Annotated in this window: 66 protein-coding genes, 1 tRNA gene, 3 rRNA genes and 2 pseudogenes (2 of these 72 running past the window's edge); 19 read left to right on the forward strand and 53 right to left on the reverse strand. The window is 60.0% G+C overall.

The window, feature by feature from the left end; genetic code table 11:
* Positions 1-1,846: the 5' portion of a phosphodiesterase DibA gene (gene dibA / locus ACTWLJ_RS05960; RefSeq protein ID WP_445180207.1), read on the reverse strand. The gene continues 74 nt to the left of window position 1, outside the view; the window shows 1,846 of its 1,920 coding nt (coding positions 1-1,846); its start codon is at positions 1,844-1,846; its stop codon lies beyond the left edge, outside the window.
* 146 nt (positions 1,847-1,992) lie between these two features.
* Between dibA and desA the strand changes: the two genes are divergently transcribed.
* Together desA and ACTWLJ_RS05970 are read left to right on the forward strand one after the other, a co-directional pair.
* A complete protein-coding gene (gene desA / locus ACTWLJ_RS05965) occupies positions 1,993-3,177 on the forward strand; it encodes a delta-9 fatty acid desaturase DesA (protein ID WP_445180208.1) in 1,185 nt (394 codons plus the stop codon).
* 231 nt (positions 3,178-3,408) lie between these two features.
* Positions 3,409-4,398 carry a GGDEF domain-containing protein gene (locus ACTWLJ_RS05970; RefSeq protein ID WP_445180209.1) on the forward strand — a complete coding sequence of 330 codons (990 nt, stop codon included), beginning with the start codon at positions 3,409-3,411 and terminating at the stop codon, positions 4,396-4,398.
* Between the two features lie 135 nt (positions 4,399-4,533).
* On the opposite strand, the gene ACTWLJ_RS05975 is transcribed toward ACTWLJ_RS05970, so the two are convergent.
* From ACTWLJ_RS05975 to gabD, 3 genes are all read right to left on the reverse strand, one after another.
* Positions 4,534-5,745 (reverse strand): HDOD domain-containing protein, encoded by a 1,212-nt coding sequence (locus ACTWLJ_RS05975; RefSeq protein WP_445180210.1) that lies wholly within the window; start codon positions 5,743-5,745, stop codon positions 4,534-4,536.
* Between the two features lie 140 nt (positions 5,746-5,885).
* Complete coding sequence (gene gabT, locus ACTWLJ_RS05980) at positions 5,886-7,163, reverse strand: 4-aminobutyrate--2-oxoglutarate transaminase (RefSeq protein ID WP_401210866.1); 1,278 nt, start codon at positions 7,161-7,163, stop codon at positions 5,886-5,888.
* A gap of 185 nt (positions 7,164-7,348) precedes the next feature.
* Positions 7,349-8,791: an NADP-dependent succinate-semialdehyde dehydrogenase gene (gene gabD / locus ACTWLJ_RS05985; RefSeq protein ID WP_401210863.1), complete on the reverse strand. Its 1,443-nt coding sequence runs from the start codon at positions 8,789-8,791 to the stop codon at positions 7,349-7,351.
* Between the two features lie 442 nt (positions 8,792-9,233).
* Here gabD and ACTWLJ_RS05990 point away from each other — a divergent pair.
* Positions 9,234-9,310: transfer RNA gene (locus ACTWLJ_RS05990), tRNA-Arg, on the forward strand.
* A gap of 61 nt (positions 9,311-9,371) precedes the next feature.
* On the opposite strand, the gene ACTWLJ_RS05995 is transcribed toward ACTWLJ_RS05990, so the two are convergent.
* The 7 genes from ACTWLJ_RS05995 to ACTWLJ_RS06025 form a co-directional block, all read right to left on the reverse strand.
* On the reverse strand, positions 9,372-9,671 hold the full coding sequence (locus tag ACTWLJ_RS05995; RefSeq protein WP_445180211.1) for a type II toxin-antitoxin system RelE/ParE family toxin: 300 nt from the start codon (positions 9,669-9,671) through the stop codon (positions 9,372-9,374).
* Between the two features lie 8 nt (positions 9,672-9,679).
* A complete protein-coding gene (locus ACTWLJ_RS06000) occupies positions 9,680-9,979 on the reverse strand; it encodes a type II toxin-antitoxin system Phd/YefM family antitoxin (RefSeq protein ID WP_445180212.1) in 300 nt (99 codons plus the stop codon).
* Between the two features lie 194 nt (positions 9,980-10,173).
* Positions 10,174-10,443: a hypothetical protein gene (locus tag ACTWLJ_RS06005; protein WP_445180213.1), complete on the reverse strand. Its 270-nt coding sequence runs from the start codon at positions 10,441-10,443 to the stop codon at positions 10,174-10,176.
* A gap of 20 nt (positions 10,444-10,463) precedes the next feature.
* Positions 10,464-11,069 (reverse strand): hypothetical protein, encoded by a 606-nt coding sequence (locus ACTWLJ_RS06010; RefSeq protein WP_445180214.1) that lies wholly within the window; start codon positions 11,067-11,069, stop codon positions 10,464-10,466.
* Positions 11,066-11,647: an RNA polymerase sigma factor gene (locus ACTWLJ_RS06015; RefSeq protein ID WP_445181321.1), complete on the reverse strand. Its 582-nt coding sequence runs from the start codon at positions 11,645-11,647 to the stop codon at positions 11,066-11,068. The genes ACTWLJ_RS06010 and ACTWLJ_RS06015 overlap by 4 nt, the downstream gene beginning before the upstream one ends.
* A 29-nt stretch (positions 11,648-11,676) precedes the next feature.
* Entirely contained in the window at positions 11,677-13,362 is a 1,686-nt protein-coding gene (locus ACTWLJ_RS06020) for a vWA domain-containing protein (RefSeq protein WP_445180215.1), read from the reverse strand.
* An 88-nt stretch (positions 13,363-13,450) separates the two neighbouring features.
* On the reverse strand, positions 13,451-14,011 hold the full coding sequence (locus tag ACTWLJ_RS06025; protein WP_401210846.1) for a YbhB/YbcL family Raf kinase inhibitor-like protein: 561 nt from the start codon (positions 14,009-14,011) through the stop codon (positions 13,451-13,453).
* A 139-nt stretch (positions 14,012-14,150) separates the two neighbouring features.
* Here ACTWLJ_RS06025 and ACTWLJ_RS06030 point away from each other — a divergent pair, with 139 nt between their 5' ends.
* Positions 14,151-15,674 carry an FAD-dependent oxidoreductase gene (locus ACTWLJ_RS06030; RefSeq protein WP_445180216.1) on the forward strand — a complete coding sequence of 508 codons (1,524 nt, stop codon included), beginning with the start codon at positions 14,151-14,153 and terminating at the stop codon, positions 15,672-15,674.
* A gap of 12 nt (positions 15,675-15,686) precedes the next feature.
* Here ACTWLJ_RS06030 and pgaD read toward each other — a convergent pair whose 3' ends face one another.
* The 11 genes from pgaD to ACTWLJ_RS06085 all read right to left on the reverse strand — a co-directional run bounded on the left by pgaD (position 15,687) and on the right by ACTWLJ_RS06085 (position 29,883).
* Positions 15,687-16,214: a poly-beta-1,6-N-acetyl-D-glucosamine biosynthesis protein PgaD gene (gene pgaD, locus ACTWLJ_RS06035; RefSeq protein WP_445180217.1), complete on the reverse strand. Its 528-nt coding sequence runs from the start codon at positions 16,212-16,214 to the stop codon at positions 15,687-15,689.
* Positions 16,211-17,566, reverse strand: coding sequence for a poly-beta-1,6-N-acetyl-D-glucosamine synthase (gene pgaC / locus ACTWLJ_RS06040; RefSeq protein ID WP_401210838.1), 1,356 nt, complete (start codon positions 17,564-17,566; stop codon positions 16,211-16,213). The genes pgaD and pgaC overlap by 4 nt, the downstream gene beginning before the upstream one ends.
* A gap of 1 nt (position 17,567) precedes the next feature.
* Positions 17,568-19,565 carry a poly-beta-1,6-N-acetyl-D-glucosamine N-deacetylase PgaB gene (pgaB, locus tag ACTWLJ_RS06045; RefSeq protein ID WP_445180218.1) on the reverse strand — a complete coding sequence of 666 codons (1,998 nt, stop codon included), beginning with the start codon at positions 19,563-19,565 and terminating at the stop codon, positions 17,568-17,570.
* A gap of 12 nt (positions 19,566-19,577) precedes the next feature.
* Positions 19,578-22,058, reverse strand: a complete 2,481-nt coding sequence (gene pgaA / locus ACTWLJ_RS06050; RefSeq protein WP_445180219.1) for a poly-beta-1,6 N-acetyl-D-glucosamine export porin PgaA — start codon at positions 22,056-22,058, stop codon at positions 19,578-19,580.
* A 267-nt stretch (positions 22,059-22,325) separates the two neighbouring features.
* Positions 22,326-23,831: a YdgA family protein gene (locus tag ACTWLJ_RS06055; protein ID WP_445180220.1), complete on the reverse strand. Its 1,506-nt coding sequence runs from the start codon at positions 23,829-23,831 to the stop codon at positions 22,326-22,328.
* A 290-nt stretch (positions 23,832-24,121) separates the two neighbouring features.
* Positions 24,122-24,757: an NADH:ubiquinone oxidoreductase subunit N gene (locus ACTWLJ_RS06060; RefSeq protein WP_401210827.1), complete on the reverse strand. Its 636-nt coding sequence runs from the start codon at positions 24,755-24,757 to the stop codon at positions 24,122-24,124.
* 93 nt (positions 24,758-24,850) lie between these two features.
* Positions 24,851-26,293, reverse strand: coding sequence for an efflux transporter outer membrane subunit (locus ACTWLJ_RS06065; RefSeq protein WP_445180221.1), 1,443 nt, complete (start codon positions 26,291-26,293; stop codon positions 24,851-24,853).
* Positions 26,290-27,192 (reverse strand): efflux RND transporter periplasmic adaptor subunit, encoded by a 903-nt coding sequence (locus ACTWLJ_RS06070; protein ID WP_445180222.1) that lies wholly within the window; start codon positions 27,190-27,192, stop codon positions 26,290-26,292. Before ACTWLJ_RS06070 ends, ACTWLJ_RS06065 begins: the two co-directional genes overlap by 4 nt.
* A complete protein-coding gene (locus ACTWLJ_RS06075; RefSeq protein WP_445180223.1) occupies positions 27,189-27,398 on the reverse strand; it encodes a DUF1656 domain-containing protein in 210 nt (69 codons plus the stop codon). The genes ACTWLJ_RS06070 and ACTWLJ_RS06075 overlap by 4 nt, the downstream gene beginning before the upstream one ends.
* Complete coding sequence (locus ACTWLJ_RS06080; RefSeq protein ID WP_445180224.1) at positions 27,395-29,458, reverse strand: FUSC family protein; 2,064 nt, start codon at positions 29,456-29,458, stop codon at positions 27,395-27,397. Before ACTWLJ_RS06080 ends, ACTWLJ_RS06075 begins: the two co-directional genes overlap by 4 nt.
* Entirely contained in the window at positions 29,455-29,883 is a 429-nt protein-coding gene (locus ACTWLJ_RS06085; protein WP_445180225.1) for a MarR family winged helix-turn-helix transcriptional regulator, read from the reverse strand. The genes ACTWLJ_RS06080 and ACTWLJ_RS06085 overlap by 4 nt, the downstream gene beginning before the upstream one ends.
* A 202-nt stretch (positions 29,884-30,085) precedes the next feature.
* Here ACTWLJ_RS06085 and ACTWLJ_RS06090 point away from each other — a divergent pair, with 202 nt between their 5' ends.
* The gene (locus tag ACTWLJ_RS06090) at positions 30,086-30,364 is read left to right on the forward strand and encodes an antitoxin of toxin-antitoxin stability system (RefSeq protein WP_401210814.1); all 279 of its coding nucleotides are present in this window, start codon (positions 30,086-30,088) and stop codon (positions 30,362-30,364) included.
* Between the two features lie 65 nt (positions 30,365-30,429).
* Here the strand turns inward: ACTWLJ_RS06090 and ACTWLJ_RS06095 are convergent, their stop codons facing one another.
* Together ACTWLJ_RS06095 and ACTWLJ_RS06100 are read right to left on the reverse strand one after the other, a co-directional pair.
* On the reverse strand, positions 30,430-30,675 hold the full coding sequence (locus tag ACTWLJ_RS06095; protein ID WP_401210811.1) for a DUF2789 domain-containing protein: 246 nt from the start codon (positions 30,673-30,675) through the stop codon (positions 30,430-30,432).
* 122 nt (positions 30,676-30,797) lie between these two features.
* Positions 30,798-31,265 carry an aminoacyl-tRNA deacylase gene (locus ACTWLJ_RS06100; RefSeq protein WP_445180226.1) on the reverse strand — a complete coding sequence of 156 codons (468 nt, stop codon included), beginning with the start codon at positions 31,263-31,265 and terminating at the stop codon, positions 30,798-30,800.
* Positions 31,266-31,453: 188 nt separating this feature from the next.
* On the opposite strand from ACTWLJ_RS06100, the gene ACTWLJ_RS06105 reads away from it, so the two are divergent.
* On the forward strand, positions 31,454-31,984 hold the full coding sequence (locus tag ACTWLJ_RS06105; RefSeq protein ID WP_445180227.1) for an NfeD family protein: 531 nt from the start codon (positions 31,454-31,456) through the stop codon (positions 31,982-31,984).
* A 2-nt stretch (positions 31,985-31,986) separates the two neighbouring features.
* Positions 31,987-32,745 (forward strand): slipin family protein, encoded by a 759-nt coding sequence (locus ACTWLJ_RS06110; protein WP_401210803.1) that lies wholly within the window; start codon positions 31,987-31,989, stop codon positions 32,743-32,745.
* Here ACTWLJ_RS06110 and ACTWLJ_RS06115 read toward each other — a convergent pair.
* The 7 genes from ACTWLJ_RS06115 to ACTWLJ_RS06145 form a co-directional block, all read right to left on the reverse strand.
* A complete protein-coding gene (locus ACTWLJ_RS06115) occupies positions 32,728-33,711 on the reverse strand; it encodes a sulfotransferase family protein (protein WP_445180228.1) in 984 nt (327 codons plus the stop codon). The two genes, ACTWLJ_RS06110 and ACTWLJ_RS06115, sit on opposite strands and share 18 nt — an antisense overlap.
* Positions 33,699-34,484: an aspartyl/asparaginyl beta-hydroxylase domain-containing protein gene (locus ACTWLJ_RS06120; RefSeq protein ID WP_445181322.1), complete on the reverse strand. Its 786-nt coding sequence runs from the start codon at positions 34,482-34,484 to the stop codon at positions 33,699-33,701. The genes ACTWLJ_RS06115 and ACTWLJ_RS06120 overlap by 13 nt, the downstream gene beginning before the upstream one ends.
* Positions 34,481-35,086, reverse strand: coding sequence for an adenylyl-sulfate kinase (gene cysC, locus ACTWLJ_RS06125; RefSeq protein WP_445180229.1), 606 nt, complete (start codon positions 35,084-35,086; stop codon positions 34,481-34,483). The genes ACTWLJ_RS06120 and cysC overlap by 4 nt, the downstream gene beginning before the upstream one ends.
* Positions 35,070-36,584: a TolC family protein gene (locus tag ACTWLJ_RS06130; protein ID WP_445180230.1), complete on the reverse strand. Its 1,515-nt coding sequence runs from the start codon at positions 36,582-36,584 to the stop codon at positions 35,070-35,072. The genes cysC and ACTWLJ_RS06130 overlap by 17 nt, the downstream gene beginning before the upstream one ends.
* Positions 36,585-36,632: 48 nt before the next feature.
* Entirely contained in the window at positions 36,633-43,859 is a 7,227-nt protein-coding gene (locus ACTWLJ_RS06135; protein ID WP_445181323.1) for an Ig-like domain-containing protein, read from the reverse strand.
* Between the two features lie 154 nt (positions 43,860-44,013).
* Positions 44,014-44,859 carry a sulfotransferase family protein gene (locus tag ACTWLJ_RS06140; RefSeq protein WP_445180231.1) on the reverse strand — a complete coding sequence of 282 codons (846 nt, stop codon included), beginning with the start codon at positions 44,857-44,859 and terminating at the stop codon, positions 44,014-44,016.
* Positions 44,860-44,999: 140 nt separating this feature from the next.
* A complete protein-coding gene (locus tag ACTWLJ_RS06145; RefSeq protein WP_445180232.1) occupies positions 45,000-46,595 on the reverse strand; it encodes a glycosyltransferase family 39 protein in 1,596 nt (531 codons plus the stop codon).
* Positions 46,596-46,831: 236 nt separating this feature from the next.
* Between ACTWLJ_RS06145 and ACTWLJ_RS06150 the strand changes: the two genes are divergently transcribed.
* Together ACTWLJ_RS06150 and ACTWLJ_RS06155 are read left to right on the forward strand one after the other, a co-directional pair.
* Positions 46,832-47,419 (forward strand): phage tail protein, encoded by a 588-nt coding sequence (locus ACTWLJ_RS06150; protein WP_445180233.1) that lies wholly within the window; start codon positions 46,832-46,834, stop codon positions 47,417-47,419.
* 53 nt (positions 47,420-47,472) lie between these two features.
* On the forward strand, positions 47,473-47,784 hold the full coding sequence (locus tag ACTWLJ_RS06155; protein ID WP_445180234.1) for a DUF6916 family protein: 312 nt from the start codon (positions 47,473-47,475) through the stop codon (positions 47,782-47,784).
* Positions 47,785-47,791: 7 nt separating this feature from the next.
* Here the strand turns inward: ACTWLJ_RS06155 and ACTWLJ_RS06160 are convergent, their stop codons facing one another.
* From ACTWLJ_RS06160 to ACTWLJ_RS06175, 4 genes are read right to left on the reverse strand one after another with little or no spacing between them, the layout of a single operon-like run.
* Positions 47,792-48,289 (reverse strand): GNAT family N-acetyltransferase, encoded by a 498-nt coding sequence (locus ACTWLJ_RS06160; protein ID WP_445180235.1) that lies wholly within the window; start codon positions 48,287-48,289, stop codon positions 47,792-47,794.
* Positions 48,290-48,301: 12 nt separating this feature from the next.
* A complete protein-coding gene (locus tag ACTWLJ_RS06165) occupies positions 48,302-50,398 on the reverse strand; it encodes a biotin/lipoyl-binding protein (protein ID WP_445180236.1) in 2,097 nt (698 codons plus the stop codon).
* Positions 50,399-51,718: an efflux RND transporter periplasmic adaptor subunit gene (locus tag ACTWLJ_RS06170; protein ID WP_445180237.1), complete on the reverse strand. Its 1,320-nt coding sequence runs from the start codon at positions 51,716-51,718 to the stop codon at positions 50,399-50,401. It lies immediately after the preceding gene.
* The gene (locus ACTWLJ_RS06175; protein ID WP_401210771.1) at positions 51,715-52,494 is read right to left on the reverse strand and encodes an efflux RND transporter periplasmic adaptor subunit; all 780 of its coding nucleotides are present in this window, start codon (positions 52,492-52,494) and stop codon (positions 51,715-51,717) included. The genes ACTWLJ_RS06170 and ACTWLJ_RS06175 overlap by 4 nt, the downstream gene beginning before the upstream one ends.
* A 170-nt stretch (positions 52,495-52,664) precedes the next feature.
* Between ACTWLJ_RS06175 and ACTWLJ_RS06180 the strand changes: the two genes are divergently transcribed.
* Positions 52,665-53,030 carry a type II toxin-antitoxin system RelE/ParE family toxin gene (locus tag ACTWLJ_RS06180; RefSeq protein WP_445180238.1) on the forward strand — a complete coding sequence of 122 codons (366 nt, stop codon included), beginning with the start codon at positions 52,665-52,667 and terminating at the stop codon, positions 53,028-53,030.
* On the forward strand, positions 53,023-53,328 hold the full coding sequence (locus ACTWLJ_RS06185; protein ID WP_445180239.1) for an XRE family transcriptional regulator: 306 nt from the start codon (positions 53,023-53,025) through the stop codon (positions 53,326-53,328). Before ACTWLJ_RS06180 ends, ACTWLJ_RS06185 begins: the two co-directional genes overlap by 8 nt.
* A 102-nt stretch (positions 53,329-53,430) precedes the next feature.
* Here ACTWLJ_RS06185 and ACTWLJ_RS06190 read toward each other — a convergent pair whose 3' ends face one another.
* The 11 genes from ACTWLJ_RS06190 to ACTWLJ_RS06240 form a co-directional block, all read right to left on the reverse strand.
* On the reverse strand, positions 53,431-55,005 hold the full coding sequence (locus ACTWLJ_RS06190) for an efflux transporter outer membrane subunit (RefSeq protein ID WP_445180240.1): 1,575 nt from the start codon (positions 55,003-55,005) through the stop codon (positions 53,431-53,433).
* Entirely contained in the window at positions 55,002-56,072 is a 1,071-nt protein-coding gene (locus ACTWLJ_RS06195) for an HlyD family secretion protein (RefSeq protein WP_445180241.1), read from the reverse strand. The genes ACTWLJ_RS06190 and ACTWLJ_RS06195 overlap by 4 nt, the downstream gene beginning before the upstream one ends.
* A gap of 26 nt (positions 56,073-56,098) precedes the next feature.
* A complete protein-coding gene (locus ACTWLJ_RS06200) occupies positions 56,099-57,634 on the reverse strand; it encodes an MFS transporter (protein ID WP_445180242.1) in 1,536 nt (511 codons plus the stop codon).
* A gap of 224 nt (positions 57,635-57,858) precedes the next feature.
* Positions 57,859-58,776, reverse strand: a complete 918-nt coding sequence (locus ACTWLJ_RS06205; protein WP_401210756.1) for a LysR family transcriptional regulator — start codon at positions 58,774-58,776, stop codon at positions 57,859-57,861.
* A 200-nt stretch (positions 58,777-58,976) separates the two neighbouring features.
* Positions 58,977-59,843 carry an ABC transporter permease gene (locus ACTWLJ_RS06210; protein WP_445180243.1) on the reverse strand — a complete coding sequence of 289 codons (867 nt, stop codon included), beginning with the start codon at positions 59,841-59,843 and terminating at the stop codon, positions 58,977-58,979.
* A 20-nt stretch (positions 59,844-59,863) separates the two neighbouring features.
* Positions 59,864-60,724 carry an ABC transporter ATP-binding protein gene (locus ACTWLJ_RS06215; protein ID WP_401210751.1) on the reverse strand — a complete coding sequence of 287 codons (861 nt, stop codon included), beginning with the start codon at positions 60,722-60,724 and terminating at the stop codon, positions 59,864-59,866.
* Between the two features lie 5 nt (positions 60,725-60,729).
* On the reverse strand, positions 60,730-61,755 hold the full coding sequence (locus ACTWLJ_RS06220; RefSeq protein WP_445180244.1) for an ABC transporter substrate-binding protein: 1,026 nt from the start codon (positions 61,753-61,755) through the stop codon (positions 60,730-60,732).
* 18 nt (positions 61,756-61,773) lie between these two features.
* Entirely contained in the window at positions 61,774-62,670 is an 897-nt protein-coding gene (locus ACTWLJ_RS06225; protein WP_445180245.1) for a TauD/TfdA dioxygenase family protein, read from the reverse strand.
* Positions 62,671-63,038: 368 nt separating this feature from the next.
* On the reverse strand, positions 63,039-64,406 hold the full coding sequence (locus tag ACTWLJ_RS06230; protein ID WP_445180246.1) for an HlyD family type I secretion periplasmic adaptor subunit: 1,368 nt from the start codon (positions 64,404-64,406) through the stop codon (positions 63,039-63,041).
* On the reverse strand, positions 64,396-66,552 hold the full coding sequence (locus ACTWLJ_RS06235; protein ID WP_445180247.1) for a type I secretion system permease/ATPase: 2,157 nt from the start codon (positions 66,550-66,552) through the stop codon (positions 64,396-64,398). The genes ACTWLJ_RS06230 and ACTWLJ_RS06235 overlap by 11 nt, the downstream gene beginning before the upstream one ends.
* Before the next feature lie 34 nt (positions 66,553-66,586).
* Entirely contained in the window at positions 66,587-67,939 is a 1,353-nt protein-coding gene (locus ACTWLJ_RS06240) for a TolC family outer membrane protein (RefSeq protein ID WP_445180248.1), read from the reverse strand.
* 456 nt (positions 67,940-68,395) lie between these two features.
* Here ACTWLJ_RS06240 and ACTWLJ_RS06245 point away from each other — a divergent pair.
* The 3 genes and pseudogenes from ACTWLJ_RS06245 to ACTWLJ_RS06255 all read left to right on the forward strand — a co-directional run.
* Positions 68,396-69,997, forward strand: a pseudogene (locus ACTWLJ_RS06245) (retention module-containing protein); the annotation flags it as partial.
* Positions 69,989-85,435 carry a LapA family giant adhesin gene (locus ACTWLJ_RS06250; RefSeq protein WP_445181324.1) on the forward strand — a complete coding sequence of 5,149 codons (15,447 nt, stop codon included), beginning with the start codon at positions 69,989-69,991 and terminating at the stop codon, positions 85,433-85,435. The pseudogene ACTWLJ_RS06245 and the gene ACTWLJ_RS06250, both read left to right, overlap by 9 nt.
* Positions 85,436-85,582: 147 nt before the next feature.
* On the forward strand, positions 85,583-85,921 hold the full coding sequence (locus ACTWLJ_RS06255; protein WP_401210733.1) for a tryptophan synthase subunit beta: 339 nt from the start codon (positions 85,583-85,585) through the stop codon (positions 85,919-85,921).
* 136 nt (positions 85,922-86,057) lie between these two features.
* On the opposite strand, the gene lapD is transcribed toward ACTWLJ_RS06255, so the two are convergent.
* The gene (gene lapD / locus ACTWLJ_RS06260) at positions 86,058-88,004 is read right to left on the reverse strand and encodes a cyclic di-GMP receptor LapD (RefSeq protein WP_445180249.1); all 1,947 of its coding nucleotides are present in this window, start codon (positions 88,002-88,004) and stop codon (positions 86,058-86,060) included.
* A gap of 14 nt (positions 88,005-88,018) precedes the next feature.
* Entirely contained in the window at positions 88,019-88,711 is a 693-nt protein-coding gene (gene lapG, locus ACTWLJ_RS06265; protein WP_445180250.1) for a cysteine protease LapG, read from the reverse strand.
* A gap of 196 nt (positions 88,712-88,907) precedes the next feature.
* On the opposite strand from lapG, the gene ACTWLJ_RS06270 reads away from it, so the two are divergent.
* The gene (locus ACTWLJ_RS06270) at positions 88,908-89,621 is read left to right on the forward strand and encodes a GntR family transcriptional regulator (RefSeq protein WP_445180251.1); all 714 of its coding nucleotides are present in this window, start codon (positions 88,908-88,910) and stop codon (positions 89,619-89,621) included.
* Between the two features lie 123 nt (positions 89,622-89,744).
* Here the strand turns inward: ACTWLJ_RS06270 and ACTWLJ_RS06275 are convergent, their stop codons facing one another.
* On the reverse strand, positions 89,745-90,530 hold the full coding sequence (locus ACTWLJ_RS06275; protein WP_371924622.1) for a methyl-accepting chemotaxis protein: 786 nt from the start codon (positions 90,528-90,530) through the stop codon (positions 89,745-89,747).
* Between the two features lie 69 nt (positions 90,531-90,599).
* Positions 90,600-91,625 (reverse strand): annotated as a pseudogene (locus tag ACTWLJ_RS06280) (HAMP domain-containing protein); the annotation flags it as partial.
* 314 nt (positions 91,626-91,939) lie between these two features.
* Between ACTWLJ_RS06280 and ACTWLJ_RS06285 the strand changes: the two are divergent.
* The 4 genes from ACTWLJ_RS06285 (at position 91,940) to ACTWLJ_RS06300 (ending at position 97,296) form a co-directional block, all read left to right on the forward strand.
* On the forward strand, positions 91,940-92,440 hold the full coding sequence (locus tag ACTWLJ_RS06285) for a sigma-70 family RNA polymerase sigma factor (protein ID WP_445180252.1): 501 nt from the start codon (positions 91,940-91,942) through the stop codon (positions 92,438-92,440).
* Complete coding sequence (locus ACTWLJ_RS06290) at positions 92,440-93,453, forward strand: FecR domain-containing protein (RefSeq protein WP_445180253.1); 1,014 nt, start codon at positions 92,440-92,442, stop codon at positions 93,451-93,453. Before ACTWLJ_RS06285 ends, ACTWLJ_RS06290 begins: the two co-directional genes overlap by 1 nt.
* Positions 93,454-93,540: 87 nt before the next feature.
* Entirely contained in the window at positions 93,541-96,042 is a 2,502-nt protein-coding gene (locus ACTWLJ_RS06295) for a TonB-dependent siderophore receptor (RefSeq protein WP_445180254.1), read from the forward strand.
* Positions 96,043-96,117: 75 nt separating this feature from the next.
* Positions 96,118-97,296 carry a PepSY-associated TM helix domain-containing protein gene (locus tag ACTWLJ_RS06300; protein ID WP_445180255.1) on the forward strand — a complete coding sequence of 393 codons (1,179 nt, stop codon included), beginning with the start codon at positions 96,118-96,120 and terminating at the stop codon, positions 97,294-97,296.
* A gap of 72 nt (positions 97,297-97,368) precedes the next feature.
* Here the strand turns inward: ACTWLJ_RS06300 and rrf (ACTWLJ_RS06305) are convergent.
* The 3 genes from rrf (ACTWLJ_RS06305) to ACTWLJ_RS06315 form a co-directional block, all read right to left on the reverse strand.
* A 5S ribosomal RNA gene (rrf, locus tag ACTWLJ_RS06305) occupies positions 97,369-97,484 on the reverse strand.
* A gap of 105 nt (positions 97,485-97,589) precedes the next feature.
* Positions 97,590-97,705 (reverse strand): 5S ribosomal RNA (gene rrf, locus ACTWLJ_RS06310).
* Positions 97,706-97,855: 150 nt separating this feature from the next.
* Positions 97,856-99,455 (reverse strand): 23S ribosomal RNA (locus ACTWLJ_RS06315) (it continues 1,294 nt past the right edge of the window).

Below are 99,455 nucleotides of genomic sequence, written 5' to 3' on the forward strand. Positions count from 1 at the left end.
CCAGATCGCATTCCTGCCCCAACAGAAACGCCGCCTGCTCAGCCTGTTCGATCCCCTCGGCATGCACCTGCATGCCCATGCTGCGGGCCAGGGCGATGATCACCCGGACAATCGCCGCATCATCCTCATCCCACGGCAGGCCGGCGACGAAACCCTGATCGATCTTGAGCTTCTGCACCGGCAGGCGCTTGAGCCGCAGCAGCGACGAATAGCCAGTGCCGAAATCGTCGATGGCCAGCCGAATCCCCAGTTCACGCAGGTGATGCATCTGCTCCAGCGCCACTTCCGGATCTTCCATCACCGCGCTTTCAGTCACTTCCAGTTCCAGATACGCCGGGTCCAGTCCGGTGTCATGCAGCACCTGCGCTACCTGCTGATATAGCTCACGACGGGCGAACAACCGTGACGAGACATTCACCGCGATAAACGACAGCACCACGCCGTCCTCCTGCCATTGGCACATTTGCCGGCAGGCCTGCTGCATTACCCAGGCGTCGATTTCGGCGATCAGTCCGGTGCGCTCGGCAATCGGGATGAACTCCGCTGGCGACACCAGACCACGCTGCGGATGCTGCCAGCGCACCAAGGCCTCGACGCCAATCAGCCGGCCGCTTTTCAGGTCATGCACCGGTTGGTAATAGACGCGTAACTCCTGCTGCTCCAGCGCTCGGCGCAGTTCGAAAGCGATCTCGACCCGCCGCTGCGCATGTGCAGTGAGTTCTTCGGTGTACAGCGCGTAGCCGTTGCGTCCGTTGCTCTTGGCCTTGAACAGCGCCGCATCGGCATTGCGCAGCAGTTGTTCGGCACTCAAGGCATCGCTGGGGAACAGGCTGATGCCGATGCTGGCGTTGATAAACAGTTCATGACCGTTGATGCAGAACCGCTCCTTGAGGGCATCGAGAATGCGCTGCGCCAGCGCTGCCGCCTGCACCAGTTGCGGGCAACTTTCGGCCAGCACCGCGAACTCATCGCCGCCGAGCCGCGCCAGAGTGATGCCCGGCCCGAACAACTCTTGTAACCGCACTGCCACCGCTTTGAGCAAGCTGTCACCGACGTTGTGCCCGAGGCTGTCGTTGATCATCTTGAAGTAATCAAGGTCGAGCATCAGCAAGGCGCAGCCGCGTTTGTGGATCTGCGCCGAAGCCAGCGCCTGTTCGGCACGGTCACTGAACAGCAGACGGTTGGGCAGATCGGTCAGCGGATCGTGATGCGCGAGGTGCTTGAGTTCGTGCTCGGAATCCTTGATCGCACTGATGTCGGAGAACACCGCGACGTAATGACTGAGCCGGCCCTGATCGTCGTGAATGACACGGATGGTCTGCCATTGCGGGTAGATTTCCCCACTTTTGCGGCGGTTCCAGATCTCCCCGCTCCACTCACCCTGACTCTGTAGCGTGGCGAACATCGCCTGATAGAAACCCGGTGGATGATGGCCGGACTTGAACAGGCTCGGTTGATGGCCGAGGACCTCTTCACGTTGATAGCCGGTGATCTCGATGAACGCACGATTGACGTGCACGATCAGGCCCTGGCGGTCGGTGACCAGCACGCCTTCACGGGTGCAATCGAACACCGCCGCCGCCTGGCGCAGGCGTTCGCGATCTGCCTGACGCTCGCGCAAACGCGCGCCGATTCCCAAAACCTCACACAACTTGGCCCGAGCCAGAAAGATCAACCCGGCGCTGATCGCCGCCCAGACGTAACCGTTGATCAGTTGCCAACGCTCCAGGTCGACAGACTCATCAAAGAAACTGTTCAATAAGTAACCAGTGCCGCGCAGCCAGACTATGGCAAACACCAGGTAAAGCAGCGCTGCACGCATGGCATCGCGATAAATGGCAGGCATTCGGCTGTCCATGTCCTTACAAAAAGGTTGGAATTATAGGTCAAGAAACATCCAGCGACTCTTATCTGAAAGGGTGACTGGTTTTATCTGTGTGCTTAGTGATAATGCAACGGCTGTTTTTATCTTTATCGAGGGCCCTATAGCCTATGTGGTACGAAGGTTTTCTTGGCTTGTCGGCCTGGTCATTGGTCGCTGTCACCCTGCTGATGACCCACGTGACAATTATTGGTGTCACGGTCTATCTGCACCGTTACTCGGCCCATCGCTCGCTGGAGCTGAATGCTGGCCTGAAACATTTCTTCCGCTTCTGGCTGTGGCTGACCACGGCGCAGAACACCCGCGAGTGGACGGCCATCCATCGCAAGCACCACGCCAAATGCGAAACCGAAGATGACCCGCACAGTCCGGTGATCAAAGGTCTGTCCACGGTGCTGCGCAAAGGTGCCGAGTTGTATCGCGCCGAAGCCGAAAACCCCGAGACCCTACGCATCTACGGCAAGAACTGCCCGGAAGACTGGATCGAACGTAACCTCTACAGCCGTTATCCGTTGCTGGGTGTGGCGATCATGGGTGTTATCGACCTGCTGCTGTTCGGCACCATCGGCATCACCATCTGGGCGATCCAGATGATGTGGATTCCGGTGTGGGCTGCCGGCGTCGTCAATGGTCTCGGCCATGCCGTCGGCTACCGCAACTTCGAATGCCGCGATGCCGCAACCAATCTGGTGCCGTGGGGCATCCTGATCGGTGGCGAAGAACTGCATAACAACCATCACACCTATCCTAACTCGGCCAAACTGTCGGTGAAGAAGTGGGAGTTCGACCTCGGCTGGGCGTGGATCAAAGTCTTCAGCTTCCTGCGTCTGGCCAAGGTGCAGCGGGTTGCGCCAATTGCCCACCGCGTCGAAGGCAAGGGCAATCTGGACATGGACACCGCCATGGCGATCCTCAACAACCGTTTCCAGATCATGGCCCAGTACCGCAAGCTGGTGATTGGCCCGCTGGTCAAACAGGAACTGGCCAAAGTCGATCACTCGGTGCGTGACCAGTTCCACCGAGCCAAACGCCTGCTGTCGCGGGAAACCAGCCTGCTCGAAGATCGTCATCACCTGCGCATCCAGAACATGCTCGAACACAGTCAGGCACTGAAGGTAATTTACGAAAAACGCCTGGCTCTGCAGCAGATCTGGGTCAAGACCAGTGCAAATGGCCACGACATGCTCGCGGCGATGAAGGAATGGATTCACGAGGCCGAGTCCAGCGGCATCCATTCGCTGCGCGACTTCGCCAACCAGCTGAAAACCTACTCGCTGCGCCCTGCAGCCGTCTGATTGTGGCGAGGGAGCTTGCTCCCGCTCTGCTGCGCAGCAGTCGTAGAACCTGACACCGCGTTTTGAAAAACAAAACGCGGTGTCGGTACCGCCCGGCGGGAGCAAGCTCCCTCGTTATCAAAGCGCGGAACTTAGCTCAAAAACCCCTATCTCAAAGACACTTCGCCACCCCCGGCGGGCTTATTGGTGGCCGCTGTCGTCATACGCGGCACGCCCTTTGAGACAGTGTCGATGGTCAACAACAATCAAAAAGACTCATCCCTCCCGCAGTGGCCCGAAGCCGCGCAAACCCTCATGGCGTTGATGCACGCTCAAGGCGAGGTCGCCCGCCTGAGCGAACGGGAACAACTGTTCAGCTCTTTGCTGGTCAGCGTCAACGCGGTGCTTTGGGCCTTCAACTGGGAAACCCGTCAGGTGCTGTACGTCAGCCCGGCCTATGAACGAATTTTCGGGCGCTCCGCAGGGCTGTTGCTGGCGGACTACAACCAATGGCGTGACAGCATCTATCCGGACGACCTGGACTACGCCGAGCAAAGCCTCGCCCAAGTCCTGCACAAAGGCGCGGTGGAAGATCGCGAGTACCGGATCATCGCCGCCGATGGCCAGGTGCGCTGGCTCAGCGACAAGTGCTTCATCAATCGCCAGGAAGAACCCGGCCAGCCAGTGATCATCGTCGGCATCGCCGAAGACATCACCGACAAGAAGCAGATGGAAACCGAGCTGCAACGCCTGGCCACCACCGACGTGCTGACCCAGAGCAGCAACCGTCGGCACTTCTTCGAATGCGCCAACCGCGAGTTCGAACAGGCCCGTTTGCAAGGTGCGCCACTGGCCTTTCTGCTACTCGATATCGATGACTTCAAGGTCGTCAACGACACCTACGGTCACCCCGAGGGCGACAACGTCCTGCAACGCATCGCCGAGTGCGGGTTAGCGTCTCTGCGGCGCGGTGACCTGTTCGGACGAATTGGTGGTGAGGAATTTGCTGCCGTGTTCCCGGGGTGTGCGCCAGATATGGCCATGCAAGTGGCCGAACGACTGCAACGAGAAATTCAGCGCTTGAGCTTCAGCCATGACGGTCAGGCATTCGGCATCACCGTCAGCCAGGGCCTGACCAGCCTCACCCCCGAGGACGAGAACCTCGACAGCCTGTTCGCCCGCGCGGATGCGGCGATGTATGAAGCCAAGCGCCAGGGCAAGAACCGGATCGTCTCTGGCTGAGCCCATAGGCAGCCCAACCCAAAAACCTGTGGGAGCCGGGCTTGCCCGCGATGAGGCCAGCACATCCAGCCAAGATGTCGGCCAATAATCCGCCATCGCTGGCAAGCCAGCTCCCACAAGTTATGCGGTGGGGGGTTATTTACGCATCCGCATCAGTTCCGGCAGACCGATCTTGAGCAGTCGTGCCGTACGGCTTTTCGCCAACTCCTCCACGCCTTCATGCTCGGTCAATCGGGCCATCTGCGCCGCCATGTTCATCACCAGCGCTTCGCGGGAATACACGCCGCCACCGAGCTGGTAAACCGAAGCAATCAACTCACGCAGTTCGAGCGGCAGACGCCAGCGGGTTCGCAGTGCCGAGCCGTAAGCCGCACCAAATTCCGCCAGCGCCTCGCCGACCTCTTCCAGTTCATCCAGCTCACCGCCCGCCTGCTGCCATTCCTGCAAACAGCGCAGCAACGCCAGATCACCCAGTCGATGCAGCATCCCCGCGCAATAGCAGCGTTCCTGATCCAGATCGAGCAGGCGTGCCAACGTGCGCGCGTATTCAGCGGTGTGCAGTGACAAGCCCCAATAACGCTCGGCGTAATCCGCCAGACAAGGATCGCTGAGTTTTGCACTGCGCTTGAGCGCCAGCCCCAGAATCAGGTTCATGCTCTGCCCGGTGCCGAGCCGATGCAGCGCCTGTCCCAAGGTCTGCACTGGCGTGCTTTGATGTTGCGCTGCACTGTTGGCCGCCGCGATCAGCACGGCGGTGATCTGCGGATCAGTGCGAATTTCCTGCTCCAGCAGGTTCAGATCCAGACCATTGGGATTCAGACTGCGTTTGACCGCCACTTGCACATCGGTCATCAGTGGCGCGCCATCGGTTTGCTCGCGCCGCCGTTCGAGGAACACCGACAGGGTCATGCCCGGCGCTAGCGTCGGCACTTCGCAGAACACCTCTTCACCGGCATTCAGCAGCAAACCCTGCAAGCGCTCGGTCAGGCTCTCCATGTTCAGCGGTTTGGTCAGGTACGCCGTCGGTGCCAACGGCAACGCTTCGCGCACGCTGGCGCTGTCGTTGCGACTGCTCATCAGAATGAACGGCAGAGGTGGATTGCGTTTGCGCTGACGCACACTGCGCAACACGCTCAGACCATCAATGCCGGGCAACTCCCAATCGACAATCGCCAGGTCATACGGCACTTCGCTGAGCAGCGACAGAGCTTGTTGACCATCGGCACACAGATCCAGCCGCGCATCGCAACGTACGTTAAGCAGCACTTGTTTGAGCAGATCCCGAGACCACGGATCAGCCTCGGCGATCAGCACTCGGGGTACGGCGGGTAATACAACGGCAGTCATGCGCGCTCTCCCTTGCAATGCCTGAACCTTAGCCAATGCTGGCCTTTCGATACAGCGCTAAAGCAGTCGAAGTGTTTCAGGGGCATGAAAAAACCCGCCGAAGCGGGTTTTTTGTCGATCCGATCACACAGTGCCGGGGCTTACAGCTCCGAGAAGCACTCTTCGATGATCGCCAGACCTGCGTCCAGTTGCTCGTCCGGCGAGGTCAGCGGTACGAGTACGCGCAGAACGTTGCCGTAGGTGCCGCAGGACAGCAGGATCAGGCCCTTGTCGCGAGCCTTGGCCACAACCGATGCCACAGCAGCGGCGTTTGGCTTGTGGCTGTCGCCGTTTTCGAACAGCTCGACCGCGATCATCGCGCCCAGGGCACGGACTTCACCGATCACCGGGTACTTGGCCTGGATGGCTTTGAGGCCAGTGACCAGACGCTCGCCGACTGCCTTACAGCGGTCCAGCAGGTTTTCTTCTTCGAACACTTCCATCACGGCCAGAGCCGCGGCGCAAGCAATCGGGCTACCGGCGTAGGTGCCGCCCAGGCCGCCTGGAGCGATGGCGTCCATGTACTCGGCTTTACCGCAAACACCGGCCAGCGGGAAGCCGCCAGCGATGGATTTGGCGAAAGTGGTCAGGTCGGCGCTGACGCCCATCTGTTCCATGGCGAAGAAAGTGCCGGTACGGCCAGCGCCGGTCTGCACTTCGTCAGCGATCAGCAGGATGCCGTGCTGGTCGCACAGGGCACGCAGACGCTTCATGAATTCTTTCGGCGCAACGTAGAAACCACCTTCGCCCTGAACTGGCTCGATGATGATCGCAGCGATGTCTTTCGGCTCGGCGTCGTTCTTGAAGATGCGTTCGATGGAAGCGATCGAATCATCAACGCTCACGCCGTGCAGTTCGTTCGGGTATAGCGCGCGGAAGATGCCGCCTGGCATCAGGCCCATGCCGGCCGAGTAAGGCACGACTTTACCGGTCAGACCCAGAGTCATCATGGTGCGACCGTGGTAAGCACCGGTGAAAGCGATCACGCCAGCACGGCCAGTGGCGGCACGGGCGATTTTCACGGCGTTTTCTACAGCTTCGGAACCGGTGGTGACCAGCAGGGTTTTCTTGTCGAAATCACCTGGCACCTTGGCGTTGATTTTTTCGCACAGCTCAACGTACGGCTCGTAGGCCAGCACCTGGAAGCAGGTGTGAGTCAACTTGTTCAGTTGCTCGGTCACGGCGGCGATGATTTTCGGGTGCAAATGGCCGGTGTTCAGTACAGCGATACCGCCGGCGAAGTCGATGAATTCACGACCTTCAACGTCAGTCACGGTCGCGTTCTTTGCCGACTCGGCGAAGATCGGGTGAATCTGGCCTACACCACGTGGAACAGCTGCGGTACGGCGGGCCATCAGTTCAGCGTTAGTCTTGCTCATTACAGTCCTCATTCGCCGCTCATCGGGCGGCGTGGTTCAAGGATTAAGCGGGAGGAATCGACGGTGGCAGCATGCGATGATCGACTGCCACGGCGTTCCCGGCCGCAGAGAAAATTCCGGTTTGAAGCGACGCAAAGGGACAGCGCTCTCGTGCCCTTTGCGTTTATAGCAATGCCAGGCCGGGCTTAGATGCCCAGGCAGAGGTATTTGATTTCCAGGTAATCTTCGATGCCGTACTTGGAGCCTTCACGGCCCAGGCCCGAGGCCTTGATGCCGCCGAACGGCGCGACTTCGTTGGAGATCAGCCCGGTGTTGACGCCGACCATGCCGTATTCCAGGGCTTCAGCCACACGGAACACACGGCCCAGGTCGCGAGCATAGAAGTACGAGGCCAGACCGAACTCGGTGTCGTTGGACATCGCGATCACTTCGGCTTCGTCTTTGAAGCGGAACAGCGGCGCCAGTGGGCCGAAGGTTTCTTCCTTGGCCACGGCTGCGTTTTTCGGCACGTTGGTCAGGATGGTTGGCTCGAAGAAGTTGCCTTCCATCTGCTTGCCACCGGCCAGCACGGTTGCGCCTTTGGCCACAGCGTCAGCGATGTGCTCTTTGACCTTGGCCACGGCTTTTTCGTCGATCAGCGGGCCAGTGGTGGTGCCGTCTTCCAGACCGTTGCCGATCTTCAGTTTGGCGACTGCCACTTTCAGCTTCTCGGCGAACGCGTCATAGACCGAATCCTGAATGTACAGACGGTTGGCGCAAACGCAGGTCTGGCCGTTGTTGCGGTACTTGGAAATGATCGCGCCTTCGACGGCCTTATCCAGGTCCGCGTCGTCGAACACGATGAACGGCGCGTTGCCGCCCAGTTCCAGCGAGACTTTCTTGATGTCCTTGGCGCATTCAGCCATCAGTTGACGACCGATTTCGGTCGAGCCGGTGAAGGACAGTTTGCGCACGATCGGGTTGCTGGTCAGCTCGCTGCCGATGTCGCCGGCGCTGCCGGAAACAACGCTGAACACGCCCGCAGGAATGCCGGCACGCTGGGCCAGTTCGGCCAGAGCGAATGCGGAGAATGGGGTTTGCGAAGCAGGCTTGAGCACCATGGTGCAGCCAGCGGCCAGTGCCGGGCCGGCTTTACGGGTGATCATCGCGGCCGGGAAGTTCCACGGCGTGATGGCCGCGGTAACGCCGATTGGCTGCTTGATCACGATCAGACGCTTGTCCGGCTGGTGGCCCGGGATCACGTCGCCATAGATGCGCTTGGCTTCTTCGGCGAACCACTCGATGAACGAAGCGGCGTAAACGATTTCGCCCTTGGCTTCGGCCAGCGGCTTGCCCTGCTCGAGGGTCATCAGGCGAGCCAGGTCGTCCTGGTTCTCGATCATCAGTTCGAACCAGCGACGCAGTTTGCCCGCACGTTCCTTGGCGGTCAGTGCACGCCAGGCCGGCAGTGCCTTGTCGGCGGCTTCGATGGCGCGGCGGGTTTCGGCAGCGCCCATCTTTGGCACGGTGCCGAGGATCTCGCCAGTTGCCGGGTTGTTGACCTTGATCGTCTGACCGTTGTCCGCGTCTACCCAAGCGCCATCAATGAAGGCTTGCTGGCGGAACAACTGGGTGTCTTTGAGCTGCATGTCGGCTTTCCTTAACAGCACCGCGACAGACGCGGAGCAGAATTATGATTGTAGAAAGGCGCCTCGCAAGGCTGCCGTCAGGGAAATCATTACCGGGTTGAAGCACTTTATCAGCGCACGGCTAGCAACACGTGCGGCTCGGCACCCGGTCAAAGAGCGTTTGAAATCTCAAACGAATCCTAGGATCAAAGGGGGTAAAGGACAATAGGCCGTTCGAAAAAAAGAACAAAAACGCCGCTTTTGCTGAATTTTTCAGATCAACGAGCCAAAAGCCCCGGTCGCAGGCAAACGATAGATCAGTCCCGCCAAAGCGCCAAACGAGCCTTTTGCAGAACGTTACAGCTTTATGGAATGCAGCCGCTGATCCGACATTCGCACTGACAATACGTGCTAAAACCCAGCATGGACGCCCCGAGCCGACCTAGGTATGATGTCGCCCGCTGCACCAGTAGCTCAGCTGGATAGAGTACTGCCCTCCGAAGGCAGGGGTCGTGGGTTCGAATCCCGCCTGGTGCACCATAGATAGAAACGAAAAAGCCTCAGATTTCACGGTCTGGGGCTTTTTTGTGGGCGATGTCTTTCAAGGCTGATTGTTGCTGTTGAGTTCAAAGAGCCGGGCGAGGTCTTGCGCGCTATGCAGAACGCGCTCTATCAGGATGTCGCCCTCTACGATCGAGTAGAAAATCAAGTATCGGCCGTGAGTGATCATTTTCAGCCCCTTGGCACATTCCTCTCGGGAAACACCTTGATTCGGCTGGGTGGTTAGCTGCTCACACCTCACACGCAACTCGCTAACGAAAGATCGGGCACGTCCAGGATTGTCGCGAGAGATGTAGCGGGCAATCTGCTGCAAATCGTCGCGGGAAAGTGCAGAAAACAACAACCGCCTCATCGGCGATTTTGCTCTGATTCGATGTCATCTATAAGCGCATCAAGCTCAGAAAAAACGGTGTCGGCTGCCACGGCCGGACGTGGATCATTGCGACTTGCAGCAATCGCCTCGCGCAATTCAGCGGCTCGCAGACGATCCAGCAATTCCTGATAAGTCGCATGCGCCAGCAGGTAGGCAGCGGGACGATTATGGTTGAGAACGGCGATGGGCTCTAAGCCGGCCTGCTCGATCACAGTGCTGGGGCTGCGTTTCAGTTCGGTGATACTCACCGAGCGGCTAGCAAGCAGTTGCTCCATGACGCCTCCAAAGGTACAAAAAATAGTACCTTATAGTGCTCTTTTTTGAAGTTGAGGGTCAACGAGCAAATGATCGGCGTAACGTCAGGAATCAATCGCAGGCGGGGGTAATCAAAGGCGAAGCTCCAGCATGTCGGAAGCCACCGGAACAGAGGTTTGGATATGTATAAACGCGAATGATCGGCAAATCACCCTCACTCCGTCGTCCAATCAAACTCGTCGTAATCCTCATCCTCGTCTTCTTCCTCCTCAACCTCCTCGTCATAAACGTCCTCTTCCAGCACGTCTTCTTCCGATTGGTTCAGCAGAAATTCCTTACGAGCTTCGGTAATCGCTCGCCGCATCTCCTCGCCCTTTTCCGGGCAGTTGAGGAGTTGGGCGATGCGGTCGATTTTCGGTGCCACTTTGTTCTCCAGCGCATCGGCAATGCCCCGATAGTGCGCGTTTTTGCGGGGCAATGCCAAATTGCTGGGGGTTGCTGTGATCAGTTTTCTTGTAATTGTTTGAGTCGTGCGTCGAGATCGGCGTTGGGGTAGCGTTTGTGCAGGTTGTTGAACAGCGTATCGGCCGCTTGCGACTGCCCGGATTCACGCAGGCGCAGGACTTCTTGTAGTTGCTGGTCCAAGCCATTGGCCGGGGCGGCGGCGCGTTTGCTGGTCTTGGCTTGGTCGGCCATGTCCGCGCTGATCGCTTCGCTTTGCATCGGTGCGGCCATTTCCATCATCGGCGCGGGAGCGCGCATGCCGCCTGCCGGTGCGGCCAGCGATTGCGCTTCCGGCGCTTGTTTTTTAGCCAGCGGTGCAGCGGGTTTCGCGGCCGGGGCGAAGTCGTATTGGGGTAGCGGCTCGGGAGCGCGCTGCACCAGTGACAACATCAATGCCACGCCGACCAGGCTGGCGAACGCCACTTGATAACGCGGTCTCTGACAGGCTTGCAGCCAGCGCTGCCACAGGCTCGGCTTCGGCGCCGGGGTTTGCCGGTGGGCGGCATCAAGAATAAAGGCATCAAGACGCGCCGATGGCTCAGCGTTGTGTTGCTCACGATAGTGCTTGAGCAGTTGTTCTTCGGGTGTCGGGCGGGCGTCAGTCATGTCAGTACCTCCTCGGCCAGCAGCCGACGCAGCTTTTGCTGGGCGTAGCGCAAACGGCTTTTGACTGTTTCCAGCGGTGTTTCGGTGAGGCTGGCGATTTGCGCCAGATCAAGATCGCCGTGGGCACGCAGCAGAAAGACTTCACGCTGGTCAGCGGGCAGGATTTGCAGGGCATTTTCCAGGCGTTGGCTGTCACGGCTGAGATTCAGTAATTGCTCGGGATCACTTTCCTCATCGCTGACAGCGTGAACCTGCTCGTCATAGCTGTCATGCAAAGGTTGATGGACGCCGTGCTTGCGCCAGTGATCGATCAATCGATTGCGGGCAATCTGGAACAGCCACGTACGAAATGTCGCCCGCCCCTGTGGCTGACTGCTGCTGCGGATCAGACTCAGCCAGGTTTCCTGATAGACCTCTTCAGCCAGTTCTGGCTTGCCACTCAAACCCAGCAAGAACCGATACAAACCCTGGCGATGGCGGGCGTACAAAATCTCGAACGCCACACCGTCGCCTTCACGATAACGCGCCAGCAACGACTCATCGCTGCTGGCGGCGGGGCTGTCTGCGGGGGCAAACAGCTGACTGATAAAACCTTTCAAACGGCTCACTATTCAATCCGTCGTTCGGTCGGCATCACGTTCGATGCGGTTGAAGTACGCAGGCTCTGCGCCAGTTCCACCAGTTGCACGAACTCATTGCGCAGACCGAAACGATCATCGCCCCGCGCACTTCGGGCCAGTTTTTCGGTGTCTTGCAGGCTGAAATCGCCGGTATAGCGACCGTCCTTGAGTTGCTGGGAAAACGCCGCGACCGCAGCGGCAAAACGCAGATCCTCGCTGGCCGGGTTGACCTGATTGCTGATCGGGTGCTCGATCAAAAGACTTTTCCCACCTTCCGGCGACTGATATCGCACACGCAGCATCGCCATCTCTCCTGTGTTTTCAGACATTGCGACAGCAGCCTTGCCGTAGCGCAGCGGCTCCAGCCAGCCCTTCTCGCCTGTCGGGACAATTTCATACAGCGCTGTCACCGTGTGTCCTGCACCGATTTCACCGGCATCGACCTTGTCGTTGCTGAAATCCTCACGCTTGAGCGCGCGGTTTTCGTAGCCGAGCAACCGGTATTCACTGACCTGCGCAGGGTTGAACTCCACCTGCAACTTGACGTTTTTCGCCACCACCGCGAGGGTCGAAGCGAGCTGATCGACCAGCACTTTGCGCGCCTCGCGCAGGTTGTCGATGTAGGCATAGTTGCCGTCACCGGCGTCGGCCAGTTGTTCCATCAAGTGTTCATTGTAGTTATCCACACCGAAACCCAGGGTCGTCAGGGAAATCCCGGTCTTGCGCTTATCCACAGCCATTTGTTTCAAGCTGTCGAAGTCGCTGACACCGACATTGAAGTCACCATCGGTGGCCAGCAGGATGCGGTTGATGCCTTTGGCGATGAACGCCTGTTGCGCCATCTGATAGGCGAGTTCGATACCGGAAGCGCCTGCCGTAGAACCACCCGCCGTCAGTTGCTCGATGGCGGTACGAATTTTGGCTTTTTCGCGACCGGATGTGGGCTCCAGCACCACGCGCGATTCGCCGGCATACACCACCAGCGACACCCGATCCTGTTCGCGTAACTGATCAACCAGCAGTTTCAGGGTGCTTTTAACCAGCGGCAGGCCTTCGCGGCGATCCATCGAACCGGACACATCCACTAGAAACACCAGATTCGCCGGAGCCAGCTCCGCCACCGCACGGTCAGAGGCCTTGATGCCTACTCGCAGCAATCGCGTGTGCGCATTCCACGGGGTGGCGGCCAGTTCGGTGGTCACGCCGAACGGCGAGCCATCGCTGGGCAGTGCGTAGTCGTAGGGAAAATAATTGACCATTTCCTCCAGCCGCACCGCGCCTTCCGGCGGCAAGCGGCCCTGATTGAGCAAACGGCGGACGTTGGCGTAGGCGCCGGTATCGACGTCGGCACTGAAAGTGGAGACCGGGGTTTCGGCGACGGAATGGATCGGGTTGTCGGCCAGCGCTTGATATTGCTCGCGCTGCTCGTCGCGATAGCCCTGTGGATAACTTTCGCCTGCCGGCATTGGCGCAAAACTGGCCATCGGCGCTGCACCCGCACTGCGCTTGGCCATCGCCACATCAGCCTTGAGCGCTTCATGTTGAATCAACACTTGCGGCTGCGCTGGCGCGGGAACGGCGGCAGATTGCGGATCGGAAGTAACGCCGCAGCCAGCAACGGCGAGCAATACGCCGACCGCCACGGGCCGCAGGAAAGATACAGGGAGAGACATGGGGGCTGACCTCGGGATGAAATTGATCCATTCATCCTCTGAGACGGGCCGCCCCTTCAGTTCGGGTTAAACCCCGCTGAAAATATTTTCAGCGGTGATAACGCCGTACCGCACTGCTGTTGCGCAGCACATGACCTTTGATTTTTTCCATCAGCTCGGCGCGGGTCAGACCGGCCGGCAACGCGTCTGGAGCCAGATCAAGGGCGTAGATCTGAATGATGTAGTGGTGCGCGCTGTCGCCGGTCGGCGGGCAAGGGCCCATGTAGTGCGTATTGCCTTTGCTGTTGGTGCCGCCGACGCCTTCGAAAGCGGACTTGGCACCGACACCCGCCGGGATCTGCCGGGTGGTGGCTTTGATGCCGTAGTGAATCCAGTGATCGACGCCCAGGCCTTTCTGGCCATCCGGATCGTGCATGACGATCGCATAGCTTTGGGTGGCTGCCGGTCCGGCATTCCAGCTCAGCGCCGGCGACTGGTTCTTGCCGCCGCAGCCTGCCGCGTCGCTGGCCGCAGCCGCGGTGAACAGGCGGTTATCCGAAACGCCGGGGATGCTGAGGGTGAAGCGCTCCTGGGCCTGCGCCGGAAACTGCACGCAAAGGGCGACGGCAAGGGCCGCCAGCCAAGGGTTGAGAGTGGTCAATCGGGTCATTCCGGGAGCACCTTGTGCAGTTGGGCCGTCGTCGGCTTGCAAACTATAGCTGTACCGTTCGTGCCGTGGCAGTGGCAATTGGCTGAACCTCGCACTGCGCCGCAAACTCGTAAGAGAAATGCCCGCGAGGAAGCCGAATATGTCCCTGCACCATGTCGCCCGTTTCGCCGATGTTCCTGAAGACCATGGCCTGCAAGTGCAGATCGGTGATTGCAAGATCGTACTGTTACGCGTCGCAGGCCAATTACGCGCCTTTCAGGGCGAATGCCCACACGCCGGCGCGCCATTGGCTGACGGTGCGTTGTGTCACGGACGTCTGATTTGCCCATGGCACAAGGCTGCGTTCCGCGCCGAGGACGGCAGGCTGTGCGAGCCGCCGGCCCTCGACAGTCTCAAGCGTTATCCATTGGAACTGCGCGGCGACGAAGTCTGGGTCGATGACCAGCCGATTTCCGATCCGCACGCTCCAGCCGCGGATGATTCCCGCACGTTCATCATCGCCGGTGCCGGGGCGGCAGGTACCGCGTGTGCCGCGGCACTGCGCGAGAAGGGTTTTGGCGGACGCATCGTGATGATCGATCACGAGCCCGAGGCCGGTTACGACCGCACGGTGTTGAGCAAGTTTGTACTCGCCGGGGACATGTCGGCCTCAGAGACACCCGCATTGCGCGATCAAGGCTTCTACCAAGAACAACGCATCGAACGAATTCACGGCGAAATAACGTCGATTGATGCTCAAGCGAAAACCCTGCATCTGAACGATGGCCAAAACCTGCAATATGACGCGGCAGTTCTGGCTACCGGCGCCACACCCAACACACTGGAGTTGCCGGGTGCCGATCTGCCGCAAGTGTTTGTCCTGCGCTCAAGGCAGCAGGCCGAACAGATCATGCGCGGCACCGAACCCGGACAACGGGCAGTGATCATCGGTGACAGCTTCATTGCAATGGAATGCGCCTCGGCGCTGCGCCAATACGGCCTCGAAGTCACTGTGCTCGCACGACATGCCATTCCTTTCGCCGCGCAATTCGGCGAAGCCGTGGGCAAAGCGATCCGCCAACGGCATGAAGACCACGGCGTGAAATTCATCACCGAACACCAAGCCCAGGAAATCGTCGGCGACGGTAAAGTCGAAGCGGTGCTGCTCGACAATGGCTTGCGCATCGCTGCGGATCTGGTTCTGACCGGGATCGGCGTGCGCCCGGCGACTGAAGCTTTTGCCGCGTTGCCAAGAGAAAAAGACCTGTCATTGCGCGTCGACGGCGGTATGCGCGTGACCGATGGCCTGTGGGCGGTTGGCGACATCGCCACCTTCCCGTTAAACGGTCAGCCACAACGCATCGAACACTGGCGCCTCGCCCAACAGCATGCGCGAATCGCTGCTGCCAATATGCTCGGCGCCGAGGAACACTATCTCGACGTGCCGTTTTTCTGGACCTGGCATTTCGGCAAGAACTACGACTATCTGGGCCACGCCGAGCAATGGGATCAGATCGAGTTCATCGGAGAGCCCGAGCAACCGCCCTTCATTGGCCTGTTCGGCAACAAGGGCCTCGTGGTGGCCGCGATCGCCTGCGAGAAAGAGCGGGCAATGGCAATGCTCGCCGAACGCATGAAACAACCACTGCCCATGGATGAAGCCTGGAAACTGATCCGCGACTAACGAAAAACCGACTCAGCGGTTCGACGGTTCACGATTATCATCATCCTCGGCATGCAGAAAGATCGTCCGCGGATTTTCCAGCGGCGCCAGCGGCGGCGGCAACTCGGCCTGTTCAACCGGCCAGAAATGCGTCACCACATGGCTGATGTCGCCTTCCTGATCGTTGTGAATGGTCATCACCCCGGGCGTGCGCAGTTTCTGCAAACGGTCATCGTTGAGTCTGAAACTCTTGCTCAGCCCATCGTCATCAACCACCGGCGCCGGCAAACGCCGCTGAGCGAAGCTGCGGCTTTTACGCTGTTGATAACGCGCCCAGGAAATCAGGATCACCGCGTTGACCAACGCTACCCACAGATAAATATGCAGGGTGCCCAGCGCTTCGAACGCCGAGTTGTCGATGCGCGGCCCGCCCGCATGGGTTTCGATCAGTGGCCACAGCCCTCTGACCAGCAGAAACAGCAGGCCAACCCAGGCCAGCAGCGTGAGGATCACGTCGATCACGACCAGGAACGGCCGCTGGCGAGTCCGGATGATTTTCATTTGATAACCTCCTCTTCGTCATCGCCGACCGGTTTGATGCCCCGGTCAGGACTGACCCAGCGCGCACGTTTCTGATGTTGGCCGAACAGCACTTTGGGAAAGCTGACCAGCGTGGTGAGCAGGCTGATAAACCAGAACACCAGGGGATACCAGACCACCCAGAACATGGTTTTGCCCAGACCCGGTTCGTAACGCCGATCGATGATGATGCTGATCGCGAACTGCACCAGACAAACGAACGCCAGCAACAACCCGGTAAACGCCGGAGGCATCAGGTGATCGACGGCGATGGCTTCCGGCATGACCACAAACTTGCCGACACCCCAGAAAATCACCGACAACAGAAAGGTGAATGCCCAACCGGTCGACAGGCAATACTCGAACAGCAATGGCCACAGATAACGGTGGCGGTACTGCCAGATACCGCGAATATTCTTGAACAACACTTCCGCGCCACCCTGCGCCCAGCGCAGGCGCTGCTTCCACAATCCGCCGAGGGTTTCCGGCATCAGAATCCAGCACAGCGCACGCGGTTCGTAAAAGATGCTCCAGTGGTCGAGTTGCAGCTTCCAGCTGATATCGATGTCTTCGGTGATCATGTCCGGGCTCCAGTAGCCGACCCGGTTCAACGCCGTACGGCGGAACGCGACGATCACCCCGGACACCGTGAAGATTCGCCCGAATACCCGCTGCGTGCGTTTGATCAGACCGATGATCGAAGAGAACTCACCGACCTGCACCCGTCCGACCAGCGTCGAACGCGTACGAATCCGTGGGTTGCCGGTCACCGCACCAAGGCGTGCGTTGTCGAGCATTGGCGCTACCAGATAGGCCGCAGTGTTCGGCGCGAGCAGCGCATCACCGTCGATGCACACCAGATATTCACTACGGGCGGCGATGGCGCCCATGCGCAGGGCGACAGCCTTGCCCTGGTTTTCCGCCAGATGCAGAACCCGCAGACGTGGATCTTCCTTGGCGAGCGCATCGAGCACTTGCGCGGTGTTGTCCTTGGAACCGTCGTTGATCGCGATGACTTCGATGTTCGGGTAATGCTGGGCCAGCGCGGCGTGAATGGTATCGGCGGCGTTGTCACCTTCGTTGTAGCAAGGGATCAGAATCGAAATCAGCGGCTCGCCGGCCAGTGGCGGCGGCAAGGTGTCGTCCTTCCACGGCCAGTGCCGTTCCCAGTGCAGCCAGAAATACAGGCCACCGGCAATCCACAGCCCGGACATGAACAACGGGTAGAAAAACACGAAGTCCATCAGGAACTGCCCGGTCACCAGGAAGATCAGCCCCAGCGGGACGCCGAGGACGATCGCCAGAACAAGCAGGGCTAACAGTCTATCCAGCATGTCATGGGTTCCATTTGTTGGAGAGCGCAGGCCGCACGGTTTTCAGGTCCGGCAGGTTGTCGAGGAAGTTGTCCGGGTAGTAACCGAAGCTGGTTGCACCCTGACGCTTGAGGCGGCCCATCCAGTCCGCCAGTTGCGCACCATCGATGTCGGCCTGATCCTTCTTCGTCCAGTCCCTGGCCTGCAATTCGAACACGGTGCGATCCAGCGCACCGGGGCGTTTCTTCACGGTGGCGACCAGCGCCTCCAGCCATGGGCCGGATTGCGCCTGGGTCTGTTTTTCCATGAGCGGCATGGCCATCGGCGCCGTCCAGTCGTAGGTCACGAGGAAGTCATCGAGGTTCTGCGCAAACCACGCTTCGCTGGCCGGGTTGAGCATCGGTTCGGCAAAGATGTTGCGCGCGGTCAGTACCTGCGGGCCACGAATGGCGCGGACCTTGGCTGTCAGCTCGTTGGTGAAGTCGATCAGGTAGCGGCTCTTGAAGCGCGTCCAGCGCTGCATCGCCGCCGGATCATCGCGAAGCGCGGCAATCGAACCCGGCAAACCGTGCGCCGCGTAAGCCTTCAGCGCCTCGGGACTGGCGTCTTCAAAGTCCGAAAGCACTGCGTCATCGTGATAGAGAATGCCGTCCACAGAGGTCAGGCGTGCCACGTCTTCGTAGATTTCACCGATGATCCGCCGTACTTCGGGATCGAATGGCGACAGACGCTTGTACTGATCCGGGTCCACCGAAGTGGTACCGGTTTTCGGGTCCCAACGGGTCACGCGTGGCAACTTGGCGTCGAGGCCGAAACTCAGCACCGGCATCCACGCGAAGACTTTCACATGGGCCCGAGTGCGCAGTTGCCAGGCCACGCGGTCGAAAAGATCCGCACGCACCGGCAGATGACGATTGGGGAAGTACAGCGAGTGCACCAGGCCGTCACCCTTAGGATCGGCGAAGGCTTGCAGGAATACCGTATTGGCACCTAGGTCAGCCATGCGCTGCACCAGTTTGCCGAGGTTGATGTCCTGTTGCGCCGGGTCAGGGTCGTAAACGTTGTCCAGATCGACATGCACCACGCGCATGGCGAAATCGGACTGCACCGCGACGACGCTGTTGGCAAAATGCTCGCCGTCAGGATCGGAGGCGACGAGGAAACGCGGGCTGCTCATCAGGTTGTCGAGGGCGTCGAGACCGTCGTCGAGGGTCAGGGCCATTTCGTAGCCCTGCTCGCCGACCACGGTCAACGAAGTACCGTCCGCCGTGCCGTACGGCCAGACCCAGATGCGCGGTTTGTAACCGGTGACCTTGCGGATTTTTTCCGAGATGGTAGCCACGTCGGTACGAATCCGTGCACGGAAATCCTCTTCGGATTCGTAGCGTTTGGTCACCGGGTCATAGCGCCGGGTCGCCGCCGCAGGCTGCATGTTGCCCTGCGGGTTAGCGAGGATGCCTTTGTGGCTGGCATCGGTGTGAGCGGCAATTTCCACCAGCCCGGATTGCGAGATTTCCCGCACCTGATCCCAGGTCAGGAAGTCGGAGCGCGCACGCGGCGTACCGGCGAAGTCCACCGGCTGGTTCAGCGGTGTATCGATCCAGGTGCCGACCGGCGCCAAAAGCGCGTGCCAGTTGTAGGCGCGCAAAACCGGTAGCACGCGGGTATAGAAGCTTGAATAGCCGTCGTCGAAACTCAGCAGAATCGCTTTGGCCGGCAGCTCGGGGCCACCCTTGCGCGCCGCCATGATCTGGTCGACCGTCACCGGTTTGTAGCCGTTCTCCCGCAGCCAGGCGAGTTGCTCGATCATGCGTTCGGTGCGCACCGCCACCACGGCTTGATCGGGATCGCGGTCTTCGATGTCGTGATAGGCGATGCCCAACACATGATTTTTCGGCCACGGTTTCTCGCTGGCCGCCACCGGTCGTTCGGACGGCGGCGCGAAGGCCGGGGCTTGCTGGGCACAGGCGCTGATCAGCAGCACTCCCAGCAGAAGGATGAAACGCGAAATCAAAGGCATCTTCAAACTCTTCTAGAAGCGGAAAGTGAGGTCGACGAGCAGACGCAGATCGGTTTCCCGGTCACCGTCGTAAGGCCGGTTGATCACACTCAACAAGCCGCCCACTTCGAATACATCGTTCCAGGCGTAGCGCTGGCCGTAACCGAGCATTGCCATGCCGCCCGTGCCGTGATCACGCTGACTGTAAGTACCCGCGCCGGCCTGGAACTGTTGGCTCCAGGATGTTTCGTAGCGGTGGTAGAGCACGTGATTGACATTCACCGTCGGCATGACGCTGAAGTCCGCCTTCGGGTTGAAGTACGGCACATCCTCGGAGTTGGAGTTGTGGCTGGTGCCGACTTCCAGACCGGCATCGACCTGCACGTTCGGTGCGCTGTAGACGCCTTCGCGACCGGTGAGCAAGGCTTCGACGCGGTTGTTGCCGTCACTGAAGTGCGAGGGGCTGACAGACAGTTTCCACTCGCGGCTTTCGTTGGCGCGCCAGCGGATGAAACCGCTGCCACCGTTGGCCTTGATGTCGCTGTTCAGCGCACGCAATGGCGTTTCGGCCGACAGATAGGCGAGGCTGCCGCCGTACTGCCAGTTGTCGTTGATGTCGCGGGCAATCGCAATGCGCGCGCCCTGTTTGTCGCCGTAACCGTAATCGTGGTTGGAAACTTCGGCTTCGAGGGTCATGTCACGGGTGCGGCGTTCCAGGCCGACGCGCTGGAAGCGGTCAGTACCAGTGCCTTCGGCGAAATCGCCGGTGGCGTAGCCGACGCCGGCAAACACGCGCCAGTCTTCATTGATCGGCGGGCTGTAAAGGGTGCTCTGGATACCGAAATCCCGGCTGCCGCTGACAGCCCCGGCACCGCTGCCGCCGCCGCCGTTGGCCTTGCCGCCGTAGGCTTCGACGCGCAGTTCGGACATGTCGTGTACTTCGCGTTCGCGTGCTGCTCGTTGTACCTGACGGTTGTCCGGGTAACGCTCGACCACATCGTCGGTCAGCGCATCCATCTGCCGCCATTCCTGCAGGGTCATGGCAGTCCGCGCCTGGGCGAGTTCCAGTCCCATGTCGCGCGGCACCATACTCTCGGTTTCCTTGAGCTGGTTTTCCGCACGTCGCGGCCATTGGCGGGCCAGATAGAGGTCGGCTTGCGCCAGACGCAAGCCAACGTTGCCCGGCGCCTGATCCACCAGTGTCTGCAACTGCTCCTCGCCGTGCGGCAGATCGGAACCATAGGCGCCGGCCTGCGCCGCGAGTTGCTGGGCGTCCATCCATTCGTCATTGGGGTTGCCGATTGGCAAGCCCTTGAGTTCGATGCGTGGACGTTGCGACTTGGCCAGATCGTCGGCGACTTTACGCGCCTCTTCGGCACGATCACTTTCGAGCAGCGAGTAATACAGCGCGGTGGTGTCTTCGAGGCGATCACCGGCATCGGCGTCGGGCGCCGAAAGTACCTGGCGATAGAGGTCGGTAGAGATTTCCGGCTGGCGCTGATCCAGATAGGCAGCGGCGACCCAACGCAAAGCGTAGGTCGGGATCTTCACGTTTTCGGCTTGCAGCTTCTGGTATTCGCTGATGACGTCAGCGGTGCGCGCCCGGGCCTTGAGCGCACCCATGCGGTCGATGCGCCAGCGAACCACGTCGTCGTGAGCGCTTGCATCCGGGGTCCAGGTGGCGAGCAGTTTGTCGTAATCGGCCAACGCGCGGTCGGCGATCACGTAGCGTTCTTTTTCAGTGCGGCTGGCGAACTCGGCAAGACGCACGCGCTCGGCGGCAAGATCACCTTCGAGACGGCGCAAAGTTACCGGATCGATCAGCCCCGGCCGTTGATTGGCCAGACGCAGCGCCGGTTCCGGCAGACGGGCCTTTTGCAGGGCGACCACGTATTCACGGGCGACTTCCGGTTTGCTGCCGGCGCGGATGAACGCCTGGTCGTACTCGAACAGCGCGTCGTATTGCTTGCCGGCGCGGGTCAGCGCATAGCCGAGCGCCAGACGCCGCGAAGGATCGTCAGGTTTGGCGGCGACCAAGGCTTTGGTGCGGGTGACGGCTTCGTCGGGTTTGCCGGAATCGGCCTGGGTCAGCGCCAGACCCAATTGCAGGTCGGCGTTGTTCGGGTCCAGCGCCAAGGCTTTGTTGTAGACCTGAGTCGCCTGATCCCAACGCTTGAGATTGCGATAGGCGCGGGCGGTGGCGGTCAGTGCCTGCACCGGTAGCACGCGGTCACGGCCCTGGGTTTCGTAGACTTGCACCACTTCGGCGTCAAGCCCGGCCCAACTGGCGATTTGCAGGTGATCGCTGATCTGCCCGGTGGTCGATTGCCCCGCCGGCACCTGACGCAAAACCGTCAGCGCAGGCGTGTATTGCCCGGCACGGGCATCACGCACCATCTGATCATAGGGTGTATCGGCAAACGCCAGTGCCGGCCAAAGCAATTGGCTGCACAGCGCAAAACGGAACAACGGGCGTAAACCACGATGTAAAACAGGAACATCAGTACGCGGCATTCGTCAGCATCCTTACATGGCCAGCCGGGTCGCAATGCCCTCCTTGCCCATTCGTAACGAAGGCCGAGTGAATTTCCCCGGCCAAGCTTAGTCAGGCAGTCTTGCATGCAAGCGTAGACCAATATCCAGAACACAATATTTATTCAGAATCGCGACCGGGCGTCTCCCGCAGGCGAGGTAAACCCATACCCCAGACAGCAAAACGCCCGGCGTCTGCGGGTGCAGAGGCCGGGCGTCGCTTTGAACGCTGGTGTTTACAAGGTCCGATTACTGAACCTGAGTAACACCGGCAAACTTGCTCATCAGGAAGCCGATGAACTGCTCGACGGTCATTTTCTGGCCGTTGAATTCCACCTGATTGGCGGCGTAATGCAGCTTGGTCACGACATTGCTGCCGTCCAGAGTCGCCAATTGCGAACCGACTGCCATGCCGGAGAACATCTCGGCCGCGGCGCTGGCCTGATCGGCAATGGCTTTGGCATCGGTCTGACCATCAACCTGCGCCTGCACGCTGAGCAGATCGATCAAACTCGGCTTGGACACCTGGATATTCAGGTCGAGCAACGCGAGCAATTGTTTGCCCAACTGATCCGGTGGCAGATCCATCGACTGCGGCTTGGTCAGATCAATCACCAGATTGGCGCGGCTTTCACCGTTGGCGGTTTTCAGCGAGAGGTTTTCCAGCGCCACTTGCGGGCCGGCAGCCAGCAGTTTTTGCAGATCGGCTTTGACCTGTGCGGACTCGGCTTCGGTCAGGTTCAGTTCCGGCGATGGCAAACCTGCGGCGGCGGCCTCGGCGGAAGCCTTTTCGTAAGGCTGCAACTTGGTCTGGTAGATCTGCATCAGCGACATGGCCGACGGGATATCGAGGTTCTTCAGGCTCATGGCCATCTGTGCCGAACCGATTTTCTTGTCGTTCAGCGACACTTCGCCGATCTGGTAATCAGCACGCCCGGAAGCGTTGGTGCCGGTTTCTTCGGTGAGGTTCTTCATTTCGAAGTTCTTCACGCCCAGCACCGATTGCTTGGGACCGAAGGTCACCTTGCTGCCGGTCAGTTCCAGAGTGTTTTCACCGGTGTAGTAGCCGTAGCTGCTCTTCGCCAGATTGCTCGCCAGGGTCAGACCGTTGAGCTCGATCTGCACCGGTGCCTGATCTTCGGCGACCGAGGTCAGCTTCAGGCTATCCATATAGCCGTTGGCCTTGACCTTCTGCGCCTGGGCGCTGGCGGAGATGTCCATGCTCAGACCGGAAAACTTCAGGCTCGACTGGTCATCCAGCGCGGTTTCCAGCGGCAGCAGTTCGAGGCTGCTGGTGGTCGACTCGTCGTAACCGATGTTGGTCACGCCTTTGAGCGGCGCGGCACCTTTGGTTGCGGCGAACCACTTCTCGGTGGCGGCATTCTTTTCCAGCTCATAGTTGCTGGTGGCCATAACCGGCAGCCATTTCAGCGACAGCAGACGCGAGAACGGCAGTGGGCCGTGTTCGATATGGTCGACAAACAGCAGCTCGACCGGCGCCTCGCCGAACATTTCACCTTCGCCCTTGAGGCGATAGTGCGCGGTGCTGGTGAAGGTGTGGCGCTCAAGCGAAACCAGTTCCAGCGACGCCGTGCCGTTGGAGCCGGCCATCGCGGTCTGCAGCTCTTTGTTGGCATTGCTGACCGCATTGTTCAGCACGCCTTCAATCTTGGTGCCCGTGTACCAGGCCCCGCCGACGCTGATGGCACCGATGGCAACAACAATTCCGAGAAGCACGCCTGCTGATTTATTCATGAATGACCTGATCGATTTCCGTGGCTGTGAGTGTGGTCGTCTTCCCTGAACCCGTAACCGGGTCGCGGCTCGACTCCGCTGAAATTAGCGATGGAGATTAGCACTGGGCGCGGGAAGCGGCCCAATGTTTAAAGGTTAAAGAGTGTCTATGGGGAGTGTGGACAGTGAACAGGCTGCAAGAGTTTCGGTGATCTGGAGACGCAATCGCTGGCAAGCCAGCTCCCACAGGGATATCTCTTTACCTGTGGGAGCTGGCTTGCCAGCGAAGAGGCCCGTTGATTGACCGAAGATCAGGAGTACTGAACCTCGATCTCATCCAGTTGATGATCAAAGCTTTTGAGCCGCGCCGTCCAGGTATACACCAGCACTTCGAAATCCCGGTCGATCACCGCTTCGCCCGGCCCCTCGCCGCGCGGATCGCAAAAATCCAGCTGATAGCGTTCGCGAGCCATCGCTGTGGCGACGTCGGACAGCTCACGGGCATTGTTCAGCCAGTGCCAGCCTTCGTCAGCGATCTGCTTGTCGAGTTCCAGACATTGTTTTTTCAGGGCTTCGAGGCTTTTTTCCAGCGGTGTGCCGGTGAGCTCGCCCATGACTTCGGCGAAGGTGCGCCCCGGCTGCCAGTAACTGCCCCAGAAATAGCGATCGAATACGGTTTCAACCCGGCGCAGCGCGACTTTGGTGTCCCAGATCAGCACCAGGGTTTTGCCCTGTTCAAGCTGTCTTTTTTTGACCCGCTGCACCTGAACCGACGCCCAGGCCACCACCACAATTGCCATGACCGCGATCAGCGCGGTGGCGCTGTCGAGGAAGACCATGGCCTTGTCGATCTGGTGAGCGAGCATGATGCCGTAGAAATAGGTGGCCGATAGCAGCAGTAGCGCTGCGAGGGCGCACCAGAAGCCGAGAGCGTAAGGGTTTTTCATTATTGGTTTCCCCTAGACCAGCACTAGCAATCTGCGTTGAAAAGGCGCCTTGCTCGGGGCGCCCTTCCAACACTTCAAAGCATAGCAACGGCCTCAGGGTTTGCCGGGGTTTGACGCTTGCGTTCGTCCGCTTTCCCAACCGCCGCCGAGGGCGAGGAACAAATCGATCTGGCTCATCGCAACCTGGGTGTTGGCAGCGGCCAGTTGCGCGGTCACGTCGGTGTAAGTGCGAGTGGCCTGAAGGTCGGCCAGAAACGACTCGCGACCCGCCTGGAAGAAGCGGTGCGTCTGGTCTGCCGCCAGTTTCGCCGACTGCTCGGCATCGGCCAGCGCATCGCGGCGCTGCAGCAACGCGGTGTACTGCGCCAGACCGGTCTGGGTTTCACGAATGGCGTTGAGCACCACGCCATCGAAATGCGCGAGCGAAGCCTGGGTGTTGGCTTCAGCCTCACGGATTCGTGCGCGAGCGCCGTTGGTCGGCACCTTCCAGCTCAGCGACGGGCCAAAGCCCCAGCGGTTGGTCGAAGGGTCGCCGAGGTCGGAGATGATGCCGACAGTGCCGATGGTCGCGCCGATGCTGATGTCGGGGTACAACTCGCCAGTGGCGACGCCGATTCCGGCAGTCGCGGCAGCCAGACGGCGTTCGGCCTGACGAATGTCAGGGCGACGTTTGAGCAACGCAGCGCCATCACCCACCGGCACCAGTTGCGCGATTTTCGGCAGTTCGGCGCAGGTCGCAGTGCCTGCCGGCAATTGATCGACCGGTTTCGCCAGCAGCATCGACAGACGGAACAACCCAGCCTGACGCGCCGCTTCATAACGCGGCATGTCGGCACGCAGAGATTTAAATTGGGTTTGCGAACGGGTGACCTGGGTTTCATCACCGCGCCCGGCGTCACGCAGACGCTGGATCAGGGTCGTGCCCTGCTGCTGCAGGTCGAGGGAATGCTGGGCAATTTCCCGCTCTTCGTTGGCTGCGCACACCTGGGTGTAGGCCCGAACCACATCCGCCACCAAGGTTATGCGTGCGGTATCGGCGGCCGCTTGCGTGGCGTCGGCGTTGGCCTTCGCGCCTTCAATGCCACGTTGCAAAGTGCCCCACAGATCAAACTGATATGAAGCGCTGATGCCGATATCGCCGACATTGGCCACCGGCACTTTCTCCGGCAGCAAATACGCTTGACCGGATTCCTGCAAACGCTGGGCGCCCATCTTCACTCCGGCACTCCAGCCACCGGCGGCTTCCGCCTCGTCGACTTGCGCGCGAGCCCGTTGCAGGTTGGCTGCGGCGACGCGCAAATCGGTATTGGAAGCCATGGCCTGCTGCACCAATTGATCCAGACGCGGGTCCTGATACAGCCGCCACCAGTCCGCCGGCACTGGCGCCGAGACCACCGGTTTGCCGTCTACCGCCAGATCGCCTTGAAAGTCCGTGCGGTTGACCGCGGACTTTTCCGGCAAATGGTAATCCGGGCCGACCATCTGACAGGCCGACAACATCAGACCCAACCCGGCGATCATCAGCGCCCTACTCATTGCGCGGGCTCCTGCTTGCGGTTGTCGGTTAGCTGATCGTCGATGATCGACACGGTCGCCGTACGCCCGGCAATCATGCGGAAGTCTTCCGGCACATCATCAAAGGCAATGCGCACCGGAATCCGCTGCGCCAGCCGTACCCAGCTGAACGCCGGATTGACGTTGGGCAGCAGGTTGTTGCCGCTGGTACGGTCGCGGTCTTCGATACCGGCGACGATGCTTTCGACATGCCCGCGCAGCTTCGCCCGATCGCCGATCACGCGGATGTCCACGGACTGGCCGACATGGATGCCGTCGAGTTTGGTTTCTTCGAAATAGCCATCGATGTGGAAGGAGTTGCTGTCGACCACCGACAGCACCGCGCGGCCGGCCGTGACGAACTCTTGAACACGCGGCGCCCGGTCGTTGACGTAGCCGTCGACCGGACTGCGGATCACCGAGCGGTCGAGATTGAGCTGCGCGCTGTCCACCGTCACCAGCGATTCCGCCAGCGCCGATTGCGCACGAGCCACCTTCGACTGGCTCTCTTCCAACTGCTCAGCCGGCACCAGATTGCCGAGGCCACGGTTACGCTTGGCTTCACGCTGGGCCTGAGCGAGGGTTTCTTCGCGGTCGGCCACGGCAGCCTTGGCCTGACGCAGGGCCAGTTTGAAACGGTCCTGGTCGATGCTGAACAGCACCTGCCCGCGTTTCACCAACTGGTTGTCCTTGACCTCGACCTGCTGGATCAGCCCGGAAACGTCCGGCGCGATCTGCACGACATCGGCGCGAATATGGCCGTCACGAGTCCAGGGCGCGAACATGTAATACATCACCATGCGCCAGACGAGGACGACGGCGAAAGTCACGATCAGCAAGGTCAGTACCACGCGACCGATAGTCAAAAACGGTTTTTTCATGTCATCAGGTATCGACTGAGTGAGTCCACGCCGTACAGAAGCACGGCATAGAGCGCCACGTTGAACAATGCCCGGTGCCAGACCAGACGGTAAAAGTGCAGGCGTGTCAGCGCGCCATGCACCAGCAAAAACAGCACATAAGTGATGCCCATCAACACCAGCAAGGTCGGCAGGAAGATGCCGCTGATGTCCAGATCACCGATCATAGGGGCGCTCCATCGGGCAGCGGTTCTTCGGGCTCGGCGCTGGAAACGAATTCAACACCGGGCAACAGCGCCAGACGCAAACCGCTCAAGGCGTGCAACAGGTGTAGACGGGTTTCCTCGTCGCCGTGACCATTGAGCGCACGGCGCGTGCGGTCCATGGTCATCAGCAACGCGCTCGGCGCTGGCAAGCGTTCGCCGGCCTTGAGACAGGCGCGGAAATACTCGCCGACTTCGGCGACTACTTGCTGCAACAGCGTCTTCGGCACGCCGGTCACTCGCGGGGTATAAGCCAACAAGTCGAGCAAATTCAGGCCCACGCGTACTTCGCGTAAGGCGATGCCCGTGTCCTGCCCGGTCAGGGCCAGACGCGGCAAGTGCTGCATCAGCCGGTCAAGCAGTTGCACGCCCAATTGCCGGTGTTCGGCGAGATTCGCCGGCTCGGTCATGTTGACGATGTCTTTCCAGCTGAAACGGGTCAGGCGCTTGGCCGCCAGTTCGGCGCCAAACGGCCGCGCCACCAGCGTCCAGATGAACGCGAACAACAGGCCTATCGGCCCCGCCAGGTTGGAGTTGACGAAGGCAAAGAAGTCCGCGTCGTAAGCGCCCTGAATGCTGATGAATGACGAGGTGTTGACCAGCGTCAGCAGCATGCCGAGGTAGAAGCGCGGCTGCACTGTCAGGGTGCCGACACAAATGAACGGGATGGCAAACGCCAGCACCAGCATCGGGAAATCGTGCAGGTTCGGCAGAATCAAAAACAGATACAGACTGGCAAACAGCACCGACATCCCGGTCCAGAAAAAGAACCGGTAAATCTGCGGCGCAGGGTCGTCCATCGAGGCGAAGAAACTGCACGCCACCGCCGCCAGAATCACCGCGCTGCCGCCGTCCGGCCAACCGAGCAGAATCCACAGCACCGAGGCAACAATGATCGCCAGAATGGTCGAGGCTACCGAGTAGAGCATCAGCCCACGGTCGATAAATGGCGTCAGGCGACCAAGGCGCCAGTGACGATACACCGCACGCCAACTGTCCTGACGCTCGCAAAGAATCGCATCCTGCAGACTGCGGCAGTCTTGCCACAGATCGATGAATTCACCGAGGCGGTAAATCGAGTTGGAGAACAGCAGTTGCCTGCGATCTTCCAGCGCTTCGGTACTCGGTTGCAGGGCTTCGAGTTGGTCTTTCAGCGCTTGCCAGCGATCAAGATCGGCGTCCTGATGGGAAAGCCATTCACGGGTCGCGGTCAGCAGCGGAGCGAATTTTTCCACCAGTTCCGGGGTACGCCGTTCGAGGGCGTAGAGCGAGTCTTCCAGGGCATCGATCACCGGCAGCAAGTGAATCATGCGCCCGCGCAATTCCTTGGTATTGCGCACGGTTTGCGGTCGCGAACCTTCGTGCGGCAACTGGCCGATCATCAATTCAAGGCTGTTGAAACTGGCGACCATGGCCATGCGCAGTGCGGTGACTTCTTCGGGCTGCACATCACGGCCGAGAAACTTCAGGCTGTAGCTCGTCGCGTCGGCGAACCACTTACCCACGGCATCGTTGAACACCGGCGCCAGACGCCGTGGCCAGAACATCGCGCCGACCACCGCGGCAACGGCGATTCCGAGGAAAATCTCTTCGGTCCGCGCTTCCGCCACATCCCACACATTCAGCGGGTTATCCACCACTGGCAGGGCGATCAGCGGCAAGGTGTAACCGGCGAGCATCAACGCGTAGCTGTTGGCGGTGCGCAAATGCAGGGACAGAAACAGCAGAATCCCCGTCCACAACGCGATCACCACCACCAACACATACGGGCTCTGAACGAACATCGGCACGAAAAAAACCGCCGCCGCAGCGCCGAGAAAGGTGCCGATTGCACGGTACAAGGCTTTGGAACTGGTCGGCCCGAGGAACGGGCTGGAAACGATGTACACCGTGGCCATCGCCCAATACGGTCGCGGCATTTGCATGAGCAAGGCGATGTACAGCGCAATCATCGACGCTGCAAAAGTACGGACCCCGTAGAACCAGTCCCGGGCAGGCGGAATGCCGGAGAAAAAACCGTTCAAGGATTAACCACCGCTGGCGGACTGGCCGCCTCAAAAGCTTTCAGTACTCGAAGCGTAGCTTCCAGATCACTTTGGTCGATGCCTTCGAGCACTTCGTGACGCAGCCGCACCAGTTCGATTTCCACCGCCTGCACCAACTCCCGACCCGTGTCGGTCAGGCTCAGGCACTTGGCCCGGCGATCCTGTGCATCTTCAGTGCGACAAACGTAACCGGCGTGGCACAACTGATCGAGCAGGCGCACCAGCGACGGACTTTCCATCCCGGCCGCCTGCGCCACCGTCACCTGCCGCACACCCTCACCCAAACGCCCGATCATCAAGAGCGGGACGGCACAGGCTTCGGAAATTCCATAGTTGACCAGCGTGGTCTGGCAGATCTTCCGCCAATGCCTGGCGGCCACCACCATGGCACTGCTGATGTTCATCTGGAGAGCGTCGAGGTTATTCGGCACGGGACAATGCACACTGTTAGTTTGCTAACTATCAATATCGCATTGGAGGGGATTTTCAGTCAAGTTTTGAAACAAATCTACCCGTCGGTCGCAAGTAGCAATCCTGAATATCTAATTGCGTATCTACAATGTATATACCACGTCAGTATCCATCCCTTTTTCCAAGGAGCCGAAAATGTCGAAGCAAGCCGTTTTCACAATGAAACTTGAGCCGGAACTGCGCGAGCAGTTTATGGCTGAAGCGGAGGCATCACACCGTCCTGCGTCGCAGATTGTGCGAGAAATGATGCGTCAGTTTGTTCAGACTCAACAGGAAGCTCGTGAGTATGAAATATTTTTACAGCGCAAGGTCGACATAGCCCGGGAGTCAATGCGGGCGGGTGATGGCCTGTCCAATGAGGAAGTTGAAGCACAATTCGCCGCCAGGCGCAGGCGGGCAGAAAATCAAGAATGAAGATTATCTAGACTCCAGCCGCCGCACAGGATCGTGCGCAGATTTGGGATTACCTGCATGCACAATTACCCCGCCCGCCCCTTACGCAGCAACACATTCAACTCATCCACCACCTCCGCCCAATCGGCATCCTCCAGAATTTCATCGCGCAAAAACTCGGCCTGACTTTTCGTCCAGAAAAACGCGTCTGCCAGGTGCAGTTCGGGTTTCAGCGGGGAATGGGTGGCGATGAATTGCTCGATGCTGACGGGGTCGTCGTCGAGGCCGAGTTGTTTGAACAGGGAAGGTAGGCTGTGGGTTGGCTGTTGCATGTTGGGCTCCTTGAAGTAAGTGGTGTGTGGAAGATTATTCGCGAGCAAGCTCGCTCCCACAGGTTTAACGCGATCTCCTGTGGGAGCGTGGCTTGCCCGCGATGGCGTCAGCTCAGGCGCCATCAAATCTGATGACTCAACTCCCGCACCTCGGCATGCGGCACCATTTTCAGAAACTCGGGCATGCTCATGTGCAGCAGATAGTTATGGTTGCCGGCCTCCAGATAGATGTCTTGCTGCCGCGTCAGCAGCGGGTCGATAACCATGTCCAGACCATAGGAATCGCCCAGCGGCGGCACCGCGCCGCGTTCGCAGTCGTCAAAGATATGCGGCAGATTGCTTTCGCGGGTCAGTTGCCATTCACCGCCGTTGCGCACTTTGCTCAAGTCCAGGTGCCGACTGGCCGGCAGCACCGCCATCAGGTAATGCCCATGGTGGTCATCAAGGATTACCGATTTGGCTACTCGCTCGGCGGGAACACCGGCAACCCGCGCTGTTTCCAGGCTGCTCGCCGAGTGTCGGTGGGCGACGATGTCATATTCGCAATGCGCCCGGTTCAGGCTGCTTTGGACCTTTTTTGCCATACGCATGATGCACCTCGATGTTCGGCGGAGCGCTGCCCGCAGAACGTTGTTGCTGTTTCCCAGAGTCTAGTTCGACAGACCGCCAGCGAACGGAATTCCGCTCACCGGACACATCGGCACATTGATCAGAATTCATCCAGCCGCAGCCTCAACTAGACTGAAAGAACTACCCCACGACTCTCCCGGAGGGTCACGTGAACAGCCGTTGTTGTGCGTTAGTCCTGTTACTGCTGGCGAGTGGCTCGGCCTTCGCCGCTGACGCCTCGATTGCATCAGTGAACCCGGTCGGTCTGTGGCTGATTACCTTGGGCATCGTTTTTCTGATTGCCGAAGCTGCGCTGCCGAATTACGGCGTGATCGGTCTGGGCGGGATCATCATGTTCGTGATCGGCGCACTGATTCTGAGCAATGCCGAATTGCCGGTGCCGATGATGATTGGTCTGGGCCTGATCAGCGCCCTGCTGCTGATTGCACTGCTGGTCCGCGCCTTGAAAACCCGGCCGCGACACGCAGTCAGTGGCGATGCCGGCCTGCTCGGCAGCGTGACGCCAATTACCACCGTGCAACCGGGTGACGCGCGTAACGGCTGGGTGCAACTGCAAGGTGAACGCTGGCAAGTGCTCAGCGCCACACCGCTGCATACCGGGCAATCGGTGCGCGTGGTGGGTCGCAAGGGATTGTTGCTGCAAGTGGCCGCGGCTGACGCGGCGCCGCTCGGAGAGTGATCATGGGTCTGCAAATCGGTTTTGTTGCACTGCTGTTTCTGGTGATAGCCCTGGCGGGTTCGACGTTCCGCATCCTGCGCGAATATGAACGGGGCGTGGTGTTCCAGCTCGGACGTTTCTGGCAGGTCAAAGGCCCGGGGCTGATCCTGCTGATTCCGGTGGTGCAGCAAATGGTCCGGGTCGATCTGCGCACCGTGGTCCTCGACGTGCCGCCGCAGGATGTGATCACCCGCGATAACGTCTCGGTGAAGGTCAACGCAGTGCTGTATTTCCGCGTGCTCGACCCGCAGAAGGCGATCATTCAGGTGGAAGACTTTCTCTCGGCCACCAGCCAACTGGCGCAGACCACGTTGCGCGCGGTGCTCGGCAAACATGAACTGGACGAGCTGCTGGCAGAACGCGAACAGCTGAACATCGATATCCAGCAGGTGCTCGACGCGCAGACCGATGCCTGGGGCATCAAGGTCGCCAACGTCGAAATCAAGCACGTCGATCTCAACGAATCGATGGTTCGTGCCATCGCCAAACAGGCCGAGGCTGAACGTGAACGCCGGGCCAAGGTGATCCACGCCGAAGGTGAGTTGCAGGCCTCGGAAAAACTCATGCAGGCCGCAGAAATGCTCGGCCGCCAACCCGGCGCCATGCAGTTGCGCTACATGCAGACGTTGACTTCGATTGCCGGTGACAAGAGCTCGACGATCGTTTTTCCGTTGCCGATTGAGCTGCTCAAGGGGATGGCGGATTTATCCGGCAAGTCCTGATAATGATTTCTCTGCACAAACAGTATTAAGGCGAAAGGTTTCCAGCGCGTCATAGGGTGCCTGCGCGCAGTTTTGCACTCGCGTCTGCAACAGCGCCGACGCCTCACGCCGTTTGTCTTCGCCATCGGCGACAAACACCTGCGACGGCTGTTTTGCATGCCGACCAGTCGTCGCAAACACTTGCTGGCGCTGTTCGGCACTCAGGCCGAAAAACTCCGCCAATCGCCCGCCCATCGCCTCTGGCAACTCGCTGTAATTCACCACCATCCCGCCCGAATCACGACAGTGCGCCAGCCCCGCTTCGAGCAAACGCCCGAGGCGCCGAGCGATGAAATCTTCGCGTCCTTCAAATGACAATCCATCCTCCAGAACACAGTCGCCGAGCATACCCGGCACCATGTGCATGCCCGGACGACGCAGGTGCGAGACGGCGATTTCCAGCGGATCGCGATAGACGAACAGCCACGGAGTGTCAGGGAAGCATTCACGCAACAACGGCCATTCACCGATGTTCCAGGCATCAAGCTTGATCACCAGGCGTTGCTGGCTACCGCCCCGCCGCTGCCCATAGGCCGAGAGCAATCCGCTGATGGCGGCCCGGCGTTCCTCGGCGGGCAAATCACTGCGTAGCAAGGCATCGAGCGGCGGCGGTTCCGAGACAACGATGTGATCGTCGAGACCGGCAAGCATCTGACTGATCAACGTCGAGCCACAACGCGAGGCGTGCAGGATGAAAGCGCTCGGTGCCAGACCAGGACTTTGTGCCTGCCATTCGGCCAGTGCCGATAGCGGCGTTTGCCGACGGAACGCCTGATTGAATGGCAGACGCAACGCGTCTTCCACCGCATCGCGGAAAAACGGCTGATGCACCGGCGTGTCGCTGAACCAGCACCAGTCAATCTGCCATTGTCCGGCGACCGGCCAGATACGAATCGGCAACCAGCCGTGCAGATTCAAGCGCTCCATTGTTCATTCCATTGCCGACGACCATTGCGCATCGCGGCACGCAGTTCTTCGCGGGAGAATGCCATTCCCCGCTCAGCGGCCAACTCCAGGGTTCGCGAGATGAACTGTTCAGGGTCGGGCAGTGCCTGCAAGATCGCGGATAGCGCAGAGTCAGTAGCGACCGCGTGCTGAAAACGTTGCAGCGCTGTTTCGATCCGTTGTGCTTGTGGGGTGCTTGGCAGACCGTCGGCGATCATCCGCTCCAGCCACTCGCCGGGCCGACAATCGAGCACCAGATGAACCCGCAGCGACGTATCGCGGTTATCCACGCGATGCGGTCGGGCGAGATCGAGAAACCAGCACTCCCCGGCCTGCATCGGGACTTTTTCACCGTCGAGCCAGAAGTCGACTTCGGGCGGGCTGAGCAGCGGAATATGCAGGCGCAGATCGGCATCCGGGCCATCAAGATCGTAATCGCGATGTTCGTGAATCTGCGCGCCCGGCGCCAACCGCAACAGCCGCGCACTGACGATTTCCAGCGGCAGATCACGCAAGCCGGTTTGCCAGCGCTCGTCCAGCCGCCAAGGTGCGCGGTGCAGCGGTTCACCACGTCCGGGCGACAACTCGGTCAATGCGTCGCTCGCAGAAATCAGCGCGACACCGCTCCAGTCACCGGTGAAGTACCCGGCATTGAAATGGCTGCGCCAGGCATCGTCGACAATCGCCGTCAGCGCTTGCAGCAACAGCGACAAATCCACCGACACCGGCAAACGCGAATACGCCGGGCGGTTCATGCCTTCGGCAACACTGAACATTCACCGAGCCAGGTCAGCAATCGATCAAGGCACGCCTCAACCGATTGCCCGCCGGTGTCGAGAACCAACGCGGCTTGTGCCGGTGCTTCGTAGGGTGCCGAGACGCCGGTAAAACCCGGCAACTCACCACGCCGCGCCCGACCGTAATGCCCCTTGGGATCGCGATGCTCGCAGACCGCCAGCGACGCACTGCACCAGACTTCGCGATAATCCTCGCCCAGCCGTTGGGCAAAGATTTCCCGCAACTGAGCCAGTGGCGCGATCATCGCCAGAATCACAATGTGGCCGTTTTCCACCAGCAGCGCCGCCAGTTCGCTGGCGCGGCGAATGTTCTCCAGTCGATCTGCGTCGGTGAATCCCAGATCGCGATTCAACCCGGTGCGCAGGCTATCGCCGTCGAGCACCACACTCTGCAAACCGCGCTCGAACAATTCGGCATGCAACGCCTGGGCAAGCGTCGATTTGCCCGCCGCCGGCAGGCCGGTCAGCAGGATCGCCGCACCGCGATGGCCGTTGCGGACCTCGCGTTGCGCACGGCTGATGCTGGCGACTGGCGCCAGCAGATTACTTGACGGCGGCATGCGCCACCGGCACCGAGATATCCCCCGCCGCCCACGCCGATTCGCGGTTGGCCAGTGCAGTTGCGATGGACTGCACTTCGGTCGACTGCACTTGATCCGGCAGCGGATCGAGGCCGGCGCTGGCGAAGATCTGCCCGTAGGCGTTACGCAGATCGGCGTAAGACAGATCGCGACGCAGATCGGCCTGCAAGTTGTTCAACTCGCCCTGAATCAACTCCAGTTCGCCAATGCCGGCAGCCTGATGACGGTTGCGCAACTGGCCGACGATTTGCCCATCGATGTCCGACAGTTGCTGGTTGGTCTTGAACTGGCGCATCGCTTCCTGATAGTTGGCGTTGGCCACGTACAGTTGCGCCAGCACCGCAATCGACATTGCCTGACGGCGCGCGGCAGCGACTTCTTCGCCAGCCTTGGCGACGTTGATTGCCGCTGGAGCGGAGATCACGTTGAACAGGTTCCAGGTGACTTTCACCCCATAGTCAGCCCAGCCCTGCTCGACCAGAAACGAGTTGCTGTCGTAATGCCCGCCAGCGGAGAACTCCAGACCGGGCAGCAGGCGCAGCATGGCCTTGCGGGTTTCGGCGGCGCTGATGCGGGTCTGGTAATCCTGCTCGCGCAGTTCCGGGCGGCTGGTCAGGGCTTCCTGCTCCAGTTTCGACAGATCGACCTTGAGTTGCGGGATCTGGTAACCGTCATCGGTGGCCAGGGTCAGGTTGGTGCCCAGCGGCAAGTTGATCAGCGTCGCCAGTTCGGTTTTCGCCAGCGACAGAGCGCGGCGCTGTTCTTCCAATTGACGCGTGGCTTCGATCAGCGAGCGTTGATAACCCAGCGATTGCACCGGGTCGCCGATGCGCTGATCGCTCATGCTCTGGCTATTGTTGCGCGCCGTTTCGACCCGCGCCATCAGGCTGTCGATCTGCTTGAGCAGACGCTCGGCGGCCATCGCTCGCCAATAGGCCGAGCGCACGTCCTGGACGATGGTGTTGATCACCTTGCGCCGGCGTTCTTGAACGATCAGACGCTGGTCGCCCTGCTGCTTGGCGCTGATGTAGCTGACGCCGAAGTCGAGCACGTTCCACACCATGGTCAGGTCGGCGACATCACGGTCGCGATCCTGAGAGGTCGACGGTTCCAGGGACTGGGTGCCGGTGCGCACACTCTGGCTGCTGGAGGCGCTGACGTTGTTACGTCCGACGTAACCGGCATCCAGCGCCATACGCGGCAGCATGTCGAAGCTGGCGAGGTCGAGTTGCCGCTTGGCGAGTGCCTCTTCCATGATCTTCAAGCGGCCTTCGAGGTTGTACTTCACCGCACGGGCCATGGCCTGGTGCAGCGTCAGCGGACCGCTGAGCGGTTCCTGACCCTTGTACATGTTCTGCAGGTCGGTTCTGGCCCTCTGCTCACTGACGCTGCGCTCGATAGGATCGCTGGTGACTGCGCAACCGCTGATCGCCAGCGCCAGCAAGCTGGCGCCGAATAACTTCTGACTCTTCTTCATCCCTGGACCGCCCCTGGCTACCGCACCGTGTTAAGTAGTTTTGTTGGTTCAGGCCGATATTTCGCTGATACCGACCTGTTGCAATGCCGCCGCCAGGTCATCGACCCGGTGCTGTTCACTGTCCTTGAGTTGTTGCAGTTGCTGACCCAGTGTCGGTGCGCCAAATACTCCGCGCAGCCCCTGGGAAATATCGCCGCCCTTGATCGAGTGATGATCGAAGGCGTTCAACGAGTCACGACCGCTGTCGCTGCCCTGGTTGAACAGGCTCGACAGCGTGCTGCTGCCAAACACCCCGCCATCGCCGCCGCCAAATCCGAGGAAGCCATGACCCGAGCCGTCGCCGTAATTGCTGTCGGAGAACACTTGGGCAATGAAGCTCGGGCTCAGCGCGCCGTGATTCATGAAGATGTCACCCAGCGGCCGCAAGCCATCGCCGATCACGCGCTGCTCGAACAACGGAGCGAAGGTCAGCGGCGAACCGAGATCGCCGGTGGGCGGAGTGAAGATGATCGGTTGCAGCGGCGCGTTGGGTTGCGGCGGCAACACCACTGGATCGCCGGCACGGAATTCCGGATCGGGCGGCACCACCACAATCGGTGAGGTCGGCGTAGATGGCGGAACAATCGGCGGCACGGTGTTGATCGCGTAGTTGCCGGACTGACTCGTGCCACTGCCGCTGTTGCCTGACTGATCACTGACGCCGGCACTGTCGACGCTGATCGCGTTGCTGGCGCTGCTGACGTTGGCATTCGGCGTCAGGGTCGCGGTCCAGGTTTTGCCGCCGTCACTGCTGCTCAGGTTCGACAGCGTGCCGTTGGCGACATTGATGTCGGCCAGATCAAATCCGCTGACGGCTTCGTTGAAGGTGATCGTCACCGGAGAAGTCTGGCCGAGACCCAGATTCGGGTTGCCGATGACGACGGTGGCAGTCGGTCGTTCACTGTCGATCGCGTAGTTGTTCGACACCGTCACGGTGTTACCGGTGTTGCCTGCCAGGTCGGTGACGTTGCTGGTGTCCAGCGCGATGAAGTTGCTCGGGTCGGTGACATTGGCGGTCGGGGTGAACGTCGCGGTCCAGGTTTTGCCGCCGTCGCTGCTGCTCAGATTGCTCAGATCACCGTTGGTCACGCTCAGATCGGACAGGTCGAAGTTGCTCACCGTCTCGCTGAAAGTGAAGGTCACCTGCGTGGTCTGGCCGATACCGATGTGCGGGTTGGCGACCACGATATTCACGGTCGGCTGGGTCGCATCCAATATGTAGTTGTTGGAAATGGCGATGCTGGCGCCAGCGTTTCCGGCGAGGTCCTGCACACCCGAAGTATCGAGCACGATCAGGTTGGTTGTGTCGTTGACGTTAGCGGTCGGGGTCAGCGTGGCAGTCCAGGTCTTGCCGCCGTCACTGCTGAGCAGGTTCGACAACGCACCGTTGGCGACGCTGATGTCGGACAGATCGAAGCCACTGACCGCTTCACTGAAGGTGATGGTCACCGTGGTGGTTTCACCGATACCCAAACGATTGTCGGCAACCACGATGGTGGCGGTCGGCAGCGCGGTGTCGATGGCGAAGTTGTTCGAATCGGTGGTGCCCACACCCGCGTTGCCCGAGGCGTTGGTCACGCCGCTGTTGTCGAGGACGATCAGGTTGCTGGTGTCGGTGATGTTGGTGGTCGGCGTGAAGTTTGCCGTCCAGGTGACACCGCCGTCGCTCGACGAAACATTACTCAACGTACCGTTGGCGATGGTCAGGTCGGCGTTGGTGAAACCGCTGACGGCCTCGCTGAACGTGATTGTCACCAGTGAGGTTTCGCCTGCTTTCAACGCGGTGTCCGCAACAACGATGGTCGCGGTCGGCACCTCGGTATCGACCTGATAATTGCTCGAATTGGTGGTGCCAGTGCCGGTATTGCCGGCCAGATCACTGATGCCAGCGTTATTGAGGACGATCAGGTTGGTCGCATCGGTAACGCCGATGGTCGGCGTGAACGTGGCAGTCCAGGTAATGCCGCCGTCGCTCGACGTCACGTTGCTCAGCGTGCCATTGGCGACGCTCAGATCGGAGTTGTCGAAACCGGTCACGGCCTCGCTGAAGGTGATGGTCACCAGCGCCGTTTCGCCGGGACGCAGGTCATTGTCGCTGATGACGATGGTGGCAGTCGGACGCTGACTGTCGATCACATAGTTGTTCGAGTCGGTGGTGCCGCTGCCCGCGTTGCCCGCCAAATCGGCGATGCCGGTGTTGTCCAGAGTGATCAGATTGCTGGTGTCAGTGATGCCGGCCGTCGGGGTAAAGGTCGCGGTGAACGTGATGTTGTCCGAGGTGGTCAGTCCGGACAACGTGCCGTTGGCTACGGTCACGTCGGCCAGAGTCAGTCCGCTCACCGCTTCGCTGAAGGTAATGGTCACTGTGGTGGTCTGGCCAACTCCCAGCGCCGTATCGGCAACCACGATGGTCGCGGTCGGACGCTGGGTGTCGATGGCGTAACTGTTGGAGTTGGTGGTGCCGCTACCGGCATTGCCCGATGCGTTCTGCACGCCGCTGTTGTCGAGGGTGATCACGTTGGTGGCGTCAGTGATGCTGGTCGTTGGAGTAAATGTTGCGGTCCAGGTAATCCCGCCGTCACTGCTGCTTACCGCGGTCAAAGTGCCGTTGGCGATGGTCAGGTCGGCGTTGGTGAAACCGGTGACGGCCTCGCTGAAGGTGATAGTGACCAGCGAGGTCTCACCGATATTAAGAGCGTTGTCGGCGACTACAATGGTCGCGGTCGGCAGTACAGTGTCGATCGTGTAGTTGCCGGAATTGGTGGTGCCGGTGCCCGCATTGCCCGCCAGATCGGCGATGCCGGCATTGGCGAGGGTAATCACGTTGGTGGCATCGTTGACACCCGCCGTCGGGGTGAACGTCGCGGTCCAGGTAATGCCGCCGTCGCTGCTGCTTACCGCGCTAAGCGTGCCATTGGCAATCGTCAGATCGGCGTTGGTGAAGCCGCTCACCGCTTCGCTGAAGGTGATGGTCACCAGTGAAGTCTCACCGGCATTCAGGGTTGGATCAGCGACCACGATGGTTGCGGTCGGGCGTTGCGTGTCGATGCTGTAGTTGTTCGATGTAGTGGTGCCGGTGCCGGCGTTGCCGGCCAGATCGGCAATACCGGTGTTATCCAGCGTCACCACGTTGGTGGTGTCATTGATGCCGCCAGACGGGGTAAAAGTCGCCGTCCAGGTAACGCCGCCGTCAGCACTGCTCACCGCCGTCAGCGTGCCGTTGGCAATCGTCAGGTCAGCGTTGGTGAAACCGCTCACCGCTTCACTGAAGGTGATGGTCACCTGTGATGTATCGCCGATTTTCAGGTTGCTTTGCGCGAACACGACAGTCGAGGTCGGGCGCTGGGTGTCGACTGCGTAATTGTTCGAGTTGGTGGTGCCGCTGCCGGCATTGCCGGAGGCGTTCTGCACGCCGCTGTTGTCGAGGGTGATCACGTTGGTGGCGTCAGTGATGCTGGTCGTTGGAGTAAACGTTGCGGTCCAGGTAATCCCGCCGTCACTGCTGCTTACCGCGGTCAAAGTGCCGTTGGCGATGGTCAGGTCGGCGTTGGTGAAACCGGTGACCGCCTCGCTGAAGGTGATAGTGACCAGCGAGGTCTCACCAATGTTCAGCGCATTGTCGGCGACCACAATGGACGCTGTCGGCAGCACGGTGTCGATGGTGTAGTTACCGGAATTGGTGGTGCCGGCGCCGGCGTTGCCCGCAAGGTCAGCGATGCCGGCATTGGCGAGGGTGATCACGTTGGTGGCATCGTTGACACCCGCCGTCGGGGTGAACGTCGCGGTCCAGGTAATGCCGCCATCGCTGCTGCTTACCGCGCTCAGCGTGCCGTTGGCAATCGTCAGGTCGGCGTTGGTGAAGCCGGTCACTGCTTCGTTGAAGGTGATGGTCACCAGCGAAGTTTCACCGGCACTCAGGGTCGGATCGGCCAGCACGATGGTTGCGGTCGGGCGCACGGTATCGACGGCGTAGTTGTTCGATGTAGTGGTGCCGGTGCCGGCGTTGCCGGCCAGATCGGCAATACCGGTGTTATCCAGCGTCACCACGTTGGTGGCGTCAGTGATGGCGGCGGACGGGGTAAAAGTCGCCGTCCAGGTAACGCCGCCGTCAGCACTGCTCACCGCCGTCAGCGTGCCGTTGGCAATCGTCAGGTCAGCGTTGGTGAAACCGCTCACCGCTTCGCTGAAGGTGATGGTTACCTGCGATGTATCGCCGATTTTCAGGGTGCTTTGTGCGAACACGATAGTCGAGGTCGGGCGCTGGGTATCGACTGCGTAGTTGTTCGAATTTGTGGTGCCGACGCCGGCATTTCCCGACAGGTCAGCGACGCCAGTGTTATCCAGCGTGATGACGTTGGTGGTGTCGGTGATGTTGGAGGTTGGCGTGAAGGTTGCCGTCCAGGTGATGCCACCGTCTGCGCTGCTCACCGCCGTCAGCGTGCCGTTGGCGAGTGTCAGGTCAGCGTTGGTGAAACCGCTGACGGCCTCGCTGAAGGTGATCGTGACCAGTGAGGTTTCGCCGATTTTCAGCGCGTTGTCGGCAACCACGATAGTGGCGGTCGGCGGGGCGGTGTCGATCACATAATTGTTCGAGTCGGTGGTGCCCGCTCCCGCATTGCCGGCCAGGTCTGTCACTCCAGCGTTGTTCAGAGTGATCAGGTTGGTGGCGTCGTTGACGCTGCTGTTGGGGGTGAACGTTGCGGTCCAGGTGATCCCGCCATCGGCGCTGGTGACCGCGCTCAGCGTGCCGTTGGCAATCGTCAGATCGGCGTTGGTGAAGCCGGTCACCGCTTCGCTGAAGGTGATGGTCACCAGCGAGGTTTCGCCGATGGCCAGATTGTTGTCGGCGACCACCACGGTAGCGGTCGGGCGCACGGTATCGACGACGTAATTGGCTGAATTGGTGCTGCCCGTGCCGGCGTTGCCGGCCAGATCGGCAACACCGGTGTTGTCCAGCGTCACCACGTTGGTGGCGTCAGTGATGTTGCCAGTCGGCGTGAAAGTCGCTGTCCAGGTAATGCCGCCATCGGCACTGCTTACCGCCGTCAGCGTGCCGTTGGCAATGGTCAGATCGGCGTTGGTAAAACCGGTCACGGCTTCGCTGAAGGTGATGGTCACCAAAGAGGTGTCGCCTATCTTGAGTGCCGTATCGCCCATCGCGATGGTTGCAGTCGGACGGACTGTGTCGATCGCGTAGTTGTTGGAGTTGGTGGTGCCGACGCCCGCCACGCCGTCAGAGACTGCGGTCACGCCCGTATTATCGAGGGTGATCAGGTTGGTGGTGTCGGTAATGCTATTGGTTGGTGTAAGCGTCGCGGTCCAGGTGATACCGCCATCAATACTGGAAAGGGTCGTCAGCGTGCCGTTGGCAACCGTCAGGTCAGCGGTGGTGAAACCAGAAACTGCGCGACTGAAGGTGATGGTCACCAGAGACGTTTCGCCGATGGAAAGGGCCGGATCGGCGACCACGATGGTGGCGGTCGGCGGTTCCACGTAGGCGGTGTTGAGCGAACCGCCATTGTTGAAGATCGCCGCCAGGGCACTCGGCGTATTACCTGTCGAACCACCGCTCGACAGACCACCGCCACCACTGGCAGCAGCGTTGCCACTGATCGCGGCAAAGTTGCTCGCGGTGATTAGCACCACGCCGCCGTTATTCCAGATCGCGCCGACACCACGACCACCGTCACCGCCGTTGGCGCCATTGCTGCCAACACCGCCGCCGCCACCACCGCCACCACCGGCCGCGATGTTGTTGCTGATCACCGAGGTGCCGATGACCTTCAACGTGCCGCTCGAGGCGTTGTAGATACCGCCGGCCGCATTGGCGCCGACGCCGCCGACCTTGTTCCAGCCCGAGCCACCACCACCGCCGCCAATGGAAATCGTGCCATTGCTCGCCGTGCCACCATTACCGCCGTGGCTGTAGCCGGCGCCGGCACTGCCGCCGTTGCCGCCCACGCCACCCGTGCTGGTGCCGCCGCGCCCCCCCATGTCGGCAGGAGAGTAGCCACCGCCGTAACCACCCGCGTTAGCGCTGCCAGCACCGCCTGCATAGGGCCCGGTGGCCGGGCCGGTCGAACCGCCGTGACCACCGACCTGCCCACCGATACCGCCACCGCCACCACCGCCACCGCCGACGTAACCGCCGGTCACCCCACCGCCGCCACCACCGCCGGAAGCGGCGTTGGCAGTTACCGTGACGTTATTCAGAGTGAGGATGCCGGCGTTGAAAATCCCGCCGCCCATGGCGCTCGCCGCCGCTGCGCCGCCGTTACCACCGGTGGCGGCCACCAGACCTCGGGTAATGACCAAGCCGTCGAGGGTCACCGTGTTGCCGGAAGCGACTTCCACCACGCGGGTTTTGTATTGGCCGTCGAGCGTCACGTCGGCCACGCCGTCGTTGTTCAAGTCACCATCGACGGTGATGCTCTTGTTGATCAGCAGCTCAGAGGTGAGCTGGACGGTCATGCTGGAACTGAACGTGACGATGTCACCGTTCTGCGCCGACGCCAGCGCCGCCCGCAACGAGCCGACACCGGTATTGAGATTGTTGGTCGCGGTCCAGGTGGCCAGGCCCCACTGATATTCGCTCATGGCTTTGGTCGAGAGCACGTTGGCGCTTTCGATGTTGCCGGTAGCGATCTCCAGATTCCAGTCGCCGCCGACGCCGGTACGGTTGTTCGATGCTGCAATGTCGCGACCGGTCAGTTGCGCCAGAGAGTCAACGAAACTCAGGCCGCGATCACCTTCGGCGGTGTAGCAGCCGTAGATCAAAATGTCGCCGCCGACGTTCATGTCCTTGCCGATTTCAGCGAGAACCGCGCTGCGTTGGGCGACGTTGTCGGCTGATAGATAGCTGTCACCCAGCCACAGATCGCCGGCATTGCCGTGAGCGATGATCTGCACCGAGCTGATGCCTTGATGGTGATCGAGATAGTCGGCGATCTGTTGCAGGCCGTCCTTGGTTGCATCGAGTTTGACCACTTGGGTGCCCGGCGCAACGCCCTGCAGCAGACTGTCGGCGTCCTTGACCCGGGAATCGACGAACACCACGCTCTGCCCCGGCACCGCGACGGGGCTGGCGGCCGGTGTGGCGTCAGCCTGACCGTGAGTGTCCTTGCTGACGCTCGGGTGATCGGCAGTCGGCGTCTTCGCTGCATCAGCGGCAGGATGGCTGTCGGCCTGGGCTGCCGTATCGGCCACGGTGGCTGCGACTGCGCCGTCGAACAACATGCGCGGTTCCAGCGGCATGATCATCGGCGTGGCCAGCGAACGCCGGCCCTCGGTTGCCCGCGACTTTACCTTTGCACCGCCAAACAGGGTCCACCACATGTTGCTCACCCGCAATCGAACGCAGTTGTTAACGCATCAATGAAAAACGCCGCGATCAACTGATCGCGGGGTCGGACTTCATACGAATGACATTGGCGGCGCTGGCTGAGCCATCGAGCCAAAAAGACAAATCGGCGTATTGCTTGAACAGGTCCGGTGGCAAAATCGTGCGCCGTGACTGCAAGGCAACCCTGGGTTTGACCTTGTGCAGGCCGGCAAGGCCCAGGGCTTGGTCGAACTCCGGCGCGTCATACGCCAGATGCTCGAAATCGTGTTCGAACCACGGTTCGCCGATAAAGTCATAGACCAGCCGCAACACCCGCTCTGGGGCCTGACTGAGCAAGTCGTAATCGATGATCAGCAGCGACTCGGCGTGTTCGCCGTAATAGGCTTCCTTGAGCGCCGCCCAGGCAAAACCCACCAGACGATTGCGCTGAGCGAGGGTTTCGCAGCGGCTGTAGACGGTGTTGCGCTCGACGGCATCGCCGAACAGCTTGGTGTTTTCATAGGGGTTGGCGCGGTACAGCCGCTCGAGACTGTCCATCACCCAGGCGACGTTGCGCACGCAGGCGATGACTTTGGCTTTGGGGAACAGATCGTTGATCGCCGGCAGGCGCGAGCTCCACTGGCGGTTGGTGTCGAATACCACGGGTTTGTCGGCCTTGTCGGCGTAGAAGGAATCGAACAAACCACGCAGCAGGCGCCGGCGCATGTCGGTGTCGATCACCGCGCCGAACTCACTGCCGGCGCTGCATTGATCGAGGACTCCGGAAAACAGCGAGCCCACTGGACTGGTCATGCCTGCATGAAAGCGCGGGTTCTGCAAAAGAATTGCAGAAAGCAGGGTCGAGCCTGAGCGCGGCAAGCCGGAGATAAAGTGGAACTGCTGCAATCCCTTCACCGTAGTCGGAAGTCCTTTTGTCCGACAAATGTAGTTCAACAATATCCTTTCGACTAGTGGTGTTTTGATATCAAATCGAAACTATTCGAGCCAAATAAATCGAAAATTCGTATGACTCGGCTGATGAATCGATTTAGCGCTCAACCCCCCGGTTTCCCGGTGTCTGGCAGCGTCTGGTACAGACGTGCAAAAGCGCCTGCAGCATGCATGTCACTGCGCCGCTGCCAACCCTCTGGCAGAGCCGCAAAATCATTCGGCTCGTCCAGGGTGCCGATCAGCCACACCCGGCCGCTGCCGTTTGGCAAATCGGCCAACCGGTCGAGGTAGACGTCGTCGCTGACCAGCGTACCGAACCCGTAAGCGTTGGGGCGCGTGGAATGGCCGTCCGCGGCGTTCGGGGTGTATAGACGAATCTGCGCATCGGTGCGGTTGTAGTAGACGTAACTCAGGTACCACATCATGTCGCTGGTGACGATCCGGTCGCCCTCGGTGAAGTGCCGGTTGACGTAGTCGACCAGCACACCGAACTGATCATTGCTGTCGACCGTGGCGTTGTTCTTCACGCCTATCAGTTCAACACCGACGAACAGCACCAGGATGGCCAGCGCCAGCACACGAGAGCCTGCGTACAGCCGATCGATCGCCAGTGCCACCAGCATCGGCAACCCCAGCGCATAGGCCGTCAGGTAACGCTCGATGAATACCGGCGAGATAAACGACACGGCAAACACCAACAGGATCGGCACCACGCTGTAGCACAACAGCAGCAAGCTGCCGCGAAAAACACTGCGATCACGTCGTAATGCGACGCCGATAAGCGCCAGCAATGCCAAGGGCAGGGTCATGAACAGCCAGACCGGAAAAGTGCCGCCATCGTCCTGAATCAGCAGCGACCAGACCATCGAAGGCAGCGAGACCAGGGTCACCGGGTCTTCCCAGCCAATATCGTTACTGGCCTTGAGTTCCGGGATGTGCTGCAGCAGATCGACCAGATTGGGCACCCACGGCAGGTATGCCAGTGCAATCGCCAGATTCGCCAGCCACCAGGCCGGGCGCTGGATATGCCGCAATCGATACCCCGGCTGCACGCGCACCGCCGCCAGATACAGCCAGTGACTGATCACGCACAAAGCGGTGAAGTAATGGGTGTAGAACGCTGCCGTCATCAACAACGCATAAGCAACCAGATAACGATGCCGCCGTGGTTGCCGCACCCAGTACACCAAGGCAATGGTCGCGCCGATCAGCCACATGCCGAGCAACGCATACATGCGCACTTCCTGGCTGTAACGCACGGCGGTGGGCAACAGCGCCAGCAGCAAACCGGCCAGCAACGCGGCACGCCGGGTGGCGAGCAGATCCACCAGCCACACGCCGAGGCCAACGGTGATGATCCCGGGTATCGCACTCATGCTGCGAATCGACAGCATGCCGTCGCCGAACAGCCCGATCCAGCCATGCAGCAACATGAAATACAGCGGCGGATGCACATCATGGGCTGCACGCACCCAGATGTCCGCCAGTGAAAACTGGCTCAGCAGCACGCTGGAACCTTCGTCGAACCAGATCGACGCGGCCGTCAGGTCGTAACAACGCACCACCGCCGCCAGCAACATGATCGGCAGCAGCCAGTGTTCTCTGGCCCATCGAATCAGACGCAGGGCAACCAGCCATGCCCCCGGGACCGCGCGGGGTTCTTGCGTGTCGCCAATCGGCGTTTCTCTGTGTGCTGCCATTACATCCTCTTGCTACGCCGGAAAACCACGACCGTATGACCCCGAAACCTGCCAGTCACTTTAGGTCAGCGACAGGATAGCCGTCGATGGCGGATTACTCATTCACGACATCCGGCAGTCGAGTCAAACCGGGTCTACGCTCTGGCGTGGCGTGACCTGGCTGCGAAAGGAAAGGCAAGGAACCCGGCCGAAACCGCGAGTGGCCCGCCGACCAATAACCTGAAGGGATGAGGACTATGGACGTTTACATGGGTACTGTTCTGACGTTTGCCTTTAACTATGCACCCAGCGGCTGGGCGGCGTGCAACGGTCAGATGATGAGCATCGCGCAGTACAACGCGTTGTTTGCGTTGCTGGGAACCACCTATGGCGGTAACGGCACCACGACTTTCGGACTGCCCAACCTGCAAAGCCGAATGCCGATCTGCCAAGGCACTGGCGGGGGCCTGACAACTCGAGTGATGGGTGAAATTTCCGGTACCGAACAAGTCACTGCCACTCTCAACAATCTGCCGAACCACACTCACACTCTGGCAGGCCTCACTGCCACCACCACCCTGCAATTGGCTAACCCTGCCAGCAATCCGCTCGGTACACCCACCGCGACAAACTCCTACATCGGCGCTTCCGGTACCGGTCCCGGTCTGGCGAATATCTATTCCGACGCCCAAGGTGCGTCGGCCATTGCGCTCAAAGGCGTGGCTACCACCATCGCCGGGACAATCTCACCCACCGGCAATGGCCAGCCGATGCCGATCATGAACCCGTATCTGGTGCTCAACTTCAGCATTGCGCTGCAAGGTATCTTCCCTTCACGTAACTGATTGACCGCCGGGGGAGCACGCTTCCCCGGCACTCAACCTGGCTGGAGCAAGACATGCTGCAAACCGTTAGAAGCCAAAATTTCGAAGCGCTACTGGGTCGGATCGGCACCCTGCATCTGCCCGACGGCAGTGCGCTGCAAGTTCATATCGGGCAACTGGAAGAAAACCCCTCGGCAAAAATGCGCTACAGCGAGCGCATGCCGTTCAGTGTCGAGCTGAACAGCCTGACTCCAACCGAATTTGTCGATGGCCTGTGTGCGCTGGAGTTACCCGAGCTTGGGCGGGTGCAGGGTATTTTCGTGTCACGAGTGCCGCCGATGGGACGTGATCCGCAACTGGGTTATTTCCACATCACCTTCAACTGACCGGACATCATCCCTGTGGGTACCAGACAAGGCGCTCGGCGGCAGGATTACTTTCTTCAACGGCAAACCCCAGCGCCAGGTAATGCCGGCGTGCATGCGGGTTGTTAGTCCAGACCACCGTGGCCACCGGGCAGCGGATCTGTTGCGCGGCTTTTTGTACGCCTTGCAGCACTTCGCGGCCATAACCCTTGCCGCGTGCCTGGGGGATGAACGCCAGATACAGCACGCGAATCTCGTTGGGACCAAAATCGGTACTCAGCGCGCCGATGGCCGTGCCAAGTTTCTCGACCACGTAGTGCATGGCATTGGGATAGCTTTCGCCCATCCCCTGCTCCTGCACCTGAAACTGCTGCGCAACGATTTGCTGCACATGTTCATGCTCGCCATCGATCAATTGCAGATCGGGGCGTGCCGTCTGATACAGACTTTGCAGAAACGGACCGTCAGCGGTCACCGAAGGCCGCACCACCAATCCGTTTGCCGCCACTGCCGAGTTACTCGCCATCACCGCTCTCCGTTAAAAACCACTTTCCCTGACGCCGAGCGCCGCCAATCGCCGCCAGGCGACACCCAGCAATGACTCGGCGCTGCCCTGCAACACCACCACGCCGCGCAGCGGCTGCATCGGGGTCGGCGCCGCCTCAAGCGTAGTCAGTCGTGCGCCGTATTGCGCCTGCACCGGTTCTGCCCGCTGCTGTTGATCGCGGCGCACGGCAATCGGTCCGTGGTGATCGGAGGTCAGCGCTTCCTGATCGACATACGCCACGCCGTTGGTATCGATTTCACTTAGTTGCACGGCCAGCGCCGGGTGCATCGGGTCGTCGGCAATAAACCGTCCGCTGGCGCCCGGCTTCACCCGCCAGAGCTCGGCCTCGGCCAGATACCCGCGCAAGCGAGTCCCGTCCTCGACCACCCGTGCCAGCGCATCCGTGCTCGACAGCCAACGGCCCACGCTCAGGTTCGGCAGCAAATCTCGCACCGTACCGGCGTGCGGTGCGCGCAACGACAGACGCTCGCGTTGTGCGCTCAGCCCGCGATATTCGGCCACGGCTTCCGCGAGTTTCTGTTCGACGATACCGGCGTCGGCGGCGGTTTCACTGCGTCCGGCCTGACGTCGCATCAGCAACTGCTGAATCTGGATTTCCCGGCGCACGATGGCCAGTTTCGAATCGAGATCAGGTGATTCAAGTTCAATCAGCACATCGCCCTGCGCGACTTTCTGGCCGTCCGCGACGTTCACCGCTTTGACCCGCGCCGCTGCCGGGGCGTGCAAGGCACTGGCGCGCCCGGCCTCGAGCATCGTCGGCAATTCCACGGCGCTGCGCCACGGCACGATCAGCACCAGCAACAGGCCAAGCAGCACCAGAGCGCTGAGCAAGACTCGTGGCGCGTGGGCCTGATCGCGGCGGCTCCACCACTGGCGCCACTCATTCATGATTGGCAGAAAGATGAACCACACCAGTTCCACCAGCATCAGGAAAATCCCCAACACCTTGAAGAACAGGTGATAGACCGCCAACGCGATCCCGAAAAACAACGCCGCACGCCACAACCACGAGCCATACCCCCAGATCAGCAAACGCCGTTGCATCTTCGGCGACCAAGGCTCGGGCGCCGGTGCGCCGTAGCCGAACAAAAACTCGCGCAACCGCCAGCGACACAAGGCAAACGCCCGCCCCTGAAGATTGTCGACCTCCCACAAATCACTGATCAGAAAGTAGCCGTCAAACCGCATGAACGGGTTGAGGTTGACCACCAGCGTGGTGATCCAGGTGGCGCTGGCGAGCATGAACGCCGCCGTGCGTCCCGGCCCGTCGGGCAGCAGCGACCAGACCAGCAGCGCAATACTGGCCAGCAGCAATTCCGCCAGCACCCCGCCGGCACCGATCAGCAGCCGTGCGCGTCGATCATTGACCCGCCAGGCATCGCTGACATCGGTATAAAACATCGGCAGCAGCACCATGAACGCCACGCCCATGCTCTGCACCCGACACCCGGCGCGCTTGGCCATGAATGCGTGGCCGAACTCATGACAGAGCTTGGCAAAAAACAACGCCACACCGAACGCCAGCGCGCCGCCGAGGCTGAACAGATGCGGAAACGTACCGACAAAGCGCTGCCAGTCCCGCGACACCAGAAACACCCCGAGCCCCAGGGTTGCCGGCAAGCCATAGCGCAACAGGCGCGGGCCGTAACGTTCCAGCCATGGCCAGGTGCGATTGAGAAACGCGTCCGGGCGCCACAGCGGAATACGGAAAAACAGATATTGATGCAGGAGGATTTTCCACAGGCTCTGACGCTGGGCCAAGGCCTTGAGGCGGTAACTGGCGCGCTGCTGATCATCGAGCGCACTGATCAAATCGTGCCCACGGAGAAACTCCAGCAACTGCTCGAGTTCGCTGCCATCGAGCGGCAGACCCGGTTCACGATTGGCCGCGCGCAGCACTTGTTCGGCATCGCCCAGCGACCAGTGCCGCAACAGACGCATCGCCGCTGCGCCGAGTTTGAAATAGCGCCCGCGCACCGGATCGGCCAGCGTCCAGCGCGGCGAGCCGTCCAGCGCCGGGGCTGCGGGCGACAACTGTAAATCGGCGCGCAGGCTCGGCAGGTTCATTTACAGACCTACGCTTTGACGCAGGCCCGCCAATGGCCGGCGCAGCAGATACAGCGCCAGCGGCGCACGGTCGCCAAATATTTTCGCCGTACCGCGCAGACCGATACGCGGCGGAGCCTCGGCAAAATTGGCGTCCAGACGATAAGCCAGCTGTCCACCTGCGGTCGGTTGCGCTTCGTAGGCCGAGCGTTCGAGCGTTGCGAGATGACGCTTGAGCGGATCGCTGTCGAGAAACAGCGCAACTTCGGCGCCGGGGTCCAGCGAGATCGCATCACCCACGGCCAATTCAATGCGTAGCTCAGCCTGAGTCGGATCGGCGATTTCCATCAGCCGTTCGCCGGTCTGCACCGGTCTGCCCGTCAAGCGCTCGGCATCGGCAAACACCGCAATGCCGTCGCGCTCGGCACGTACTTCGCTGCGGTTGAGCAACTCGCGGGCGTAATCCCGTTCCGCGCGTTTTTGCTCGGCACGAGCAGCGAGCAAATCGACCCGGGAGCTGGATTCGGCGTCAGCAAACGAACGCTGGGAATTGGATTTCAGTTCGGCCTCGGCAACCCCCAACGCCCGTTCGGCGACGTCAGCCTGAGCCTTGAGCGTGGTGCTTTCGAAGCGCAGCAACAGATCACCGGTTTTCACCGGCTGATTGGGTTTGACCAGAAACTCGGCGATCACCCCGTCCAGCGGCGCCGCCACCACGCGCCCGCCCTGCGGCACCACTTCGGCCGGGGCCAGCACCGATTGGCGCACCGGAATCAACAGCCCCAACAACAAGACTGCGACCAGCGCCACCTGACGCTTGCGCGTCCAGCGCAGCCGCCACGGTTTGCGCGGTTGCAGCGCCAGCCAGGCGTGGCTATAGGTGTCGCCGAGTTGCGACAGCAGAACTTGCTCGGAGGGATTCCACGGCACATCGCGGGCCAGCCACAAACCGCCGAACACCTGCCCTTCGCGGTCCACCAACGGCAGCCAGAACACCTGCGCGGCGGACAAACTGCGCCAGTCGGCCTGAATCGATTCGCCGACCATTTCCGGCGCGATCACCCGCGCCTGCTTCAGTACATCCTGCTTGAACAACTGCGCAACAGCCTGCTCAACGAACGCCACGAACGGCGCATTCGGCTCCACGGCGCTGACGCCGGTGACTGCCTGCACCTTGCCGGCAATCAACAGCGCGGCATGGCGAAAGCCGAACAACGACTGGCCGTCATTGACCAGACTGTATGCCAGTTGCGGTACATCGCGGGCAGCGCGGGTCTGGCGTTCGAGATCGAGGAAGCGGGCGAACACTTGTTCGGCGCCGCCACTGACCGGGGCGTTCACTTGAGCTCCGCAAAACGCGCCGTGCCGCTCATGCCAGCGAGCAAACCACTCGCGTTCGGCAGTGTTGCGACCAGCAACAGGGTCTGACTGCCCTCATCGATGCGCGCGCCAAGGCGTTTCACCGTGGCATCGAGTGGCTGGCCGGTTTCGTCGGGAACGAAGCTGAATGTCTGACCGGGTTTGAGTTTGGCCATCCAGCGCGACGGCACCAGCAGATGGATCTCCAGCGTGCGGTTATCCACCACATCCAGCAGCGGCGCACCGGCCGGCACACTTTCAAAACGCTGCACCTTGCGCTCGACCACTTGCCCGTCGAACGGCGCGATCACGCTGCAGCGTTTGACCTGGACCTGATAAACCTGAGATTGCGCCTGGGTTTCACTGACCTTGGCCTCGGCCCGCGCCACTTCGAAACGCCCGACGGAATTGAGCGCGGCCAATTGCTTGTTGTGCGCCAGTTCTTCACCCGCCCCGCGATTGGCCGCTTGCGCAGCATTCAACTGGGCCTGATAGGCCGAACAATCGAATCGCGCCAAGGTATCGCCCTTCTTGAACGACTCGCCCTCACTGAAAGGCAACTCGACAATCCGTCCGGACAACTCGCTAGCCAGAACCGCCTGATCCTTGGCCCGCAGCACGCCGCGCGCTTCGCTATTCGAAGTCGCCGCTCCGGGGGCGGCGTTATCCAGCAGCGGATCGTCTGGCCCGGGCGTTTGCGCCTGAACCACGCACGTTACAAAGGTCAATCCGATAACCCAAACACGAAAACGCTGCATGACCGCTACTCCCTGACGGATGTGCGGAGTCTACGACAGCGGGGGTTAGCGTCAAGCGAAAGGCCATCATTGGGCCGCTGCTCTTGCTGCAAACCACTCGAAGAGCTATGGTCAACCCATCGAAAATATAACCTTGATGGAATATTCCATAACGCTCATATTCGATCCCCATGAATTGGGATATCGAATACACCGACGAGTTCGGTAGCTGGTGGGAAGATCTGACTGAAAACGAGCAGAGCTCTGTGGCTGCAAGCGTAAAACTGCTGGGTCAATTCGGTCCGGGTCTTCGCTTTCCACACAGCAGCGCGATTAATGGAGCACGGCATGGTCATTTACGAGAACTGCGAGTGCAGCATGCCGGGCGACCGTACCGCATACTCTATGCGTTTGATCCGAGACGCTGCGCGTTGCTGTTGATCGGTGGAGACAAAACCGGTCAGGATCGCTGGTATGAAGTCAACGTCCCACTCGCCGACCAACTGTACGTTGAGCATCTCGAAACATTGCGCAAAGAGGGTTGTAACAATGGCTAAGAAATTCGCCGAACTCGAAGCGCGCATGACACCCGAATCCCGGGCGCGCGCCGAATCGATCTATCAACAACACATAAAAGAAATGCCACTCAACGAACTGCGACAAGCCAAAGCCCTGAGTCAGGCGACGCTTGCCGAAATGTTGCATGTCAATCAAGCGGCCATTTCGAAAATGGAGCGCCGTACTGACATGTACATCAGCACGCTACGTAATTACATTCGTGCGATGGGCGGCGAGCTTGAAATCATCGCTACATTTCCCGATGGACAAGTCAAAATCGAAAATTTCGCAGGCTGAGCCACTAAGGTTCAACTCAACCTGAAAAGTCCATCTGACTGAAGGCTCAGCAGGTTCCATCGCCTATCAAATTGGCGCGATCGCATATCCTTTGTGCCACCTTCAACGCCGAACCATCTCCCCCGCCGGATACACCGACTCCCATCCCCCACCCAACGCCTTGTACAAACCCACCATCGCCAGCGAAACCCCGGTCGAGCTTTCGACCCATTGTTCCTGAGTGGCCAACAACGCACCTTGCACTGTGAGGACGTTGACGAAGTCGACGACGCCTTCGACGTATTGCTGTTGCGCGGTGCGCAGGGCGATCTGGTTTTGGCGCACGGCTTCGGCAAGGCTGTCGCGGCGGCGTTGGCTGGCGTTGTAGGCGGTGAGTTGGTCGTCGATTTCGTGCCAGGCGCGCAGCACGGTTTGTTGATAACCGATCGCCGCTTCCTGTTGCTGGGCCTCACGCAGTTGCAGCATGCCGCGCAGGCGGCCGCCGTCAAACAACGGCAGGCTGAATTGTGGGCCGATGCCGAACGCTCGCGAGCCCCAGGAACCGAAATCGCTGAGCTGCATGGCTTGTGAGCCGAGGTTGCCGGACAGGGTGATGCGTGGATAGAAATCGCCCTTCGCCACACCAATGTTCGCGGTGGCGGCATGCAGTCGAGCCTCGGCCTGACGGATGTCCGGGCGGCGTTCGGCCAATTGCGACGGCAGGCCGATAGCGACTTCGAGCGGCGACTGCGGCACTGGCGCGTCTGTGGATAACTCTTTGGCCAAGGCTTGCGGCGGTTCGCCCATCAACAGACTGATCGCATTGATCAGTTGTGCCTGACGCTGTTCCAGCGCCGGTAAGCGCGATTCGATGGCGGCGACTTGCGCGGCAGCTTCGGCGACGTCCAGATCAGTCGCCACCCCGTCGGCCAGACGCAGCTGCGAGAGCTTGAGGCTGTGGCGAGCGACGTCAAGGTTCTGCTCGGTCACCGCCCGGGTGTTCTGCACACCGCGCAACTGGATGTAGTTCTGCGCAGTGTCGGCGAGGACCGCCAGCAGCACGCCGCGACGGTCATTCTCCGCGACTTCGAGACTGGCATCGGCGGCTTCGGTTTCCCGGCGCACGCGACCAAAGAAATCCAGCTCCCACGAGGCAGAAAAACCGGCGTCCCACAGATTGAACGCCGAGTTGCCGTTATGCCCCGACGGATCGCTCAGGCCTTTGCCGCTGTTGCGCTCACGCCCGTAGCTGCCGGTGGCTGCGGTATTCGGGTAACGCTCGGCGGTGATCACCTGGCGAGCGGCGCGGCTTTGTTGCAGACGGCTGCTGGCGAGTTGCAGGTCGAGGTTGTCTTGCACGGCGCGCTGGGTCAGGGCGGAGAGTTGGCGGTCGTTGAAGACTTCCCACCAGCGTTCGTTCAGATGTTCGCTGACAGCTTGGCTGGGGGCGGATTTTGCTGGTTTTGACCAGTCGGCGATTTGAGTGGCTTGGGGTTTCTGGAAATCGGGGCCGATGGTGCAGGCGCTCAGGCTTACTGTGAGCAAGGCACTGAGGGTGAGTTGCTGCCAATGGCCCCATCGCTGGCAAGCCAGCTCCCACAGGGATCTCTGTATGGGATACAGATTTTTGGCAACCTGCAAAAATCCTGTGGGAGCTGGCTTGCCAGCGATAGCGTCGGCTGATTCAACAAAAATCATCGCTGAGTCACCTCACGCACCGAGGTCGCCGAACTGCGGGTATCGATACTCGCCTCCACCGACATACCAACGCGCAACCGCTCGGCCAGTGGCTGGCCCGGTTCCAGCAGAATTTTCACCGGAATCCGCTGCACGACCTTGGTGAAATTACCCGTGGCGTTGTCCGGTTTCACCGCCGCGAACGTCACGCCGGTAGCCGGTGCAATGCTTTCGACGCGACCGTTGAGCAGTTCACCGCCGAGACTGTCGACACGCACTTGCACGTCCTGACCCGGTTGCACGTCGGTGAGTTGAGTTTCCTGAAAATTGGCAACCACATACGCCTGTTTCAACGGCACCACCGCCAGCAACTTGCTGCCCGGCGTCACGTACGCACCAACCCGCACCGCACGCTCGCCGACCATGCCGTCCTGCGGCGCGGTGATCCGCGTGTAGGACAGCTCGAAACTGGCCATTTCCAACGCCGCTTGCGCGTGTTTCAACCCTCCTTCGGCCGCGTCACGCTGGGCCGTGAGGATTTCCACTTGCTTGCGCTCCGCCGCCAGTTTTGCGCTGGCGGTGTCGAGCCGCGCAGAGGCCTGATCAATGCGCGTGCGTGCCTGCTGCGCACTCTGCACCGTGCCGGCACCGACGCCCGCCAAATGGTTGTAGCGGTTCAGTTCCTGCTGGGCGAAAGCCATTTCCGCCTTGGCCGAGACCACTGAAGCCTGCGCCTGAGCGATTACCGAGGTCTGGCGCTCCAGCGTCGCTTTGGCGTTTTGCAGTTGCGCGCGGGCAACCAGCGTTTGCGCATCGGCCGCTTCGGCGGCGGCGCGCAAATCGCGATCATCAATCAGCGCCAGCAACTGCCCGGCCTTCACTTGCTGGTTGTCTTCCACCAGCACTTGCTTGATGAACCCGGCCACACGCGGCACCACCAACGTGAAATCGGCGGAGACAAACGCGTCGTTGGTTTTCTGTTCGGTACGTTTGCCGAACAGCCCCGGCACCGCCAGATACAACAGCACGCCGACAGCCAGCGCGGCTGCCACAGCCACCGCGAGTTTTTGCTTTGCTTGAGTCGTCATAAAAACCTTCTGTTTCAGTGAAGCAATCAGGTCGGCGCACGGGGCGGATAGATCCGCGTCGGCAGCCAGAAAATCAGCAGGATCAACGTCACCGCGACGCCGGCCATGCACAGATAAAGATCGGAAGAAGTCAGCACCACGGCTTGTTCGTGCAGGCGATGGGCAAGCCCCGGATCGTCACTGGCAGCCAGCGGCGAGTTGCCCAGGCGATCCACCAACATGGTCGAGTGAAAGTGCAGGCGCGCGGTGGTCAGCGCCTCGATCACACCCGTGGCGACCACCGCAGCCAGGCCTTTCACGGTGTTGAACCAGGCCGAGGCGAACGGCCCGTCCAGCGGCGTGATGCTGCCGGTCGACAGCATCAGCAACGGCAGCACCGCCATCGGCTGACCGAAAATCTGCAACCACTGCAGCACGTAGAAATCATCGCGAATCCACGCCGAGGTCAGTTGCGAGCCGCCCAGACACGACAGCGCCAACATGCTCAAGCCAATGCCCAGAACCCAGCGACAATCGACCCAACGCAGGTTGCACAACGCCGCCACCAGCGGCAGCGCAATCAACTGCGGCAACGCTGCCAGCAGCATGATCGGCGCGGTCTGCACCGGCCGATAACCCTGCACCTGCGCCAGATAACTCGACGGAATCACCACCACCGCCAGCAGCACTACCAGTACACCGGCCAGGGTCAGCAGCGCGAATGACAGGTTGCGGATGCCGAGCATCTGCAACTTGAAGAATGGAATCGGTTGCGACCATTCGTTGATCAGAAACGCCACCAGCAACAGTGAGCCGGCGCCGAGCAACGCGCAGATCAGACTCGATTCGAACCAGTCCAGCCGATTGCCCTGCAACAGGCCGATCACCAGCATGCAGATCGCGGGGAATCCCAGCAGCAAACCTTTCCAGTTGAACGACTTCAGGCGTTCCAGGCGCAGCGGATCTTGAGGAATGCCATAACCCACCATCAGCATGGCGATCAGGCACGGGACGATGATCTGCCAGAACGTCCATTGCCAGCCGACGAATTCGGTCCACATCCCGGCCAGCGGCGTGCCAAGGCCCGGGCCGAATGTGGCAGTGAGTGCGTAGCCGGCGAGGCCATAGAGTTTGAAATTGGCCGGCAGAAAACGCAGGGCGACGGTCATCAGCATCGGTGGCAGCGCGCCACCGGCCAGACCTTGCAAGGTGCGCATCAGCAGCAGGCTTTCGTAATTCGGAGCGAACGGACACAGCACGCCGAGCAAGGTAAACAAGCTGATCGCGACCAGGGTGAAACGGCGCAGCGAGAAGGTCACCGAGCACCACGGCGCGAATGCCATGGCCGCAACTGAAGTGGCGGTGTAACTGGCGACCAGCCAGGTACCTTCGTCGTAACCGATGCCCAGCGCGCCACGAATATCGGCGAGGGCAACTTTGGTCACCATCTCGTTGAGACCGGACACCAGCACCGCCAGCAGCACACCGACCAGACCGATGATGATCCGCGCCCCGAATAGCGGGGGCGCGGCCGCCGTCGGACTGGCGGCGGCAAGTGGCGCCGGGACCGTCAGGGATGTCATGGATACAAACTCCGGAGGGAAAAATACCGGAGCATTTTAGTAAGGCTTAGTGCTGACGAAAATTGACTTATTGGCAGTTTATAAGTGCGTTTCGCGCAGTAATACGATCCTTGTGGGAGCGGGCTTGCCCGCGATAGCGGTGGGTCTGACGCTGAAATGTTGTGGCTACCGGGCCCCATCGCGGGCAAGCCCGCTCCCACAGGGGTTGATGGTACCCGTAAAGGTTAGGGCTGGGCCGCGAGCCAGGTTTCGTCGCAGCAAGTCTTGAGGGTTTCACGCAGCCAGCGGTGCGCCGGGTCTTTGTCGAAACGCGGGTGCCAGGCTTGGGTCAGCATCAAGGTCGGCAACGGGATCGGCAGGTCGAACGAGCGCAGCTTCAGCCCCAATCGGCGCACACTCAGCAGCGCCTCCTTCGGGACAGGCAGGATCAGATCCGAGTCCGGCAGCGCAAACATCGCCGCATGGAAACTTGGCGCAATCACCGCTACTCGCCGCTCCAGCCCCAGCGCATTCAATGCCGTATCAATCGGCCCGCGTGCGATGCCACGGCGCGACATGCTGATATGCGAAAACCCGGCGTAGCGCTCGGCAGTGATTTCGCCATCCAGCAACGGATGATCCTCGCGCACCAAGCCAACAAAATGGGTGGAGAACAGATTCTGCACTTTGACTTCCGGGGTGACCGGCCGGGTATTGCTGACGCTCAGATCGATCCGCCCTTCGCGCAGCGCCTCATCGTCGCCGTCGCCTTCCGGGACAAAGCGCAATTCGCAGTGCGGTGCCTGTTGGTCGAGGGTATCGAACAGTTTGCCGCCGTACACACCAATGAAGAAGTCGTTGGCGCGAATGCTGAAGCGCCGGCGCAAAGTGCTCAGTTCGACAGCGTCTGCCGAGCGAAACAGCAGCGCAGCCTGTTCGACGACATCGCGAACCTGCTCGCGCAACTCCAATGCTTTGGGGGTCGGCACCAGCCCGCGACCGGCGCGCACCAGAATCGGATCGCCGATGGCTTCACGAATTCGCGTCAGGGTGCGGCTCATGGCTGCCGGGCTGAGGTTCATCCGCCGTGCGGCGCCGACCACGCTGCCTTCGTCGAGCAAAGCGTCGAGGGCCACCAGAAGATTCATGTCCGGGAGTTGCATGCTGAGCACTCATGGCGGATCTGGATTGATCTGTGCGCAATACTAGCAAACATTCCGGGGGCTTGGCGCTGGCTGGTCGGGCCTCATCGCGAGCAGGCTCACTCCTACAGAAATCTTCAGCGAGCACTAATTTTGCGAACGACAGAAATCCAGTGTAGGAGTGAGCCTGCTCGCGATGACGCCATTGGACGTCCCACAGATCAGCGTTGCATGCCCCAGCGTTGCACCGTCACCCGCTCCAGCGTGTCGAAGACCAGATTCTCCACCAGCAAACCGATCAGGATCACCACCGCTAACCCGGCAAACACCTTGTCGGTGTACAGCTCATTGCGATTCTGGAAGATGTACCAGCCGAGCCCACCCTTGCCGCTGGTAGCACCGAATACCAGTTCAGCGGCGATCAACGTGCGCCAGGCGAAGGCCCAACCGATTTTCAGCCCGGCAAGAATCGACGGCAGCGCCGCCGGAATCAGGATGAACAACACAAAGCGCATGCCCTTCAAACCATAGTTGCGCCCGGCCATGCGCAGGGTTTCCGAAACACCGAGAAACCCTGCATAGGTGTTCAGCGCCAACGCCCACAACACCGAATGCACCAACACAAAAATCAGGCTGTTCTGCCCCAGCCCGAACCACAGCAGCGCTAGCGGTAGCAAGGCAATCGCTGGCAGTGGGTTGAACATCGAGGTCAGCGTGCTCAGCAGATCCCGGCCAAACTGGGTCGAGACCGCCAGCGTCGTCAAACCAAACGCCAACACGATGCCGATCAGATAACCCTTGAGCAGCACCACCAAAGATATCCACACCTTGCTCAACAACTCGCCGCTAAGCAGACCGTCATACAACGCATGGCTGGTCTGCAAAAAACTCGGCAGCAACAAATCGTTGTTCTGCACCCGGGCAACGATTTCCCAAAGCACCGCGAGCAAAATCAGAATCAGGCTTTTACGCAGCCAGCCCTGTTGCCACAACCGCTGACCGAGCGGCAGTTCACGCTCGACCGGCACACTGGTCAGCGGCTCTAGAACGGTTTCAAACTCTTGTCGTACGGATGATGAATGGCTCATCGGGCAATCCTCCTGGCCGCTCAATAAGCGATGCGAATATCGTTGAAGTCATGTTCACGTTCGGTTTCCGGCGACTGGCCTTCGTCGAACAACAAACGATGGATGCGTCGCGCCGATTCCTGAAACGCGACGCCGCCAAGGCTTTGCAGATCGTATTGATGGCTGTGCACTTCCGCCCGCACCCGCCCCGGATGTGGCGACAGCAACAGGATGCGATTACCGACCACCAGCGCTTCTTCAATCGAGTGCGTGACGAACAGCAGCGTGAAGCGCACCTCTTCCCAGAGCAGCAGCAACTCTTCCTGCATCTTGCGTCGGGTCAGCGCATCCAGTGCGGCGAACGGCTCGTCCATCAGGAGGATTTTCGGTTGCATCGCCAGCGCCCGGGCAATCGCCACGCGCGCCTTCATGCCACCGGACAAGGTGTGCGGATAGGCATCGGCAAACGCTGCCAGACCGACTTTTTCCAGATAGTGCAGCGCCCGCTCTTCAGCCTGCTTTTTCTTCAACGTGCGCGATGCCAACAGCGGAAACATCACGTTCTGTTTGACGGTTTTCCACGGTGGCAGTTGATCGAACTCCTGAAACACCACAATCCGGTCCGGCCCCGGCGCATCAACACGCTGGCCCTGCAAACGGATCTCGCCTTCGCACGGCGCAATGAACCCGGCGACCGCTTTGAGCAAGGTCGATTTGCCGCAACCGGACGGCCCGAGCAATACAAAGCGATCCGCCGGATCGATCTCGAAACTGACCTGATGCGTGGCACGCACCACCCGTTGTGGCGTGCGGTATTCGAGGCTGACGTTGTCGACCGCCAGCAGCGCTTGCGTGTTGGCGATCAGGTTGCTGGCCGCGTGGCCTTGCAAAGGGGCGTTCATCTCGATCAGCTCCCTTGCAGCGGTTTGGCGTCCTGGAAGAAGTAATCCTTCCACGATTCAGGTTTGTTCTTGATCGCGCCGACGCGGTAGAGGAACTCGGCCAGTGGATAAGTATTTTTTGGCGTGACGCTGAATTCGAACTGCGGGTTGTCGATGATTTTCAGCAGCGTAGCGCGGTCGATCTTGGCTTTGGTCACGCGGATGTAAGTGTCGGCGGCAGCGCCTTTATCGTTCTGTGCAAATTGCGCGGCTTCGGTCAGCGCTTCGACAAAGGCTTTGTAGGTTTTCGGGTTGTCGTTGCGGAATTTCTCGGTGGCGAACAGCACGGTTGGCGAGTTCGGGCCGAGTACGTCATAGGAATTGAGCACGACATGGACGTTCGGATTCTCCAGCGCCTGATCCTGGAATGGCGGGTTGGAAAAGTGCCCGCTCAGCTCGGTGCCACCTGCGATCAACGCGGCGGTCGCGTCTGGGTGCGGGACGGCAATGGTGTATTTATCGAGGCGGTTGAATTCCTTGTCACCCCACTGCTTGGCGGCCGCGTATTGCAGGAAACGCGACTGCACCGAAACCCCCACCGCTGGCACCGCGATGCGATCCTTCTCGGTGAAGTCGGCGATGGTTTTGACGTTCGGATTATTGCTCAGCAAGTAATACGGGAAGTTGCCGAGCGAGGCCACGGCTTTGACGTTCTGCTTGCCGTGGGTGCGATCCCAGATGGTCAGCAACGGCCCGACGCCCGCACCGGCAATGTCGATCGAGCCGGAGAGCAGCGCATCGTTGACCGCTGCGCCGCCCGACAGCTGCGTCCAGTCGACTTTGATATCGATGCCTTCCTGCTTGCCGTACTTCTCGATCAGGTTTTGATCGCGCACGACATTGAGCAGCAGATAAACAATGCCGAACTGCTCGGCGATGCGGATTTCACCTTCGGCGTGGGCCACGCTCGGCGCGACCAGACTGCCGGCGATCAGGCTGAAACCGAGGCCAATGGCGGCGGCCAGCGGTGCAAATGGAAGACGTTTGGACATGATCGAATCTCCGGCAAATCAGAAAGGCGCGTCGCCCTGAATGGTCGTGCGGAACAGCTTGCGGCGCAGATAGCTTGGGCAACCGGCGGCAAGATGAATCAGCGAGCGGTTGTCCCAGAACACCAGGTCGTGAGCCTGCCATTGGTGGCGATAGATGTTTTGCGGCAGCACGCTGTGGGCGTAGAGCTCGTCGAGCAGCTGTTTGCTCTCGTCTTCCGGCAGATCCACGATGCGCGTGGTGAAACCTTCGCTGACGAACAACGCCTTGCGAGCGTTTTCCGGATGGGTCCGGACGATGGGGTGCACCACTTCGGCGACCTGAGCCAATTGTTCCGGGGTCAGGGTCGGGCGCCAGTTGCCTTCGAATTTGGTTTCGCTGTAACGCGCCGTGTAGGAATGCGCCGCCGAGCGACCGTCGATGGCTTTACGCAGTGCTTCGGGCAAGTTGTCCCAGGCTTTATGCATGTCAGCGAACAGCGTGTCGCCACCCTCGGATGGCAGTTCCTGCGCGTGCAACATCGAGCCCAGACTCGGTAGTTCTTTATAGGAAAGATCGGAGTGCCAGAACTTGCCGGCATCGCCCAGGCCGATGTTCTGCCCGTTCTCGACGATGTTGGAAACGATGAGGATTTCCGGGTGATTGGCCAGCAGGAACTGCTTGAGCACATGGATCTGCAACACACCGAAACGGCGGCTGAAGTCGATCTGTTGTTGCGGGGTGATTTGTTGGTCGCGGAACACCACAACGTGGTGATCCAGGTGCGCACGATGAATGCGCGAGAAGTCTTGATCATTGATCGGACGGGTCAGGTCCAGGCCGATGATTTCGGCACCGACCGCGCCGCTGAACGGGCGGACGTCGAAGTATTGCGGCGCGACAGTCGCGGCGCTTGGGGTAGCAGTAGCTGCAGACATTCAGATAACTCCCACGCACGGCACGCTCATAGGCGCGCGTCGATCAGAAACTCACGCTGGATTGCGTGTTGGTTCAGGTCGTGCGGCGCGCCGATTGGTCGGCAGGTACGCAGGGGAGTGACTTTATAGCTATAAGAATTGGAAATTAAATACCGTTAGAGAATAACGATATGGCGAATGGTGAGGAATGGACTGGTTGGTGAGTGACGGTTTGTGTCACTTCTGAGCGTTATGCGGCGATTTCATTGACGCCATCGCTGGCAAGCCAGCTCCCACAGGTTTTTGTGTCGGACAACATATATGCGTTCCAGCAGAGAACCCTGTGGGAGCTGGCTTGCCAGCGATGAGGCCAGCAACGCCACGAAAATCTAGCGCTCGTGCAACGCCTCGGCCCGCGCACGGATGATCGGCTTCAGCAGATAGCTCAGCACCGATTTCTTGCCGGTGATGATATCCACCGACGCCACCATCCCCGGGATGATCAGCAGCGGCTTTTCATCAGTGCCCAAGTGACTGCGCTCGGTGCGCACCTTGATGATGTAGTAGGTGGTTTTCTTGTCTTCGTCGGTGATGGTGTCGGCACCGATCTGCTCAAGCTTGCCCTTGAGGCCACCATAAATGGTGTAGTCATACGCGGTGAATTTCACCGTCGCTTCCTGCCCCGGGTGCAGGAACGCGATGTCCTGCGGGCGGATCTTCGCTTCGACCAGCAAGGTGTCGTCCAGCGGCACGATTTCCACCAGATCGACGCCCGGCTGGATCACGCCACCGATGGTGTTGACCAGCAACTTGTTGACGATGCCGCGTACCGGCGAGGTAACCAGCGTACGGCTGACCCGGTCCTCCAGCGCCTTGCCGGTGGCCTGGGCCTTGTTCAGATCGGTGCGAGCTTCATTGAGTTGGGTCAGCGCTTCACTGCGGAATTTGCCGCGAGTCTCGTCGATCTTGCGCTGCACTTCCTTGATCGCCGACTCGGCACGCGGGATTGCCAGCGTCGTCGCGTCAAGCTGACCACGGGTTTCGACTTCGGCACGCTTGAGGCGCAACACTTCCACTGGCGATACCGCGCCCTGCGCCACCAACGGCTCGGACATGTTGATTTCCTGGCGCTGCAAACCCAGTTGCTGGCGGTATTGCGTCTGCTTGGAGCTGAATTCGCGCAGCTCTTGCTGGCGCTGGATCAACTGTTCCTGCAAACCGCCGATTTCATCGTGCAGTTGCTGGCGACGGCTGACGTACAACGACTCTTCGCTTTTGGCTTGCCCCGGCACAGCCTTGAGCACGTCGTCGGGGAAGTTCAGCGGACGGTCATCGACCTCGGCGCTCAGGCGCTCGACTCGCAGCACCATCGACAGTCTGTCAGCCTCGGTTTCACCGACGTTGGAAGCAAATCGCGTGTCGTCCAGACGAATCAGCGGCGCGCCGGCCTCGACGATCTGCCCTTCCTTGGCGAACAGTTCGGAGACGATGCCGCCCTCAAGGTTCTGGATTTTCTGGATCTTCGACGACGGAATCGCCTTGCCGTCGCCCTTGGTCACTTCATCGATAACGGCGAAATTCGCCCACAACATGAGGAACACGAAGAAACCGATGATCGCCCAGATCGTCAGGCGCACCACGCGCGGCGCATCCTCGATCAGCGCTTTGTTGACCTCCGGCAGCGGCTGGCCCTGCAACGAAGCCGAGCCCTTGAAGTAGCGACGGATCGAATCCTTGAAACCCGACTTAAGCAACACTGATCTGCCCCTTCTTCAACGCTTCCATCACCGCGGCTTTCGGGCCATCGGCGAGAATCTGCCCGCGGTCGATCACCAGCAGGCGATCCACCAGCGACAACAGCGAAGCCCGGTGCGTAACCAGCACCACGGTCTTGTTTTCAACGACTGCGGCGAGGCGTTGTTTGAGGCGTTCTTCGCCGGTGTTGTCCATGGCACTGGTCGGTTCATCGAGCAGCAGGATCGGCGGATTGAGCAGCAGTGCCCGAGCCAGAGCGACGTTCTGCCGCTGGCCGCCGGACAGGTTCTGTCCGCGCTCGCCGACTTGCAGTTCGTAACCTTGCGGATGCAGACGAGCGAATTCGTGGACGCCGGCCAGTTCAGCGGCCTGCAACACCAGTTCGTCTTCTACATAGCGGGCGCCGGACACCAGGTTGTCGCGCAGGGTGCCTGCGAGTAATTGAATGTCTTGCGGCACGTAGCCGATGTTGTAGCGCAGTTCGCTGACGTCGATCTGGCGGATGTCGACACCGTCCACCAGCAACGCACCATCGTCCGGCTGATACAGGCCGACCAGCAGTTTCGCCAGCGAACTCTTGCCGGAACCACTGCGGCCGATGATGCCGATTTTCTCGCCGGGACGGATCACCAGATTGATGTTCTTCAGCGCCGGGTTTTGCTGATCCGGATAGGTGAAGTTCATCTGACGGCACTCGATGGCACCTTGCAGAACCTTGCGGCTCAACGGGCGCTCTTCGAAATTGCGTTCCTGCGGCAGCTCCATCATATGGTCGACCGAGGTCATGGTCACTCGCGCCTGCTGATAACGGGTCAGCAGACCGGACAGCGACGCCAGCGGGCTGAGTGCTCGGCCACTGAGCATGTAGCAGGCGATCAGCCCGCCCATGCTCAGGTGACCGTCGATGATCTGGTAGACGCCGAAGACGATCATGATCACCCCGGCCAGTTGCTGGATCAGCAAGGTGATGTTCATCGCCAGACCGGAGAGCATTTTCACCCGCAGTTCGAGGCGGCTGAGGGTGCCGATGGTCTGTTCCCACTGATACTGGCGTTCGCTTTCAGCGTTGTTGACCTTGACCGCATCGAGGCCGGCGAGGGTTTCGATCAGGCTCGACTGACGCTCGGCGCCAAGGGCCATGGTTCGCTCCATGGTCGCCACCAGCGGTTTCTGCAAGGCATAGCCGATCAGCAGGGCAATCGGGAACGCCAGCACCGGAATCCACACCAGATGTCCGCCGAGAATGGCGATCACGATGAAGATCAGAATGGTGAACGGCAGGTCGATCAGACTGGTCAGGGTCAGCGAGGCGAGGAAGTCGCGCAGGCTCTGGAACTCATGAATGTTCTGCGCAAAGCTGCCGACTCGCGCCGGGCGATATTTCATCGACATGCCAACGATGCGTTCGAATAGCGTCGCGGAGATGATCAGGTCGGTTTTCTTGCCGGCCAGATCCAGGCACAGACTGCGCAGGCTCTTGAGGATCAGGTCGAAAATGTACGCACCGGTAATGCCGAGAGCCAGCACCCACAGGGTCGCTTCGGCCTGGTTCGGCACCACGCGGTCGTAGACGTTCATCACGAACAACGGCGCGGCCATCGCAATGATGTTGATCAGGAAACTCGCGGCAATCGCATCGGCGTACAGCCAGCGCGAGCGCTTGAGGGTGTCGCGGAACCACGAGCGTGCACGCGGAATCAGCGTGCCGTGGTTGACGTCGAATTTGTGTTGGGGTTGGGCGAAGAACACTTTGCCGGTGTAATCGTCGGCCAGCAGCTCGCGGCTGACCAATGATTCGCCACCATCGGTCTCGCTGAGCAGCACGCGAACCTGGTCTTCACCCTCCCAGCCCAGCAGGACAGCGCTACGGTCATCCTTGAGCAGCAACAGCGCCGGCATCGCAATCGCCGGAATCTCTTCCAGTTTGCGTTGCAGCACTCGACCTTGCAGCCCGGCGCGAGCCGCTGCGCGTGGCAGCAGTTCGACACTCAGGCGTTGCTTGGGCAGCGGCAGACCGGTGGTGAGCATGGCCGCGCTGGCAGGTTTCTGATGCAGCATGCAAAGAGCGAGCAGACCATCCAGTAAGGGATCGTCGTGCAACGCGCGCGGATCATGACTGAGATGAACTCGACTGACTTCTGATTCCACGCTCGGCACTCTTTAACTGTTGAAAAGGGATAACTCAATTCATCCCAGGCAGTTGAACCTTGGGCTTCACGTCGTTTTGCACAACGGATGCCAACGGTGCGACCACTCCTTGGCTTCTGAGCAACTCGCCCATGGTCGCCTTGATTCGGTACTGAGTAAATAACTGAATGTTTTTGATTTCAGCCAGACGACGCGAAGCGGTGAACAACTCGTTTTCGCTGTCGAGCAAATCGAGCAGGGTACGTTCGCCGAGGCTGAACTGACGCTGGTAAGCGGTACGCACGGCGGTGCTGTGATCAACGTATTGCTGAGCGATTGGCACTTGCGCATTCGCGTTATTCAGGGCGTTCCAGGCCAGGCCCAGTTCTTCGTTCAACTGGCGCAGGGCGTTGTTGCGGATATCCAGCGCCTGGTTCGACAGGTAGGACTTGGATTCCAGATCAGCCTTGTTGCTGCCACCCGAATACAGGTTGAAGCGCATGCGCAGCATGGCCTGCCATTCGTTGTTGTGACCGTTCTGGCCGTCGAGATCGTTGTCGGCGGTGCGGCCCAGTTCGGCGTCGAAGCGTGGGTAGAAGGTCGACTTGGCGGTTTCGTACTGCTTCTCGGCAGCAGCGATGTCGGACTCGGCCGAGCGCAGGATCGGGCTGTTTTCCACCATCTGCGTACGCGCTTCGTTGAGGTTGGCCGGCATCATCGCCATGAACGGTGCCGGACGCTCCAGTTGATCAGGCATCTGGCCAACGGCGCTGAGGTAGTTGGTTTCCGAGTCGGCAAGATTGGTCTGCTCGGTGATCAGGTTGTTGCGGGCCTGAGCCATCCGCGCTTCGGCTTGATCAAGGTCAGCACCGCTGCCGACACCGCGCTGGGTGCGCAACTGGATCTGGTCGTAAATGCGCTGGTGGCTCTTGAGGTTTTCATCGGCCAAGCGCACGAATTCACGGCGGGTCAGCACGTCCAGATACACCTGAGCGACGGTCAGACCGGTGCGCTCGGAAGTGCCGAGCAGCGAGTAGGCGCGGGAGTTAACGGTGGCTTGTTGACGCCCGACTTCGCTGGACGTCGCAAAACCGTCAAAAACCATTTGCGACAGACGTAAACTTGACTCGCCCCGGTTCAGGGTTTCCCAGTGATTGCCGCCGCCGTTGGCGCGAGTGGTCACGTTGTCGGTGCCTTCACGGCCATAACCACCCAGCAGATCGACCTTGGGCAGGTATCCACCTTTTGCTGCTCTTAACTGATAATCCGCGGCCAATCGACTGTTGACCCCTGCCTGGATTTCCGGATGGACATCCATGGCCTGCTGCATGGCTTCTGGTAGGGATTGTGCTTGTACGAAAGAGGCGGCAAGGGCGAAGGGTAGAGCCTTGAACAAGTGCAAACGCATGGTAAAGATTTCCCAGAACTTCTTGTCTTGAATCACAGCAAAACGTGCTGCTGCGTCGGATGATGGCAACCGGATTGACCGTATGTCGGAAAGTTCAAAATAGGAACTGGATCACACGCTGAAGGACAGGTCGCCGCGGAAATATCAATGTGACATTAGTGGGGCGATTGTTTAGGATGGCACCCATAAGGTCAATAGTTTGGCATAAAGTTAATAGCGAAAGAATATAGCCAAATTATTGACGAATGCATGCGTCAATCTTGTTTCGCAATTTTTTAAAGTACGTCCAGACTGAATCGGCGCCCATGCCATCAGGTCCATGGAAGTCAACTGAACGTGACACCCGGAGAGTCTTCAATGAGCAGTGTTGTTGCCATCGTCAAAAGCATTGTCGGTCAGGTATTCGTGGTGTCGCCGGAAGGCGTCCGTCGCGTGCTCGTTGAAGGCGACCGTCTGATGGTCGGCGACCAGATCGACACCGGTCTGTCTGGCGCCGTCTCTCTGGAACTGGCTGATGGCCGCACCCTGGACCTGGGCCGTGAGACCCAATGGAGCGCCAACGCGCCCGACTCCAGCACTGATCTGGCCGAGGCCACCGCGCAAGCCGCGCCGTCGGTTGCAGAACTGCAACAAGCCATCGCCGCCGGTGTCGACCCGACTACCGCGCTGGACGCCACCGCTGCCGGCCCAAGCGCCGCAGGCACTGGCGGCGCTGCCGGTGGTGGCCACAGCTTCGTGTTGCTCGACGCCACTGCTGGCCGCGTTGATCCGACCATTGGTTTCCCGACTGCGGGGATCAACTCTGGCGGTCAGGCTGCGCAAAACATCACTGGCGGCCAGACCACCGACACCACGACTAACGCTCTGCGTGATTCGACCCTGAGCCTCAGCGCCACGCCGACCATCACCGAAGCCGGCGGCGTGCTGGTCTACACCGCGACCCTGACTCAGGCACCGCTGACCGACCTGACCATCACCCTGTCCAACGGCGCGGTGATCGTGATTCCGGCCGGTTCGACCACCGGCACCGTCAACGTGCCGCTGGCGCCGAACGACACTGTTTATAACGACCCGACCCAGATCGACGTGACCGTCACCGGCACCACCGGTGGCAACGGCATCACCGTGACGCCGCCGACCACGCCGGCCACCACGCAAGTCACCGACACAATCGACACCACCACAGTCACGTTGACCGCCGCGCCGAACATCACTGAAGGCGGGCAGATCACCTACACCGCGACCCTGACCAACCCGGCACAAACCCCGGTAACCGTCACCCTGTCCAACGGCTCGACCATCACCATCGGCGCTGGCCAGACCACCGGCACCGTCAACGTGCCGACCCCCGCCAATGACGTCTATAACAACGGCAGCACCGTCACCACCACCATCACGGCTGCCACCGGCGGCAACTTCGAAAATCTGGTGCCGAACCCGACACCGGCCGTGACCACGATTACCGATTCGGTCGATACCACCGGTCTGACCCTGACCGCTACCGGCAGCGTCGTCGAGGGTGGCCAGATCACCTACACCGCGACACTGACCAACCCGGCGCAAACCCCGGTAACCGTCACCCTGTCCAACGGCTCGACCATCACTATCGGCGCAGGCCAGACCACTGGCACCGTCAACGTGCCGACCGCTGCCAACGACGTTTACAACAATGGCAGCACCGTCAGCACCACCATTACCGGTGCTACCGGCGGCAACTTCGAAAATCTGGTGCCGAACACTACGCCAGCTACCACCACCATTACCGACTCGATCGACACCACCAACCTGTCGCTGACTGCGACCGGCACTGTGGCTGAAGGTGGTTCGATTGTTTACACCGCGACCCTGACTAATCCGGCTGGCACTCCGGTGACCGTGACTCTTTCGAACGGTGCTGTGATCACCATCGAGGCCGGCAAAACCGTCGGCACCGTGAGCGTTCCAGCTCCGGCCGATGACGTCTACAAAGACGCCGGCAAAGTTGAAGTCACCATCAACAACGCCACGGGCGGCAACTTCGAAAACCTGGTACCAAGCACCGTTCCGGCCGTGACTGACGTTACTGACACCATCGATACCTCGACCGTCAAACTGACCGCCACCGAAACTGCTGCTGAAGGCGGAACAGTTACTTACACCGCGACTGTTGGCGCACCGGTTACCGGTTCGCCGGTTGTTGTGACCTTGGCTAACGGCCAGAGCATCACCATCGCCGTCGGCCAGACTACCGGCACCGTAAGCACCACCGCGCCGAACGATGTTTTGAATGGTCATGCCCCGCTGACCAACTCGATTACTGATGTCAGCGGCGGCAACTACGAAAATCTGGTCGCCGACAAATCCCCGGTCAGCACCACCGTGACCGACACCGTCGACACCACCAACCTGTCGCTGACCGCGACCGGTTCCGTGGCTGAAGGCGGTTCGATTGTTTACACCGCGACCCTGACTAACCCGGCCGGCACTCCGGTGACCGTGACCCTGTCGAACGGTGCTGTGATCACCATCGAAGCCGGCAAAACCGTCGGTACCGTGAGCGTTCCAGCGCCTGCCGATGACGTCTATAAAGACGCCGGCAAAGTCGAAGTCACCATCAACAACGCCACGGGCGGCAACTTCGAGAACCTGGTGCCAAGCACCGTTCCGGCCGTGACTGACGTTACCGATACCATCGACACCTCGACCGTAAAACTGACTGCGACTGAAACTGCTGCTGAAGGCGGAACAGTTACTTACACCGCGACAGTAGGCGCACCGGTTACCGGTTCGCCGGTTGTTGTGACCTTGGCTAACGGTCAGAGCATCACCATCGCCGTCGGCCAGACTACCGGCACCGTGAGCACCACCGCTCCGAACGATGTGCTGAACGGTCATGCTCCGCTGACCAACTCGATCACCGACGTCAGCGGCGGCAATTACGAGAACCTCGTTGCCGACAAATCCCCGGTCAGCACCAACGTGACCGACACCGTCGACACCACCAACCTGTCGCTGACTGCGACCGGCACTGTGGCTGAAGGTGGTTCGATTGTTTACACCGCGACGCTGACCAATCCGGCTGGCACGCCAGTCACCGTGACTCTGTCGAACGGCGCTGTGATCACCATCGAAGCCGGCAAAACCGTTGGCACGGTGAGCGTTCCGGCGCCTGCCGATGACGTCTATAAAGACGCTGGAAAAGTTGAAGTCACCATCAACAACGCCACGGGCGGCAACTTCGAAAACCTGGTACCAAGCACCGTTCCGGCCGTGACTGACGTTACCGATACCATCGACACCTCGACCGTCAAACTGACCGCCACCGAAACTGCTGCTGAAGGCGGAACAGTTACTTACACCGCGACTGTTGGCGCACCGGTTACCGGTTCGCCGGTTGTTGTGACCTTGGCTAACGGCCAGAGCATCACCATCGCCGTCGGCCAGACTACCGGCACCGTGAGCACCACCGCGCCGAACGATGTTTTGAATGGTCATGCACCGCTGACCAACTCGATCACCAATGTCAGCGGCGGTAACTACGAAAATCTGGTCGCCGACAAATCCCCGGTCAGCACCACCGTGACCGACACCGTCGACACCACCACCGTTTCCTTGACCGCCACCGGCAACGTCAACGAAGGCGGTTCGATCGTCTACACCGCAACCCTGACCAACCCGGCCGGCACGCCGGTGACAGTGACCCTGAGCAACGGCTCGACCATCACCATCGAAGCCGGCAAAACCGTCGGCACCGTGACCGTTCCTGCGCCTGCCGATGACGTCTACAAAGACGCCGGCAAGCTTGAAGTGACCATCAAGGACACCACGGGCGGCAACTTCGAAAGCCTGGTGGCCAACCCGACGCCAGCGGTGACCAACGTCGCCGACACCATCAACACTACGCACCTGACCCTCAGCGCCGAAAGCTATGTGCTCGAGGGCACGTCGATCACCTACACCGCGACCCTGACCAACGCCGCGCAAACTGCGGTGACCGTCAACCTGAGCAACGGCCAGACCATCACCATCGAAGCCGGCAAGACCAGCGGTTCGGTGACCATCGCGGCGCCAAGCGATGACGTCTATAAAGATGTCAGCAAGCTCACCGTGACCATGACCGACGCCAGCGGCGGCAACTTCGAGAAGCTCGATGTCAGCAAGACGCCGGTCAGCACCACCGTCAACGACACCATCGACAAGACCACGCTGACCCTGAGCGCCAGTGACACCGTCAGCGAAGGTGGCCAGATCACCTACACCGCGACCCTGAGCAACCCGGCCGGCACCGCGATGACCGTAACCCTGGCCAACGGCGCAGTGATCAACATTGCTGCCGGCGCCACCTCCGGCACGGTCAACTTCGCTGCCCCGGCGAACACGCCGTACATCGACGGCGGCAAGGTCCAGACCGCGATTGCCAGCCACAGCGGCGGCAACTTCGAACAGGTCGATGCCAACCGTTCGGCGGTGGTCACCACTGTCACCGACACCGTCGACACCACCACCGTGAGCCTGAGCGCTACCGGTTCCGTGGCCGAGGGTGGCTCGATTGTCTACACCGCCAGCCTGACCAATCCGGCCGGCAATGCCATGACCGTGACGTTGAGCAACGGCGCGGTGATCAACATCGCCAAAGGTGCATCCAGCGGCACCGCAACTGTCGCCGCACCTGCCGATGACGTCTATAAAGACGCCGGCAAAGTCGACGCGACCATCACCAAGACCACGGGCGGCAACTTTGAAAACCTGGTGGTCGACAAGACCCCGGCCGTGACCGACGTCACCGACACCATCGACAACAGCACCGTGTCGCTGACCGCCACGGCCAACACCGTCGAAGGCGGCGTGGTGACTTACACCGCATCGGTCACTGCCCCGGTCACCGGCTCCCCGGTTGTGATCACCCTGTCCAACGGCCAGACCATCACCATCCCTGTCGGCGCCAGCAGCGGCACGGTCAACTTCACCGCGCCGAACGACGCACTCGCCGGTGGCAACACCCTGAGCGTGAAAATCGACGGCACCAGCGGTGGCAACTACGAAAATCTGGTGGCGAACCAGACTCCAGCCGTCACCACCGTGACTGACACCATCGACACCACCAACCTGTCGCTGACCGCGACCGGTTCCGTGGCTGAAGGTGGTTCGATCATTTACACCGCAACGCTGACCAATCCGGCCGGCACTCCGGTGACCGTGACACTGTCGAACGGTGCTGTGATCACCATCGAAGCCGGTAAAACCGTCGGCACCGTGAGCGTTCCTGCTCCGGCCGATGATGTCTACAAAGACGCCGGCACCGTTCAGGCAACGATCAGCACTGCGACTGGCGGTAACTTCGAGAGCCTGGTGCCGAGTACCGTTCCTGCTGTCACCAGCGTCACTGACACCATCGACACCTCGACGGTGAAGCTCAGCGCTTCGGAAACCGCAGCAGAAGGCGGCACCGTTACTTACACCGCCACCGTCGGTGCGCCAGTGACCGGCTCGCCGGTTGTTGTGACCCTGGCTAACGGCCAGACCATCACTATCGCTGTCGGCCAAACCACCGGTACCGTTTCCACCACCGCTCCGAACGATGCGTTGAATGGGCATGCTCCGCTGACCAATGCGATCACCGATGTCAGCGGCGGTAACTACGAAAATCTCGTGGCGGACAAAACCCCGGTCAGCACTAATGTGACCGACACTGTCGACACCACTAACCTGTCGCTGACGGCGACCGGCTCCGTGGCCGAAGGTGGTTCGATTGTTTACACCGCAACGCTGACCAATCCGGCTGGCACGCCTGTGACCGTGACTCTGTCGAACGGTGCCGTGATCACCATCGAAGCCGGTAAAACCGTCGGCACCGTGAGCGTTCCTGCTCCGGCCGATGATGTCTACAAAGACGCCGGCACCGTTCAGGCAACGATCAGCACTGCGACTGGCGGTAACTTCGAGAGCCTGGTGCCGAGTACCGTTGCGGCAGTGACCAGCGTTACCGATACCATCGACACCACCACCGTAAAACTTTCCGCGACCGAGTCTGCGGCTGAAGGTGGCACTGTCACCTACACCGCGACTGTTGGCGCAGCCGTAACTGGCTCGCCAGTGACCGTGACTCTGGCTAACGGCCAGACCATCACTATCGCTGTCGGCCAAACCACCGGTACCGTTTCCACTACCGCGCCGAACGATGCGTTGAACGGTCATGCTCCGCTGACCAACGCTATTACTGACGTCAGCGGCGGCAATTACGAGAATCTGGTAGCCGACAAGGCACCGGTTTCCACTACCGTCACCGACACCGTCGACACCACCAACCTGTCGCTGACTGCGACTGGTTCCGTGGCCGAAGGTGGTTCGATTGTTTACACCGCAACGTTGACCAATCCGGCCGGCACTCCGGTGACCGTGACTCTGTCGAACGGCGCAGTCATCACCATCGAAGCCGGTAAAACCGTCGGTACCGTAAGCGTTCCTGCTCCGGCCGATGACGTTTACAAAGACGCTGGCAAAGTCGAAGCGACCATTTCGACGGCCACAGGCGGCAACTTCGAGAACCTGGTGCCGAGCACCGTTGCGGCAGTCACTGACGTCACTGACACCATCGACACTACTACCGTAAAACTGACCGCGACCGAGTCTGCTGCTGAAGGTGGCACTGTCACTTACACCGCGACTGTTGGCGCCGCTGTAACCGGTTCGCCAGTCACCGTGACTCTGTCCAACGGCCAAACCATCACCATCGCCGTCGGCCAGACCACTGGCACCGTGAGCACTACTGCTCCGAACGATGCGCTGAATGGTCATGCTCCACTGACCAACGCAATCACCGATGTGAGCGGCGGCAACTACGAAAATCTGGTCGCCGACAAATCCCCGGTCAGCACCACCGTCACCGACACCATCGACACTACCAACCTGACTTTGGGTGCCACTCAATCGGTCGCCGAAGGCGGTTCGATAATCTACACCGCGACCCTGACAAACGCTGCTGGCACTCCGGTGACCGTAACGTTGAGCAACGGCGCTGTCATCACCATCGAGGCGGGTAAAACTACCGGCACCGTGACTGTTCCAGCTCCGGCTGATGACGTTTACAAAGATGCAGGCAAAGTCGAAGCGACCATTTCAACGGCCACAGGCGGCAACTTCGAGAACCTGGTGCCGAGCACCGTTGCGGCAGTCACTGACGTCACTGACACTATCGACACTACCACCGTAAAACTGACCGCGACCGAGTCCGCCGCTGAAGGTGGCACCGTCACTTACACCGCGACTGTTGGCGCAGCCGTCACCGGTTCGCCAGTGACTGTTACTTTGGCCAACGGCCAAACCATCACCATCGCCGTCGGCCAAACCACCGGTACCGTTTCCACTACCGCGCCGAACGATGCGCTGAATGGTCATGCGCCACTGACTAACGCGATCACCGATGTCAGCGGCGGCAACTACGAGAATCTGGTAGCGGACAAAGCACCGGTTTCGACCACTGTTACTGACACCGTCGACACCACCAACCTGTCGCTGACTGCGACTGGTTCCGTGGCCGAAGGTGGTTCGATTGTTTACACCGCAACGTTGACCAATCCGGCCGGCACTCCGGTGACCGTGACTCTGTCGAACGGTGCCGTGATCACCATCGAAGCCGGTAAAACCGTCGGTACCGTAAGCGTTCCGGCTCCGGCCGATGACGTTTACAAAGATGCAGGCAAAGTCGAAGCGACCATTTCAACGGCCACAGGCGGCAACTTCGAGAACCTGGTGCCGAGCACCGTTGCGGCAGTGACCAACGTCACTGACACCATCGATACCACCACCGTGAAGTTGACCGCGACCGAGTCTGCTGCTGAAGGTGGCACTGTCACCTACACCGCGACCGTCGGCGCAGCCGTAACCGGTTCTCCAGTGACCGTTACTCTGTCCAACGGCCAGACCATCACTATCGCTGTCGGTCAGACCACCGGTACCGTTTCCACCACCGCGCCAAACGATGCGTTAAATGGTCATGCTCCACTGACTAACGCGATCACCGATGTCAGCGGCGGCAATTACGAGAATCTGGTGGCAGACAAAGCACCGGTTTCGACCACTGTTACTGACACCGTCGACACCACCAACCTGTCGCTGACTGCGACCGGCACTGTGGCTGAAGGTGGTTCGATTGTTTACACCGCAACACTGACCAACCCGGCTGGCACGCCTGTGACCGTGACGTTGAGCAACGGCGCTGTCATCACCATCGACGCCGGTAAAACCGTCGGTACCGTAAGCGTTCCGGCTCCGGCCGATGACGTTTACAAAGATGCAGGCAAAGTCGAAGCGACCATTTCGACGGCCGCAGGCGGCAACTTCGAGAACCTGGTGCCGAGCACTGTTCCGGCAGTGACCAACGTCACTGATACCATCGATACCACCACCGTAAAACTGACCGCGACCGAGTCTGCGGCTGAAGGTGGCACCGTCACTTACACCGCGACTGTTGGTGCAGCCGTAACTGGCTCTCCGGTCACTGTGACATTGGCCAACGGCCAGACCATCACTATCGCTGTCGGCCAAACCACCGGTACCGTTTCCACCACCGCTCCGAACGATGCGCTGAATGGTCATGCTCCACTGACCAACGCAATCACTGACGTCAGCGGCGGCAACTACGAGAATCTGGTAGCGGACAAAGCACCGGTTTCGACCACGGTTACTGACACCGTCGACACCACCAACCTGTCGCTCAGCGCCACCGGCACCGTGGCCGAAGGTGGTTCGATCATCTACACCGCGACCCTGACCAACGCTGCTGGCACTCCGGTGACCGTAACGTTGAGCAACGGCGCCGTGATCACCATCGAGGCCGGGAAAACTACCGGCACTGTGACCGTCCCAGCGCCAGCCGATGACGTGTACAAGGATGCGGGCAAAGTCGAAGCAACCATTTCGACGGCTACGGGTGGCAACTTCGAAAACCTGGTACCGAGCACCGTTGCGGCAGTGACCAACGTCACTGACACCATCGATACCACCACCGTGAAGTTGACCGCGACCGAGTCTGCGGCTGAAGGTGGCACCGTCACTTACACCGCGACTGTTGGCGCCGCTGTAACCGGTTCGCCAGTCACCGTGACTCTGTCCAACGGCCAGACAATTACCATTGCTGTCGGCCAAACCACCGGTACCGTTTCCACTACCGCGCCGAACGATGCGCTGAATGGTCATGCGCCACTGACTAACGCGATCACCGATGTCAGCGGCGGCAACTACGAGAATCTGGTAGCGGATAAATCGCCGGTTTCGACCACGGTTACTGACACCGTCGACACCACCAACCTGTCGCTGACCGCGACCGGCACCGTGGCTGAAGGCGGTTCGATCATCTACACCGCGACCCTGACCAACGCTGCCGGCACACCAGTGACCGTAACGTTGAGCAACGGCGCCGTCATCACCATCGAAGCGGGCAAAACCACGGGCACCGTGACCGTCCCAGCACCAGCCGATGATGTTTACAAAGACGCTGGCAAAGTCGAAGCAAGCATTTCGACCGCTACGGGTGGCAACTTCGAAAACCTGGTACCGAGCACCGTTGCGGCAGTGACCAACGTCACTGACACCATCGACACCACTACCGTAAAACTCACTGCGACCGAGTCTGCGGCTGAAGGTGGCACTGTCACTTACACCGCGACTGTTGGTGCAGCCGTGACCGGTTCGCCAGTCACCGTGACCCTGTCCAACGGCCAGACCATCACTATCGCCGTCGGTCAAACCACTGGTACCGTGACCACTACTGCGCCGAACGATGCGTTGAACGGTCATGCACCTCTGACTAACGCGATCACCGATGTCAGCGGCGGCAACTACGAGAATCTGGTAGCGGACAAAGCACCGGTTTCGACCACGGTTACTGACACCGTCGACACCACCAACCTGTCGCTCAGCGCCACCGGCACCGTGGCTGAAGGTGGTTCGATCATATACACCGCGACCCTGACCAACGCTGCTGGCACTCCGGTGACCGTAACGTTGAGCAACGGCGCCGTCATCACCATCGAAGCGGGCAAAACCACCGGCACCGTGACCGTCCCAGCACCAGCCGATGATGTTTACAAAGACGCCGGCAAAGTCGAAGCGACCATTTCGACGGCCACGGGTGGCAACTTCGAGAACCTGGTGCCGAGCACCGTTGCGGCAGTGACCAACGTCACTGACACCATCGACACCACCACCGTAAAACTCACGGCGACTGAGTCTGCTGCTGAAGGTGGTACCGTCACTTACACCGCGACTGTTGGTGCAGCCGTGACCGGTTCGCCAGTCACCGTGACTCTGTCCAACGGCCAGACAATTACCATCGCCGTCGGCCAGACCACAGGCACCGTAACCACTAGCGCTCCGAACGATGCGTTGAATGGTCATGCTCCACTGACCAACGCAATCACCGATGTGAGCGGCGGCAACTACGAAAATCTGGTCGCCGACAAATCCCCGGTCAGCACCACCGTCACCGACACCATCGACACTACCAACCTGACTTTGGGTGCCACTCAATCGGTCGCCGAAGGCGGTTCGATAATCTACACCGCGACCCTGACCAACGCTGCTGGCACTCCGGTGACCGTAACGTTGAGCAACGGCGCCGTCATCACCATCGAAGCGGGCAAAACCACCGGCACCGTGACCGTTCCAGCACCAGCCGATGATGTTTACAAAGACGCAGGTAAAGTCGAAGCGACCATTTCGACGGCCACTGGTGGCAACTTCGAGAACCTGGTGCCGAGCACCGTTGCGGCAGTGACCAACGTCACTGACACCATCGACACCACCACCGTAAAACTCACGGCGACTGAGTCTGCTGCTGAAGGTGGTACCGTCACTTACACCGCGACTGTTGGCGCCGCTGTAACCGGTTCGCCAGTCACCGTGACTCTGTCCAACGGCCAGACAATTACCATCGCCGTCGGCCAGACCACAGGCACCGTAACCACTAGCGCTCCGAACGATGCGTTGAATGGTCATGCTCCACTGACCAACGCAATCACCGATGTGAGCGGCGGCAACTACGAAAATCTGGTCGCCGACAAATCCCCGGTCAGCACCACCGTCACCGACACCATCGACACTACCAACCTGACTTTGGGTGCCACTCAATCGGTCGCCGAAGGCGGTTCGATAATCTACACCGCGACCCTGACCAACGCTGCTGGCACTCCGGTGACCGTAACGTTGAGCAACGGCGCCGTCATCACCATCGAAGCGGGCAAAACCACCGGCACCGTGACCGTTCCAGCACCAGCCGATGATGTTTACAAAGACGCAGGTAAAGTCGAAGCGACCATTTCGACGGCCACTGGTGGCAACTTCGAGAACCTGGTGCCGAGCACTGTTCCGGCAGTGACAAGCGTCACTGACACCATCGACACCACCACCGTAAAACTGACCGCGACCGAGTCTGCTGCTGAAGGTGGCATCGTCACTTACACCGCGACCGTGGGCGCAGCGGTAACTGGCTCGCCGGTCACTGTGACATTGGCCAACGGCCAGACCATCACTATCGCTGTCGGCCAAACCACCGGTACCGTTTCCACCACCGCTCCGAACGATGCGTTGAATGGTCATGCACCACTGACCAACGCGATCACTAACGTGAGTGGCGGCAACTACGAAAACCTCGTTGCCGACAAGACGCCGGTCAGCACCACCGTCACCGACACCATCGACACTACTAACCTGTCGCTCACCGCGACCGGCACCGTGGCTGAAGGTGGCTCGATCATTTACACCGCGACCCTGACCAACGCTGCGGGCACACCGGTGACCGTAACGTTGAGCAACGGCGCCGTGATCACCATCGACGCCGGCAAAACCACCGGCACCGTCACCGTCCCAGCGCCAGCCGACGACGTCTACAAAGACGCCGGCACCGTGCAGGCAACGATCAACACCGCAACCGGTGGCAACTTCGAAAAACTGGTGACCAGCAGCACTCCGGCAATCACTAGCGTCACCGACACCATCGACACCACCACCGTGAAGCTGACCGCCACCGGCACCGCAGCCGAAGGCGGAAACGTCGTTTACACCGCCACCGTCGGTGCAGCGGTAACTGGCTCCCCAGTGACCGTGACTTTGGCCAACGGTCAAACCATCACCATCGCCGTCGGCCAGACCTCGGGCACCGTGACCACCACCGCACCGAACGATGCGCTGAACGGCCACACCCCGCTGAGCAACTCGATCACCAACGTCAGCGGCGGCAACTACGAAAACCTCGTTGCCGACAAGACGCCGGTCAGCACCACCGTCACCGACACCATCGACACTACTAACCTGTCGCTCACCGCGACCGGCACCGTGGCTGAAGGTGGCTCGATCATTTACACCGCGACCCTGACCAACGCTGCGGGCACACCGGTGACCGTAACGTTGAGCAACGGCGCCGTGATCACCATCGACGCCGGCAAAACCACCGGCACCGTGACCGTTCCGGCTCCGGCAGACGACGTCTACAAAGACGCCGGCACCGTTCAGGCGACGATCAACACGGCCACTGGTGGCAACTTCGAGAAACTGGTGACCAGCAGCACCCCGGCAATCACCAGCGTCACCGATACCATCGACACCACCACCGTGAAGCTGACTGCCACTGGCACCGCAGCCGAAGGCGGAAACGTCGTGTACACCGCAACAGTAGGTGCTGCGGTAACCGGCTCCCCAGTGACCGTGACTTTGGCCAACGGCCAAACCATCACCATCGCCGTCGGCCAGACCACCGGTACCGTGACCACTACCGCACCGAACGATGCGCTGAACGGCCACACCCCGCTGAGCAATTCGATCACTAACGTCAGCGGCGGCAACTACGAAAACCTCGTTGCCGACAAGACGCCGGTCAGCACCACCGTGACCGACACAATCGACACTACTAACCTGTCGCTCACCGCGACCGGCACCGTGGCCGAGGGTGACTCGATCATCTACACCGCAACCCTGACCAACGCAGCGGGCACACCAGTGACCGTAACGCTGAGCAACGGCGCCGTGATCACCATCGACGCCGGCAAAACCACCGGCACCGTCACCGTCCCAGCGCCTGCCGATGACGTCTACAAAGACGCAGGTACCGTTCAGGCAACGATCAACACCGCAACCGGTGGCAACTTCGAGAAACTGGTGACCAGCAGCACTCCGGCAATCACCAGCGTCACCGACACCATCGACACCACCACCGTGAAGCTGACCGCAACCGGCACCGCAGCCGAAGGCGGAAGCGTCGTCTACACCGCCACCGTCGGTGCTGCGGTAACCGGCTCCCCAGTGACCGTGACTTTGGCCAACGGCCAAACCATCACCATCGCCGTCGGCCAGACCACCGGCACCGTAACCACTACCGCACCGAACGATGCGCTGAACGGTCACACCCCGCTGAGCAATTCGATCACCAACGTCAGCGGCGGCAACTACGAAAATCTCGTTGCCGACAAGACGCCGGTCAGCACCACCGTGACCGACACCATCGACACCACCAACCTGTCGCTCAGCGCGACTGGCACCGTGGCCGAGGGCGGCTCGATCATCTACACCGCAACCCTGACCAACGCCGCTGGCACACCGGTGACCGTAACGTTGAGCAACGGCGCCGTGATCACCATCGATGCCGGCAAAACCACCGGCACCGTCACCGTCCCAGCGCCAGCCGACGACGTCTACAAAGACGCAGGTACCGTTCAGGCAACGATCAACACCGCCACCGGTGGCAACTTCGAAAGCCTGGTGACCAACAAGACTCCGGCGGTGACCAACGTCACCGACACCATCGACAAGACCGAAGTCAGCATCAGCGGCAGCTCCTCGGTGACCGAAGGCCAGACCGCCAGCTATACCGTCAGCCTGACTCACCCGGCGCAAACCGAAGTGACCCTGAAAATCGTCTACAGCGGCACCGCCGCCGACGGTTCGGACTTCACCGGTGTGTACACCGTGAAGATCCCGGCAGGCGCCAGCACCGCGACCTTCAACGTTGCGACCATCGACGACAAGATCACCGAAGGCACCGAAAACTTCGTGGTCAAGATCGACTCGGCCACTGGCGGCAACTTCGAGAACCTCGCAGTCAGCGCCACCAATGGCAGCGTCAGCACTTCGATCATCGACAACGACGCACCGCCAGTCATCGATCTGGACGCCAACAACTCCAGCGGCGCCACCGGTGCCGATTACAAGGTGACCTTCACCGAAAACACCCCGGGCGCTGGTGTGTCGATTGCCGACACCGACCTGAGCATCACCGACCCGGACAGCACCATGCTGACCGGCGCGACCATCGTCCTGACCAACCGTCAGGATGGCGATGCACTGAACCTGGGCAACAGCGTCAACGGCATCACCATCAATGCCAACAGCACCAACGGCACCGTGACCCTGACGCTGTCGGGTAACGCGACGCTTGCCGACTACATGCAGGCGATCAAGAACATCAGCTTCACCAACAACAGTGAAGACCCGAGCACCGTGCCGCGGATCATCACCGTGACCGTGACCGACGGCGGCAACTACTCCAACACTGCGACCACCACAGTCAACGTGGTGGCAGTCAACGATGCGCCGGTCGCTGCACCGGTCAACGTCACCGGCACCGAAGACACTCCGCTGATCCTTGGCTGGTCGACCTTTGGTGTGACCGACGTCGACAGCCCGGCCAGCAGCCTGGGCGTGAAAATCACCCAACTGCCGGGCGAAGGCAAACTGCAGTATCTGGACGGTTCGACCTGGAAAGACGTTGCCAACAATCAGACCTTCAGCAAGGCTGACATCGACGCCGGCAAACTGCGCTTCATGCCGGATGCCAACGAGTCGGGTGTGGACGGTTACGGCGGTACCGGTCTGGGCAACAAGCAGGCTGACTACGCGCAGATCAAGTTTCAGCCTACCGACGGCCAACTGCTGGGCAACGCCGGCACCGTGAAGATCGACATCACGCCAGTGGCCGATGCACCGACCGTGAGCGTGGCCGACAACAGCGTGAAGTCCACCGGGCTGGTCAAGGAAGTCTGGACCGGTCTGTCGGGCCTCGGCACCAGTGGCAGCGGCGCGGACTCGACCACGTTGAAAAACGTCATCGACGGCGCTGGCACGCCAAACTCCAGCGGCAACGTGACCAACGTGCAGTCCGACGGCAGCGTCGCGGCAGGTACGGCGTCGAAGACGTCCGGCCTGATCTACCTCGAAGCCGGCAAGACCTACACCTTCAGCGGCGTCGCCGATGACAGCCTGCTGATTACTATCGGCGGCAAGAGCGTGGCTTCGGGTACCTGGGGTGCGGGCGGTGCCATCAATGGTTCGTTCACTCCGACCACCAGCGGTTACTACACCCTCGACATCTACCATCACAACCAGAGCGGCCCGGGCAGCTACGATGTGAATCTGTCGGTCAACGGCAGCACGCCGATCGACCTGAGCAGCACCGGCGTGCCGATCTACACCGGCGTGCAGGATCTGATCAACTCCGGCGTGACCGTCTCCGATCTGCACGGCACCAACGGCGAAGGCTATTACGACGGCTACAAGCTCAACACCGGCGCCGAAGGCACCACGGTGAAACTGTCGGCGATCACTACCGCGCTGACCGACACCGACGGCTCGGAAACCCTGAGCGTGAAGATCAGCGGCGCACCGGTCGGCTCGGTACTCAGCGACGGCGCAGGTCATACCTTTACCGTCACCGCGACCAGCGGCGACGCCAACGTCACTGGCTGGAGCCTCGGCAGCCTGACCGTGACGCCACCGCCGTACTACAACGGTCAGTTCAACCTGACCGTGACCTCGACCTCGACCGAACAAGTCGGCGGTTCGGCCAGCAGTGTCGCGACGATTCCGGTCACTGTGGTGCCAGCGGTGTACAACGCCATTGTCGGGACCTCGGGCGATGACACCTTCAGCGGCACCGACGGCAACGACATCATGGTCGCTGACATCGGTGGTCTGACCGTGGTGCCGGGCACCAACTACAACATCGCGTTCATGGTCGACAGTTCGGGCAGCATGAGCGCTTCGTCAATCAGCTCGGCGAAGGACTCGCTGACGGCGGTGTTCAACACCCTCAAGCAAAGCCTGGGCGGCAGCAACTCGGGCACGGTGAACATCTTCCTGGTGGACTTCGATACCCAGGTCAACAAGTCGGTGTCGGTGAACCTCAACGACCCGAACGCGCTGACCCAGCTCAAAGCGGTGCTGGACTCGATGGCGTCCGGCGGCGGCACCAACTACGAAGACGTGTTCAAAGCCACGGCCAACTTCTTCCAGAGCGCTGATGCAGTCGCAAACACCGGGGCGAAGAACCTCACGTACTTCATCACCGACGGCCAGCCGACCTACTACCAGACCAATGAGCAGACCAACCCGACGCTGTACGGCAGCGTGAAGTTCGATAGCGTGGTGACGACCAGCAACTACAAGTTGGGCGATACCTTCAGCACTTACATCGACAACACGCACTATCTGAGCATCAGCGCCAACGGCGCCGCTCAGTTGCAGGTCTACACCAGCCGTTACGGCTGGACCGCGACCAACCTGGGCACCGTGCACGCTCAGGGCGATGGCACCTATGAGATTTCCAGCCTGGCGGGTAGCGGCAGCAGCACCGATTCGGCGACTACCAGCAACGCCGGCAGCAGCTTCGCCTTGTTGAGCGGTCTGTCGAACGTCGAAGCCATCGGCCTCAACAGCGGGGTCAGCCTCAACGACCTGAAACCGTACGACTCGGACAAGACGCCGCAAACCAACATCGATCCGAAGGATCTGGCCAACTCGATCATCGGCCACACCGAAGCGACACTGCCGGGTAACGACACCGTCAGCGGTGGCGACGGTAACGACATCCTGTTCGGCGATCTGGTGAGCTTCAACGGCATTGCCGGCGAGGGTTATCAGGCGATGCAGGCGTTCGTTGCGCAGCAGACCGGCGTCGACGTCAGCAAAGTCACCACCAGCAACGTGCACCAGTACATCACCGAGCACTATCAGGCGTTCGATGTGTCCGGCGCGCATGACGGCAACGACACCCTGCTGGGTGGCGCAGGCAATGACATCCTGTTCGGCTCGGGCGGCAACGACGTGCTCGATGGCGGTAAAGGCAATGACATCCTGCTCGGCGGCACCGGCAACGACACGCTGATCGGTGGCCCGGGCAATGACATCCTGATTGGTGGTTCGGGTGCCGATACCTTCGTCTGGAAGTCCGGCGACACCGGCAACGATGTGATCAAGGACTTCAACGCCAGCGAAGGTGACCGCATCGACCTGCGCGATCTGTTGCAGGGCGAGACCGGCAGCACCATCGACAACTTCCTGAAGATCAGCACGGTCGATGGCGTGTCGTCGCTGCAAGTCAGCTCGGGCGGCAAGTTCAACTCCGGCGATGCGGCAGCCGCGACACCGGACGTGACGATCAAACTGGAAGGTAACAACTGGTCCACTGCCAACATTCATAACCTGATTGCCGGCAGCGATCCGACCATCAAAGTCGATCACAACAACAGCTGACAAACGAACAACGGCCGCCTCTTATGGGGCGGCGGTCACGTTTCCAGCCGTCACAATCGTGACGATTTCGTCGCCGCACCGCATACTCGCGTGCAGTTGGCTATGCTGCTGACAGCATGACGCTGGTTCATTTCCGAGGGACGCTCAATGTTTTACGTGCAACGCGATGCGCAGGGCCAGTTGGTTCGCGTGGAAGCTGCGGCTTACGCCGAGGCCTCGGAAACGCTGCCGGCCGACCATCATGAAATCCAGGCATGGTTTGCCAATGCCGCCGTGGAAAACAGCCTCAAACAGCTCAAGCAGAGCGACTTTGAAATGATTCGGGTACTCGACGACCTGATTCAGGTGCTGACCAGCAAAGGGGTGATCCGCGTCACCGACCTGCCGCCGGCGGCACAGGCCAAACTGATGGATCGTACCCAGGCGCGTGAGGCGTTGGGCGGCTTGAGTCATTTGATCGATGAGGATGAGAGCGGGTTGATCTGATTCAGGATCTTCGGCGACTGAGCTGGCCTCTTCGCGAGCAAGCTCGCTCCCACATTGGACTGTGTCGTTTCACAAATCCCTGTGGGAGCGGGTTTGCCCGCGAAGGCGGCATCACTGACACCGCACCTGCAAAGGCTTACTTCCAGGGCTTGGGCTCACCAAACAGCTGCCCCTGAACCCCATACAAACCCATCTCGCGAATCACCGACATTTCCCCCTCGGTCTCGACCCGCTCGGCAATCAGCGGCAGATCAATGCTGTGCGCCGCCCGCTGGATCGCCTCAATGAACAGGCGCTTGTCACTCTCCCGATCAATCGCGCGAATGTAGCTGCCGTCGATCTTCAAGTAAGCCAGTCCCAGCCGCGCCAGGTTGCCGATCATGCTGAAGCGCCCACCAAAGCGTTGCAGGCTCAGCGAGAAACCGAGTTCGCGCAGACGCCGGGTCAATTGCTCGAGCACCGCTTGCTCAGGCAATTGCTCCTCACCGATTTCCAGCGTCAGGCGCGAGCCGAGGTTGGAATGCGCTCGCAGAATTTCGAAGACTTTGTTCAACGCCTGCGGGTCGGCCAATGTCGCCGAGGACAGGTTCAGCGCCAGCGATTGCTCATGTTCTTTCATCTGCTCCAGCACGCGTTCGAGCATCAGCCGATCCAGTCGTGCGGTCCAGCCGAAGCGCTCAAGCCATGGCAGGAAGCGTCCGGCCGGAATGGTCTGGCCCTGCTCGTCGAGCAGTCGCGACAGCACTTTGTAATGCAGCACCAGTTGCGTGTCCTGTGCGGCCACCACCGGCTGGAAATACAGCTCGAAACGCTGCTGACTCAACGCTTGATCGAGCAGGCGATGCCAGGCGTGGTGATCGTCACCAACGCTCGCCGACAGACCGTGCTCAAGGCACGCCCAGTTCTGCTCGCCCTGCCCTTCAGCCTGCGCCAACGCCTGATCGCCGAGGCTGAGCACCGCTTGCGGCGAGTCGCCATGAGCGAACGGCGCCAGACCGATGGAGGCCACCGCCGCCACATCGGTAGCACCCGTGGCGTGCAGACTGCTCAACGCATTGTCGAGGTTCTGCGCCAGTTGCAGCGCTTCTTCGCGCACCAGCCCCGGCGCCAGCACAGCGAATTCGCCGCCGCGAATACGGGTGACGAGGTTCTGGGTTTCCGGGTACTTGGCGCACTCACGGGACAATTGCTCGCCGACCGCTTTCAACAATTCATCGGTGCGCTGACCGCCAAGACGCTGGTTGAGACCGGCCAGATCCTTGACCCGCAACAACAGCAGATAACCCGAGCTGGCCTGCTCCGGGTTACTCACCCGGGCGTTCAACTGCATCTCGAAATAACGCCGGTTGGCCAGACCCGTGAGGTTGTCCTGATAGGACTCGGCGCGCAGCTTTTCACTGCGCTCGGCCTGCTCCTGAAACAGTGCCTTGAGCTTCTCGACCATCTGGTTCATGGCCTGCACCACACGGCGCAGTTCCGGGGTGCGCGGCAGTTCCGGCAGACTGAGGAACTCGCGACGAGCGATGGCATGGGATTGTTTGACCATGTAATCCAGCGGGCGCAATTGCCGACGCAGCAGCAATGCGCCGAGCACCGCACTCACCGCGCCGCAGATCAGCAGCCAGCCAAGGCTGCCCAACGCGCTCTGCCAGAGTTTTGCCAAGGCAAACATCGGATGGCTCACCACCTCGACCCGCGCAGCCTGTTCCCAGCCACGACTGACCAGCGCATCGCCACCCGCCGGTTCGAGGCCGATCATTTTGACGAACCAGTCCGGCACGTTGGTGACTGCCGGGATACCACTGCGCTCGACGATGGTCTTGTCGGTTTTCAGATCGACCACGCGGATGCTCGCGTAATAACCGCTGTCGAAAATCGAACTGACCAGCAACTCGACCATCGCCGGGTCATCGATATTCGGCGTCAGCGACAGCGCCAGCGCCGTGGCCGCGTCCTGGGCGTGGGAACGCAACTGGTTGACGTACTGAGTACGCGAGCTTTCCAGACTGACCATGAAGCTGCCAGTGAAGGCGACCACCAGGAACAGACAGATAGCGATCAACAGCTGTTTGAACAAAGACATCTGAGCGCGTGCTCCTAGTTAGTCGTTTCGACCGGAAAACCTTCGGCCTGCATTTTCTTCAACACATCCTGCCAGCGTGACAGCCGTTTGGTGTCACCGACCTTTTTGTTGCCCTTGGCGCCGGGCAGGTACAGACCTTCGGCATTGAAAGAATAGACCGGCAGCAAATCGGTCCGCTGCGACGCAGGCTGGATCTGATCGATCAGGCTGTCGAGCACCAGCGGCATCGCCTCTGGACTGGAATAGTAAGTCAGCACCATGTGCGCACGATTCTGGCGCAGTGCCTTGACGTAAGTGATGCGCAGCTTGTCACTGGAAACCCCCAGATGGCGCAGGCTGAAATACTTGGCGATCGCATAATCTTCGCAGTCGCCGGCACCCTTCCACAGCGCTTCAATGGGCGTTTCCCAATAATCGACCTGGCCCCAGAGATCGATGTCTTCGACGTAGCGCATCTGTTTGTTGAAAAACAGGTTCACCACTTTGAGTTTTTCCATCTCGCTGACTTGTTTTTGCGTCGCCAGCAGGTTTTGCCAGGCATCGATTCGCTGCTGCCCGGCGCCCAATGGTCCGTAGAGTGCCGTGGCCTTGCGGCTGATCGCGGAAAAATCCCAATCGGCATGCAGACCGCCCAGCATGAGGCCGGCCAGCAGCAGTGCGCAGCCAAACCAGCGCACAATCCGAGGGATCGCGAAACGTACCGCCACAGCAGGCATCCGAGGAGGGCAGAAAGGAAAGCGTTTGATGGTGAAGGTTAGCCCGTTAAAAAACAATGGCACCCTGAGATCATCACTCACGCACTAAGCTGAATAGATGAGCAATCCTCTACACGGTTTGACATCTTGTAGAGCAATCTCTAGTGTCCATTGGATCCAAATCGGATTGTAGCCAGGGTGTGTAGTCGTGACACAGAAGCCCAAACCGCTGCACAGCATCAAGGTCGATGGGCCGATTCCCGCGCATCTCGCGCGCTCGATCATCGAAGAAACCCTGCGCTCGGCCATCCTCGATGGACGTCTGCCCTGCGGCACCGCGCTGCGTCAGCAAGATCTGGCGGACCTGTTCGGAGTCAGCCGCATGCCGGTGCGCGAAGCCTTGCGCCAACTGGAAGCCCAGGATCTGGTGACAGTCACCGCCCATAAAGGAGCGGTGGTTGCGCCGCTCATTCAGGGCGATGCCACCCAGACTTACGAACTGCGAATCCTCCTCGAATCCGAAGCGCTGCGGCAATCGGTTCCGCTGCTGACCAGCGCCCACCACGCACGCGCGGCCAGCTATATCGAGGAACTCGAAAGCCAGCACGACTACGGCGAAATCGGCCGGCTCAATCGCCTGTTCCACATGGAGTTGTACCGCGAGGCGCCCAACAAGCGGCTGCTGCGACTGGTCGAAGACGGGCTCAACGAGGAAGAACGCTTCCTGCGCTTCAACCTCGAAGCGATGGGCCTGGGCAAACTGTCTCAGGAAGATCACAGGGGTATTCTGCGAGCGGTGCAGGCAGGTGATGTCGAAGGGGCGGTGACGGCGCTGGAACAGCATCTGAACCGGGGCGTCGAGGCGATCAATCGTTACCTTTTCAGCGCTGCGGCCGCCGGGCGAAACGTTTCGTTGACTTGAAAGCATCGCGAGCAAGCTCGCTCCCACAGGTTTTTGGGTGAACACAGTATTTGTGTTTAACCGGGACCTTGTGGGAGCGAGCTTGCTCGCGAAGAACGATAACGCGGTGTTACCCAGTGCGAATCAGATCTTGAAGCTGTCCACCAACTGCTTCAACCGGTTGGCCTGCTGCGACAACGCATCACAATCCTTCAACGTCTCGTTGAGGTTGGCCACGCTCTGCTGGTTCAACAGGTTGATCTGGTTGACGTCGACGTTGAGGGTTTCCACCACCGCCGTCTGTTCCTCGGTCGCCGCAGCCACCGACTGGTTCATGCCGTCGATCTCGCCGATGCGCTGGGTCACGCTAACCAGTCGCAGACCGGCCTGGTTCGCCACTTCAACGCTCTGCTCGCTGGACGCCTGACTGGCGTTCATGGTGCTGACCGCCTCACGCGAACCGACCTGCAACGAAGTGATCATCTTGTGGATCTCTTCCGCCGACTCTTGCGTGCGGTGGGCAAGGTTACGCACCTCGTCCGCCACCACCGCAAAACCACGACCGGCTTCACCGGCACGGGCCGCTTCGATGGCCGCGTTGAGAGCCAGCAGGTTGGTCTGTTGCGAGATGCCTTTGATCACATCGAGGATGTGCCCGATGTTGTCGGTGCTGGCGTTGAGCGTTTCGATCTGCGTGCACGACAGGCTGATCTTCTGCGACAGCTCGGTCATCGCCTGAATGGTTTGCTCCACCACCTGACGGCCATCATCGGCCTGCTCGCTGGCACCACTGGCGTGCTGCGAAGCATCGGCAGCGTTGCGGGCGATTTCCTGAGTGGCGGCACCCAGCTCGTTGATCGCGGCGGCCACACTGTTGGTGCGGGCGCTCTGCTCATCCGAGCCGACAATCGAGGCATTGGACGAGGCCATGACCCGTTGCGACAAATCGTGTACGTGGCGAGTGGCCGAAGACACTTCGGAAATCGACGCGTGAATCCGCTCGACGAACTGGTTGAAGGCACTGCCCAGCTCACCGAACTCATCTTTGCTTTCCACGACCAGACGACGGGTCAGGTCGCCCTCACCCTGGGCGATGTCTTGCATCGCACGGCCCATGGTGGTCAATGGACGCATCAACACGTTGATCAACAGACTCAACAGCAGCGCAATCGCGCTCACGGCGACAAACATCGCAATCAGCGCCGAGGTACGGAATTGGCTGAGTGCGGCGTAGGCCTTATCGCGGTCGATCGACAGACCGATGTACCACTCGGCATTCGGCAGATCGCTGACCGGGGTGAACGACAGAATCCGCTCGTGGCCATTGAGCACCACGTTCTGGTTACCCTTCTGGATGCGTACGGTGGTGTCCGGGTAAATGTCTTTGAGGTTCTTCATCACCTGATCTTTGTCCGGGCTGACGATCACCTGACCGTCGCCGCTGACCAGGAACGCATGGCCGAGGCCACCGAAGTCCACCGAGTTGATGATCTTCACCAGGGTTTCCAGACTCAGGTCACCGCCGACAACGCCGAGCAGTTCACCGTTCTTCTTCACCGGCATGGCGATGGTCACCACCAGCCCACCGACCGCTGCCAGGTAAGGCGGGGTCAGCATGGTTTTGTCGGCGGCTACCGCTTGTTTGTACCACGGGCGCTGACGCGGGTCGTAACCGTCCGGCATCTTCGCGTCAGGGCGCTGGGTGAAGACACCGTTGGCCTGACCGACGTAGGTGAACTGGAAGTTCGAGGTGAAGGCCGGTTGATCGACCAGCCCCGGGAAATCGGCGTCTTTACCTTGATGGGCAACGTTCTGCGCGAGGTTTTCCAGTACCAGAATCCGCCCGCTCATCCAGTTCTGCACGCTGCTGGCGGTCAGATCGCCGGCCTGCTGCACGGAGGACTGGAGGTTCTGGCGAATGGTATTTCGCTGCAGATAGTCGTTGTACAAAGTGAACAGCGCGAACGCCAGGACCACGACGCCCGAGGCGGCCAACAGAATTTTATGGCTGAACTTGAGATTCATTTCATGGGACTTCTTATGCCAAAAGTGGGGATGCGTTCCGGATGCAACATTCCATGTACAGCGCAGGCAGCGTTCTTGTGGCCGCTCTACTTTGGTGCACGCATGTCTCACCAGTCTGTCGGCACGTGTCGGAGAAATCTTAGGGTTATGTGGGAAATGGGCGGCATTTCTGCCAGATTCCCGCCGAACGGCGTGCCAGAGCGTTCGCCGTAAGATTTTTTACCCACGCTGATCGAGTGAAGGTTGCAAAATTTTCGTGCCTTGATAAAAATGCGACTAATTATCATTTGTGACGTTTTCGGGCTACCGCGTTCATGTCCTCACCTGAGTTTGCAGTCCAGGCGCTATACAGCAGTCATCACGGCTGGCTGAACACTTGGCTGCGCGTGCGGCTGGGCAACGCCGCCGATGCAGCGGATCTGGCTCAGGACACTTTCGTGCGCCTGCTGCAACGTACCGAACGCCTAGAGCTCAAGGCGCCGCGGGCGTTTCTGCGCACCATTGCCCGTGGTCTGTTGATCGACCACTGGCGTCGCGAAGAAATCGAACGCGCCTACCTTGAAACCATCGCCCACTTGCCCGAAGCCGAAACCCCAAGTGCCGAAGCCCGTGCGCTGGTGATCGAATTGCTCGAAAGCATCGCGCGCATGCTCGAAGGACTGAAGCCAAAAGTGCGTCAGGCATTTCTGCTTACGCAGTGTGAAGGCTTGACCCACAAACAGATCGCCGCGCAGATGGGCCTGTCTCTGCGCTCGGTTGAACGTTACGTCGCCGAGGCGCTGTTTCACTGCTATGTCTTGCGGTACGAAAGCTGATGCCGACGGATAATCTCTCTCTCGGCCGGCGTGCCGAACCACAGCAGCAAGTGGTCAAACAAGCCATCCACTGGCTGCTGCGCCTGCGCAACAATCATGGCAACTCGCGCCTGAATCGCCAGTGCGAAGCGTGGCGCGCCGAGCACCATGATCACGAACTGGCGTGGCAACGTGTGCAGTCGCTGCAAGCTGAACTGAGTAACAACCTGCGCACGGTGCCCGGCGCACAAGTGGCGTTCAATACTCTGGAAAACAGTGCGCAGGGCCTGGGTCGGCGTCAGGCCTTGAAGTTGTTGTCCGGCGCGTTGCTGATGGGCTCTGCGGCCTGGTTAGCCAAGGACACCTTGGCGTGGCAACAGTGGAGCGCCGACTACGCGACAGCCACCGGCGAACGCCGTGGGTTCCAGTTGCCGGACGGCACGCGGATCGAGCTGAACACCGCCAGTGCGGTGGATCTGGATTACACGAAGCAGCAGCGACTGATCAAACTGACTCGTGGCGAAATCATCGTCACCTGCGGCGGCGCAGACGAAGGAGCCTCGCTCAATCGACCGCTGCGGGTGCAAAGTCGGCATGGCAGCTATGAGCCATTTGATGCGCGTTTCATCGTGCGTGAAGAAGCCAATTGCACACGGTTGAGCGTCACCAAGGGCCGTGTCGCGATTGTTTCTCCGCATTCTGCCGACGGCGATTCCATCGAAGTACTGGCCGGACAGAGTTATCTGATTGATCACCATCAGGCGCGTCTCGCGCCGCCACTGGATATGGACGTCGGGGCATGGGTCGACGGCATGATCGTGACGCGCAATATGCGTTTGGCCGACTTTCTCAGTGAAGTCGGTCGCTACCGTCACGGCTTCCTCAGCTGTGCATCCGACCTCGCGGATCTGCGCTTGTCCGGAGTCTTCCGCCTGGAGGATACCGACAAGCTGTTGGCGGTCCTGCCGCAAACACTTCCGGTGCAATTGCGCTATCGCACTCGCTGGTGGGTGACGCTGGAACGGGCGGTCTGAAATTATTTTGGCGGGTTTTCGCAGCAAGTCCGGCTTAGTCAGTAAGCACTTCAACTCTGCCTCCGCGACTTCCTACGGAAACCTACAATGACCGTCCGCGCCACCTGTAAGAACCCTCTGAATTTCACTGCTGAATCCGGCCTGCTGCGCCAGGCCGTTCGCGCGGCATTGTTTTCCACCGCACTGAGTGTCGGTGTGTTGCCCGGCCTGAGCATGGCTGCAAGTAGCAGTGAAGTAAGCAGCCATCGCTACAACATCGTCGCTGGCCCGTTGGGCGACATGCTCAATCAGTTTGCGCGTCAGGCCGGAATCACCTTGTCGATGACTCCTCAGCAGACTCAAGGCCGGCAATCGCCGGGGGTGCAAGGTGAGTATTCAACCGATCAGGCCCTGAGCCATTTGCTCGGCGGCTCAGGGCTGGAAGCGGTCAGTCAGGACGGCAGCAGTTACGTTTTGCGCCCGATTGCCGAATCCGCAGCCCTCGCCCTGCCAACCACAGACATCAAGGGCTTCGCACTAGGCAACGCACTCGGCAGCATGGACGGCTACAACGCGACGCACAGCCAGATCGCCACCAAAACCAGTACTGCGCTGCTGGAAACCTCGCAAAGTGTCTCCGTGGTCACCCGGGAACAAATGGACGATCAGGGCTCGCAAACCGTATCGCAGACCATGCGCTATACCCCCGGTGTGCTGACCAATCCGTATGGCGCAACCCATCGCTATGACTATGTGGCGATGCGCGGTTTCAACGACGGTTCGGTGGACAACATCTATCTCGACGGCCTCAAGTCGATGGGCGACAGCGGCACCTATAGCACCATGCAGGTCGATCCGTATTTCCTTGAGCGCGTGGATATTCTCAAAGGGCCATCTTCGGTTCTGTATGGCCGCAGCTCGCCGGGCGGTCTGGTGGCACTGACCAGCAAGAAACCCTTGTACGAGGCTTACCATCAGGTGCAGGCCACTGTCGGCACCCAAGGCCAGCGCGGAGTGGGTTTTGACTTCAGCGGCCCGGTCGATGACGACAAGCGCATCGCCTATCGTCTGATCGGTTTGACGGATCAGTCCGACACGCAGTTTGACCACAACAAGGAAAAGCGCTTCGCTCTGGCACCGACGATCAGCATCGATTTCAACGAAGATACCTCGCTGACCCTGCAAGCCTATCTGCAACACGATCCAGACGGCGGCTACCACGGTGGTGTACCGGCCGACGGCACGATTCATCAGCGCAACGGCAACCGTATCTCGCCACACTTCTTCGAAGGCGAGCCGGGTGTCGACGGTTACTCGCGTGATCAGCAATCGTTCGGTTATCAGTTTGAGCATCGCTTCAACGACGTCTTCACCGCACGGCAGAACTTCCGCTACCTCGATTCCAAAGTGAACATGGATCAGGTCTACGCCTATGGCTGGACTTCGCCGGCCAGCAACGAACTGAACCGTTATTACACTGGCGGTGACGAGCGCCTTCACGCGTTCATCGTCGACAACATGCTGCAGGCCGAATTCTTCACCGGTGCCACCAAACACACCGTGTTGATGGGAGCGGATTATCAGCGCCGCAAAACCGTGGTCGACTGGACCAGCGGTGGCCTGGCGCCGATCAATGCCTTCAATCCGGTGTACGGCAATTCGGCAATCGATATGTATGGCGAGACCAGCTATCTGCGTCGTCTGGAGCAGACCGGCGTTTACCTGCAAGACCTGATCGAGATGGACAAATGGCGCTTCTCGCTCGGCTTGCGTCAGGACTGGGTCGAGACCTCCGACGAGAACCGCATCGCTGAAGCCGGTCGTCCGCTGGGCACCGAAATCAACGATAAACGCACCAAGCTGACTGGCCGAGCGGGCGCGCTGTATCTGTTTGATAACGGTCTGGCGCCGTACATCAGCTACTCGGAGTCATTCAATCCGAATTCCTATGCTGACAGCGCCGGCAACCCGCTGGCACCGACTGACGGTACTCAGTGGGAAGTCGGCCTGAAGTATCAACCGCCGGGCACTGACAATCTGTTCACCGCCTCGCTGTTCCGCATTGATCAGGAGAACCTCGCAACCAAACTGCCGCAGGAAAACTTCTACCGCGCTGTAGGTGCTGTGCGTTCTCAGGGTCTGGAACTGGAAGCGCACATGCAGCTCACCGACAACCTGAAAGTCCTCGGCAGCTACACCTTCACCGACATCGAGTACTCGAAGTCGATGGTCAGCACCCTGAGCACAGCGACCGATGTGATCGAGAACAAGGGCAACTCACCGACTCAGGCGCCGCGCCACATGGCGTCGTTGTGGGCTGACTACAAGTTCGACAGCGCGGCACTCGACGGTCTGCGTCTGGGTGGAGGCGTACGTTATGTCGGCTACAGCTGGGCGGATGCTGAGAACACCATGAAGGTGCCGTCCTACACGCTGTTCGACGCCTCGATCGGCTATGACCTGGGCAAGGTCGGCTTGAAGGGCGTCGATGTACGCCTGAATGCGAACAATCTGACCAACGAATCCTACGTGGCTTCCTGCGCCAGTCTGAACTTCTGCTACATGGGCGAAGAGCGCAACGTCGCGGCCACGGTCAGCTATCAGTTCTAAACATTTGTCTCGTGCATAAAAAAGCCAGCCCCTGATTTCAGAGGCTGGCTTTGTCGTATCTGTGGGGAAATTTTAATGCGCGCCTATCTGGTTTTATTGCATCGCTACATTGGGCTGGCCACGGCGGTCTTTCTGCTGCTGGCCGGGATTACCGGGAGCATTCTCGCGTTCAATCATGAGCTAGATGAATGGTTGAATCCCGAGTTCTACGCGGCATCGGCCGAGGGGCAACGCTTGCCTCCGGGAGACTTGGTTGACGCTGTGCAAACGGCGCATCCCAAGCTGCAAGTCTGGTACATGGAGTATCCGAACGAGGCGGGACATACGGCTTTACTGGCGGCGGTTGCGCGTAACGATCCGGCAACCGGCAAGCCGTTTGAAGAGCGCAATCAAGTGTTCTATCTCGACCCGGTGAGTGCTGAGCAGAAGGCTAGTCGATACTGGGGTGAATGCTGTTTTCAACGGGAGAACTTCGTCCCGTTCATTCTCGAGTTCCACTACAACCTGACATTGCCGGGGAACTGGGGATTGTTGTTGATGGGACTGGTCGCCATCGCCTGGGTGATCGATTGCTTTGTCGGGCTGTGGCTGACGTTGCCACGAGGTAAGCCCTTCTGGAAGAAGTGGTCGACTGCCTGGAAGATCAAGGGCGGGCATGCTTATCGGCTCAACTTCGATCTGCATCGTGCGGGGGGATTGTGGCTGTGGTTGTTGTTGCTGCCTATTGCAGTCAGTAGCGTCGCCATGAACCTGCCGAGCCAGGTGTTTAAACCTGTCGTGTCCCTATTTTCGCCGATTGAACCTAGCGTCTATGAAGCCCGAGGGCGAATGCCTCCGGCAGACTTGGGCGTGACGCAGTTGAGTTATCAACAGGCGTACGAAAGGGCATTAGAGGAGGGCAAAAGGTTATGGCTGACAGCGGCAATTGGTGAGTTGTATTACAGCTTTGAATACAACTTCTACGGGGCTGGATTTGGACAGCATGACACTGAGGCTCACGGTAAATCCTGGCTGTTCTTTCACGGTACCGATGGGAGATTGTTGGGGCTGGAGATAGCAGGACAGGGGACGTTGGGAGAGCGGTTTTATAGATTGCAGTTGCCGATACATGGTGGACGGATCATTGGATTCACCGGGCAAGTGATGATCGCGGTGTTAGGTGTTTTGATCGCAGGGTTGTCAGGGACTGGCGTCTACATCTGGTGGCGTAAATGGCAGGCCCGTCGAAGCAGCAGCAGACGTAAAGCGGTTTGAAGGTCCGGATTTTTAAGCCCTGAAACGACAAAACCCCTGTCTGCGTTAGCAGACAGGGGTTTCGGAATTTAATCTTGACGATGACCTACTCTCACATGGGGAAACCCCACACTACCATCGGCGATGCATCGTTTCACTGCTGAGTTCGGGATGGGATCAGGTGGTTCCAACGCTCTATGGTCGTCAAGAAATTCTGTGACCAGCCCGTTACCGGAGTAACGTGCCAGCAAAAACTTGGACTTCTACTAAAACAAAACCCCAACTGCTTTCGCAATTGGGGTTTCGGAATTTAATCTTGACGATGACCTACTCTCACATGGGGAAACCCCACACTACCATCGGCGATGCATCGTTTCACTACTGAGTTCGGGATGGGATCAGGTGGTTCCAACGCTCTATGGTCGTCAAGAAATTCGGGTACTGACTCGTGACCAGATGGTCTCGCTTCAGCAAATTGGGTATGTGATAGCTTTCGGTGTTTTGCAAGATCGAACTTTCGGTTCATTTCGTCTTCACACACCGCAATCTGGCCTTTCGACGCAAATTGCTTGGGTGTTATATGGTCAAGCCTCACGGGCAATTAGTATTGGTTAGCTCAACGCCTCACAGCGCTTACACACCCAACCTATCAACGTCGTAGTCTTCGACGGCCCTTCAGGGAACTCAAGGTTCCAGTGAGATCTCATCTTGAGGCAAGTTTCCCGCTTAGATGCTTTCAGCGGTTATCTTTCCCGAACATAGCTACCCGGCAATGCCACTGGCGTGACAACCGGAACACCAGAGGTTCGTCCACTCCGGTCCTCTCGTACTAGGAGCAGCCCCTCTCAAATCTCAAACGTCCACGGCAGATAGGGACCGAACTGTCTCACGACGTTCTAAACCCAGCTCGCGTACCACTTTAAATGGCGAACAGCCATACCCTTGGGACCGGCTTCAGCCCCAGGATGTGATGAGCCGACATCGAGGTGCCAAACACCGCCGTCGATATGAACTCTTGGGCGGTATCAGCCTGTTATCCCCGGAGTACCTTTTATCCGTTGAGCGATGGCCCTTCCATACAGAACCACCGGATCACTAAGACCTACTTTCGTACCTGCTCGACGTGTCTGTCTCGCAGTCAAGCGCGCTTTTGCCTTTATACTCTACGACCGATTTCCGACCGGTCTGAGCGCACCTTCGTACTCCTCCGTTACTCTTTAGGAGGAGACCGCCCCAGTCAAACTACCCACCATACACTGTCCTCGATCCGGATAACGGACCTGAGTTAGAACCTCAAAGTTGCCAGGGTGGTATTTCAAGGTTGGCTCCACGCAGACTGGCGTCCACGCTTCAAAGCCTCCCACCTATCCTACACAAGCAAATTCAAAGTCCAGTGCAAAGCTATAGTAAAGGTTCACGGGGTCTTTCCGTCTAGCCGCGGATACACTGCATCTTCACAGCGATTTCAATTTCACTGAGTCTCGGGTGGAGACAGCGCCGCCATCGTTACGCCATTCGTGCAGGTCGGAACTTACCCGACAAGGAATTTCGCTACCTTAGGACCGTTATAGTTACGGCCGCCGTTTACCGGGGCTTCGATCAAGAGCTTCGCGTTAGCTAACCCCATCAATTAACCTTCCGGCACCGGGCAGGCGTCACACCCTATACGTCCACTTTCGTGTTTGCAGAGTGCTGTGTTTTTAATAAACAGTCGCAGCGGCCTGGTATCTTCGACCGGCATGAGCTTACGGAGCAAGTCCTTCACCCTCACCGGCGCACCTTCTCCCGAAGTTACGGTGCCATTTTGCCTAGTTCCTTCACCCGAGTTCTCTCAAGCGCCTTGGTATTCTCTACCCAACCACCTGTGTCGGTTTGGGGTACGGTTCCTGGTTACCTGAAGCTTAGAAGCTTTTCTTGGAAGCATGGCATCAACCACTTCGTCATCTAAAAGATGACTCGTCATCAGCTCTCGGCCTTAGAATCCCGGATTTACCTAAGATTCCAGCCTACCACCTTAAACTTGGACAACCAACGCCAAGCTGGCCTAGCCTTCTCCGTCCCTCCATCGCAATAACCAGAAGTACAGGAATATTAACCTGTTTTCCATCGACTACGCTTTTCAGCCTCGCCTTAGGGACCGACTAACCCTGCGTCGATTAACGTTGCGCAGGAAACCTTGG

The organism is Pseudomonas sp. McL0111, from assembly GCF_052567255.1.

Bases quoted from the DNA above. Each gene is read 5' to 3' on its own strand.
- ACTWLJ_RS06180 (WP_445180238.1), top strand. From the start codon at position 52,665: ATGAATTGGGATATCGAATACACCGACGAGTTCGGTAGCTGGTGGGAA.
- ACTWLJ_RS06095 (WP_401210811.1), bottom strand. From the start codon at position 30,675: ATGCAACAGCCAACCCACAGCCTACCTTCCCTGTTCAAACAACTCGGC.
- ACTWLJ_RS06195 (WP_445180241.1), bottom strand. From the start codon at position 56,072: ATGACGACTCAAGCAAAGCAAAAACTCGCGGTGGCTGTGGCAGCCGCG.
- ACTWLJ_RS06205 (WP_401210756.1), bottom strand. From the start codon at position 58,776: ATGCAACTCCCGGACATGAATCTTCTGGTGGCCCTCGACGCTTTGCTC.
- ACTWLJ_RS05970 (WP_445180209.1), top strand. From the start codon at position 3,409: ATGGTCAACAACAATCAAAAAGACTCATCCCTCCCGCAGTGGCCCGAA.
- ACTWLJ_RS06100 (WP_445180226.1), bottom strand. From the start codon at position 31,265: ATGCGTATGGCAAAAAAGGTCCAAAGCAGCCTGAACCGGGCGCATTGC.
- desA (WP_445180208.1), top strand. From the start codon at position 1,993: ATGTGGTACGAAGGTTTTCTTGGCTTGTCGGCCTGGTCATTGGTCGCT.
- ACTWLJ_RS06090 (WP_401210814.1), top strand. From the start codon at position 30,086: ATGTCGAAGCAAGCCGTTTTCACAATGAAACTTGAGCCGGAACTGCGC.
- pgaA (WP_445180219.1), bottom strand. From the start codon at position 22,058: ATGCCGCGTACTGATGTTCCTGTTTTACATCGTGGTTTACGCCCGTTG.
- ACTWLJ_RS06020 (WP_445180215.1), bottom strand. From the start codon at position 13,362: ATGTCTCTCCCTGTATCTTTCCTGCGGCCCGTGGCGGTCGGCGTATTG.
- ACTWLJ_RS06225 (WP_445180245.1), bottom strand. From the start codon at position 62,670: ATGTCTGCAGCTACTGCTACCCCAAGCGCCGCGACTGTCGCGCCGCAA.
- ACTWLJ_RS06255 (WP_401210733.1), top strand. From the start codon at position 85,583: ATGTTTTACGTGCAACGCGATGCGCAGGGCCAGTTGGTTCGCGTGGAA.
- ACTWLJ_RS06145 (WP_445180232.1), bottom strand. From the start codon at position 46,595: ATGGCAGCACACAGAGAAACGCCGATTGGCGACACGCAAGAACCCCGC.
- gabD (WP_401210863.1), bottom strand. From the start codon at position 8,791: ATGCAGCTCAAAGACACCCAGTTGTTCCGCCAGCAAGCCTTCATTGAT.
- ACTWLJ_RS06110 (WP_401210803.1), top strand. From the start codon at position 31,987: ATGGGTCTGCAAATCGGTTTTGTTGCACTGCTGTTTCTGGTGATAGCC.
- ACTWLJ_RS06200 (WP_445180242.1), bottom strand. From the start codon at position 57,634: ATGACATCCCTGACGGTCCCGGCGCCACTTGCCGCCGCCAGTCCGACG.
- ACTWLJ_RS06030 (WP_445180216.1), top strand. From the start codon at position 14,151: ATGTCCCTGCACCATGTCGCCCGTTTCGCCGATGTTCCTGAAGACCAT.
- pgaD (WP_445180217.1), bottom strand. From the start codon at position 16,214: ATGAAAATCATCCGGACTCGCCAGCGGCCGTTCCTGGTCGTGATCGAC.
- lapD (WP_445180249.1), bottom strand. From the start codon at position 88,004: ATGTCTTTGTTCAAACAGCTGTTGATCGCTATCTGTCTGTTCCTGGTG.
- gabT (WP_401210866.1), bottom strand. From the start codon at position 7,163: ATGAGCAAGACTAACGCTGAACTGATGGCCCGCCGTACCGCAGCTGTT.
- ACTWLJ_RS06210 (WP_445180243.1), bottom strand. From the start codon at position 59,843: ATGAGCCATTCATCATCCGTACGACAAGAGTTTGAAACCGTTCTAGAG.
- ACTWLJ_RS06070 (WP_445180222.1), bottom strand. From the start codon at position 27,192: ATGAAAAAACCGTTTTTGACTATCGGTCGCGTGGTACTGACCTTGCTG.
- ACTWLJ_RS06300 (WP_445180255.1), top strand. From the start codon at position 96,118: ATGCGCGCCTATCTGGTTTTATTGCATCGCTACATTGGGCTGGCCACG.
- ACTWLJ_RS05975 (WP_445180210.1), bottom strand. From the start codon at position 5,745: ATGACTGCCGTTGTATTACCCGCCGTACCCCGAGTGCTGATCGCCGAG.
- ACTWLJ_RS06055 (WP_445180220.1), bottom strand. From the start codon at position 23,831: ATGAATAAATCAGCAGGCGTGCTTCTCGGAATTGTTGTTGCCATCGGT.
- pgaB (WP_445180218.1), bottom strand. From the start codon at position 19,565: ATGCCTTTGATTTCGCGTTTCATCCTTCTGCTGGGAGTGCTGCTGATC.
- ACTWLJ_RS06275 (WP_371924622.1), bottom strand. From the start codon at position 90,530: ATGGCCTCGTCCAATGCCTCGATTGTCGGCTCGGATGAGCAGAGCGCC.
- ACTWLJ_RS06075 (WP_445180223.1), bottom strand. From the start codon at position 27,398: ATGATCGGTGATCTGGACATCAGCGGCATCTTCCTGCCGACCTTGCTG.
- ACTWLJ_RS06215 (WP_401210751.1), bottom strand. From the start codon at position 60,724: ATGAACGCCCCTTTGCAAGGCCACGCGGCCAGCAACCTGATCGCCAAC.
- cysC (WP_445180229.1), bottom strand. From the start codon at position 35,086: ATGCCGCCGTCAAGTAATCTGCTGGCGCCAGTCGCCAGCATCAGCCGT.
- ACTWLJ_RS06220 (WP_445180244.1), bottom strand. From the start codon at position 61,755: ATGTCCAAACGTCTTCCATTTGCACCGCTGGCCGCCGCCATTGGCCTC.
- pgaC (WP_401210838.1), bottom strand. From the start codon at position 17,566: ATGCTGGATAGACTGTTAGCCCTGCTTGTTCTGGCGATCGTCCTCGGC.
- ACTWLJ_RS06135 (WP_445181323.1), bottom strand. From the start codon at position 43,859: ATGTTGTTCGACGGCGCAGTCGCAGCCACCGTGGCCGATACGGCAGCC.
- ACTWLJ_RS06085 (WP_445180225.1), bottom strand. From the start codon at position 29,883: ATGAACATCAGCAGTGCCATGGTGGTGGCCGCCAGGCATTGGCGGAAG.
- ACTWLJ_RS06190 (WP_445180240.1), bottom strand. From the start codon at position 55,005: ATGATTTTTGTTGAATCAGCCGACGCTATCGCTGGCAAGCCAGCTCCC.
- ACTWLJ_RS06065 (WP_445180221.1), bottom strand. From the start codon at position 26,293: ATGAGTAGGGCGCTGATGATCGCCGGGTTGGGTCTGATGTTGTCGGCC.
- ACTWLJ_RS06185 (WP_445180239.1), top strand. From the start codon at position 53,023: ATGGCTAAGAAATTCGCCGAACTCGAAGCGCGCATGACACCCGAATCC.
- ACTWLJ_RS06150 (WP_445180233.1), top strand. From the start codon at position 46,832: ATGGACGTTTACATGGGTACTGTTCTGACGTTTGCCTTTAACTATGCA.
- ACTWLJ_RS06160 (WP_445180235.1), bottom strand. From the start codon at position 48,289: ATGGCGAGTAACTCGGCAGTGGCGGCAAACGGATTGGTGGTGCGGCCT.
- ACTWLJ_RS06290 (WP_445180253.1), top strand. From the start codon at position 92,440: ATGCCGACGGATAATCTCTCTCTCGGCCGGCGTGCCGAACCACAGCAG.
- ACTWLJ_RS06025 (WP_401210846.1), bottom strand. From the start codon at position 14,011: ATGACCCGATTGACCACTCTCAACCCTTGGCTGGCGGCCCTTGCCGTC.
- ACTWLJ_RS06130 (WP_445180230.1), bottom strand. From the start codon at position 36,584: ATGAAGAAGAGTCAGAAGTTATTCGGCGCCAGCTTGCTGGCGCTGGCG.
- ACTWLJ_RS06285 (WP_445180252.1), top strand. From the start codon at position 91,940: ATGTCCTCACCTGAGTTTGCAGTCCAGGCGCTATACAGCAGTCATCAC.
- ACTWLJ_RS06175 (WP_401210771.1), bottom strand. From the start codon at position 52,494: ATGCAGCGTTTTCGTGTTTGGGTTATCGGATTGACCTTTGTAACGTGC.
- ACTWLJ_RS06010 (WP_445180214.1), bottom strand. From the start codon at position 11,069: ATGACTGACGCCCGCCCGACACCCGAAGAACAACTGCTCAAGCACTAT.
- ACTWLJ_RS06000 (WP_445180212.1), bottom strand. From the start codon at position 9,979: ATGGAGCAACTGCTTGCTAGCCGCTCGGTGAGTATCACCGAACTGAAA.
- ACTWLJ_RS06155 (WP_445180234.1), top strand. From the start codon at position 47,473: ATGCTGCAAACCGTTAGAAGCCAAAATTTCGAAGCGCTACTGGGTCGG.
- ACTWLJ_RS06060 (WP_401210827.1), bottom strand. From the start codon at position 24,757: ATGAAAAACCCTTACGCTCTCGGCTTCTGGTGCGCCCTCGCAGCGCTA.
- ACTWLJ_RS06240 (WP_445180248.1), bottom strand. From the start codon at position 67,939: ATGCGTTTGCACTTGTTCAAGGCTCTACCCTTCGCCCTTGCCGCCTCT.
- ACTWLJ_RS06115 (WP_445180228.1), bottom strand. From the start codon at position 33,711: ATGGAGCGCTTGAATCTGCACGGCTGGTTGCCGATTCGTATCTGGCCG.
- ACTWLJ_RS06120 (WP_445181322.1), bottom strand. From the start codon at position 34,484: ATGAACCGCCCGGCGTATTCGCGTTTGCCGGTGTCGGTGGATTTGTCG.
- ACTWLJ_RS06295 (WP_445180254.1), top strand. From the start codon at position 93,541: ATGACCGTCCGCGCCACCTGTAAGAACCCTCTGAATTTCACTGCTGAA.
- ACTWLJ_RS06165 (WP_445180236.1), bottom strand. From the start codon at position 50,398: ATGAACCTGCCGAGCCTGCGCGCCGATTTACAGTTGTCGCCCGCAGCC.